Here is a 114,367-nt window from a genome sequence, read left to right as displayed (position 1 = left end):
GATATCGCCGCCGCAGAACACGGCGGTTGGCCGATTTTTCTGCGCCAATATCTGATGCATGGCTTTGTAGCCGGACTCCGGCTCAAAGTCGCCTTGTACGATCCACTCTTCACGGATATCAATACCGGCTTCGTCGAGCGCTTTCCTGAAGCCCAGATAACGTCCGCTACCGGTATTACGCTCCTGCAACCCGGGGATCGCCCCGATATCGCGATGGCCCCGTTCAATGAGGTATTGTGCGGCGAGGTATCCGCCTTCGAAAGCATTATCGACGACGGTGTCGGTGAAGTCGCTGTGTGCCTGTCCCCAGTCCATGACGACCATGGGAATATGGCGATAACCTTCCAACATTGTCAGAAGTTCAGGCGGGTATTCCGCGCACATGACCAGCAATCCGTCCACACGCTTTTGCGCCAGCATGGCGAGATAGGCCCGTTGTTTGTCCAGATCGTTATGGGAGTTGCAAAGAATCAGCGTATAACCTTTGGCATAGCAGCTGTTTTCGACGGATTCGATAATTTCGGCGAAATAGGGCGCCTCGCTGGATGTCGCCAGCAGTCCGATAGACTTGGTGTTATTAACTTTCAGGCTGCGCGCGACAGCGCTCGGAGAATAATGCAGTTCGTCAATGGCAGCGCGAACGGCGGCTTTGGTTTCTTCGGCGACGAATCTGGTCTTATTAATGACGTGGGATACGGTTGTGGTCGAAACGCCAGCACGTTTTGCCACATCTTTAATCGTTGCCATCTAAATGACTCCTAAACCTACTTCCTGCAGCAGTAAGTAACTTGTTAATCGTTTGCCTGCGCGAATTCGTCTCTTTCTGAAGATGAGTGTATTTCAGAAGGAGGGGTGTCGACGGATATACCTGAAGATAGGAAATGATGCTCGACCAATGGAGTTCGTACAGCAGTAAACCGGCAATTCTGTCCGATCCGGCCGAAAAGTGAAAGCGTTAATTCCACTCCTGTCACGATAAATAGACGTTATGGGTAAGATGGAACAGAAAGATCACGTTCTCATAACATTATATTCATCATTTGGGTGCTGACAGCCACCCGTTCCCTTATACTGAAGTTGCATGGCGACCTTGAGGGTTGTGCTGAAAATAAAGGAGAGAGTGATGGATACCAATTTGAAAATGTCGCTGTTGACGACCGTCGCGGCATTGGCGGTGATTATCGCCTTCAGTTTTACCGCGGTATTTGGCGCGTAAGCCATCTGCCGAGGTTTACGCCCACTAAATTTTCTTATGGGCACATTGCAAAAAAGGGACTTCGGTCCCTTTTTCTATTTCGTCATTGCGTTTATTCGAAAGATAGCCGCAATTTATCTCACCGTCTGCGGCATAACCACCCGACGCGCGCCAATATAATGTTCCTGCCAATAGTCTTCGTTGAGTTTGCTTATTTTGATATCTGAACCGGCGCGAGGCGACTGAATGAATCGTCCGTTTCCAACATATACGCCCACGTGGTCGGCCGTACCGCGATGGTTGATGCGGAAGAAGACCAGATCGCCGCTTTCCAATTCGTTTTTATTAATAGGCGCGGCATCGCGCAAATGAAACATTTCATTGGCGGTACGGGGAATAGGGATTTTCACAATATCTTTGTAGGCGTAATAGACCAGCCCGCTGCAATCGAAACCGGTGTACGGCGATGAGCCGCCCCAGTGGTAAGGTTTGCCGATTTGACTCATCAACTTGTTGAGCGCGGTGACTTTAGCGCGTTGAGAGCGAAGCTTATGCGCCGCACTTAATGTCAGGCCGCGGGGTTCGTCGACATCCTCTTTTCTATTACGAGTAACACGCGCGGCGGTCGATTTCTCTTCATCCATCCGAGCAGCGTGACCCCGTTTTGGTGTTTTTTTCGTTAGCGTCAGCGTGGATTGACTACGGGATAACCGTGTGACGGCCTTGGGCGTGGGCTGACGGGTGGGGGCATCTTTATGTGAAGAGGAGTGGGCTACGATCGGCGTGTGTTTTACGCTGCGTTTGGTCTTTTTGTCGTTATCGGCGTTCGCGGTCGTTTTGGTCTTGGGCGGTTTACTGCGGATTTTTTTCTTGTCTTGTGAGGTTGTTCCGGACTTTTTCGCGTTTTTGGTTTCTTTGTTTTTCTTTGTATCGACAGCATCTGAGGGATCGACGGTAGATTTACGGGACGTTATCGCCGGATCGTGGGGGGCAGATATCGCCTGGCTGAAAACCAAGCTGCTAAAAACCAATACGAAAAAAGTAGTGAGTAAACGCATTATAGTCTGACCGATGGTTGTTCTTGATCGTCCGATTTCCACAGTATTCCTCAAATCAGCATGATTACAAAGCGCGAAAAAGCAGTTAATGGGTACAGAATAGTGAAAAATCGTTAATGCGTGTTTTTTTCTCTGAATTAATGCTGTTTTTTGTTGTTGATTTAACCGGTTATTGTTTCTAAAAACCATCCGGCGATAACCTTACAAAAGATGGCGTTTTTTGTGGTTATCGCTATCGTTAAAATGTGTCAGAGTAGCTGGGTGAGCGTATGCCCTGTACTGATGCTATGGCTAGTGGCTTATCACCAGCCATCACGTGCTTTAAGGAAGCAATAGAATGACGACAACGACAATTGAAAAAATCCAGCGTCAAATCGCTGAAAACCCGATTCTGCTGTATATGAAAGGTTCCCCGAAACTGCCGAGCTGTGGTTTTTCTGCTCAGGCCGTTCAAGCGTTGTCGGCATGTGGCGAGCGTTTTGCTTATGTCGATATCCTGCAGAACCCGGACATCCGCGCGGAACTGCCGAAATATGCCAATTGGCCGACATTCCCGCAGCTGTGGGTTGACGGCGAACTGGTGGGTGGCTGCGACATCGTGATCGAAATGTATCAGAGCGGCGAGCTGCCAAAACTTATCAAAGAAACGGCTGAAAAATATAACGCTCAGCAGCAGGATCAAGAGTAAGCAAAGAGCTCGGACTGAAGCGGGAGTTGACCGCGTGTCCGGCGCTGTTCAGGGCGGCTTAGGCCGCCCTGATTATGTCTAGCGTTGAACCACCGCGGTATTGTCTTCTTCGGATTCATTCAGCGCCAATGGCCATCCGCCCAGTTTTTTCCAGCGGTTAACCAGTTCGCAAAATAGCAGCGTGGTGCGTTGAGTATCGTATAGCGCGGAGTGCGCCTGCGAGGAATCGAAAGGAATTCCGGCGGTGATACAGGCTTTGGCCAGCACCGTTTGGCCGACAACCAGCCCGCTCAACGCGGCGGTATCGAAGGTAGCGAAGGGATGGAAAGGGTTGCGCTTGAGGCTGCAACGCTCGGCCGCGGCCATGAGAAAGCTGTGATCGAAAGTGGCATTGTGCGCCACGACGATAGCGCGATTACAGCCTTGATCTTTAATGCCTTTACGCACCATTTTGAAAATTTCGTGCAGCGCATCGTACTCTTTGACGGCGCCGCGCAGCGGATTGCTGGGATCGATGCCGTTAAAGGCCAGCGCTTCGGGCTGCAGGTTAGCGCCTTCGAAAGGTTCTACATGGAAATGTAGCGTCTGGTCCTGCTGTAACCAGCCGTTGTCATCCATTTTCAGTGTGATGGCTGCAATCTCAAGCAGCGCATCCGTTTTAGCATTGAATCCAGCGGTTTCCACGTCGATCACGACAGGATAAAACCCGCGAAAACGGGCGCTCAGTGCGTTCAGATTAATTTTCTCAGCCATCAGTCTCTTTTCTTTAGCAAAAATGCAGTGCGTATTATGGCAAATTTTTGAAGGGGATGCAGTAATGCAGAGGCGACGGACGCAGCACGCGCCCGTCAGTGGGATAGGTTAGTTGCCCAGGCCCTGGCCGGCATGTTTGTTTTCAATCAGCTCGATTTTATAACCATCAGGATCTTCAACGAAGGCGATGATGGTGGTTCCGCCTTTCACGGGGCCTGCCTCGCGAGTTACTTTTCCGCCGTCCCGGCGAATGCGGTCGCAGGTCGCAGCCACGTCATCCACGCCCAGCGCGATATGACCATAGGCCGAACCCAAATCATAGCTCTCGACGCCCCAGTTATACGTCAATTCAATTACGGCGCCTTCGCTTTCTTCCGTATAACCCACAAAAGCCAATGAATAGCGATATTCCGTATTTTCGCTGGTGCGTAACAGGCGCATGCCCAATACCTGGGTATAAAAGTTAATGGAACGTTGTAAATCGCCAACACGCAGCATGGTATGAAGTAAACGCATAATGTCCTCTCATTCGGCTTTTGTCAGTCACTCGTCCCATGTACCACGGGACATAGCCTGCAAAGTATAGCGGTCATAAAACTTTCAGTCCAAATCATTATTTTTCAATGTGTTAAAACTTTGTTTAATGAACGAAAATTCGCTTTTGTGATTTTAGGGTTTTCATCGACAGAAGACTATCGGACCTGTTATGGTCTGCTAAGAATTGGGTTGCGGTTAGTCAATTATCTGAACTATTTTTCCGGATATCCGCAATGAACGCTTGCCTGCCATTGCGAACAACGGTTCAATAAAGGGATCCGATGAGGAGGTCCCGTGGCTGAGCAGCTTGAACTTTTCCCTGTACCCAATCCCTGTCGTGGTATCTGCCAAGCTAATGAACGTGGGTTTTGCCGCGGATGTTTCCGTAGTCGGACCGAACGTTTTAACTGGGCACGGATGAGTGATGCTGAAAAACAGAATGTTTTGAGGCTGTGTCGGCAAAGAATGAAGCGGTACGAGAGAGTAGAACAACTATTAACGACAACTCCGCCGGAACAACCGCCCTTGTTTTAATGTTTGTTGTGATGTTTAATGCCAAAAATTAAGTGTAAGATCATTTTTAATTAATTATTATTTGATAAGATCTTTATACGTTTTTAGAACAAATTTTAACTTCTTATTTTCTTTTCTATTAAATCAGAAATGGTTGCAATCCAGGGATATAACTTAGTCTGCTAATTATAAGGAGAGGTGATGGAATTGCCATTAGGATCTGATTTAGCTCGGTTGGTACGTGTTTGGCGCGCTTTGATTGATCAACGTTTAAAGCCTTTGGACTTGACTCAGACACATTGGGTCACTTTGCATAATATACATGAACTGCCGCCCGGACAGTCTCAAATACAGCTAGCAAAAGCGATTGGTATTGAGCAGCCTTCATTAGTTCGCACGTTGGACCAACTGGAAGATAAAGGGCTGATCACGAGACATATTTGTACTCATGATCGTCGCGCAAAGCGTATTCTTTTGACTGAAATGGCTGACCCAATCATTGTGGCGGTGAATGACGTTATACAACAAACGCGCAGTGAAATACTGGATGGTATTACGCCAGAAGAAGTAAATAAATTAACTGTAATTATATCTCGATTGGAAAAAAATATACTTTCATTACATGAGAGCCAGTCTTAATTAAATGCATTTCTAAAATGGATAAGTAATAGCGATTTATTTGTGCCATCGTTAATTGACGAGAGTTGGCTGAACGGTTTATCAACAACTAATTGAAGCACACAATCACCACCCCTTAGGGTGGTGATTGTGTTCGCTTGAGGTTAACGGGGGGAAACCGTCAGGGTTCGACCGTTGTTTGCCATTGCTACGCGCTGACCAGAATAAAATCGGGTATTGCCTTGTTTCTGAACGACCATGATAGTGCTGCCGTCATCCCGGCGAATTTCCAATTCGACGCCTTGCGTCCGGTTAACTGCGCCTTCGATGCTTGACCCAGCTACGCCACCTGCGACTGCGCCGGCGGCAGTTGCCAGGCTACGTCCTGCGCCACCGCCGATCGTATTCCCCAAGAATCCGCCTAACACTGCACCGCCTACAGCGCCGATGACGTTATTATCCTCGCCGGCCTGAATTTGCACCGGACGGGTGGAGACGACCGTACCGTAAGTCACGGTCTGAACCTGCTTAGCTTCCGATGCGCTGTACACATCGCCTGATAACGTGCTGGTGTTTGCGCAGCCAGCCAGGGTGACGCTTGCGATGGCAATGACAATGAAACGCTTCATCATAAAAAACTCCTAATGACTATGTCGGGCTGGCACAGCCGGGTGCCGGCGAAAGGTATGTGTTTAGATTATGGTCTGTTCTTGGTGCCATTCCACTTTTAAACACTAAGTTAGAACACTGCGCTTAAATTGATGATAAACACGCGAGAAAGTTCCTGCCAGAACTCGCGATGGTCGCCATTTTTGTCAAATTCAGGCGTGTTGCTCAAAATGACGGTATTGGAATACTGTATTTCATGTGATCAAAAAAAGGTAACCTGTTTTTTTGATTGACTATTTTCCCAAGACACCCGTTAGCTATAAGACTAACTTACCGTTAACTATAGGCGCAGGTAAACACATGCAGTCAGGTAGATATATAGGAGTGATGTCAGGCACCAGCCTTGATGGCGTCGATGTCGTGCTGGCTGAGATAGGCGAAGGACGCGTGGTTCAACTGGCCAGTTATTGCCATCCGATGCCGGAAACGATGAAAAACACGATTCTTGGCATGTGTCAGGGGCAGGCGGTGACGTTGTCAGCGGTAGGGCACTTAGACACTCAGTTGGGCAGGCTTTTCGCTGAGGCGGTTCAGGCTCTGTTGACGCAGACCTCACTGCAGGCGCGAGACATTGCGGCTGTCGGCTGTCATGGACAAACGGTATGGCACGAGCCGCTGGGATCGGATCCATGCACGATCCAACTAGGCGATAACAACCAGATTGCGGCCGTCACCGGCATCACGACGGTGGGGGACTTTAGGCGGCGCGATATGGCGTTGGGAGGTCAGGGCGCGCCGTTAGTCCCGGCTTTTCATCATGCGTTGCTGAGCAGCGACGCCGAACGGCGGGTTATCCTCAATATCGGCGGTATCGCCAATCTCTCCCTCCTGCTGCCAGGCCAACCGGTCACCGGTTTCGATACCGGTCCCGGCAACATGCTGCTCGACGCATGGATTCTTAAGCATAAGTCACTACCTTACGACAAAGACGCCGCGTGGGCGCTGGGCGGCCGTGTGCACAACGGGCTATTGCAAAGAATGCTGAACGACCCTTATTTCTTATTGCCAGCCCCAAAGAGTACGGGACGAGAATATTTCAATTTGCATTGGCTTGAACACCAGTTGGTGACATTTCCTGAAATTGAACCAGTCGACGTACAGGCAACACTCGCGGAGCTGACCGCCATCAGCATTGCACAGCAGATAACCCAGTCAGGTGGGGCCGAACGACTACTCGTATGCGGCGGCGGGGCGCGTAACCCCCTCTTGATGCAACGGCTGGCGGCCTTGTTGCCGAGCGCTGTCGTGAGCGCGACTGATGCATTCGGCATTAGCGGCGATGACATGGAAGCCTTGGCTTTTGCCTGGCTGGCCTACAGAACGCTGTCGGGATTGCCCGGAAATTTGCCGTCCGTGACCGGCGCGTGCCGGGAAACAGTGCTGGGCGCGATCTATCCTGCCATGTCCCACGAATAGGACTTTGCTGAGCTCATCCCATCTGACCGGTTGGTAGACTGCTTGCCGGTTAAATAATCACGATGGGAGAGAAAGATGAGCAAACTTTTACTGATGGGGATGGCGCTAATGCTGTTAAGCGGATGCAGCCACTTCAGGCATGCTCAGGATAATGTCATGCACTATCAATGCGGGACGATGCCGTTGACCGTGACCCAAACGCAGGTTCAGGGTCGTGAACAGGTCGCGTTCTTCCTCGATGGCGAACGGCATCGCCTAACGCAGGTGGCTGATGAGTCCGGAACAAGGTATGCCGATGATAAGTATACCTTTGTTCAACATGGCAATCAGGCGGAAATCCAGCGGGACGGCAAGCTTATCGTGGATGATTGCGTGCTGAAGTAGCGGGCGGATAGAGGGTCATCAACGTTGAGATTTTCGCCCTCCGGGCGCAGAATGATTTTACTTTGATACCCGTTTGTGTGATGGAAGGACGCAATGACAACGGAAAATGAACCCTCACGTAACACGGTAGCGATAGCGCCCGATGCCACCGCCGCGCATGTCGATATTGCGGATTTACGTCGCGAATATACCCAGGGCGGGCTGCATCGCCGCGATCTGACGGAAGATCCGTTGGATATGTTCGAGCGTTGGTTGAAACAGGCCTGCGACGCTCGGTTGAGCGATCCCACCGCGATGTGCGTCGCAACGGTCGATGAAACGGGCCAGCCCTATCAACGCATTGTGCTGCTGAAGCATTTCGACCGTCAGGGGATGGTGTTTTATACCAATCTCGGTAGCCGCAAAGCGCAGCAGTTGGCTAACAACGCGCGTATCAGTCTGCTTTTCCCATGGCAGATGCTGGATCGCCAGGTGGCGGTACTCGGCCGAGCGGAAAAGCTCCCGACGCTGGACGTGTTGAAGTACTTCAATAGCCGCCCCAAAGATAGCCAGATTGGCGCCTGGGTGTCGAGGCAGTCCAGTCGTATCTCCGCACGCGGCATTCTCGAAAGCAAATTTCTGGAATTGAAACAAAAGTTTCAACACGGCGAAGTGCCTCTGCCCAGTTTCTGGGGCGGTTACCGCGTGCACATCGACAGTATGGAATTTTGGCAGGGTGGAACGCACCGTCTGCACGATCGTTTTCTGTATCAACGTCAGGAAAATGGCTGGCAAATAGACCGTCTCGCGCCCTAACGGATGAAAACCTGCACATGCCTCTGGCGCTCCCGCTAACCGCGCTTTATTCTATGGCGTTTTCTGCCGCGCACAGCGACCGGCGGCTTATCGTATAGCATCAGATTCGACGGTTATCCTTTGTTCCAACGTGGTTGGAATTACGGCACCAGTACGTTGCCCGGCAGCTCAACGCCGGGGAAACGACACGATTTTTTATAAAATGGAGTTCTCAATGGCGAGTAGTAACCTGGTAAAACAATTGCAAGAGCGGGGCCTTGTGGCTCAGGTAACGGATGAGGAAGCGTTAGCAGAGCGACTGGCGCAAGGGCCGATTGCACTGTATTGCGGTTTCGATCCGACCGCCGACAGCTTGCATTTGGGGCATCTGGTTCCGCTGCTTTGCCTGAAACGTTTCCAGATGGCGGGCCACAAGCCGGTGGCGCTGGTGGGCGGAGCGACCGGCCTGATCGGCGACCCGAGCTTTAAAGCGACTGAACGCAAGCTGAACACCGAAGACACCGTGAATGAGTGGGTGGAAAAAATTCGACGTCAGGTTGCGCCGTTCTTGGACTTCGACTGTGGCGAAAACAGTGCGATTGCCGCCAACAACTATGACTGGTTCGGCTCCATGAACGTACTGACGTTCCTGCGTGACATCGGTAAACACTTCTCTGTGAACCAGATGATTAACAAAGAAGCGGTCAAACAGCGTCTTAATCGCGACGACGTCGGTATTTCTTTCACCGAATTCTCTTACAACCTGCTGCAGGGTTACGACTTCACCTCGCTGAACAGCGCGCACGGCGTTGAGCTGCAGATCGGGGGGTCCGATCAGTGGGGCAATATCACTTCTGGTATTGACCTGACGCGTCGTATGAATCAAAAACAGGTCTTCGGCCTGACGGTTCCGCTGATCACCAAAGCGGACGGCACGAAATTCGGGAAAACCGAAGGCGGCGCGGTATGGCTAGACGCCAGCAAAACCAGCCCGTACAAATTCTACCAGTTCTGGATCAACACCGCCGATGCGGATGTGTATCGCTTCCTGAAATTCTTCACCTTCCTCAGCATCGAAGAGATCAATGCGCTGGAAGAAGAGGACCGCAACAGTGGCAAAGCGCCGCGCGCGCAGTACGTACTGGCCGAGCTGGTCACACAGATGGTGCACGGCGATGAAGGTCTGGCCGCGGCGCGTCGTATCACGGACAGCCTGTTCTCCGGCGCGTTGCAGGACATGACGGCGGAAGACTTCTCCCAGCTGGCGCAGGACGGTATGCCAACCATCGAACTGGAAAAAGGCGCCGATCTCCAGCAGGCCCTGGTCAGTGCTGAGCTGGTGCCGTCACGCGGGCAGGCGCGGACGATGATTTCATCCAACGCCGTTTCCGTAAACGGTGAAAAGCAAAGCAACGCGGAATACACCTTCAGTGATGAAGACCGTTTATATGGTCGTTACACACTGTTGCGCCGCGGTAAGAAACATTACTGTCTGGTTTGCTGGAAAGCCTGATCGTTTTTGAAGGGAGCGTGATGCTCCCTTTATTCATTTTATAACGAGAAAATCGCAACACAGGGGCAAGGGTAGCTATCGTTCATGAAAAATATACTGTCGATCCAGTCTCACGTCGTCTTTGGCCACGCCGGTAATAGCGCCGCCGAGTTTCCGATGCGACGCATGGGCGTCAATGTCTGGCCGTTGAATACGGTGCAGTTTTCCAATCATACCCAGTACGGACAGTGGACAGGCTGCGTCATGCCTGCCGAGCATCTGACAGAGATTGTTCAGGGCATCGGCAACATCGACCGACTGAAGGACTGTGACGCGGTATTGAGCGGGTATATTGGCTCCCCCGAGCAGGGCGCGCATATCCTGGATATCGTTCGCCAGGTCAAGGCGGCCAACCCCCATGCGATCTATTTCTGCGACCCGGTGATGGGCACGCCGGAGAAAGGCTGCATCGTCGCCCCCGGCGTGACGGACTTCCATTGTCACCAGTCGCTGCTGGTCAGTGACGCCATAGCGCCCAACTTGCCTGAACTGGAGCTCCTGAGCGGACGCGCGGTACACAACGTGGATGAAGCGGTATCGGCGTGTCGTGAGCTGTGTCGGCGCGGTCCTAAGCTGGTGCTGGTAAAACACCTGAGTCGCGCGGCCTATCGTCAGGACAGCTTCGAAATGCTGTTGGTGACGGCGACGGAAGCCTGGCATATCAGTCGACCTCTGGTGGACTTTGGCGAAAAACAGCCGGTGGGCGTGGGCGATCTGACCAGTGGTTTACTGTTAGTGAACTTGCTTAAGGGCATTGCGCTGGAGAAAGCGCTGGAGCACACCACCGCCGCCGTCTACGAGGTCATGCTCATGACGAGCGAGATGCAACAGTACGAGCTGCAGCTGGTGGCGGCACAGGACGGGATTGCACGTCCGCGCCATCATTTCCAGGCCGTCCGTCTCGGATAAGGCGTTCTCGGAAAACAGAAAAAAAGGGGAGAACGCCATGTTCTCCCCTTTTTTTCGCATTGAACGATGCGAGATTTAGATGATGAGCTCAAGTCCTTCCGCCGTCATGGCTTTTTCAACTGACGGCCGGCTGCCCACTCGCTCAATGTAGTTGTTCAGCGCCGGGAAAGTACTCAAATCAAACTTCAACTTATGCGTCCAGCGGGCGATGGTGAACAGATAGGCATCGGCGACGCCAAAACGGTTACCGATGAGGTAGTCGTGCTCGCTCAACACCATATTCAAATAGTTGAATCGTTGCTTAAGATAGCTTCTCATCAGGTCTTTGTAGGACTCGGGGGTGCCTGAGCGAAACAGTGGCGATACCGCTTTGTGCACTTCCATCGCGATGTAGTTCAACCACTCGATGGCATGGTAATGATGGATGGTGTCTGGGGGCGCAATGAGATTGTATTGCGGCGCCTTATCCGCCAGATAGAGCCCGATGGCGACGGCTTCGGTGAGGACGCTGCCGTCGTCCAGCTCCAGCGCCGGGACTAAACCTTTAGGCGCGATGTGCAGGTAATCCCGGCCTTGTTCGGTCTTTTTGGTGTGCAGGTCCACCCGTTCCAGCGTGAAGTGCGCGCGTGTTTCGCACAAGATGATATGAGGAAACAGCGCGGAACTGCCAGGGGTGTAATAGAGTTTCATACGTCGTTCCTTCCGTAAAAACTGCCATTTAATTTGATGTGTTGTTCTTGTTCTAGGCTGATTCAGTATGGTGGCGAGAAGTCGTTGAGGCGTGATGTGCATTGCCTCGCCTATTATTTACAGTAAAAACTCATTGTTGTCTGCTTCTCTAGGCGCCAATCTGCGCGCGATATAACCGATTTTTCTCTCGCCTTTCTCGCCACATGCCGAAAGTAGCGCCGTATTTTTAGCTCATGCCTATCGTTATGATAACGGCCATTGTTATGGAAACGTTATTTTTTGTTTGTGTTATTTTTAAATAAGACCACAAACAGATGCCGGTTATTATCTGCCGGCGGCCATCAGTGATGGCTCTCCTGCCCGCTGGCGCGAACGTCCTGCTCTGCCCCTACGGCGTCCCGCAGGGCAGTCACGCATTCGCCTGGAGGAAGCATGTCAATACAACGTCGCAATGCCTGCATGGAAACGCTGACCGCGGGTCAGCACACCTATCATTTCTTTAGTCTGGCGTTGGCTGCCAAGCGCTGGGGCAATATCGACGCCTTACCGAAATCCCTCAAAGTGTTATTTGAAAACGTGCTGCGATTCTACGACGGCGATAGCGTGGGTGATGACGATCTGCGCGCGCTGGTCGCGTGGCAAGCCAGTGCCCACGGAGATCGGGAGATCGCCTACCGACCGGCTCGCGTGCTGATGCAGGACTTCACCGGCGTCCCCGCCGTGGTTGATTTGGCGGCGATGCGGGATGCCGTTCGGCGGCTCGGTGGCGATGTCGACAAGGTTAACCCACGGGCCCCGGTTGATCTGGTGATCGACCATTCGGTGACGGTGGACCATTTCGGCGAAGAGGACGCGCTAGCGGAAAATACACGGCTGGAAATGACACGTAATCATGAGCGGTATGCGTTTCTGCGATGGGGGCAAAAAGCCTTCCGTCACTTCAGCGTGGTGCCGCCCGGCACCGGAATCTGCCATCAGGTGAATCTGGAGTACTTGGCCAAAACCGTCTGGTTCGATCAGGACGGAGAGCGGCGGATCGCCTATCCGGATACGTTGGTCGGCACAGACTCCCATACAACGATGGTGAATGGTTTGGGTGTATTGGGCTGGGGCGTCGGCGGTATCGAAGCTGAAGCGGCGATGCTGGGCCAGCCCATCTCCATGCTGATCCCGGACGTCGTGGGATTCAAACTGACGGGACGATTGCGTGAAGGTATCACCGCGACCGATTTGGTGCTGACGGTCACTCAGATGCTGCGCAAACATGGCGTCGTAGGAAAATTCGTGGAGTTTTACGGTGATGGTCTAGCCTATTTACCGCTGGCCGATCGGGCGACGTTAGGCAACATGGCCCCGGAGTACGGCGCCACCTGCGGCTTTTTCCCCGTCGATGAGGTGACCTTGAACTATCTGCGTCTGACCAATCGCAGCGAAGAGCAGATCGCGCTGGTGGAAAATTACTGCAAGCGGCAGGGACTGTGGCGCAATCCGGGTGATGAACCTCGCTTTTCCAGCCAGCTTGAACTCGATATGTCCGAGGTCGAAACCAGCCTGGCGGGCCCCAAACGCCCGCAGGATCGCGTCGCCTTGGCCGATGTGCCCGCGGCCTTTCGGGCCAGTTGTGAGCTGGATCTCAATCGGAAGCAGCCGCAGCAGGCCTCCGCGCCGATCAACTTGCCGGCAGGTGAAACGCAGGCATTGCGGGACGGCGCTGTGGTTATCGCGGCAATCACGTCCTGCACCAACACTTCCAACCCGAATGTCTTGATGACGGCGGGCCTGCTAGCGCGTAATGCGGTAGCGCGCGGACTGCGTACCCGCCCGTGGGTGAAAACGTCTCTCGCGCCCGGCTCACGTGTCGTCACGGAATATCTGGCGCGCGCCGGGCTTACCGCTGCGTTGGATCGGCTGGGCTTTAATCTGGTGGGGTATGGCTGCACCACCTGTATCGGCAACTCCGGGCCATTACCCGCGCCGATTGAAGCCGCGATCCGACAAAGCGACTTGACCGTCGGCGCGGTGCTGTCCGGCAACCGCAACTTTGAAGGCCGCATTCATCCCCTGGTGAAAACTAACTGGCTGGCGTCTCCGCCGCTGGTGGTGGCTTATGCGCTGGCGGGCAATATGACGGTGGATCTCAGCCGTGAGCCGCTGGGTGAGGATGATGAAGGCCAGCCGGTTTACCTGCGTGATATCTGGCCTTCCGCGAAAGAAGTCGCGGAGGCGGTTCAAATCGTCAGCACGGATATGTTTCGTCGCGAGTATGCCGAAGTCTTTTCCGGAACGGAAGAGTGGCGGGCGATAGCGGTTGGCGATGAACCGACTTATCGCTGGCCGGCTGACTCCACCTACATTCGCCAAACGCCGTTTTTCAATACGATGCAGATCGCGCCGGAGCCGGTTGAAGACATTCATGGCGCCAGAATCCTCGCTATCCTGGGCGACTCCGTCACCACTGACCATATTTCTCCTGCAGGGAATATCAAGGCCGACAGTCCGGCGGGCCGCTATTTGCAGGCGCATGGCGTGGAGCCAGACGCGTTCAACTCCTACGGCTCTCGCCGGGGAAATCATGAAGTCATGATGCGCGGGACGTTCGCCAATATCCGTATCCGCAATGAAATGGTGCCGGGCACGGAAGGGGGGTATACCCGACACCTCCCCTCGCAGGAGGTCCTGGCGATTTACGATGCCGCGATGCGATATCAGCAGGTGCAGGTCCCGTTGGCGGTCATTGCGGGCAAGGAGTACGGCTCCGGGTCAAGTCGAGACTGGGCCGCTAAAGGCCCCAGCCTGCTGGGCGTTCGTGTGGTGATAGCAGAAACGTTTGAGCGTATTCACCGTTCCAACCTGATTGGCATGGGGATCCTTCCCTTGGAGTTTCCCGCCGGTGTGACTCGCAAAACGCTGGGGCTAAGCGGTGGGGAGCGTATCGATATTGCTGGGCTGACAGATTTGCAACCCGGCAGTACGGTGGCAGTGACAATGACCTCAGAGGAGGGGAAAACCCAAACGGTGAGCACCCACTGCCGTATTGATACCGGTAACGAACTGACCTACTACCGTCACGGCGGCATTTTGCACTACGTCATCCGCAATATGCTGAAATCAAAGTGACGTTGTCACTTGTGACGAGTGAGGTCATACGAACGTCCTCTTGTTGAAGGTCAAATAATCGCGTATCACTGAGGCCGCAGTTTTTTACCATCACATCGTGTAAGAGGGAAACACAATGGCAAAGGAACATCTGAGGCTGGCGGTGGTGCTGGGCGCGTTGAGCATGGGGGCCGCAACGGAGGCGGCGGTAGTCCCCGCTGGCACCGTGCTGTCGGACAAGCAGGAACTGGTGCGCGGCAACGGTTCGGAACCTGCGACGCTGGATCCGAATCGGGCGGAGAGTGACGTTGAATCCAATATTATCCATGATTTCTTCGACAATCTGATTTGGGCGAACGATGACGGCACCTTTAGCGGCGGAATTGCGGAACGCTGGGAGAACAAGGACTATCGGGTATGGACTTTCCATCTGCGTCCGGGATTGACCTGGTCCGACGGCAGTCCGATCACCGCTGACGACGTCGTGTTCAGCTGGCGTCGCCTCAGCGATCCGAAAACGGTGTCGCCGTACCAGTCGTTTATTCAAAGCATGCATGTGCTGAATGGAGAAGCGATTACGCGTGGTGAAAAGGGACCGGAGACGCTGGGCATTAAGGCGTTAGATCCGCAAACGGTGCAGATCACGCTCGACCAACCGCTGTCTTACTTCTTGTCGATGGCCTCGCATTATGTGTTATCCCCGCTGCCAAAAGCGGTAGTTGAAAAGTATGGCGATAGATGGACGCAGCCAGGCAACTTTGTTAGCAGCGGTCCTTATACGCTCAGTGAGTGGGTGGTTAACGAAAGGCTGGTCGGAAAGCGCAATCCGCGTTACTGGGATAACGCCCATACGGTGATTGATAAGGTGACCTATCTGCCCATCGCGTCGCCGACCGCAGAGACCAATCGTTTTAAGTCCGGCGAAATCGATATCACCAATACCTTGCCGCCGCAGCTGTTTAAGTCCCTGCAGCAGTCGTTACCAGGTCAGGTCAAAGTGTCTCCTTTCCTCTCCACCTATTTCTATAAATTCAACACGCAAATACCGCCGTTTAACGACGCGCGCGTGCGGCGGGCGCTCGATTTGGCGTTGGACAAAGCGGTGATTGCCGAGAAGGTGATGGGCATGGGGGAGAGACCGGCTTACAACCTGGTTCCGCCGGGGATGGCGGGCTATACCAGCAACCAGCCTGTCTGGGCTGGCTGGAACCAGCAGCAGCGCATTGCGGAGGCAAAAAAACTGCTGCAGGAAGCAGGCTTCGGCGCGGGTCATCCTTTGCGCTTCGAACTACTGTACAACACGTCTGAGGCTCATCAGAAGCTGGCGATAGCGGCCAGCGCCATGTGGAAACAGTCGCTGGGCGTAGAAACTAAACTGGTCAGTCAGGAGTGGAAAACCCTGCTGGATACGATGCGCAACGGACGCTTCCAGGTAGTGAGGTCATCATGGGTTGCGGACTACAACGAGCCGTCGACCTATTTTAATACCCTGCGCAGCAATGACAGTAACAACCAAGGCAAGTTCAGCGNCCCCGCCTTTGATGCGTTGCAGGACAAAGCGATTAATGCTGGAAGTCTTGAGGAGCGCAACACGAACTACCATCATGCGGAAGCGATCCTCCAGCAACAGATGCCGCTGATCCCGATTTACTATTACGTGCGTAGTCAGTTGGTTAAACCCTATGTAGGGGGATTCAAAACCGACCTGCAAGGGAATTTCTACACGCGGGATTTTTATATCATCAAACATTGAGCCATCAAGCCCGGAACACCTAACTGTTGGTTGTTCCGGGTGTTGTGATGCTATTTGTCTTCCAGCAGATGACCCATCTTGGCGGCTTTGGTCGCCATATAGCGTTCGTTTTTCGGATTTTGTCCCACAATCAGCGGCACGCGTTCAACAATGTTGATGCCTGCTTCGCTCAGGATTTTCACCTTTTGCGGATTATTCGTCAGCAACCGAACCTGCGCTACGCCCAACAGCTTGAACATATCCGCACACGGCGTGAAGTCTCGCTCATCCGCGGCGAAGCCCAGTTGATGGTTCGCCTCAACGGTGTCGGCACCTTTATCCTGTAATGCATAGGCGCGAATCTTGTTCAGCAGACCGATGTTACGGCCTTCCTGACGATGATAAAGCAGTACCCCGCGACCCGCCTCGGCGATTTGATTTAGGGCGGCTTCCAGCTGAAAACCACAGTCGCAGCGCAGACTAAACAGCGCGTCGCCCGTCAGACATTCGGAATGAACGCGGGCCAGAACGGGCTCGGAGCCGGAGATATCGCCATACACCAACGCAAGATGGTCATGCCCGGTCGCTGTTTCTTCAAAGCCTACCATCAGGAAATCGCCCCACGGGGTGGGTAATTTGGCCTCGGCAACCCGTTTTAGCTGCATGTTAATCTCCAACATAAAAAAGACAGAGTGCATCCTACTACTTTTGCTCGAAACCTCTATAGCAGGCTAACAAAAGACCGGATGAATGGCGGTTTTTTAGACTGGTGGGACTTATAAGAGGCGAAACAAAGCCTACACTTTACTCACTAAGCCGTTGACGTAACCGAAAGGTATTTTACGTCATACTAAACGCCTATGTCCTCTTTTCTGATAATATCGGAAAAATTTTATTGGCCTTATATCCCTCTGAATTATAGGGAGAATTAATGTACGGAATCACTAAAAGAGTTACCATTGGCGCGCTGTTGCTGCTGATTATGCCCCTTGGGGTCTGGTTGAGCGGGTGGCAGTGGCATCCACACCTGACCGGCGGGTGGCTGCGTGTGCTGTTTTGGATCACGGAAACGGTGACGTCGCCCTGGGGCGTAGTGACGAGCATCGTGCTGTCACTTTGGTTCTTGTGGTGCCTGCGTTTCAGCCTGAAACCGACGCTGGGCGTGTTCGCTATTCTGATCGTGACCATTGGTATCGGGCAGGGTGTGAAATCGGCGATCAAAAGCTGGGTACAGGAACCCAGACCCTTTGTCGAGTGGCTCGAAAAGAGCCATCAGGTCGATGAGGCTTATTTCTATTCGTTGCCGCGATCCGAGCGGTCGGCATTGGTTAAAAGCCAATTGCATGATGATCATCAGCTGCCCCAATGGTTACGTCATCACTGGCAGGCGGAAACCGGCTTTGCGTTCCCGTCAGGTCACACCATGTTCGCCGCCTCTTGGGCGCTATTGGCGGTCGGCTTGCTGTGGGCGCGTCGCCACTACGTGACCGTGACGATAGTGATGGCGTGGGCGGTGGCCGTCATGGGGAGCCGTTTAGCGCTGGGCATGCATTGGCCTCAGGACCTGATGATGGCGACGGCCATTAGCTGGTTGCTGGTATTGGTCGCGACCCGGCTGGCATCTCGATGGTGTGGGCCTTTGACAGCCGCAGAGACCGAGGCTGAGCAAGAAAAACAAACAGTGACGTTGTCACATGAAGGCGATGCTTAAGCCTGACGTGTGTATGATGATGCACTCACGTACGCCGAAACGGGCATACCAGCGACTCGCGTGACGCTCTTTTTCTCACGAGTTTCCCACGTCGGGGCGGAAGTGCTAACTTAAATGGGGTCCGTTGCCGATTTCGGCATAATTCATTTTATTTCAAGCGATATCACAGGAAAAAGACGTGAAATATTTGCTGATTTTTTTACTCGTGTTGGCGATCTTCATTGTGGCTATCACGCTGGGAGCCCATAACGATCAAGTCGTGACCTTCAGTTATCTTATCGCGCAGGGGCAATACCGTTTGTCTACGCTGTTAGCGACGTTGTTTGCCGCCGGTTTTGTGCTGGGATGGGTCATTTGCGGACTGTTTTATCTGCGTTTACGCATTGCGCTAGGCCGTGAACAACGTAAAATCAAACGTCTTGAGCAGCAACTGCCCGACTCGGATGAGAGCAAAACGGTCTCTCCCGAGCCTGTGACTCACTAAGGAATGATTTTTTATGCTTGAACTGCTGTTTCTGTTGTTGCCCGTTGCTGCCGCATACGGTTGGTACATGGGCCGCAGGAGTGTACAGCAGGGCAAACAGGATGAGGCTAACCGCCTGTCGCGTGAGTATGTGACGGGCGTGAACTTCCTGCTGTCCAACCAGCAGGACAAAGCCGTCGAATTGTTTCTTGATATGCTCAAGGACGACAGCAACACCTTCGAAGCTCATCTGACGCTGGGTAACCTGTTTCGCTCCCGCGGCGAGGTAGACCGGGCTATCCGCATCCACCAAGCGCTGACTGAAAGCGCCTCCCTCAGTTTTGAACAACGCCTGCTGGCCGTGCAACAGCTGGGTCGCGACTATATGACCGCCGGGTTGTATGACCGCGCAGAAGAGATCTTCAATCAACTCGTGGACGAGGACGATTTTCGGCTGACCGCACTCCAGCAACTGTTGCAGATTCATCAGTCGACCAGCGACTGGCAAAATGCGATTGAGACGGCCGAAAAGTTGGTCAAGCTCGGGAAAGAGCGTCTGTGCAGCGAAATTGCACATTTCTACTGTGAGTTAGCGTTGCAGGCGATGGGCAGCGACGATCTTGATAAGGCGTTGTCCCTGCTAAAGAAAGCGGCGGCGTCCGATAAGCTTTGCGCTCGAGCGTCCATCATGATGGGACGTATTTACATGGCGCAGCAGCAGTATGCCAAGGCGGTGACGGCTTTGCGGCAGGTGCTGGATCAGGATAAAGATTTCGTAACGGAAACGCTGCCGATGCTTCAGGAGTGTTATCAACACCTGAACCAACCGCTGGAGTGGGCGATGTTTCTGAAACGCTGCGTTGAGGAAAATACCGGCGCTACCGCCGACTTAATGCTGGCGGATATTCTGGAGAACGAAGAAGGGGCTGAGGTGGCGCAGGTCTATATCAACCGCCAGCTGCAGCGACACCCAACTATGCGCGTTTTCCACCGGCTAATGGACTTCCACCTGAGTGAAGCCGAAGAAGGGCGCGCCAAAGACAGCCTGATGGTGTTGCGAGACATGGTGGGGGAGCAAATTCAGACCAAGCCGCGTTACAGCTGCCATAAGTGCGGCTTCGCCTCACAATCCCTTTACTGGCACTGTCCGTCCTGTCGCTCCTGGGCCACGATCAAGCCGATACGCGGGTTGGACGGCCAATAATTTCTCGCCCGCGCCGACTTGACCGTCTATCCCGCTAAATAGTTACAACATCCTTATTCTCTTCGAACATATGTGTCAGACGCCGGCACTGAATGCGTCTCGGCTCCGCAGCTACTGGGATTTGGCGGGCGGGGCATGTAGAATGCGGCGGAAATTAACGCTTAGTCTCTTGTCGGTGGGAGACCCTTTGCGCCGTTCGTCGAGTTGTCGTGCGGCGTCTTTCTCCCCGCGACGTTAAATCCACATCAATACCTCGGGGATAACGCCAGTGAAAGGCCAAAACGTAACGCAGAAACAGACTTCCCACTCCTCGCCGATTATTGTTGCCCTTGATTACGCCAGTCAGCGCGATGCTTATGAATTTGTTGATCGCATCGACCCGCAGCGTTGCCGGTTAAAAGTCGGCAAAGAGATGTTTACGTTGTTTGGGCCACAATTGGTCAACGATTTACAACAGCGCGGCTTTGAGGTGTTTCTCGATCTGAAATTCCACGATATTCCCAATACGACGGCGCGTGCGGTTGCCGCCGCGGCGGAATTGGGCGTGTGGATGGTCAATGTGCATGCCAGCGGCGGCGCGCGCATGATGCAGGCGGCAAAAGAGGCATTGTTGCCGTACGGGGCTGATGCGCCCTTACTGATTGCCGTCACGGTGCTGACCAGCATGGATGAGGACGATCTGCGCGGGTTGGGGATCACGCTGTCTTCGGCAGAGCAGGCCGAGCGGCTGGCGGTGCTCACGCAGCAATGCGGGCTGGACGGCGTGGTCTGTTCGGCGCACGAGGCGGAGCGTCTTAAACAGCGCTGCGGCGCGGCTTTTCAGCTGGTCACGCCGGGGATTCGCCCGGCAGGCAGTGCGGCTGGCGACCAGCGTAGAATTATGACTCCAGAGCAGGCGAAGCTGGCCGGCGTCGACTACATGGTGATTGGCCGTCCAATTACCCAGTCGGCCGATCCGGCGCAAACATTGAACGCGATTCTGGCGACGTTAGGAGAATAAATATGAGTTATCGTGATGACAACCCGCTGGTGTATTCGACGGATAGCGGACGCATTGCGGAGAAAACCGCCCCGGTCGAGCGTCCAAAAGGCGATGGCATCGTGCGTATTCAGCGCCAGACGAGTGGTCGTAAAGGCAAAGGCGTGTGTGTGATCACCGGCATTGACCTTGATGATGATGCGTTGCAAAAACTGGCGGCCGAATTGAAGAAAAAATGCGGCTGCGGCGGATCACTCAAAGAGGGCGTAATCGAAATTCAGGGCGATAAGCGCGATATGTTGAAACAGCTGCTGGAAGCGAAAGGAATGAAGGTGAAGCTGGCGGGGGGTTAACCGCGGGCAAGACAGACATGGGCAGGTCCGGTAACGGAAACCTGCCCATAAGAATTATCTTTTGACTTCGTGGCCGATGACGCCGCCGAGCGCCGCTCCACCTAAGGTGCCGAGCGTACTGCCGCCGGTCAGAACGGCTCCGCCTACGGCGCCTACGCCTGCACCGATAGCTGTATTGCGATCGCGTTTAGACATATTGGAACAACCGGTCAGGCTTCCTGCCATGACTACCGCAAGTACCGTAACTGCCAATGCCTTATTTACTCTCATGGTCTTCTCCTGTTGATGCCGTCTTAGGGGAAATCAACGATTTATCACTGTTTCCCATAAGAAATAGGGTGATGGCATCATTCTGTAAAATTAACTACAACTCACTCACGCTTTGTTACCTGACGCGCAGTATAAATGTCGGCAAAAATTACGATAGGTAAAAACTCTTAATTCTAGTCATCCCATCGTTCGCTTTGTGCCACTGACCTGTCCGCTGGCTTTCCTCGCGGTATTTCGCTATTTCTTCCTGCTCTGACAGAGTTCCAGTCCCCATGAGTCGGCAGCGATGACGGGGCCGACAAATCATCGCGGGTATGACGGAGAATCGCCCTTTCGTATCGACAAGCTTACCCCGTGCTGCAGCCGTTCAAAGAGCGTACACGCTTTGCCTCATTCGAGATATGAACATAAAAATGGTTAATGATTTTGACGGGGAAAGACGGAAGGTGGGCGGATACTCGGAAAAATGAACCCGCTGTGATAGCGGGTTTGATGTTTAGAAAGAACAATGTCCCCCTTTATGATGGGACCCCGTTCCGCCATGAGGATGCTGTCCTTTAGGGCAGGCGAATGCTGATGTAGACAGTGTACCAATAACGGCGATTAACAATAATGCTGCGATCTTTTTCATCATTTTTCCTTTCTATGATTGCTGTGAAAATGTGCAACCCCAGTCTACGTCGCCAAAGCAAGGTAGGTAAGCCTGATATTTGATCAGTAAATTATGTTTAACCTTTGAAAGGCGGCGTGAGGTTTTAACGATGCAAGGTGTGGGTCAGCTGGTCTGTAGGCAGTTAATGGCTGGCCTCATAGCCACGCAGGGGAACGCGTTCAGCCATCAGGCGAATGCGCTTGTTACGATCTCGCGGATGATGCAGAGGTAGAGCGATAACGTGTGGCTCGGAAGCCGAAGAACGAAGGGAATAAGATTATCCGGCGGGAGCTGACGCCATCAGGAGACCCTGATGGCGTCGTAGCGAGTTAGGCTGCCGGTTTGGCGATGATGCTGCGCGTCTCCAGACGCACTTCTTTCAACATCACGTCCAGCTTGTCGCTCTGGCGGTAGACCACCTCACCCTTGATAGTGACGGTTCCCGTATCCTGACTGCATACCAGCTCGTCGCGGACGGCATGAATGAATGAGGCCGGGATAAATGCCGTTGCGCCGTTGTCCAGCAGGCGAACCCGCAGACCGCCGCGCGTGACGTCCATGATCTCGGCGGAGAAGCGCGTGTCGGTGCCCGCATGCGCCTTCAGGTAGCGCGCGTACAGCCAATCGCTGACGTCGCGTTCGGCCATGCGATTGAGGCGACGACGCTCCGCCAACTGAACGGTGACGTCTTCCTGAGGTTTCTCTGCGGCCTGACCGGTGATAATCGCTTTCAGCAGGCGATGGTTGACCATATCGCCGTATTTACGAATGGGCGACGTCCAGGTGGCATAGGCTTCCAACCCCAGACCGAAGTGAGGACCCGGTTCGGTGCTGATTTCGGCAAACGACTGGAAGCGGCGCATACGGCTATCCAGGAACTGGGTCGGCAGGGCATCTAATTGGCGACGCAACACGCAGAAGCCTTCCAGCGTTAATATCTGCTGCGCATCGGCCTGAATTTCGTTGCTTGCCAGAATGGCGACCGCCTGTTCAACCGTAACCGGATCGAACCCGTTGTGGATGTTGTAGATGCCGAAGCCCAATTTTTCGCGCAACACGATGGCTGCACAGACGTTAGCGGCGATCATGGCTTCTTCGACGATGCGATTGGCGATACGGCGCGGTTCGACCACGATATCCAGCACTTCGCCTTTTTCTCCCAGCAGGAAGCGGTAGTCCGGGCGGTCTTTAAACACCAGCGCGTTCGCCGTGCGCCAGGCGCTGCGCAGCTGAGACATCTTGTGCAACAGACGGACCTGAGTAGCGATGGCCTCGCTCTGGGGCTGCCATTCGCCTCTCTCTTCCAGCCAGTCGGACACTTCGTCGTAAACCAGCTTGGCGCGGGACTCGATCCAGGCGGCGAAAAAGTGAATGTCGCTCATCGCGCCATCCTCGGCCAATGTAACGCGGCAGGCCATCACCGGACGGCGTTCGTGCGGGCGCAGGGAGCAGATATCGTCCGACAAGTGACGCGGTAACATCGGAATGTTGAAACCGGGAAGGTAGTTGGTAAAAGCGCGTTTGCGGGCGACGGCGTCCAGTTCGCTGTCGGCGGGGACATAGGCGGTCGGATCGGCGATCGCTACCGTCATTTCCAGCGTCCCGTCGCCGTTATCGCGGACATACAGCGCGTCATCCATATCTTCGGTGCTCGCGCTATCAATGGTGACGAAGTCCAGCGCGGTTAAATCCTCTCGCGTCAGTACACCATCATTCATCTCAGCGGCGTCGTTTTCCGGCGCGCTGCGCTCCAGGTTATGGCGTGACAACGTCACCCACCATGGCACCAGCGGATCGTCGCCGGTCGTAATGTACTCGGTGATTTCCGCATGAAAATTACGGTCGCCTTTGAGCGGGTGGCGACGCATCTCCGCTACCACCCAGTCGCCATCCTGAATATCTTGGTCAAGTTGACGTGCGACACGGCAGCTGATCGCATCTTTCAGTAACGGATGGTCAGGGGTGATCGACAGACGGTCGTCTTTTTTCTGGACGCGGCCCACGAAACGGGTCAGGAACGGTTCGATCAGGGATTCCGGCTCGGCGATTTCACGATCTTTTTCCGTATGCAGCGTCGCAACGATTCGGTCGCCGTGCATCACTTTTTTCATGTGAGGCGGCGGGATGAAGTAGCTCTTCTGTGCGTCGGCTTCAAGAAAACCAAATCCCTTATCGGTGCCTTTTACGACGCCTTCTACACGTGGCGTCTTAGAGTGGAGTTGCTGTTTAAGCTGTGCAAGCAGCGGATTGTCTTGAAACATAGCGTCCAGAAATGCGGTTATAGGTGGCTTTAGCGGCCCACAGTTTTACGCGAATCGTGCCCCGGCGGCAAGCGTTGATCGGGAGCTGCCGCAAGAATTGCCGACCATGACGAAAGGGGGAAAAGAGGGCGTAACCGGCGGCATAGGGCGCCTACGCGCTTTTGGCGACGGTTACGCCTTTGATCAGGCTATCCTCTGCAGCGGCACGACCGGACTTCGAGAGACGCGCACGGGAATCGATTTGGAGGTGGGGGTAAACGTCTGATCGCCATAGCTGGAGAGCGGCACCAGCGGATTAGTTTCCGGATAGTAGGCGGCCAGATTCCCGCGTGGGATAGCATATTCCACGAGTCGGAATCCGCTGACTTTACGGGTAATGCCGTCATGCCACAACGTTTCAATGTCCACCCGATCGCCGTCTTGAAGTCCCAGCGCAGCGATATCGTCCGGATGCATGAATAACACCTCACGTTGGCCATAAACCCCCCGATAGCGATCATCCAGCCCATAGATGGTGGTGTTGTACTGGTCATGGGAGCGCAGAGTTTGCAAGGTAAACGGCGCCCGCACACCGTCCTGTTCGGGGACGACGCTGGCAGGCAGTGGCGTATGACTGAACATGGCTTTTTTAGCGGGGGTGTTAAAACGTAACTCGGCGGCCGCGTTGCCCAGATAGAAGCCGCCTGGTTCGGCGCAGCGCTGGTTAAAGTTATCAAAGCCCGGCAGCGTCGCGGCGATATGGTCGCGGATCAAATCATAATTTCCCGCCAACGCCAGCCAGTCGATCTGGTCATCGCCCATCACGGTGTGGGCGATACCGGCGACGATGGCCGTCTCGGAACGTTGCTGAGGCGAGAGCGGTTGCCCAACGCCTTCGGAAGCGTGAACCATGCTGAAAGAGTCTTCGACGGTGATGTATTGAGGCCCGGTCGCCTGCACATCCTGATCTGTACGACCCAGCGTCGGCAGAATCAGGGATTCCTGCCGGCCGGTGGTCAGATGGCTGCGATTCAGCTTGGTGCTGATGTAAGCGGTCAGATCGCAGCGGCTGATGGCGTCCGCCGTACGTTCGCTGTCCGGCGCGGCGGCGGCCAGATTGCCGCCCAGCGCGATCAGCACCTTGATTTCATCGCGCAACATCGCTTCGATCGCCTGCACGGTGTTGTGACCGTGCTCACGCGGCGGGGTGAAGTTAAAATGTGCGGCGAGGCTGTCCAACATCGCCGCCGAGGGATTTTCATCAATCCCCATCGTCCGATTACCCTGTACGTTACTGTGACCGCGAACAGGGCACAGGCCCGCGCCCGGTTTGCCCAGTTGACCGAACAGCAACTGAAGATTGACGATCTCGCGCACGGTCGCCACCGAGTGTTTATGCTGGGTGATGCCCATCGCCCAAGTGCAAATGACCCGCGGGGAGTTCAGGTAAAGCTCGGCGACATGGCGAAGCTGCGCTTCGCTCAGGCCCGATTGTTCGACGATATGGTCCCAACTCGTCGCATCGACCTGCTCAAGATAGGCTTCCGCCCCATCTGTGTGGCTGTCGATAAATGCCTGATCGAAGATGCCGGGCTCGCCGGCGGCCAGACGCTGGCGATGCGTTTCCAGCAGGGTTTTGACGAGCCCGCGGACGGCGGCCATATCGCCGCCTAAATTCGGCTGCAGGTAGGTATCGCTGATCGTGCCCGATAGCGGCGTCAGCATCTCTACCGGGTTTTGCGGGTCGGTAAAACGCTCCAGCCCGCGTTCGCGCAGCGTATTGAAGGTGATCACGTGCGCGCCGCGTGCCGCCGCGGCGCGCAGGCTGTGCAGCATGCGCGGATGATTGGTGCCGGGGTTCTGGCCGAACACCAAAATGGCGTCGGCATGGTTGAAATCATCCAGACGCACGGTGCCTTTACCGATCCCAATGCTCTGTTTCAACCCGGTGCCGCTCGCTTCATGGCACATATTGGAACAGTCCGGGAAGTTATTGGTCCCCATCATGCGGCCGAACAGCTGATAGAGATAAGAGACTTCGTTGCTGGCGCGTCCGGACGTATACAGCTCCATCTGATTAGGATTATCCAGACCATGAATATGATGCGCGATCAGCGCAAATGCCTGTTCCCACGTGATGGGAACGTAGTGGTCCGTATGGCGATCGTAGCGCATCGGGTGCGTCAGGCGCCCCTGATACTCCAGAAAGTAATCGCTTTGGCGACGCAACGTACTGACGCTATGCGCGGCGAAAAATTCGGGTCCGGCCGCCTTGCGCGTGGCTTCCCAGCTCACCGCCTTGGCGCCGTTTTCGCAGAAGCTGAAGGTGCTGTGATTATCGTCGCCCCAGGCGCAGCCGGGGCAGTCGAATCCGCGCGGTTTGTTGACCCGCATCAAGTTGCGAATGTTTTTGAACGCTTCTTTGCTGTCCAGAACATAACGCGTCGTGGCTTCCAGCGAGCCCCAGCCGCCCGCAGCGCGGCGGTAGGGTTTGATTTCTGGTTTAAATTTCATCATAGGATGTGCGGGCCATATTGTTTTTAATATGTGAATGGTTTTTTAAATAATTGCTGTCAGAGGTTAAGTCTAGGATCGCCAGGCCGAGACGTCTAATCAAATACAGCTATCGCGGGATAGAGGAGGTTTATCGCAAATAAAGTGTGACCGGGTGCAGAATCTTGCTCTTTTTGTCTAGTTGTATATACAAATTTTGTTATTTTCCGGCTATTCCTTAATCAGAACGAAAACAGGAAGGGCAAATAATGAAAGATCTTGGCAATAAGGTTCACGCCTTTGGTAAGGCACTCATGATGCCGATTTCGGTCATCGCCGCCGCCGGGATTTTCCTGGGGTTAGCGGCAGCGATGCAAAACCCGGCCGTCACCGGCGATGCGTTCGCCAATATGCAAATCCCGCAGCTCATTATTGGTTTTATTCGTCAGGTCGCCGGTGCGCTTTTCGCCAATCTCCCGCTGTTTTTCGCTGTCGCCAGCGCGATAGGTCTGGCGAATGCCGAAAAACCCACGGCGGCCTTTGCCGCCGTCATCGGTTTTCTTTCCATGCACGTCGGCGTGCAGGCGACGCTCACCGCGCAGAATCTCACGCCGGTGACCACCACGGTAGAAGCGTTAACGGCAGGGGGGATGGATCGCACTGCGGCGCTGATGTATGCCGCCGAATTCACTAAAACGCTGGGCATTTTTACCTACAACATGAGCGTGCTGGGCGGGGTGATTGCCGGGGTAGTGACGGTCATGCTGCATAACCGCTTCTACACGATCGAATTGCCGACGGCGATCAGCTTTTTTGGCGGTCGCCGTTTCGTGCCGATTATCACGGTGGTGTGCCTGCCGCTGGTGGGCATCGGTCTGGCGTTGATTTGGCCGACCATTGGCACCGGCATCGCCTGGATCGGGTCGTTAATCGGCCACAGCGGACAGTACGGCGCGTTTCTCTATGGTTTTTCCGAGCGCATTCTCATCCCCACGGGTCTGCATCATATCCTGAACGAAACCGTGCGCTTCACTCCTATCGGCGGCGTGGCGACGGTGGACAGTCAAACGGTGGTGGGGGCGTTGAATATCTTCAATACCTCGCTGACTCACCCCGGCGCCGTCAGCGATGACGTAATCCGTAACGCCACCCAGTTTCTGGCTCAGGGCAAGATCCCCGTCATGATGTTTGGGCTTCCCGGCGCGGCCCTGGCGATGTATCAGTGCGCCCGGCCTGAGCATAAAGAGCGGGTGAAAGCGCTGATGTTGGCTGGGGGACTGGCGTCTTTCACGACGGGGATCACCGAGCCGCTCGAATTCTGCTTCATCTTCGCTTCGCCCGTCCTGTATCTGCTGCATGCCGTGCTCAGTGGCCTGTCTTTCATGTTGATGTCTCTGGCCCACCTGATGATCGGCAATATTCAAGGCGGCGCTATCGACCTGATCGTGTTTGGCGTGCTGGGCGGGCTGAAAACCCACTGGTGGTATGCGGTATTGCTGGGGGTGTTTTACTTCCTGATTTACTACTCCGTGTTCAAGTTCGTGATCAGGCGTATGAACGTCGAGACGCCGGGGCGTGAGTCTGAAACAGCGCCGGCGCCCGCAGCCGTGAGCGCCAGCGAAGTGACGCAAACCATCATCGACGGACTGGGCGGGCAGAGCAATATCGCGGAAGTGGACTGCTGCTTTACCCGGCTGCGCGTGCGGGTGAAAGACATCAACCTGGTCGTAGATAAAACCCTGATGACGACGGGCGCGAATGGCGTCAAACGCGTGAATGAACATAACGTTCAGGTTATCTACGGGCCTAAAGTGGAAAAAATCGCCACCGACGTCAAAGCGGCGCTGGGCGTCACGGCGTAATGAAACCTCAACCGGAAAAATGGGAAACAGCTATGACGAAGACATACAGTATTGTGATTGTAGGCGGCGGTTCGACCTGGACACCGGGTTTACTGAAGGCGCTGTGCAAGCGACAGAACTCGTTTCCCCTCAGACGGGTGGTGATGTACGACATCAACGCCGAACGACAGGCGGTGATCGGCGACTTTGCGCGCCTGCTGTTCAGCGAAGAGTACCCGGCGCTGGATTTCGCCTACACGACGGACGTCGAAGCGGCGTTTCAGGATGTCGATTTTGTCTTCTGCCAGATGCGTACCGGCGGTTATGCCATGCGTGAGAAAGATGAAAAGATCCCGCTTTCATTAGGCGTCATCGGTCAGGAGACCTGCGGGCCGGGAGGATTCGCCTACGGTATGCGTTCCATTGGCGACATGATTGAGCTGGTGGAACAGGTGCGGGCGCGTTCGCCGCAGGCCTGGATTCTGAACTATACCAATCCGGCGGCCATCGTCGCCGACGCGCTGCGCGTCAAATTCCCGGATGACAAACGTATTCTTAATATCTGCGACCAGCCGGTCAATTTGCTGCGTTCCTATGCCCGCATTCTGGGCCGCGACGTCAATGAGTTCGAACCGGTCTACTTCGGCCTGAACCACTTTGGCTGGTTTACGCATTTGTACGATCGCGAAGGAGAGGACCTGCTGCCGCAGTTGAAAGAGATCATCCTTAATCAGGGCTTCAAACCGGCGGATGCGGAGCAACGCGACGCTTCGTGGTTGGAAACCTACGCGGTGGTGGCCGATATGCTGCGCGATTTCCCAGACTATCTACCCAACACCTACCTGCAATATTACCTCTATCCGGATTACAAGCTCAGCAAGCTGGACCCGAACTTTACCCGCGCCAACGAGGTGATGGCGGGAAGAGAAAAGCGCGTGTTCGAAACGTGTCGCCATGCGGTCGCGGCGGGAACGACGAAAGACGCCAGCGTGGTTCACAACGACGCGCACGGCGACATGATTGTCGAAGTCGCCGAATCCATCGCCTACAACCAGCATCGTATCTTTGTGGTGATCGTGGAAAACAACGGTCTGGTGAACAATCTGGATGACAGCGCGATGGTGGAAGTGGCGGCGACGCTCGGCATTAATGGCCCGCGGCCTTATGGCGTCGGCAATATTCCCACCTTCTATAAAGGAATGATCGAGCAGCAGTTCGCCTATGAACGCCTCACGATTGAGGCCTGGTTTGAAGGGTCTTACACCAAGGCGTTGCAGGCGTTGACGCTGAACCGGCTGGTGGTGGATGCGAAAAAAGCGCGCAAGGTACTGGATGCGTTGATCGAGGCTAACCAAGGGTATTGGCCCGCATTAACCTGATTACGGAAGTTAACAAAAACGACAGGGTTACGGCGTGAATAAAGGCCTAAGCGGCGCGTCGAGGGTAAAGGCATAGCGCCGCTGATTGTAATAAACGTTGGAAAGCTCGAAGGGCCGCTCATCAGCGAAAAAAGCGACGACGCTCGCGCGCAGCACCGGTTCGTCGCGTGCCAGCCCGAGCGCTTCCAGCACATCCACGGAGGGGAGCTCGGCGAAAATCTGCTTATGGCTGCCGACGGCATCGTAGCCTTTGGATTTAAGGTAGGCGTACTTGGACTGATTCAGATCATGCTCGCTCAGGTCGGGAAAAAGGGACTGAATCATCCAGGATTGCTCATACACAAACGGCGTGCCGTCAATCAACCGCAGGCGCACCATGTAGTGAACCGGCGTCTCTTGGTCTAGGCGCAGGGCATGAGCCACCTCGGCGGTGGCGGGTTGCTGAGAAAAATGGATCAGTCGGTTGACGATCTTGCGCTGCGTGCTGTTGGCGACTTCGCTGGAGGTCAGATGCTGGTCCAGCGGCAGCTGCACCTTTACCCGGGTATCCGGTTGGGCGACGAAAGTGCCTCGTCCGCGAAAACGTTCGACCAGTCCCTGTCGCACCAAGTAGTCGACGGCTTTGCGCGCCGTCATGCGCGAAACCTGATACTGCTGACACAGCTCCGCCTCGGTGGGGAGCGGGTCGCCGGGTTTCAGCGTGTTGTCATGAATCTGACGGGTCAGGATCTGCTCGATTTGCAGATAAAAAGGAACAAAGGAATGTTTATCAATCATCTTTATTCTTCCCTCCCGTTCGTTTCAGCAGCGTTGATAGTATAGGGGGATAGTTATCTATACAAGTTTTGGCTTTTTTCCTATAAGTCCACGATATACCGCAGGGAACCGTGATTTGAATTCGGGCATCATGCTTCTAAAATGAGCGTGTGAAGAGGCTAATTCCTCCCACATGGTTGTCAGCGTCACTCTCCTTAATGGCGTCATTCATTAGACAGACTCATGCGGCGGCGATATTCCACGGCCGAGATATGCCTTCGCTCGGTGTGAATGCCCGCAGCGCGATTTCCGCCATCGCCCGGTATTTAGACTAACCCGTCAATCGAAAAGCGGTGCTGGCGCGTGACATACGGCAGCGGTTTTCCACCGATCTCAACTTTTAGGGACTACGAAAATCGATATCAAACAACTTATCTACCTGTGCAATCTGGAAAAGGCACGCCACTTTGGCCGTGCGGCCGAAGCCAGTTTCGTGAGCCAGCCAACGCTCTCCATGCGACTTAAAAATCTAGAGCGTGAACTGGGTTTGTCGCTCATCAACCGCGGTAATCATTTCAATGGTTTCACCGCGGAAGGCGAACGGGTGCTGACCTGGGCGCGCGAAATGGTGATGGTCTATCAAGGGCTGAAGCTGGAAGTCGATGCTCTGAANCGCGGCACGAGCGGGCTGGTGCGCCTCGGCGCCGTCCCGCAGTGTGGTATCGCGGTGTCGCAGATGCTGGCCGACGTGCGCCGCGTCTATCCAGAACTGGCTTTTCAGGTGTCGCTGTTCAGCGCGGATCGACTGCTGGAGGCGCTGCAGGCGCATAACGTGGACGTTGGGATCGGCTTTTTCGAACCCGCAATGCTCGAGGAGCCGCGTTTCCAGGTGAGCTCGCTGGGCGCGCCGCATATGGCCTTGCTGTTTAATCCGCAGCATTTTCCTTCGCTGCAGGGCGATACCCCGCTTTCGCTGGCTGACATCGCCGAACTGCCGCTGTGCCTGACGGACACTGGACGCTATCTGCGGGGATATCTGGATTCGCTGTGGCAGGACGCTGAGTTGACGCCGAATGTGGTGGTGGAAAGCGACTCAGTGTTGCAGCTCATTCAAAGCGTATTCGTCGGTCTGGGTTGCGGCGTTGTGCCTCAGGGCAGCCTGCTGCCGGAAATGACGCCGCAGCTGGCGTGGCGCGACCTGACGTTGCCATTGATGCCGCGCACGACGGCCGTGGTGATTTCGGAACAGGGGCGGGCAACTGCGTTGGCCCAGCATTTTTTCAACGTGGCGACAGCATGGTTAGTGCGGCAAAACGCCGGTGGCGAAAACACAGTGAGCGTCGATGTGTAAGGCGCGGCGGGGGGAGGGGAAGAAAACAAGCGAGCCCGAAGGCTCGCTTGCCGGAGGGATTAATCCAGCTCCAGCTCGTTCATCGCAGCGATGTTGAAACCGCCATCGACGTGCAGGACTTCACCAGAGATCCCGGCAGCCAGGTCGGAGCACAGGAAGGCGGCTGAGTTGCCGACATCTTCGATGGTCACAACGCGGCGGATTGGCGTGACGGCTTCGCAGTGAGACAGCATCTTCTTGAAGTTTTTGATGCCGGATGCCGCCAGAGTCCGGATCGGACCTGCGGAGATCGCGTTCACGCGAACGCCCTGAGCGCCCATGGCGTTCGCCATGTAACGCACGTTGGCTTCCAGAGACGCCTTCGCCAGACCCATCACGTTGTAGTTCGGGATGGCGCGCTCTGCGCCCAGGTAGGACAGCGTCACCAGAGCGGAATTCGGGTTCAGCATCTTACGGCAGGCTTTCGCCATCGCGACAAAGCTGTAAGAGCTGATGTCGTGAGAGATAGAGAATCCTTCGCGCGTAACGGCATCGACATAGTCGCCGTCCAGCTGGTCGCCCGGTGCGAACGCGATGGAGTGCACGAAACCATCAAAGGTCGGCCACACTTTCGCCAATTCGGTGAACAGCGCTTCGATGCTGGCATCTTCCGCAACGTCACAGGGCAGAACGATGTTGGAACCGAGTTCGCTGGCAAAGCCTTCTACGCGAGACTTCAGTTTGTCGTTCTGATAAGTGAACGCCAGTTCGGCGCCTTCGCGTTGCATCGCCTGAGCGATACCGAATGCGATGGAGCGGTTACTGGCAACGCCCGTTACCAGAATGCGCTTACCATTAAGAAAACCCATAGCAGTATCCTTGTAATCATTATTGCTGCGATCGCCGTTAAAGAATTATTGGTTAATGGCGACCGGTGTGAATAAACCGGGCGATTCTAGCATGAGTGATGCCATATGTAATACTTTGGTCATCACCGCGGCTTCCTGCCCGGACGGGGTAAATTAAAGAACGCCGCCGTCGCTTCGCCAAGCGTCTGCGCTCAATGCTTCGCCAAAATGGCTGGCGATCAGGCGCTTGGTTAAATCGTGCAACGGGGCCGCCAAAACGTCAGCGGTGCTGCCGCGTTCCACGACTTCGCCGTTATGCATCACCAAAATCTTATCGCTGATATGTTTCATCATGCCCAGATGTTGGGTGACATAGATGTAGGAGATACCGTGTTTTTCCTGCAATTCCAGCATCAGATTGATGATTTGCGAACGCATCGACATATCCAGCGAGGCCAGCGCCTCGTCAGCCACAATCACTTTCGGTTGCAGAATAAGCGCTCGCGCCAGTCCGACGCGCTGTTTCTGGCCCGGGGCCAGCGCGTGCGGATAATACGAAGCGTGGTCGGCGCGCAGGCCGACCTGACGCAGCGCCAGATAGACGGCCTTTTCCCGCTCTTCTGGACTGAGCTGCGTATTCAGCCGCAGCGGCAGTTCCAGCAGCTGACCAATACGCTGACGTGGATTCAGCGCGTTGCCGGCATCCTGAAAAATCATGCGAATACGCTGGCTGCGGTAGCCGTAATCGCCATATTCCAACGGATGGTCGTCAATCACCAACTGACCTGAAGTCGGCGGAAGCACGCCCGCCAGCATTTTCGCCAGGGTCGACTTCCCGGATCCGTTCTCGCCGATAATCGCCAGCGTTTGCCGCTCGCGCAGAGTAAAACTCACCGACTTGACCGCCTCGACGTGTTGCCGCCGGAACAGGCCGGTGCGATAGCGGAACGTTTTGGTGAGATTGCGGGCTTCGAGCAGGGTCTCCACCATCAGGATTCCTCCATATTGAGCGGGAAGTGGCAGGCATACCAATGGTTTTTCGCTACGATCAGCGGCGGTGTGATCATGCATTCGCGCTGAGAATAAGGACACCGGGGACCAAGACGACACCCGACCGGCAGATGCTCCAGCGACGGTATCGCGCCGGGTAGCGTATTCAACCGGCTCTTGTGGGGAAGCGCGCGACCGAAGTCCGGCATCGCGCGGATCAACGCCTGAGTGTAGGGGTGATGCGGGGTGCTGATGAGTTCGCTGCTCAGCGCGCTTTCGACGGTCTGCCCGCAGTACAGCACGTTGATGCGGTTAGCCCATTTACTCATCGTCTGCAGGTCATGGCTGATCAGCAGGATCGTCGTGTTGTTGTTTTGGTTAAGCCGCGACAGCAGGCGGAATATCTGCGCTTGGGTGGTGGCTTCCATCGCGTTGGTTGGCTCATCGGCGATCAGGAGCCGGGGCTGATTGGCCAGCGCGATGGCGATCATGACTTTCTGACACTCCCCCTCGGTTAGTTCATAGGGGTAGCTTCGCATGATGTCCTTGTGGTCCTTGATCCCCACGCGGTGCAGCAGCGCGACGGCGCGGCGTTTACGCCAGTTGAAGCGCTGCCACCAGCGCCCCTTGTAGGTCCAGCCGGGAATAGACTGAACCAGCTGACGCCCGATTTTAGCGGACGGATCAAGACATGACTGCGGCTCCTGGAAGATCATCGACAGATTGTGACCCACCAGTTTGCGCCGTTGTCTGGGCGTGAGCTTGAGCATGTCGATATTGTCAAAGCGGAAACGGTCGGCCGTCACGCGCCAGTTGTCTTTGGTGATGCCGCAGATCGCTTTGGCGATCAGGCTTTTCCCCGACCCGGATTCCCCCACCAGACCGCGGATTTCTCCTTCGCTCAGGCTGATGCTGACGCGATCGACAGCTTTGACCGGCCCTTCGGCGGTCATGAATTCGATGGTCAGATTACGAATGTCCAGTAATGGCATACCTTTTTTCCACCACTATTCGGTTTGTGCCAGCAGAGAACGGCGCAGGCCATCCCCCAGCAGGTTGACGATCAGCACGCTCAGGGTAATGGCGCCCCCGGGCAACATGACGGTCCAGGGCGCGGCGTAGACGAGCTCCAGCGAACTTCCCAACAGCGTTCCCCATTCGGTCGTAGGCAACTGTGCGCCCAAATTGAGAAAGCCCAGCGCGGCAATATCCAGAATGGCGACCGACAAGGCGCGGGTGAATTCGCTGACCAGCAACGGCAAGATATTGGGCAGCACGGCATACCAGATGATATAGCGCGTGGATGCGCCATCCAGGCGCGAGGCGATGACGTACTCTTTTTCCAGCTCGTCATGCACGGCGGTGTATATGGTGCGCACCATCCTCGGTAACAGCGCCAGCCACACGGCGAGCATGGCGTGCTCAAGCTTCGGGCCGATAAAAGCGATGACCACAATCGCCAGCAGCAGAGAGGGAATGGAGAGCAGGGTATCCAGAATATGATTCAGGATGGCGGAGCGAAGTCCGTGGGTCACCCCCGCCATCAGACCGACCAGAATGCCGAACAGCGCCGCACCCAGCGTGACCAGCAGCGCGGAGCCGATGGTCGGGGCCGTGCCGCTCAGCAGTCGGCTAAGCAGATCGCGTCCTAAATCGTCGGTTCCCAAAAAGAACGAAACCTCGCCGTAATGCGACCACGACGGCGGCAACAGCTGATAACCAAGGAACTGCTGGTCTACGGCATAAGGGGCGAGGGTGCTGCCGAACAGACACAGCGCAATCAGCATCAGGAAGCCGTAAAACCCAATCATGGCCAGGTGATCCTGCTTGAACATGGTCCAGGTATCACGCCAGCGGCTGGGCTGATGTTTTTCGCGGTAGATGTTATCGGAGAGCATATGTATCTGCTTTACTTCTTTTTGATTTCACTGGTTTCTCTTCAAAAAATCCCATCATATCAATATATTGCCTCTTTTGATGCTTTAAAGCGCTTTGCTTTCATTGAGTCGAAATAGCCTTAATTTATGAATTTTGTGTACACTATTGTGTATACGGAAATGGGAGTGTACACATTGCTAACTGACACCAAACTAAGAAAAGCGCTCGGTAAACGCCGCGATAAAGTCGAAATTATTTCAGATTCTCACGGGCTAAACGCCAGGCTAACTATTTCGGGAGGCGTCACATTCTTTTACCGCTATCGGTGGGACGACAAGCCTGCACAGCTAACAATTGGTAATTATCCGTCTATATCGCTCTCACAGGCAAGGGAACGAAGGCAGCAATTTCGCTTATGGATAACAGAGGGGTACGATCCGCGTAAGCAGGTGGCTTTAGAAAGGATTAAAAAGGTCGATGCAATGACGGTTCAAGAAGCGTTCGATTACTGGGAAGAGCATTACTGCAAGCCCGAAGGGCTAATCAAGATCCACAAAAACCGTCAGGATTTCCAAAACCACGTAATGCCCGTATTGGGAAGCATGATCGTCAATCACACCACTAAAACCCACTGGCTAAAGCTGTTTGATGGCATGGGCAGACGTGTAATCACTGGGCAAATCCTTAGCCTGATGCAGCGAACTTTCAGATTCTGCCACAACCGGGGAGTGATCGACGTCAACCCGCTTGTAGATTTAAGACGGTCTGACGTGGCAATCGCCGCCGCCATGAAAGACAGAGTTTTATCTGATGATGAAATCAGAACGATTTGGAATGTTCTGGATGATTTGCCCGTACGTCAGCAAATCGTTATGCGATTTCTGATGATGACTGGCTGCCGGAGCACAGAGATCAGAACAGCAAAGTGGGAATGGTTTAATTACAGCGAAAAAACCTGGACGGTGCCAGGCAGTGAATACAAAACGGGTAAGACGGTGAGAAGGGCGCTACCTGATGCAGCCATAACCATGTTGAAAAGTCACCAAAAGGTTTCAGTGACTAAACACGTATTGACCAGAGCGCATTACAACGGGCCAAATGATGATAAACCGCCGGCTCAGCCGAACGTTTCGTTTTTCTCTACTCAAATAATCATGAAGACGGGCATGAAGAAGTGGTCACTTCATGATCTGAGAAGAACGGTGGCAACGAGACTTTCAGAACTTGGCGCGCCACCGCATGTTATTGAAAAATTGCTTGGCCATCACATGGCTGGGGTGATGGCACGTTATAACCTTCACGACTACCTGAGCGATCAGCACCAGTGGCTCAAGGTCTGGGTTCAGCATCTTGAGACGGTGACTGGTCAGAAGTTTGAGTAACATTCACTTCTTCTTCCCACTTAAGCACATCAGCCCTACGCCACCGCTTAGGGCTCCCACCGATAGCTGGCTTGGGAAATGGACGGCTGAAGCACGCTGGCATCCGTACTGGTGTGCTCCAGAAATAAAGGGTGCTACGAGAGATCTTGTAGCGCTCCAGAACTTCACTGGTCACCATAATTTCAGAATTGTTATGGATAGTTTGTCCACCGTTAAAATTCATGCTGTTCCCCTTCCAACTTTACGATCCGCGCCAGAAGCTTGGCGTTCTTCTCCCGCTCGGCGGACTCTCGACGGATAGATGCATTTAGGTCATGCAGCATAGAGTCCAATGCTGCATGCTGCGCCGTCAGCTCCTGCACCATAGCCCGCAGGGTTTCGTTGTCCGCCTGCAGGTCGGCGAACTTGGTGATCACTTGGAGACTAAACGCGCCATCGCCGCTTAAGCCCAGAGCATCGGAAACGTTGTTGATGCTCAGCGTTGTCGCTGACAGGTTGCCGGTTAATTCGATATTTTTTGCTTTCAGTGCTGTATTTTCTGCCAGCAGTGCCGCTAGCTGTGATTCGAGATTGACACTTTCGCGTTTCATCATTCTTTCTCCACACCGTTTTTTAGGTTGAATAAATCCCTCGCCGTGAGGCGATTAATTTGCACAAATAGGGATTCAATAATGGGAAGCTTCGCCGCCCAGAGCATCAATAAGATTTTTTATTAATGCCGACAGTTCACCGGTAATTAATACAAAGTCTGCGTCAAATCGCTGGGGAATATCTTCTCGGTCAATATCATCATTCTTTTCGAGCAGCACATCGGCAATTTTTAGGCGCTTTATCATTCCGTCATCTGCCAATACGAAACTGACTCGCTCCTGCCAATCCAGTGCTAATTTCGTCACAACTTTACCGGCCTCAATATGACCGGCGATTTCGTGAGTAACCAGGTCCTGATGCTTGCTTTTGAGTATCCCCCCGTATGGGAGAATGTCTTTTAACTCGGCTTCTTCCTGTAATGTGAATCCTGCTGGTGGTTTGCCGGAGCGCACCCAATCGGTTAACGTGAGTTCGATGGGGTTTTCCATCATCAGCGGCACCACGGGTAGAGAACCGAGCGTTTTGCGCAGCAGTGCCAGCGTGTCTTCTGATTTTTTGGCGCTGGTAGCGTCGACGATAATCAGGTCGTTAACCGTATCAATCCACAGCCAAACCTGGCTAAACCTGCTGAATGCACGCGGCAGTAAGCTGTGCAGAACTTCGTCCTTAATGGCGTCCTTCTCGGTTTTTTTCAGTTTGCGACGCTGTTCGTTTTCCAGCTTGTCGACTTTTTCTTTTAGTGCCTGCTTAATGACCGGCGACGGGAGGATCTTTTCCTCTTTGCGAGCGCATATCAAAATTTGGCCGTTAACTTCATGCGTCAATGCATCGCTGCAGGAACCCATCGGCGTCACCCAACCGCATTTGGTCATATCCTGACTACCACACGGTGTAAATGCGAACTCGCTTAGCTGCGATTCCATTTCTTCAAAACTTACTTTCCGCGTTAGGCGGTAAATCAAAGCGTTTTTTAAGTTAAACAAACTCATACTTATCTCCGTTCGGCTGCACACCGATCATTATTTCTCTACACACAAAGGAGGGCGCCGGTTTTTAGACGTAAATAAAAATTGATGCATCGTTCAATTTAAATGGATCCGACGCCCACCTTTGTATGCAGTAAAAAAGGGGCGGTAATCGAAGGAAACAATCATTCCCCTGGTATTGGCCGATTTAAGACCTTCGATCCCCGCCAAAGCTACTTTCAGCAAAATCACTTCCAACACAGCTATCACGGTCCTAACGCTATGGGGTTGTGACACCGAGGCGTAACTCCCGCTTATCTCCCGCCTCTCTGTTTTGGTATTGGTCACCAGTTACTGTGACTCAGCCGATTTCCGGGTCTTTGCGTCGGCCAGCGCTGCATCTCACTTGAGAACATCACAACGGTAAGAGCATTGCGTAACCTGGCACCGATCTGGCCGCCGGTCGGTTTGTACTGGATTCTTCCCCAGCCACTGGCCCGGACAACGAAGCTTCTATGTGCGTTCCAATCAATGCCCTTACCGTTGTGTCACAAGACAACCTAAAACTAAATCATCTTAGAGATTGAATCAAGATGTAATCTAAAATTATTTAGTTTTTATGTCCAAAGCCCAACTACTGCAAATTTTGCAGTAGTTGGAAGTACGGGAAGTAGGTGGTCGAGGTGGCGAATAAATTATGGGGGTGAAAATTGGTGCTAGATTAGGGTAAAGATCCGATAACTTGCTATAAAATATATGAATATTTCATTCTGTCTAACGGCGAATTAATCGTCTATGTTCCACCAAAACACCAATGATGTTTATATGCTCATTAATAGAGCTCCTTGTGGCATAGTCTTCATTTAATGGGACCAAATCGAATATTTCCTTTCCTTCTTCACTGATACCCCGAGCCCTGTATTTTTTGAAGGTGGCTTCATCGTCCCCATTTGTTGCAACGACGTAATCTCCGGGGCAGGGGGTTAACTCTGGATCTATGATAATCAAATCGCCCTCAACAAACTCGGGTTCCATTGATTTCCCTTTGATTTTTAGGGCGAAAGTCCCCCTAGAAAAGCTGCCTGTAGTCAAAATATAGTCAATGGTTCCTTCCAGGTTCCTGGCATCACTGCTGGTGGTCCAATTGCCTGCTTGGACATAATTTATAATTGGAACCCTTAATCCTCCGGGTATTGATGGCTCTACGTTAGAACCACTTTCTTTGCCATAAAGTAGATAGCCTTCGCTAACGCCAAAATAATTCGCCAGAGTGGATAACGATTTCCCTCCGGGGACGTTAAGGTCTCGCTCCCAGTAGCCAACGGTGACATCTGAAACGCCCACGGCTTTTCCAAGCTGCCCTTGAGTTAAGCGCCGCTCTTTTCTCAGTTTTCGTACGCGCTGCCCTAGTGTTCCCACAAGTACTCCCCGAAGTTTAAAGCTAAGTAATTTTAGTTTTTATTGACCAAAAATAAATTAGATAATAATATCTAAATAAATTTAGAGAGGTGCTTATGACAACCACTGAGTTAGAGCAATATTTCGGCACTCCAAACAAAGCTGCTGCTTTTTTTGGTGTTTCTCCTGAAGCGTTTTACCAATGGCGAAAAAGGCCCGGGAAGTTGATTCCAAAAGGTCGAGCTGCCGAGGCCGCATATCGAANAAAAGGGAAGCTTAAATACGAACCGTCTCTTTATGTAAAGCCTACTTCGCGATCCATTTCCGCGTAACTACCAAAGGAAAATCAAGATGGTAGACATCAAAGAAACCGTCAAAGAGATGTGCAAAGCCTATCCGGGCGGCCGTCAGGCAATGGCAGGGGCGCTTGGGATGACCATCACACAATTCAACAACAACCTGTACGAAAAGAACGGGTGCCGTTTCTTCGAGCATCACGAATTAGAAGCAATGGAAGACCTGTCCGGCACTAATGCGCTGGCGGAGTATTTTGCGCGCCGTTGTGGTGCTTTGCTGGTGGATGTACCCAAGCTTGATGATTTGGATCAGGTTGAACTGTACAGCCGGTCGGTAACGACTGCGGCGCGCCGTGGGCTGGTCGATCAGATGATTCAGGAAGCTGTAGCCGATGGTGTGATCGATTCTAACGAGGCGCGGGATATTGAGCGGCTGCATGCCAATCACCTGGCGGCGCGTGAAGTTGAAATCCGGTCGATTTTGGCCCTGTTTGGGCAGAAGAAGGGGACTCGCTAATGATTGACACGTCCAGAAAGGGTGATGCCCCGAGTGTGCAGCTCGAGGCATCGGTGCGAGTAATTAAACGGTGTAGAGAAATTAAACGCATGAACAGTGTAATCGAAAATGGCGGATTGCCGCAATTGCGTTGTGTTACGGAGCCGGGCGACCCGATGTCGTTTCGCTATGAGGTCAATGTACAGGGAGGCTGGGTGCCCAGCAACTACCAGTTCGCCGCCTGGGTGGTAGGGAACAGTGATTGGCTAGTCCAACCTAGGGGGCGTTGTGAATGAGCAGATTGAACCCGTGGATCGTTGGTATCGCGACCCTTACGGGAAACCGGTACATGTCATTGGCTATGACCGCAAAAACCAGCGGGTCATTTTCAAAATTGAAAACTACGAGCACGAATGTGTTCAGCCCCTGCGGCAATTTAGGGAAAAGTTCACGAGGGTTCCATGAGCGTTAAATTATCTTCATACGTTTGGGACGGCTGTGCCGCCGCGGGCATGAAGCTGTCATCAGTCGCTATCATGGCACGCCTGGCGGACTTCTCTTCTGACGAAGGTGTGTGCTGGCCTTCCATTGAAACGATTGCCCGGCAGTTAGGCGCGGGAACCAGCACCGTACGAACAGCGATAGCGAAACTGGAAGCTGATGGTTGGTTGTCTCGCACTCAACGTCGCAATGGCAACCGCAACGCGTCGAACATGTATCAGTTGAACGTTGAAAAACTCTGGGTCGCAGCCAACGCCCACCCGCCAGTTTCTGACACGTCAAAATCTGACGCATCAAAATCTGACCGCTCAAAATTTGAGGCATCAAAAACGAGTAAAAAACGCAGTTTTCACCCGTCAGAATCTGGCGGGGATCCGTTAGTAACTTCAAAACATGATCCGTCAGATAAAAACTCTCGTCAGCCTGCTGCGCAGACCGACCAGTCTGAACCGGCTAAACAGGTCCTGAATTATTTCAACCAAACGACCGGCCACTCGTACCGCGACGGCAAAACAACCATCGGGTATATCCGAGGCCGCTTGGCGGAGGAGTACGTCGCCAGTGATTTGATTCTGGTCGTGGACTACCTGACGGCTAAGTGGCTTAACGATCCCCGGATGTGTGACTACCTGCGGCCCAAGACGCTTTTTGGTCCAGAGAACTTCCCGGAGTACTACGAAAAATCTCGCAAGTGGGAACAGTCAGGGCGGCCAGCATGGGTCAATGGTGCCTGGGTGCGCAATGACACGTCAGGGAATTCTCCGCACTGGAACAGTCCTGAAGGGTGGGATCAAACGCTATGAACAAAATTACTACAGCCATTCAAAATCGCGATTTAAACGCCCTGAGTCGGATGATGCAGCCAGAGCCACAAGCGCGGGTTATCAACGGTCAAGCTGAATCACTGGTGGATGCCCTGTTCAAAAATCTGATGCAGACATTCCCAGCCGCTCGCCAGACGGCACTGAGTACGCCAGAGGATATCGCCGCCGCAAAGCGCCAGTGGATTTTGGCTTTTGCTGAGAACGGCATCACGACGCTGGAACAGGTTCGTGCCGGCATGCGGATCGCCCGCCAGCAGGAAACGGACTTCTGGCCAAGTGTTGGAAAATTCATTGGTTGGTGCCGCGCTGGCGCCGCCGCCAACGCAGGACTGCCAAACCTCGACGAGGTAATGAGCGAATTCCGGCGATATAGCGCCACCCGAGATCGCTATGCATCTGCCGAATTATTCCCCTGGTCTGCGCCGGTCATGTACTGGATTGTCTTGGACGTACGCCGCTTGATGTATCAGCACAACTACACCGAGGGCGAGATCAGAAAATCCATTCAGCGTCACCTGAACCACTGGGCGGCCCGTCTTGCTAAGGGAGATTGCGTGCCAGCTCCTGTTGTTCGAATTTCGGACCAACGCCGAGAACCTTCTCCGGCACAGGTGGCGGACGCATCAGGCGAGTACCGGCGCGCAGGAGAGGAATTTATCGGAAGGATCCGCGCACAAAATGGGGGTGCCTCATGCTGATTGACGACATCGCGCTGGCTGAGTCTCTCGAAGACCGTGGGTTGTGGCGCCGCGCCGCGCAGCAATGGCTGATGGTGCTGGACCAGACCGACATATCTGGGAATAGGGAGTTAATCGTTCTTCGCCGTCAGTGCTGCCTGCGTCTCGCTCAGGGGATCCGTAATCAATATTCTGGCGTACGTGAAATGACCGTGTCTGGTGGGGTGCTGCATGGGTAACTACAGACTGATTTACGCCGATCCGCCGTGGGTCTACCGCGATAAGGCTAACGACGGTAAGCGTGGCGCCGGGCACAAATACCCAGTCATGAACGTCAACGACATTTGCCGAATTCCAGTATGGGAGCTGGCCGACCAGGATTCGTGCCTGCTGGCGATGTGGTGGGTGCCGACGCAGCCAGCGGAAGCGCTTAAGGTTTTGGATATGTGGGGCTTCCGTCTGATGACGATGAAAGGATTCACCTGGTTCAAAACCAATCGCCGGAAAGGTAACGCTGCGATCGGCATGGGCCACATGACCCGCGCTAACAGTGAGGATTGTCTGTTTGCCGTGCGTGGCCGCCTTCCTCTGCGGCTTGATGCCTCTATCTGCCAGCACATTACCGCGCCGCGCATGGAACACAGCGCCAAACCGGCGCAGGTGCGTGATCTGCTTGTTCAACTGCTGGGTCATGTTCCACGCATAGAGCTGTTCGCCCGCCAACACGCCGAGGGCTGGGACGCGTGGGGCAATGAAGTCGATAGCGATATCCAACTGGGTGTTGGCCGCGATCCACAAGCTGAAATGTGTGCTGATCGTCAGGAGGTGGCTGCGTGAGCTGTTCCGATGAAACCCCTATTGTGGTGGATTACTACGGCAACGATATATGCCCTACATGTTGTGACTCAATATTACAGGGAGAGCCGCACGTATGTGCGGCTCCATCGTCACCTTGGCTGATTGAACTGGTATTTCCGTTCCCGCCCAGCGTGAACACGTACTGGCGTTCCCCGACTTCTGGCCCGTTATCCGGGCGACATCTGATCAGCGTTAAAGGTCGTCAGTTTCGCGTAGAAGCTATTGCCCGCGTGCTGGAGCAACTACGGCGACTGCCCAAACCCATCAAATGCGATGTGAGCGTGTCATTGCGTTTGTATCCGCCAGATAGACGCGCCCGAGACTTGGACAACTATCTCAAAGCTGCGCTGGATGCCATCACGCATGCCCGGATATGGAACGATGATAAACAGGTGAAACGCCTCAATGTGGAATGGGGGCCGGTAGTACGGTCCGGGAAAGCTGAGATATCAATTTCTGAATTCCAACCGGGCGGGGACTGACTATGTCATTGTGTGATATGCCGATTTGTTATACGGTTGCCATGTGCAAAAGTTCCTCGCGGGTGCAGCTGTCGGGGAACGGTTTTAAAACAGGTGTGGAGAAATTATGAACCCGTTAATCATGATTGACGGCGTATCCGTACGCCGTGATCAGTCTGGTCGGTATTGTTTGAACGACTTGCATCGCGCTGCTGGTGGGCTGAGTAAGCACCAGCCCAGCAACTGGATGCGGTTGGATTCGACACTTGGCCTTATTGATGAATTATCCCGCTCCTCAAATCTGAGGAACGGTCATCCAGTAACCGATTTGTCATACGTCTACTCGCCACTTAACCCCGTGAATGTCATTCGCGGAGGGACGGAGCAGGGGACATACGTCAGCAAAGAATTGGTTTACGCCTATGCAATGTGGATCAGCGCTTCATTTAGCCTGCGCGTTATCCGCACCTTCGACTCGGTTATGGCATCGGTTGATACGGGTCACGCCAATGACCTGGTGCAGGCTGGCGTCACACTGCTGGGCTTCATGCAGTCTTCTTTGAACCTGTCTAATTCCTCGGTGCTGGGTGCCTGCCAGAAGCTACAGGCAGCCGTTGGGTTGCCTGATTTGGCCCCATCCTATGCCATCGATGCGCCAGCTGGTTCAATGGATGGCTCCAGCCGCCCCACAATGGCCTTGAGCACAATCCTGAAAAATCGCGGAATCAATGTCCGGATCACCGAGGCTTACCGCCGTCTGGAATCGCTGGGACTGGTCGAACGTCGATCACGTCCTAGTAGTTCGGCGCGGGCAAAGAACGGGCGCCGGGAATTTTGGTGTGTCAGTCATCGAGGGTTGCGTTTTGGCAAAAACATCACCAGCCCGAACAACCCCCGCGAGACGCAGCCACATTTTTATGAATCCCGAGTGGATGAGCTGCTATCGATGATGCTCACCGCCAGCGCCGTTTGAGGGGGGATCGTTGAAAGCGTTATTAACTCCCATCGTGGTTGCTGAACTGGGGCAGGTGATACTGCGGCCAGGCCGTGATCTAATGCCTATCTTCTGTGGGCGGGTAGTCGTTACGCCCGAGTCCGTCCACCAGCGCAAACTACCCTCTGGGATTATTGCCGAGGGTGGTCAGCCAATCATCAATGCCCCCGAGTGGGCATGGTTTCTTGCGCACGAAAGAGTGATTAAGGCGGCTGGCGGGAGCGGAGAAGTGATTAGACATGCCTGGGATCACGCTGGATGCCAATGGCACGGCGATTATCACCACCACGAAACCACAATCATGAGATATGGCCACTCCGCAATTAAGTTGTGCTGGCACCATGATAATGAGTTGCGTCAGCTAACGACGCCTGAGCTTAAAAAGATTGCTGACAGGAATGCCGCCGAAAGTATTGTTGGCGCTATTGCTAGGCGACTTAAATTACCCTCTTGGCATCAGATTACAGTGCATGAAGTGTGCTGGTGGTCGGTCCTCGTCAATGTGTCCGATTTATTGCCTGAGTCCGTAATGCGGCAGGCTCTACGTTTGCCCCCTAAAGAGCCGCTAGGAGGTGTGAAAAGGGAGTGTGATATCCGCTGGGAAGCGCCCACAAAAGAGATATTAGAACCCTATATAGAACGGGTTAAGTCAGTCATCGCTTTGTTAGTTGATGGAGATCCACCAGCAGGTTACATAAAGCGACCAAAGCTGCAGCGTTGGGAAAGTGAAAAATACACAGGGNGGGTAAAAACACAGGAATGTAGTGGATGTAGACGGCCAGCAGACGACCCGCATCACATCATCAATCAAGGGTTGGGAGGTACGGGGACAAAACCTCACGATCTATTCGTTATTCCGTTGTGCAGGCGGTGCCATGACGAATTGCATAGAGATGTCGCGGGGTGGGAGAGGAAACACGGTAGTCAGGTGGAGCTGCTGGTGAGGTTTTTAAATAGGGCGCTGGGTATAGGCGCAATCACAAAATCAAAACGAGGTGTAGAGAGTGCGTGATATATATGAGCGCTTGGATCACTGGGGAGCTTGGGCGGCTTCTGAGCAAAGTAGTGTAGATTGGCAACCAATAGCTGCTGGATTTAAAGGACTTTTTCCTCATGGGAAAAAAAGTCGTGTCCACTGTGATGATGATGAAGGCATGCTTCTTGATAGTTGTGTCGCTAGATTGAAAAAATATAAGCCTGAAGAGTATGAATTAATTATTTCTCATTTCGTGATCTGTATTTCACTCAGATCTATTGCAAAGAAAAGGAAATGCTCAGATGGCACGGTCAGGAAGGAACTGCAAACGGCGATAGGGTTTATTGATGGATGCCTACATATGATAAAATAACGAAGAGCCGCACATGCGGCTTTTATTTTGTTAGTACTCTTTTCTCTTTAAATAGTTCTTTTATTTTAAGAGGAATAAATGTTGATTGTATGAAAGAGAAACAGGTGAGAAATGATATAACATAGCCTATGATATTAGTTACAAACATTGTAAACTTCCCCACAGGAGGATTCTCTTTTGACAATAAGTAATAAACAAAAATCAACGCAAGGGTCAAAATATATAGTAAAAACAATAAGTAATATTTATTAAAACGCATCGTAAATCTTACTTCTTGATTAGCGATGTCTAATGCACTTAAATTTGTTTTTATGGCTAAGTTTTCACCGGACATTGTAATGACCAGTAACAAAAAACCCGAGAGAATAGAGAAAACATTTGCAACTAGATTTAACGCATCAGTATTGTTGGTTAAAGTATGTGTTAGAAAGTATGAGAAAATAACAGAGACTAAAATATTAATTGTTGTGATTGTAATACCCGTATGATTTATCTTTCTAGCCATTCTAGCCTCCGTCCTGTTTACAACAAACCAGAAGAAACAAAATTCTCTAAAATTTCTTTTGCATGTTTGGCATTAATAGATTTAGAACCATATGGTACAGTATAATAGGTTTTTATCACTTTCAAATCATCCCCTTTTATCTTTTCTCCTTTTTTTGTTTCTAAATAAAAATCAGAGTCAAGTTCATCTATCCATGTGCTCGTATTATTTACGACAGATTTTTCTAGTTCAGAGTTTCCTTTTGCATCTATGGTAAGATGTCCAGTAATACCTTTAGTTCTAATTTCTGGTTCTTTTTTAAATATAGAAGAAAAACAACCGGGGATGTTTGTGAAATCAGTTTCATCAACTTTAATATTGACGTGTAGTGCTTTAAATCCATCATTTTTAATTCGGGCTATTACATCTTTTTTTAGAATAGGTGATGGAGTAACTCGAATGCCAAAATTTTCAAAAATTTTAGCAATTTTGGATTCACACCAATTTGTAGATATTTGCATTAATGATGCGATGTTATTCTTTTTAATAATCAAAAACGCATGAAGGCTATCCATGTTTTCAATGTCAACTAAATCATTCACTCCTACTTGAGCTGGTGTGATCGAAACTTGCTCTTTAGGATTGAAAGTTGAAAATTGGAGGTAATGGCAATCGCTACTAGTGCTAAAATCTTTTAAAGTGAGATATTTTTCATTGCTCAACCTTATGACGGTGCCAACAACAAATTGAGAGCTATTGGATACTTGGTCAAAAAGTACGTCAGTTGTTGACGTGTTGACTTTAAAAGCTCTTACCTGGCATTTCTTGGTGTAGTTATCTTTCCTAGAATCTGAGAAGTTCATATCAACCCTTAATCTTTGGTTATCGTAACAAACAGTAACGCGTACGCAAAAAGTATTATAGTATGATAAAAGTGGTCGCGGTGTTAAGCGGCTTACTCAGAATTTATCATGACTTTCAGTTATCTAATACTGCGTCATAAATGCAAAAGCCCACTCGTACAGGTGGGCTTTTTTTATTGCTGTGAGAAATGGGCGATCGGAGAGCGTTAGCAGCACTCTTCCGATCATTCGCTCATGCGGAAAGGTCACAAGCGAACCGAGGCCCACGCTTTAGTGCACAAAGCGAGTCGAGCCTATCAAAACCGGCGCTTATGATCTATGAAAAACACTGTAAATTTAAACAGTCACACCCTTGTTAATGCTGACTCTCTCGATTTCATCAAAACCCTGCCTGACAATTGCATTGATTTGATCGCGACCGACCCGCCTTACTTTCGGGTCAAGAAAAATGCGTGGGATAACCAATGGTCAAGCGAAGAACAATATCTTAAATGGCTCGACGACATATTCGCGGAATTTTGGCGAGTGTTGAAACCAGCCGGTAGCCTATACGTATTTTGTGGTTGGCGTCTTGCGTCAGACACTGAGTTGCTCATGCGTAAACGATTTAACGTGCTGAATCACATCATCTGGGCGAAACCCTCTGGCCGTTGGAACGGATGCCGCAAAGAGGATTTACGGTCATATTTTCCGGCGACTGAACGAGTCCTATTTGCTCAACATCATAGTGGGCCTCGTAAGCAGAAAGAGGACGTTTATTCAGGGAAATGTGCCGACTTAAAACGCGATGTATTTCGCCCGCTGATCGATTATTTCAGAAATGCTCGTGCCGCGCTGAAAGTAACATCCCAAGAAATCAACGCCGCAACAGGCAAGCAGATGGCGTCACACTGGTTCAGCGATAGTCAGTGGAAACTGCCCAGTGAAATGGATTACAGCAAATTACAGCGTTTGTTTTCTCGCATCGCGGCAGAACAGCAACAGCAGCATCAGCTCGATAAATCACACAGCGCGCTGGCGGACGATTACGCCACTTTATCGCGTCAATACTCTGAGCTGGTGAACGAATATGACAGATTGCGCCGACCGTTCTCTGTTTCCGCGCTCGTCCCTTACACGGACGTTTGGACCTACCCACCAGTTCAATTTTATCCCGGTAAACACCCCTGTGAGAAACCAGCAGAAATGATGAGCGATATTATCTCGGCCAGCAGTAGGCCGGGTGACGTCGTCGCTGATTTTTTCATGGGGTCCGGGGCTACGCTAAAGGCTGCATTAAAGCTTGACCGTATTGGCTTAGGAGTTGAGCTTGAAGAAGCTAGATTTATACAAACTTGTCGGGATATTTCTGATATGTATATGTAGTTCGGGTATTTTTTGGTGCAAAAATTGTCTATTGTTAATAACAATGCCTATTTATCTTGATTTGTATCCGTAGGAGAAATAAGTGAAAAAGACAATTTTCGCAATCGCTATCATTTTCGCCAGCTCTGGAGTCTCTGCAAAAATTCTTTCAGAACCTGACCTTTCTAATCAAGCTACAAATGTCTGCGGAGTTCATGAGCAATTAGACGATAATATTGGTGGGACAAGCATCGGGGCTCTGGATAAAGGAATGATTCAGGCATACAAAGATGCTAAAAAGGCCCATCCGGACATGACTTATTACGGTGAAAAAAATGAAACCGGGTGTGTCGCGCTCACCAAGGAAATGTACATAGGCGATAAGCACAGTTACTCAAAATTCTGAACTTATTTAGGCTAATTAGTCAACAAGGCTCACTCTGGTGAGCCTTTTTTTATTCTCATAAAACACACAGCACCCCGTAACGCGGAGGTGAGGAATATGAAAATGCAAAATCCAGTTCACACATGGGCCGATCTCTCAGAGGTGATCCGCATGTGGTGGAATGGTGATGTGCCGCTGGGCGGTGTGTTGCTGTCCATCGTCATGGCGATCCTTCGGATTGCCTACAGCGGCGGCGGATGGCGGAAGATGTTGCTCGAAGCGCCTCTTTGCGGCGCCATGACCCTGACAGCGGTAAGCAGTCTGGACTATTTCCATCTGCCCCCGACGCTAACTATTTCGCTGGGCGGCGCTATCGGCTTTCTCGGTGTTGACCAAATCAGGGCTGCAGCCTCTCGCATTTTTGGATCTCGCACCGGCGGTACTCCTCCACAGGGATAAACCATGACTAAAGACGAAATCTTTAACGCGGTACTCGATCGCGAGGGTGGCTACGCCAATCATCCAGATGATAAGGGCGGGCCAACGAATTGGGGAGTTACTGAAGCCGTAGCGCGGGCGCATGGCTATCAGGGCGAAATGCGTGAACTGACTCGCGACGCCGCTCTGGCGATTTACGAGGCCGATTACTGGTATGGGCCGCGCTATGACCAGGTGGCAGCTTTGTCGCCAGCTATAGCGGCGGAGTTGTGCGATACCGGTATTAACATGGGGCCGGGCGTGTCAACGCGTTGGATCCAGCGCTGGCTGACGGCATTGAACGACGGTGGACGCCTTTACCCGGACCTGCAGCCAGACGGCAATATCGGCCCGCGTACTATCATGGCACTACGCCAGTATCTGGACACGCGTGGGGCTGACGGTCATCGCGTCCTGCTGCGTGCGCTGAATTGTAGCCAAGGCGCCCGTTATCTGGAACTGGCCGAGCAGCGTGCCGCCAACGAGGCGTTTCTGTATGGCTGGGTACGTGAGCGGGTCATGCTATGAGCATCATCCCAAGCTGGAAAGTAACCGCTGTCGCGCTGGTGGCTGGTATCGCTATTGGCTGGTACATCACTGCGCTGCGTTGGGATGCTGATATCGCTAAGCGTGAGAAAACCAAGGCCGATGATGTCAGCGTCAGTCAGCAAGCGATCATTGCCGGGCAGGCGTTCCAATTTCAGCGCTATAACGAAATAGCCCGTCAGGCGAATCAGTACGGTATCAATATCAGGGCCGAATCCGATGAAAAGCAAATCGTCTACCGCACCATTATTAAACGCGATCCTGCTGGTGGTCAGTGCGTCCCTAACGATGTTGCTGGCCGGTTGCTCGACTATGCGAACCGTTTACGTGCCAGCGCAATGCACTCCACTGCCAGCGGAGTTAACGCAGCCGGTATTAGCTCCGTTGCCTCCGTCTGCCGACTGACTTATGCGCAAGCGGTTTACTGGGTCGATCCGCTGTTAACGGCTTTGGAGCAGGCAAACGCGCAGCTGTTAGGGATTAGTAAGATCGAGTTATCCCGAGCTTCGCATTATTCCCAGAGTGTCCGCGATAATGCCCACCAACGGTAAAGGACTATGGAACAAGAAAACAGAATCACCATCGCATCGCTTGCGGAACAACTGAGGGAATTGCTGGCGCGGCAGGGGCATGATATTAGCCTAGCGGCTAGCCGAGACCTTATCGAACACGTTGTCGCTCAGGGAGTTATGCTGGCGATCATCTAAACACTAAACCAAATATTGAACCTCGATATAGTCCATGCTTTTTATGTTTATAGCAAATCAAGCACATGGCAATGTGTATCAAACTACATCGACTCCTAACCCTTGAAATAAGTCGTTGAGAGTTCAGTTATCGATAAAGAGCCTAAACTCTTTACCCGTATATTCAAGATGGATAATCTGTGAGTTTGGATTCTGAAATGGAGGTGTTATGTCGATTCGTGATCACAACAGAGAAATGATAATAAAGTTTTTCGAACATGGGGATAGTGGAGATTCAGCCAACGCACTATATCGCTTCAATGGAGAAAAAATTCGAGGGATTGAAAATGTCTTAGATTTCCTAGGAGAGAATTACAAAATATTCGGCATGGACAGGAAAAGTGTCGTGAACAACATTCATGCAGCTCGTGTTTCTGAAGAAACTGTAAAAAATATTTAGCAAAAGCTGTGTAGGTGCTTCTTCTTTAAGATCAAAAGTGACTAAGAGATAACCATGCCGCCACGAACACCTAAAGCGTGCCGGGCGCGCGGATGCCGCAACACGACCATCGATCCCGGCGGGTATTGCGAACTGCACAAGGGCGAGGGCTGGCGGTCATATAAGCCCGGGCAGACACGCCACCAGCGTGGCTATGGCTCTCGATGGGAGGATAATCGCGAGCGGGTACTGAAACGCGATAGCTATATGTGTCTCGACTGTCTTGACGAAGGCGTCGCTCGCGAGGCTAAGACGGTCGACCATGTGATACCGAAAGCCCGCGGCGGCACTGACGATAGCAACAACCTTCGCTCCCTGTGCTGGCCTCACCACCGGTCAAAGACCGCGCGCGAACGCCTCAAATGATAATGGTTGTCAATACCATGATGAATGCACCGAAAGGGTGCTTTTTTTTTACATTCAGGGTGGGAGGGGGAGGGTAAATCTCTGGGGGCGAGCCCCTTCCGTACTGCCCGCCCCGTCAAATTTTTATACCCGCGAAAAATGAAATTTAAATCGGAGTGATTTATGGCTGGAACTGCGGGCCGTTCTGGGCGTCGCCCAAAGCCAACGGCACGCAAAGAACTGGCCGGAAATCCGGGTAAGCGGGCGCTGAACAAAGACGAGCCTGTTTTTACCCCACTCAAAGGAGTTTCACCCCCTGATTGGTTTGCTGAAGCCGAACTCCCGTTGGCAATGACAATGTGGGAGTTAACGACAAAGGAACTATGCGGCCAGGGGTTGCTGTGTATTACCGATCTGGCCGTGCTTGAGCGGTGGTGTGTGGCATACGAGTTTTGGCGCCGGGCGGTAATCAACATCGCCCGCCAGGGGAATGTAGTTACCGGGGCCACCGGCGGGCCAATAAAAAATCCTGAGCTGACCGCCAAGAAAGAGCAAGAGTCTGAGATGGGCTCAACGGGCTCGATGCTGGGATTAGACCCCAGCGCCAGATCTCGACTTATCGGCCTGGCTGGCAAAGGGAAAAACGAAAACCCATTTTTGAAAATGATCAGCTCATGAGCCGGAAATCCTACCCCAACGTCAATGCCGCAAATCAATATGCTCGGGCGGTCGTTCGTGGGCAGATCCCTGCGTGCCAATATGTGATTCAGGCATGCCAGCGGCACATTGACGATCTGGCCGTAGAGAAGAGCAAAAAATTTCGCTACCGCTTCGACAAGGATCTGGCGGAAAAGGCGGCGCGGTTTATCCAAATGCTACCCCACACCAAAGGGGAATGGGCGTTTAAGCGGATGCCGATTACGTTAGAGCCGTGGCAACTCTTTATTGTCTGCTGTGCCTTTGGCTGGGTGAGAAAGGGGACAAAGCTTCGCCGTTTTCGAGAGGTATACACGGAGATCCCCCGCAAAAATGGCAAGTCAGCTATTTCGGCTGGCGTGGCGCTGTTCTGCTTTACCTGTGATTCGGAATTTGGGGCCGAGGTGTATTCCGGCGCCACGACCGAGAAACAGGCATGGGAGGTATTTCGCCCGGCCCGCTTGATGTGCAAACGCACGCCGCTGTTGGTTGAAGCGTTTGGGATCGAGGTTAATGCATCGAATCTGAACCGGCCGGAAGACGGCGCCAGACTGGAGCCGCTGATCGGTAATCCGGGGGACGGTTCATCGCCGCACTGTGCGATTGTCGACGAATATCACGAACATGGCACTGATGCCTTGTACACCACGATGTTAACCGGCATGGGCGCGAGAAAGCAGCCCCTGATGTGGGCTATCACGACCGCCGGATACAACATTGAGGGGCCGTGTTACGACAAGCGTCGGGAAGTGATCGAAATGCTCAACGGCTCGGTGCCGAATGATGAACTATTCGGCGTCATTTACACCATTGACGAGGGCGACGATTGGACCCAGCCGGACGTTCTCGCCAAAGCTAACCCCAATATGGGGGTATCCGTCTACCGTGACTTTTTATTGAGCCAGCAGCAACGGGCGATAAATAACGCTCGGCAGGCGGGTGTCTTCAAAACGAAACACCTGAATGTCTGGGTGGCGGCCCGGGCAGCGTATTTCAATCAGGTGAGCTGGCAAGGCTGTGAAGACAAAACGCTGACGCTGGAACAATTCGAGGGTCAACCCTGCATTTTGGCGTTCGATCTGGCGCGCAAACTGGATATGAACAGCATGGCGCGCTTGTTCACTCGTGAGATTGACGGGAAAACGCACTATTACAGCGTGGCGCCACGCTTCTGGGTGCCGTACGACACGGTCTACAGCGTTGAACAGAACGAGGATCGGCGCACCGCCGAGCGCTTCCAGAAGTGGGTAGAAATGGGCTATCTGACCGTCACCGACGGGGCAGAAGTAGATTATCGCTACATCATGGAGGAGGCGAAGCAGGCGAACCGCCTGAACCCGGTTTCTGAGTCNCCTATCGATCCCTTCGGTGCTACAGGGCTGTCCCATGAATTAGCCGATGAGGGGCTGACACCGATCACCATCACGCAGAATTACACCAATATGTCGGACCCGATGAAAGAGATTGAGGCCGCCATAGCGTCCGGTCGTTTCCATCATGACGGCAACCCGATCATGACGTGGTGTATCAGTAATGTGGTGGGGAAAACGCTGCCTGGCAACGACGATATCGTGCGGCCTATCAAGGAGCAGGCAGAGAACAAAATCGACGGCGCGGTAGCGCTGATCATGGCTGTGGGGCGTGCAATGTTGCATGAACCGGAAGACTTCCTTTCCTCGTTAGATCCCGACGAAGACCTCTTATTCCTATGAAGAAAATGATGATTGATGCAATTGGGCTGACCGGGCTCGGCTTGCTGGTGGGCGGTATTTATCAGCAGTTCGGAACAGCTATCGCGCTGCAATGTGCGGGAGCTGCATTGCTGGTATTTGCACTTATCGCCGCCCGAAGGGGGAAACCGTGATACTCGATGCGCTATTCCGTAGTGAACCGCTGGAGAACCCCGCTAACCCCGTGATCGCGGAGATGGCAGACGTTGATGGTTTATTCCAGTCTGACGTGTATGTCAGCCCGGAAACTTCCATGAAACTGGCAGCGGTTTACACCTGTATTTATGTCTTGTCGTCAAATCTGGCGCAGATGCCGCTGCACGTTATGAGAAAAAATAACAACAAGGTCGAGGCCGCCCGCGATCATCCGGCGTTCTATCTGGTTCACGACGAACCCAATACCTGGCAAACCAGCTATAAGTGGCGGGAACTGAAACAGCGCCACATTCTCGGCTGGGGGAACGGGTACACCTGGGTAAAACGTGATCGCAAAGGTGTTGTGTCTTCTCTGGATTGCTGCATGCCGTGGGAAACCACCTTGCTTAAGACCGGCGGTCGCTACACATACGGTCTTTATAACGAGGAGGGCGCGTTTGCTATCAGCCCTGACGACATGATCCACATTCGGGCGCTGGGGAATAATCAGAAGATGGGCCTTAGCCCCATTTTGCAACATGCCGAAACCATCGGCATGGGCATGAGCGGGCAGAAATACACCTCAAGTTTTTTCGGCGGCAATGCCCGACCGGCCGGTATCGTCTCCGTTAAAGGCGAGTTGCAGGATAAAGGCTGGGAAAGGCTGAAAAGGGTCTGGCAGAAAGCGGCGATGGCTCTGCGAAGCCAGGAAAATAAAACCATGCTGCTGCCCGCCGAATTGGATTACAAGGCGCTGACGGTCTCCCCGGTCGATGCGCAGCTGATCGATATGATGAAGCTGAACCGCTCAATGATAGCGGGGATATTCAACGTGCCGGCCCACATGATTAACGATCTGGAAAAGGCCACGTTCAGCAATATCACGCAGCAGGCCATCCAGTTTGTACGCTACAGCATGATGCCCTGGGTCGCGAACTGGGAACAAGAACTCAACCGTCGGTTATTCACTCGGTCTGAACGGGCTGCGGGCTATTACGTTCGATTCAATTTGGCTGGGCTAATGCGTGGCACTCCCCAAGAGCGCGCCCAGTTCTATCACTTCGCCATTACCGACGGTTGGATGAGCCGGAATGAGGCCCGGGCCTTCGAGGACATGAACCCAGTCGACGGACTCGATGAAATGCTGGTAAGCGTTAACGCGGCCAATACGTCTAACGACTTCAAAACCCAAAAAACCGATGAGGATAACACCAATGAATGATCGCGAGACGCGCTGTTATACCGGCGAGGTTCGCGCGGAACAGCAGGGGGATGCNCCAGCCCATATTCTGGGGTACGGCTCGGTTTTCAACAGCCGTTCAGAACCCCTATGGGGATTCCGCGAGGTAATAAAGCCCGGCGCATTTGACGATGTGCTCACCGATGATGTTCGCGGGCTGTTTAACCATGATCCGAATTTTATTCTTGGCAGAAGTGCCGCCGGAACGCTGTCTTTATCAGTCGATGAGCGCGGTCTGCGTTACGACATTACCGCCCCAGAAACGCAGACCATCAGAGATCTGGTGTTGGAACCCATGCGGCGCGGCGATGTTAACCAATCCTCTTTCGCGTTTCGTGTCGCGCGTGATGGCGAACACTGGTACGAGGATGAGGAGGGGATTGTTATCCGGGAAATCAGCCGGTTTTCTCGTCTGTTTGACGTCAGTCCCGTGACGTATCCCGCATATCAGGAAGCCGATTCCGGCGTCCGTTCACTAAAAGCCTGGCAGGAGGCGCGCGACAGCGGTGCGCTACAGAAAGCCATTAACGAAAAAATGGCGCGCGAGCGCCTGCTGACTCTTATCAATGCGTAAGGAAAAATCATGAAACTGCATGAAATGAAGCAAAAACGTAACACCATCGCTGCCGATATGCGCGCCCTGCATGAAAAAATCGGTGACAACACCTGGGGTGATGAACAGCGCACCGAATGGAACAAAGCTAAAACTGAGCTGAATAACTTGGATGCTCAGATTGAACGTGAGGAGGAGCTGCGCCGCTACGATCAGGACTATGTAAACACTCAGGAATCAGAGCAGCGCCAACAGCAGCAGACCCCGGAAGCGAATGGCGAGCAGGGTGATGAACGTCGTACTGCGGCATTTGATAAATTCCTGCGTCACGGGCTGGGTGAAATGAGCGCGGAAGAGCGTCAGGCTTTGCGTGAGCTTCGCGCGCAGGGAACGGCGGCCGATGAAAAAGGCGGCTATACCGTCCCTAAACGTATGCTGAATAAAATTGTCGAGGGTATGAAAGCCTACGGCGGCATCGCAAGTGTTTCCCAAATTCTGACTACATCGGACGGACAGACGATTGAATGGGCGACCTCCGACGGTACAGCTGAGGAGGGGGAATTGCTGGGGGAAAACACGGCAGCTTCTGAAGAAGATGCGGAATTCGGCACCGCGTCGTTGGGGGCAAAAAAACTGTCTTCGAAAATCATTCGTGTTTCCAACGAATTGTTGCAGGACAGCGGCGTAGATATTGAAGCCTATCTGTCGGCGCGCATTTCTCAGCGTTTGGGGCGTGGCGAAGCTAAATATCTTGTTCAGGGCACAGGTTCGGGTAGTCCACTGCAACCCTCAGGCCTTGTAACCTCTGTTACAGGGACAACGGCGGCTGCGTCAGCCAGCACTTTTACGTGGAAAGAACTCAATTCACTCAAACATGCTATTGACCCGGCATATCGCGGTGGCTCTAAGTTCCGCTGGGCGTTTAACGATTCAACACTGCAGATCATCGAAGAGATGGAAGACGGACAGGGGCGTCCGCTATGGCTCCCCAACGTTAGCGGCGGTACTCCTGCGACGGTACTGAACGTTCCTTATGTCGTTGACCCTGCTATTGATTCCATCGGAGCGGGTAAGAAATTCGTTTTCTGTGGTGATTTTGACCGTTTCATCATCCGCCGCGTTGCGTATATGACCCTGAAACGCTTGGTTGAACGCTTTGCAGAGTTTGACCAGACCGCTTTCCTGGCATTTCACCGATTCGACTGCGTATTGGAAGACACCGCGGCTATCAAAGCGCTGGTGGGCAAAGGGACCGCCAGTACCGGAAGCTGATGGAATGAACCGTCATTATCGTTACGCCGCGTAAGCGGTTTTTTTGTGCCCGCGAAAAGGGCGGGCACGGAGATAACTCATGATTTTGTCGTTGGAAGAGATAAAAAACCAACTGCGGATTGATGCGGATATCACCGACGAAGATACCTTGCTGGTGGCATTGGGGCAGGCGGCAGAGGCCAGAACATCGACGTTCTTAAACCGTACGTTGTATGCCCGTTCTGACGACGTGGAACCTAACGACGAATCTGCGCTGGTGGTAACCGCTGATCTGCGGCTTGCGATGCTGATGCTGGTGACGCATTTTTACGAAAACCGGTCATCGGTATCTAATTTCGAAAACACTCCGGTCCCAATGTCCTACGAGTGGATCGCGAGTCCCTACCGGTTCATCCCATTATGAAATCACAACCATCGAAAACCAGCGCTGATTACGCGTATCCAGACCCTGGCGAACTAAACCAGCGGGTACGGCTGCGCCAGCGGGTGGATCTTCCCAATGATGATTTCGGAGTGACTGCGGAATTTACGGGTGAAAAAACCGTATGGGCCAAAGTGCGGCAGGTTGGCGCCACCACATACCGGGAGTCAGTACAAACCGGCGACGCGGTAACGCATTACCTCACTATCCGGCACCGGCCCGGTGTAACCGCTGATTTCGAAGTGGTAATGCCCGGCGGCAATGTCCTGCGCATCCGACGGATCCGGGATTTGAATTCGGCCCGCCGCTTTCTGCTGTTGGAGTGTGAAGACTTGGGGAGTAACACACCTATCGAGGTGATTTATGGCTAGACCCTCTGCCGCGGCGGCCTCTCTGCATATTGACTTCGACCAGCCGGATGAAATGGTGTTTAACCGCGCCAAAATGCGGCGGGCGTTTGTCAAAATCGGCCAGGTTCACATGCGTGATGCCCGTCGCTTAGTGGTTCGGCGCGGGGCATCAAAGCCAGGGGAGAATCCAGGCTACAAAACCGGGCGGTTAGCACGATCCATTGGCTATTACGTTCCGAGGGCGTCAAAACGTCGTCCCGGCCTGATGGTCCGGATCGCACCCAACCAGAAGCGGGGCGAGGGCAACCGACCCATTCAGGGTGCTTTCTATCCGGCGTTTCTGTTTTATGGCGTTCGTCGTGGCGCTGTGCGGCAGCGCCGTCATCATCGTGGGGCCTCCGGCGGAACGCCGTGGCGCATTGCCCCACGCAAGAACTACATGACGCAGGTTCTGGAATCCCGAAAGGCGTGGACACATTACGTATTGTCCCGCGCGCTGCGGGAATCTCTGCGTCCTCAGCGGAAGAAGAAACGATGAAACTCTCGATTGTGATTGCCGCCCTGCGGCAGCGCTGCCCATCGTTTGCGGGGCGCGTAGCGGGTGCCGCGGAACTCAAGGTGCTACCGGAAACCGGCAAAATGTTGTTGCCCGCGGCCTACGTTGTGCCGTCCAGTGATGATGCAGACGAGCAGCGCTCTATCACGGACTATTTGCAGAACGTGACGGAAGGGTTTGCGGTTGTCTGCGTGATGAATAACACGCCGGATAACCGTGGTCAGGCGGCCTCGTTCGATGTTGTCGATACGGTCCGCTCAGAGTTGTGGCGCGCGCTGCTGGGGTGGCAGCCGGACGATAACGCACATCCGATATCGTATGCGGGCGGTCAACTGATCCAGATGGATCGGGGGCGTCTTTATTATCAGTTCGACTTTATCCGCACGCTGGAAGTCAGCGAGGACGATACGCGCCAGCAGCAAGACCTGAACGCGTTGGACGTGCTGCAGGAAATTGGTGTCGATGTTGACTATATCGATCCCGGCAACGGGCCTGACGGCAACATCGAGCATCACACCGAAATAACCTTCAAAAACGAGTAAAGCCCATGTTTGTGAAACCCAAAGACGGGCGGTCAGTTCCTGACCCGGCCCGAGGTGACGTATTGCCTGAATCCGGGCGAAACGTAGAGGGCAATGTCTACTGGTACCGGCGTTTAAACGACGGGGATGTGGAAATTGTCGATCGTAAAAAAAAAGAAACCGAAACCAGTGAGGTGAGTCAATGAGTGTCAGTTTCAACAGCATCCCGTCGAATATCCAGGTGCCGCTGTTCTGGGCTGAAATGGATAACAGCGCGGCGAACACGACGTCCGACGGCGCTGCGCCTGCGCTGATCATTGGCTATGCCAATAGCGACGCGAGCATTCAGCGCAATGCATTGACCATTATGCCGTCGGCGGGCCTTGCCGGCAGTCTGGCTGGGCGCGGAAGCCAGTTGGCGCGAATGGTCGCCAGCTACCGCAGTATCGATCCGTTCGGTGAGTTATGGGTGATTGCCCTTGATGCCCCCAGCGCGGGTGCCGCTGCATCCGGCGCGCTGACGTTGACCGGAAATGCGCAGGAGTCCGGCACCGTCTATCTCTACATCGGCAATGTGCTGGTGCAGGCCGGTGTGACCGCCGGTGAAACGGCGGCAGATGTGGCGGCGACCGTATCAGCGGCCATCAATGCCAACGTGGACTTACCCGTGACGGCGGCTGTCGCTGATGCCGTGGTCACGCTGACGGCGCGCCATGCTGGGTTGACTGGCAATGAGATCCCGTTAGCCCTGAACTACTACGGGTTGGTGGGCAGCCAGACGACACCGAGCGGCATTAACATCGATATCAAAGCCATGAGCGGCGGCAGCGGTGTACCTGATCTGACGGGCGCGGTGGCGGCGATGGGCGATGAGCCGTTCGACTTCATCGCGTTCCCGTTCAATGACTCTTCGTCGGTTTCTACCATTCACGCTGAGCTGGCCGACCGCTGGGGCTATGCGCGGCAGCTGTACGGACACGTGTACTCGGCAAAGATCGGATCCCTGTCCGAGCTGGTGGCTTTCGGCTCCTCGCTGAATCTGGAACACATCACCGTGGCTGGGTACGAGCAGGATATTCATACCGCCGCCGATGAACTGGCCGCGCTGCGCACAGCGCGAAATGCGGGATTCATTCGCAATGACCCGGCCCGCCCGACGCAAACCGGCGAATTGACGGGGGCATTGCCTGCGCCGAAGGGCTCGCGGTTTATTTTCTCGGAACAGCAATCGCTGCTGACGCATGGGATCGCCACTGCGTATGTGGAAAGCAGTTCGCTACGCATTCAGCGCGATATCACGATGTACAAGAAAAACGCGTTTGGCGTCACGGACAACAGCTTTCTGGACAGTGAAACGTTGCACACTAGTGCTTACGTATTGCGTCAGTTGAAGTCGGTCATTACCAGCAAATACCCGCGCCATAAGCTGGCCAGCGACGGTACGCGGTTTGGTGCTGGCCAGGCGATTGTGACACCGGCAGTGATCCGCGGGGAAATGCTGGCGGTCTATCGCAAGATGGAGCGCGCCGGGATCGTTGAAAATTACGATCTGTTCAAAAAATACCTGATTGTTGAGCGTAACGCGGATAACCCGAATCGTCTGGATGTTCTGTTCCCGCCGGATTACGTCAACCAGCTGCGTATTTTCGCGCTGGTCAATCAGTTCCGTTTGCAATATAGCGCAGAGGAGGCCGCTTAATGGCTCGCATTGCAGGTACCTGCTATTTCAAAATTGACGGTCAGCAATTGTCGCTGACCGGGGGCGTTGAAGTGCCGATGAACACCACGGTGAAAGAAGATGTGATGGGGTTGGATGGCTCTGTCGACTATAAGGAAAGCTTCCGCGCCCCTTATGTGAAGGGCACGTTTAAGGTTCCTTCCTCTTTCCCGGTAGACAAGATCACCTCCTCGGACACGATGACCATCACGGCCGAACTGGCAAACGGTCAGGTATATGTCCTGTCTGGCGCGCACCTATCCGGTGAAGCGAATCACGATGCAGAGAACGGCACGGCCGATCTGGAATTCCACGGCGAAGAAGGGGGCTATCAATAATGGAACTGCTACTCACAAAACCTATCATGGCGCACGGTGAAAAGCTGCATGTGCTGGAGCTGCGCGAACCCACGTACGCAGAAGTACAGCAGTTCGGCCTGCCATTCTCCTATGGCGCGGCAGGCGAGACGAAAATCGACACTGGCGCCGCGTTGCGTTATATCCCGGTGCTGGCGGGTATTCCTCCGTCGGCGGCCGAGAAAATGGCGCTGCGTGATGTGACCGTCGCGTCTATGTCGATCCTCGGTTTTTTTATGGGGTCGGGCGACTCGACCAGCTCCGAAGCCGACTCTACAACGTCTGCCATTTCTGGCGAATAAACCCACTTGAACTGAAACACGTCGGCCTGTCTGAATTTATGGAGCTGGAGGAGCAGGCCGTGCGCATTAACGGGGAATTGAATAATGGCCGATAGTTTCCAGCTGAAAGCGATTATCACCGCTGTCGATAAGCTGTCTGAACCGCTCAAGGGAATGAGCAAAAAAATGCGTGGGTTCCAGAAGGAGTTCAGCAGCGTGATGGCCGGTGCAGCAGCGATGGGGGCAGGGATCAGTACAGCATTTGCCTACCCGATTTCGCAGGCGATCAGCTTTGAATCTGGGATGGCCGACGTAAAAAAAGTGGTGAACTTTGAGACGCCAGAGCAGTTCAAGCAGATGGGGGAGGATATTCTGAACCTGTCTACTCAGCTGCCGATGGCGGCGGAAGGGATCGCCCAGATTGTGGCGGCGGGCGGGCAGGCCGGTATCGCGCGCAACGAGTTATCCAAATTTGCCGCCGATGCGGTGAAAATGGGGATCGCATTTGACCAGACGGCGGAACAGTCCGGCCAGATGATGGCGCAGTGGCGTACCGCGTTCAAAATGGGCCAAACCGAAGTTGTTGCGCTGGCAGATAAGATCAACTTTCTCGGCAACAACGGCCCGGCGAACGCCGCGAAAATCTCTGATATTGTGACTCGAATCGGTCCTCTGGGTTCCGTTGCCGGGGTGGCCTCTGGGGAAATTGCGGCGATGGGCGCGACGATCTCCGGCATGGGCGTTGAGTCAGAAATTGCGGCCACCGGTGTTAAAAATTTCATGCTGTCGCTGACGTCGGGTAAATCAGCCACCGCCTCTCAGAAAAAAGCATTGAATTTTTTGAAAATCAATCCCAAGCAGCTTGCTGCGGATATGCAGAAAGATTCCAAAACAGCAATCTTGCACGTTCTGGACTCACTAGCGAAGGTGTCAAAGGCCGATCAGCCGGCTGTCCTGACTGCATTGTTTGGGACCGAATCAAGTGGAGCGATTGCGCCGCTATTAGCCAATCTGGATCTACTGCGAACTAATTTCAATCGAGTGTCTGATGCCCAGCAATACGCGGGGTCTATGCAGCAGGAATATGAATCACGAGCAGCAACCACGGCTAACAGCATTGAGTTGATAAAGAATCAGTTCAATGCGGCCAGTATTACGATCGGTAGCATATTCCTTCCGGATATTGTTGAACTAACGAAAAAGATGCAGCCCTTTCTGGAGAAATTCAGAAACTGGTCCAGAGCGAATCCCGATATGATTCGTCGTGTTCTTAAGCTGGGTGCGACGCTGGTTGGTGTATCGGCCGGGGTAGGGTTAGTGACCAAAACGTTCCGCGCAATGGAAGCGGTAATGAAAATGTCTACCCTGGGAAAAATGGTCACGCTGATGGTGATTGGTGCCGGGCTGATTGTGGACAACTGGGACACCGTCGGGCCGGTGGTCAAAAATGTCGCCGATCAGGTAAATAGTTTCGTGCAGTCTATTGGCGGATGGGAAAATATCATGACCAGCGTCGCCACATTTACTGCGGGGAAATGGCTCACCGATATGGTGACAGGGATCGGGGGCGCAAATAAAGAGGCTGGCGGGCTGAAAAATAACCTTCGCAGCATCGCGCAGATGGGGGTGATCACCGTCACTATAGGCGTCATGTTTGATCTCATGAAACGCCTGGATAAACTGCATGAAGAGGCCTCAAATCAGCATGTTGATGTAGGGACATATCTCACGAATAACCTGCATAAGAAGGACGAGGAACGCGGTTACACCGGGTTTGTGCCTCGGCTAAAAGAGCTGCTGGGCATGCAGGTGCATAAAGACTCGGATAAGTTGCGATTAGATGTAGGGACTGTGCTGGACAGTAACGGCGGCCCCAAGGAAGACAGAACCGACCATGCTGGGTTCTTATTTAAGCTGAAAGAAATTCTGGGTGTGGATCCGAATTATGACCCGATGAAGCCGGTTCTTACGCCTAAGCAATCGGCAGAAATTACCGTGAAGTTCGACAATTCACCCCAAGGTATGCAGGTTATCCCTGCTGGTGGCGGATCTCTACCTTGGCTTAACTATGATGTTGGTTATAACAGATTTTCTTCGTCAGGGAAGTGAACTAAAATTCAAATCTGTTCATTTTTAAAGGGAGTTTATTGATGTCTGTTTGTAAAATTGGCGCTTTATTTATCACAGCAACTTTATTTTCTTGTTCAGCGGTCGCGAACGAATTACCTGATAAAGAAACAAAATTTATCGAGATAGTGACTAATGCAATTTCGGAAACTTCCTCAGCTAAAAATGATATGCAACGTGGGGGCATAAAAGTCCGTAGAGACGATGCAATCTGTAAGGGACTCAAGAAACGAACTGTGAGTGGCTGGATAGGCAAAGTCAAAACGATAGATTCGAACAGCGATGGTAAGGGTGTTTTTGAAGTTGAAATTGCCAAAGATGTGGCCTTGAAGACTTGGAATAATGCATTTTCCGATGTGAACTATGGGACCTTAATTGATCCTCGTTCAAAGCTTTTCGGGGAAGCGTCATCTTTAAATGTGGGTGATAAAGTCATCTTTTCTGGGTCATTCTTTAGGGGAGGCGAATCTTGCATCAAGGAATCTAGCATGAGCTTGTCGGGGGGCTTGAAAGAACCTGAATTTATATTCAAGTTTACAGATATAAAAGCGCTTAATTAGTAGGTAATGGTCTTGTCTGAAAGCCCACCTATGTGGGCTTTTTATCAGCCAAATCTGTCTTTAAATTTTTGCGTGCTTTGCCTGCGATTCATCTTGCCGTTGCAATATGGGCAAAGATGCTGAGTTTTGCCATCAATCTTCCATGTATAGTACGTCTTCTTAAAGGTTGTTCCACAGACGTCACAGCGACTAGGTTTGAAAAATCCGGCAATAATAATCACTACGATTATAATAACAACTAGTTCCATATTTTCCTTTGTGGGTATAGTGAGCCTAGTTATTTATTTTTGACCTGACTTTCCAGCTTTTCCAGTCGATCTCTAATTTCATCTAATAGCGGTTTTGGCGGTTCTCCCATTGAGTTAACCCAAGCCTCTATTGCTAAAACCATTTCTGCGTTTGCCGATCTTCCGTTGGCCTCAGCTAATTTAACGACTTTTTCCTTAATGTCTTCGGGTAGACGCAGGTTTACTTGTGGATGCCTGTATTTTCGCTCTGACATTTTCACTCCTGCACCGGTGAAAGCGGGTGCTACGCATTTTTATAGATATTAAATGCGTACCTATTGACTATCAATGCGTACCTAAATACTATGTATGCATAGCGAATACAGTGGGGTATGAGATGAAAGTAAAAACGTTACGGCTGCCTGATTGGCTGGAAAGCGCGATGGCAGAGTTGGCGCGAAAGGGAGATCGCTCATTTAGTAAGGAGGCGGTAAGGGCTATGAGGGAGTATGCAGAACGTCAGGGTGTGAAGTGTCCAGAATGAGTGAAGCCCCAACTGCGCGAACAGTCAGGGCTTCGGTATCAACAAAACTGAATGGGAATTATTGACATGGCAAGTATATCAATTATTGAAGCAGTTAACACCTCCGTAGTTCAATTTCACGGACAACAAATCATCACATCGATGGTATCCGGGATCGCTTATGTTGCGATGCGACCAATTGTAGAAAACATCGGTATTGATTGGGCTGCCCAGTTCGTAAAGCTTAAAAAGCAAAGTGAAAAGTACGGGTGTTGTGATATCGCAACACCTTCAAGTGGAGGTCTTCAAAAGATGCTTTGCATTCCACTCCGCAAACTCAATGGTTGGTTGTTCAGCATCAACCCGGCAAAAGTTCGCGCTGATATCCGCGACAAGCTGATCCAGTATCAGGAAGAGTGTTTTACGGCGCTATACAACTATTGGACAAAAGGCGCAGCCGTTCGCAAAGAGCAAGAAACATCAGTGGACGATCGCACCCCGTTGCGAGGAATCGTTAATCGCATCATGGGTAAGTACGGCATGACTTATCAAGCCGTCTACAAACTGGTGCATAAAGAATTTGGCGTAAAGCACATTGAAGAGCTTTCGCCGAAACAGACGGCTGAGGCGATCGAATATCTGGCCGCTAAAGCCATTGAGGGAGAATTTTTAGGAAAAGATATTCAGTCAGCATCTGTCCGAAAGCAATTCACAGACAATGAACTGTGTGAGTTGGCCTGGTTGTGGAAGTACTCACAAGCAATGATTGCAGCGTGCAAGGATGTATATCCTTTGCTGGATGTCGCGGAACACCGTTTGGCTGCCCGTTTCTTTTCAATCGGCCACGAGTATCCCCGAACTATTAACAAAGCGAGAGAGTTTTTAAGGCGAGAAACTTCTCATATTGAATATCAACCACGGGCGGATGATAACTGGAGCAGGGTGCTTCCGCATTTGCGGCAGATATTGAACCAATAATTTTAAAAATAAATGGCATAAAGAAACCCGCTTCGGCGGGTTTTTTTATGCCCGGAGATCGCATGAGTTGGATTGATAACCTACATGATGCCTCATTACGTGGGGTGAAATTCAAGATCAGTGGTGATGAAGCACAGTTTGGTCGGCGGGTGCAGGTCCATGAATACCCGAACAGGGATAAACCCTATTCTGAGGATTTAGGGCGGGCCACCCGGCATTTTTCGGTCGAGGCATACGTTATCGGCGATGATTTCATGGAACAGCGCAACCGGCTGATTCAGGAGATCGAAAAAGAGGGACCGGCAACGCTGATTCACCCTTACTACGGCGAGATGAGCATCACCATTAATGAGCTGGCCAGAATCTCACATGCCAACGATGAAGGCCGGATGTGTCGTATCGCTTTCTCGTTCGTCGAAGCGGGCGAACTGTCATTTCCCACCGCGGGACTAGCAACCGGTAAAAAGCTGGCATCCTCGGTTTCATGGCTCGACGAGTGCATTGAATCGGCGATGGAGGCGTTCGGTCTGGACGGGCTGCCGGACTTTATCAACGACGGTGTGTTGGATGACGCTAGCGCGATGATGGACTTTGTGACCGACGCATTCAAGTACGTTGATGCTGGGGTGACGGCCGCCGCCCGGCTAATGAACGGCGACCTGACCGTATTGCTTGGCAGCGGCAGCAGCGCGATGAACTTCGTCAACCGTCTGCAAACGATGTGGCGCGCCGGAACGCGTCTCAGTGGTGACACAAAATCGTTGGTGTCGATGATCACAGGATTGACGGGAGTCACGGCCGGTCATGATCTGGCCCCGCGGGGCGTGTGGTCCACCGACAGCACAACCACGCAAAGCCGCAAGACCCAAAGCAACCATGTGGCACAGGCCATTCGAGTATCGGCAATCAGTGAGGCTGCCTATACGGTCACCTCATTGCCTAAGCCTGCCCAGGCTCGCGTAGCGTCTCAGCCACTTTCAAAAGTACTGCCACAGTCATCGACGCAGTCAGGGGCGAACGCATTAATCTCTGGGGGTGGAGGGGCTCCAGCTATAGTCACTATTCCGCATCCTGCGGTGACAGATATCGATATCTCTGAGACGACGACTAATGCCGGTACGACGACGTCAACTGCTGCGGCGACGGTGCCGTCATGGGACGATCTCACCGAAGTGAGAGAGTCGTTGAATACGGCGATAGACCGCGAGTTAGAACGCGTCACCGACGATACGCTGTTTCAGGCGCTGGTGCGGGTGCGTTCTGACGTTAACAGCGATATCTCTAGCCGTCTTGTGCTCGCTGCGCGCGTCACGGAGCGTCGAACCACCGAGGTTCTGCCCGCCATAGTTTTAGCCGCTGATTGGTACGACTCGGTCGAGAGGGCCGATGAGATCATGGCGCGAAACAATATCCAGCATCCCGGCTTCGTCCCGGTCACCACACTGAGGGTTCCCACGCAATGAGCGAAAATTTGGTAACGCTGCGCATTAACGGGCGCGAGTGGGGCGGTTGGACGTCTGTACGGATCTCTGCCGGCATCGAGCGTATCGCCCGTGACTTTAACGTGCAAATTACCCGGCAGTGGCCGGGGGACACCGATCAGCGAAACATCAAGTCCCGGATTCAACGCGGTGACGTGGTGGAGGTGCTGATTGGTGATGACCTGGTGATCACCGGATACGTCGAGGCAACGCCGGTACGATATGACGCGAACAGCAAAGTCTTGGGGATTTCTGGTCGCAGCAAGACCTGTGACCTGATTGATTGCTCTGCAGAGCCAAAACAGTATGAGTCCCGTTCTGTGTCTCAGGTGGCAGCAGACCTCGCGGAGCCTTTCGGTATCTCAGTTATCGATGCTACTGACAACGGTACTCTGCAAAGCGTTCAGGCCGATCAGGGGGAAACGGTCATTGATGTGCTGAATAAAATGCTGGGATTGGCGCCCACTCTGGTTTACGACAATGAGAAAGGGCAGTTGGTGATCGGGGATATCGGCATTACGCAGGCTACGACGGCGTTGGTGTTGGGTGAAAACATCCTGTCCTGTGATACCGAGCAATCTATCCGCGAGCGGTTCAGCGTGTACTCGGTTTCTGGCCAACGAAAATCTGATGATGAAGATTTCGGGGAGGCGACAACGTCCGCTATCCGGGCGGAAACGGTCGACAATGGCATTGCGCGATATCGGCCGCTGATTATCCGGCAAACGGGCAACGCTACGACCGGGTCATGCGGTGATCGCAGCGAATTTGAAATGCAGCGCCGCGCCGCGAGAACGGACGAAACCACTTACACCGTTCAGGGGTGGCGCCAGGGGAATGGCGCGCTGTGGCAACCGAATATGACAGTCATTGTCTGGGATCCTGAGCTGGGGTTCGACAACCGGGAAATGGTGATCGCTGAGGTCAATTATCAGCAGGATGAGAGCGGGACAATCACGGAGTTACGTGTCGGTCCGTCGGAAGCCTACCTGCATAAGCCAGCGAAAAAAGCCAAGCGGAAGAAACAAAAAGAGGAGGACTTCTGATGGCGAACCCCTTCGTATCACTCAGTCGAATGGTATCGAACATGCTCTCACGGGCCGTTGTCCGTGGGCGGACATCGGCGACGAAATGCCAGCAACTACAAATCGAGATGGCGGGTGGAGAGGGCAAATCCGACATTGAGCATCTGGAGCCTTACGGCTTTACTTCCGCCCCGCAAGCCGGTGCTGAGGCGCTGGCGGTTTACCTCGACGGCGATCGTAGTCACGGCGTTGTGCTGGTGGCTTCAGACCGACGTTACCGGGTCAAAAACCTACAAGCGGGCGAGGTCGCCATTTACACCGACGAGGGCGACAGCATCGTGCTCAAACGCGGAAAGTTGATTGAGGTCAGCACGGACACGCTGATCGTCAATGCGACAAAGAAAATGACGGTGAACACCCCTCTGTTCGAGGTTCCTTCCGGTGAGGTGACGGACAAAACGTCAACCATGCAGAAGATGAGAGATACCTTTAATGTTCACAATCATCCAGGTGATAGCGGCGGCATGACGGGCTCACCGACCGCACCGATGGGGTAACACATGATATTAACGATGAATGGGGTGTCACGTACCGTGTCGTTCCCGACCGATCCCCTGACGCGAGCGGTCATTATCTCTATCGCGACCTGGCGCCGTGCTGGTTCTGACGACGACGTTGACCAGGTCATGGGCTGGTGGGGGGACTGCTATCCCTCGGTACAAAACGACCGTATCGGCTCCCGCCTTTACCAGCTTCGCCGCGAGAAGATCACCAACAAAACACCGGGCCGGGTCCGGGATATGTTGCGCGAATCACTGCAATGGATGGTTGATGATGGCGTCGCGGCCCGCGTAGAGGTGGCCGCTGAACGCNCCGGCATCAGCACAATACAGGCCACGATCACCATCAGTAAATCTGACGGCACAACAGTGTCGATTGCTTTTAACGACCTATGGAGTGAATTAGATGGCTGATAGCGGATATTCCCGCCAGACGCTCCCCCAGTTAATTACCACCATCCGAAACGACGTTCTTACCCGATTATCTTCCGATTCCACGCTGGCGCAGCTGCGACGCAGTGATGCAGAGGTGTATTCCCGCGTCCAGGCGGCGGCGGTGCATACGGTCTACGGGTACATCGACTATCTGGCGCGGAACCTGCTGCCGGATTTGGCGGATGAAGACTGGCTGACGCGGCACGGCAACATGAAACGGGTAACACGTAAGGCCGCCGTCGCGGCATCGGGTTACGTTCGCTGGGATGGTGCGACGGACGGCCTCAAAATTGATGAGGGCGTGGTCATTCAACGTGATGATCGGGTGTCGTTTACGACAACGTCGGCGGCCACCACTACCGGCGGAGTGTTACGGGTCCCCGTAACCTGTGATACGGCAGGAGAAACAGGGAACACGGACGACGGGATCACCATGAGGTTGGTTAACCCAATCTCCGGCTTGTCTTCTGCCGGACAGGCCGACAGCATTCAGGCGGGTAGCGATATCGAGAGCCTGGAAGATTTCAGAGCCCGGATCATTGAGCGTTGGTACTGGACGCCACAGGGCGGCGCTGACAGTGATTATATCGTCTGGGCTAAAGAGGTGGCGGGGGTGACCCGTGCGTGGACGTACCGGCATTGGATGGGGACAGGAACAGTCGGTGTGATGATCGCTAACAGCGACATGATCGATCCGGTGCCGGATGCGGCAACGGTCGCTGCCGTGCAATCCTACATTGAGCCGCTGGCGCCCGTGGCGGGTTCTAAGCTGTATGTGTTTGCCCCCATCCCTAAATCCATCGACGTGCATGTTCGTATCACGCCTGACACAGAGGAAACCCGGCAGGCGGTAATTGCTGAGCTGCGCAGCATGCTGTTTCGCGATGGCATCCCGAGCGGGGTAATAAAACCGTCCCGCATCAGTGAAGCGATCAGTATCGCGACGGGAGAATATAGCCATGTGCTGGTAGGCCCTTCCGCCGATATCACGCTGGGAGCCAGTGAGCTGGCCGTGCTGGGGACCGTGTCATGGACCTGACGAATCAATATCAGTATTTGCTGGGCGTGCTGCTGCCACGCGGACCAGCCTGGGATAGCGACGACCCCCTGCTTATGGGGCTGGCCCCGTCGCTGGCGTCGGCACATCAGCGCGCTGACGATCTGATGCTGGAAATAGACCCACGCACCACCTCAGAATTGATTGGCCGCTACGAGGATATTTGCGGCCTTCCTGATAGTTGTGCTCCGGCAGGTGTTCAAACGTTGACGCAGCGGCGCCAGCGGCTGGACGCCAAAATCAATGTGCAAGGTGGGATCGATGAAGATTTCTACCTGCGACAGTTGGAGGCGCTGGGTTACCCAGATGCGACGATCACCCGGTTCGATACCAGCCCATTCCGCTGCACATCCCCCTGCACCGAATCCCTTTATTCAGAAGAGTGGCGCTATTACTGGATCGTCAACATGCCAGCGGCCACGAAAATAGACAACATGACGTGCATCAGCGCGTGCACGGACAGCTTAAGAACATGGGGCGAAACGACCGCGGAATGCGTGATCGAAAAACTCTGTCCCTCAAACACCTACGTTATTTTCAAATACCCGGAGTGATTTATGCATCGAATTGATACCAGCACCGCGCAGGTCGATAAGTTTGGCGCGGGAAAAAATGGATTTACCCGCGGCAATCCGCAAACAGGCACATTGGCGACAGAGCTGGACGATGATTATTTTGATGCCGTACAGGAAGAAATCTGTGCTGTCATTGAGGCCGCCGGGGTTTCTTTAAACAAAGGTAATCGGAGCCAACTATTAGCGGCCCTGCAATCGTTGTTTTTACAGCCCAAAAATAATTTTTCTGAAATTTCTCAGAGGGGAAGTGACGCAGTCAACGCCGCACACTCTAATTTAGGTTTGGGAGGGGCTGCCAGATTAGGTGTTGCCACTAGCGGCCAGATGGCCGAGGGGAAAAGCAGCAGTCTCCTTCCTACTGTAGAAGCAGTCATGAGCTTATTTAATAAGCGCAATTTTCTAAGCAATGACTACATCCGGATCCCCGATGTTTCTGGAGGGTTAATTATTCAATGGGGAACGGCAAGTGTCTCGCAGGGTAGCAGTATGGCTGTGGCACTTCCCGTGTCATTTTCTACAGCATGTCTTTCCGTAATGGTAAGTAACGCGGGAAACAACACCCCTATCGCATTCGGCGCGGCTGGAGCGCCCAATAAAACCTATTTCAACCTGTATTCAGCGAAAGCTACTGGTGCAGCAGCAGACCCTGGCACAACTTGGAACTGGTTAGCCATCGGCTTTTAAAATAACGAGGTAATTCACATGATCGAAGATGGTGTTTTCTATTCAGAAACGCTCAATGGCTTTATCCCGCAAGCGTGGAAAGACGACGGGAGTTATTCGGATGAGACTTGGCCGGATGATGCAGTACTTCTCACTGATGAAGAGAAGTCTACTTATTGGAAGCAAAACGCTCCGGAAGGTAAAAAGCTAGGCGGGGTGAATGGGCGCCCCGAGTGGGTGGGCATTCCTGAACCCACGAAAGAGGTGTATGTTTCTTCGGCGGTTGAGAAGAAAAAGGAACTCTTGCAAGAAGTAAATACCGCTACCCAAATTTGGCAAACTCAACTTGCTCTTGGAATGATCTCTGACTCAGACAAAAACACTCTCATCTCATGGATGAAGTATGCGCAGCAAGTTCAGGCTATCGATACAGCGTTGGCTCCGGATATTACGTGGCCGGATAAACCTTCCTGAGGTTAAATTTTTGATCGGTGGCTAGCATCGTGCAAGGAGTCAAAACCCGGTGCCCGAATTGGGCCGTGAGCTTGAGATAGGGCGCTGGCGTGACCGGCAGGCACAACCAACCCGGCGGGGCCGGGTTGGTTGTATTATGCGGTAAGCATTAGAACGCGCCTGCAAAGCCTTTCAAATTGCTGGAAGAAAAGGTCTCGGTTGTCGCTCATTGTGTCAAAAACATTTCCAGCCTTACCATCTTCCTTCAAGTCGTGATCTGTAATCGCAAAAACTGGCTTGGACAATTTTTGGCTGATAGCAATTAAGGAATTGAAGTCGGAAATCTGGGCTAAATCATAAGCCTTCAAATGCGATGTATCTGTAGCATTGAGAGATAGTTGAATTTCCTCTTCTGATGCGGAACACCCAATAAGATGCAATGAAGGGGCTAAAACTTTATTTACAGCACCATGAATCTCATTGACCCAATGTTCAAAAGATTTCACAGGCATGCCATTTCGCGGGCGATATCTCTGGTGGATAGCACCAATAAATTTAGGTTTATTAGTAATATTGTTTGCTGTTCCTGATTTTGCAGTCTTCTTGAAGAAGTCCAACTCTGCATGCCATGCAGTTATGGTTTCAGATAGGGAGTTAATCGCCTGCCAGCAGAAAAAGTCTGGAGTTGCTGGAACAATAAAATAATCACTGGACATTAAGGCTATTTCGTTCAGCCCACCAACGCTTGGGCTTAAGTCGTAAATGATATAATCGATTTTATTTTTCTCAGCGATCATGTTGATAACCTTAGGCAGATTGCCCGGCAGGTTTCTTGTCAAGGGAACACCCGAAGCAATTTTAAGAGCAACACTAATCTGAGAATCAAGCATTGAAACACTAAGGTGGCCAGGAAGCAGATAAAGATTTTCATTTTGACATTCAAAGAGGTCTGCCGAGTTAGAATTGACTAACTCTTCTACAGAGGATCCGTTCATTAACGTATCAACAATAGATTCCATTGTTAAATTGTATCGGCTGCTATAAAAATTTTCTAAGCTTTCACTAACGGNCGTGTAACCTAAAACCATACCTGTCAGATTGCACTGTGAATCAAGGTCAACCATCATAACTTTCTTGCCGGCACTAGCTAAGCCCCAGCCAATATTAAAAGCAGTAGTAGTCTTGCTAACGCCACCTTTGTGGTTGAAAAAACAAATCGATTTTGGCATTGACAAATTTCCCTGCTTTAATTCTTTAGTCATGACATTCCCTTTATTTTATATAAGTATCACGTTAATAGCATCATTAAAATCTTTACGACATTACCCGAACGACTCTTGAACACATGCCTAAACAAACCGCATCTTCGACTCGACGGCCACGCCGATGATTTTGCAGTTACCGTTTATCGTGATGATGGGCCAGTTAGGGTTTAGCCCCTTCAGATAACGCTGTCCACCTTCGTCGCCAGCTTCTCAAACATGACTTCGTTGACGTTTGATATCTTGGCGACGACCAAATTAGATCTTAGTCACCCACTAACCATCTTGCCAAGTCAAATCCGCGTCTTAATCATGCTTTCGTGATCATTAAAGATTCGCGAATTCATAGCAACAAAAACATTAAATACAATGTGTACATAAACGTGTGTTTAATTAGAGGTGTAAATATCAATTTTTTATTAATGCACTGATATTTAATGATTTTTTTAAACAAACTAAAGCCCTATCGGAGAGCATACCACTCCTTGTGTTTCAACGGGTTAGTCATCGCCCCCCAAATATCCGACAGCACGCCGATAGAGGAAACCATCATACCGATCACCATGACGCCCCCCGAAATCGCGGCGTAGTCCTGTTGACGAATGGCGTTGACCAGCCAGCGTCCCGCGCCCGGCCAGCTAAACACCACTTCGGTAATCATCGCCAGCGTCAGCATGGCGGAAAACTGCAGTCCCAGCTTGGGAATGATGGGCGGCAATGCGTTGTGCAACAAATGGCGGCGAATGATGGTGGTGCGCGACAGTCCCCGCGTGTAGGCCGCCTTGATGTAACTTTTGCTGATAATTTCGGTGGTGCTGATCCGCATCAATCGGAACACTTCCGTCGTCGGGGCGACGGACAGCACCGACACCGGCAGAATCAGGTGGCGGACGGCGCTCATCATCATCTCGTCCCGGTAGGGAGACTTCGCCAGCCAGGCGTCTATTAACGAAAATCCGGTGACGCGCGGCACCTGATAGAGCAAGTCAAAGCGGCCGGAGACCGGCAGCCAGCCCAGATGCAGCGAAAAGAACAGCGTCATCAATAACGCCAGCCAGTAGACCGGCAGCGAGAATCCCAGCAGCGCCAGCCCGCTCAAAATCTTGTCCTGCGTTTTGTTTTGCAGGATGCCTGCGGTGATCCCCAGCACGATACCGATGACCAGCGCGAGCGAAAAGGCCAGCACGCACAGCTCTATCGTGGCGGGCAGCACCTCTTTCAGCTGTTCGCTGACCGGTTGTCCGTTGATGCTGGACAGCCCGAAGTTCCACTGGAACAGTCCGACGATATAAAAGCGGTAGGCGTCAAACAGCGCCACGCCGCGCAGCGGGGCGTGGGGCGTGAAATAGAGCAGGCTAAAGCCGACCAGCGTCAGCAAAAATAGCGTCACCACCAGCAATAACAGGCGGCGCAAGGCATAGATAATCACGGCGCGACTCCTTCCATCGGCGGCGGTACCGGCGGTGCAGACTGCGGCGTATCGCTTTCGCGGTAGACCCCGGCGAAAGAGGTATTGCCGAAGGGACTGAGCACCAATCCTTTCATATCATAACGATAGGCCTGCATGCGTAGCGAGGAGGCCAGCGGCAGCACCGGCAGCTGATCCGCCAGAATCTGGTGCGCCTGCTGGTAGTAATCGATGCGCCTAGAGAGCTGTTGCGATGAAAGCGCGTCCTGCAACACCTGATCAAATCCGCTATCGCACCAGTGGGCATAGTTGGTTTGTGACCGGATCGCGGCGCAGCTGAGCAAGGGGCGGAACACGCTGTCCGGATCGTTGCTGTCCGTGGCCCAGCCCGCGAGGGTCAGGTCATGGTTCATTTCCATCAGGCGCGCTTCCTGAAAGCGGCCCTCGACTGGTATTAGCGTCACTTCAACGCCCACCTGGGCCAGATCGGCCTGAATCAGTTCCGCGGTTTTCACCGGACTGGGGTTGTAAGACTGTGATGTGCTAGGCACCCACAGCTGAAGGTGCAACTGATTCACCCCCAGCTCCTGAAGCATCCGACGGGACTTCTCCGGATTGTACGCAGTGATCTGCGCCTCGCTGTTATAGGCCCATGACGCGCGAGGCAAAATGGAGGCGGCGGTTTCCGCCGTGCCGTAATAAATCGACTGCATCAGGCGGTCGTTATTGATCGCCAGCGCCAGCGCATGGCGGACGCGCGGGTCGTCCAGCGGCGGCTTACGCACGTTGAACGCCAGATAGGCGACGTTCATGCCCGGACGCAGCGACAGACGCAGGCGAGGGTCGTTACGCAGGATGCTGAGCTGACTGGCGGCCGGATAGGCCAAGACATCGCACTCGCCGGTCAGCAGCTTAGACAGCCGCCCGGTGCCGCCCGCGCCGAGATCGAACACCACCTGCTCCATGCGCGGCTGACCGCGCCAGTAGTCGTTATTGCGCCGCAGACGCACAAACTGTCCGTAGCGATATTCGTTCAGCATGTAAGGGCCGGTGCCGACTGGCTGGCGGTCGATCAGCTCCTTTTTATCCTGCTTTTGCAACTGATTGGCATATTCAGCCGACAGGATCGGCGCGTAGTGTGTCGCCAGGTGCCATAGGAACGAAGCGTCCGGTTTGTTAAGACGGATCTCGATGGCGTAGTCGCCGATTTTGCGAATACTCTGCACCGTATCGGCAAACTGCAGGCTGTCGAAATAGGGGTATTCGCCGCCGTTGATGTCGTGGAACGGGTGATGTTCATCCAGCATTCGCTCGAAGCTGAACAGCACGTCGTCCGCGTTCATGGGGCGGGTAGGCGCAAACCATGCGGTGTTTTGAAACGGGACATCGTGGCGCAGCGTGAAGCGGTAGGTCGCGCCGTTGTCCAGCACTTCCCAACGCTGGGCCAGCTCGGGAACCAGTCGATAGGTATAGGGGTCCACGCCGAGCAGGCGATCGTACAGCTGTGCGGCGAGGGTATCCACCATCACGCCGCTGCGCGCCATCTGCGGGTTGAACGTCGTCAGTTCGTCGTTGACGCAATACACGAAGCCGCTGCTGCGGATATCTTCCGGCGGCGTCGGGCTTGGCGTGGGCGGCAACGGTGCAGCCAGCGCGGAACCTGTTAACCAGGTCAACGCTAGCGCAAGAGTATATTTTCCAGACATACGGGAGTTTTCAGGCAATATGCGATAGACAGAGTGTAACGCACTCTGCGTCTCGTCCCAATTCCTTGTCGCCAACCGTCGCCTTTTTCACCATCGCGCGGGCTTGCCTTTTCCATCAGCAGGTCGGGATTTAGAGCTCATTGACCGTGATGGCGTGTTTTTTCAGCAGCCCGCGCAGCTGATGGTAGCTCAGCCCCAGCAGCTCGGCGGCCTTGCGCTGGTTGAAGCGTGACTGAGCCAGCGCTTGCTGCAACAGCTGCTGCTCCTGCTGGCTCAGCCAGCCCCGCATATCCAGTGGTAGCGCGGGCAAAGTGTCTGGCGCGGCGTCCGGCACCGAGAGAGGCGCGGTCGGTTGAAACGGGTTGATGATGATATGGTCTAGCGGCTCACTGCTGGTGCCGTGGCGATAAACGGAGCGCTCCACCACATTTTTCAGTTCGCGTACGTTGCCGGGCCAGCTGTAGTCGAGCAGTGTGCGTTGGGCGCGATCGGTCAGACCGGGGAAAAGCGGAAGTCCCAGCTCCCGGCACATCTGAACGGCAAAATGCTCCGCCAGCAGCATGATGTCCTGCTGACGCTGGCGCAGCGGCGGAAGCTGCACCACGTCGAACGCCAGGCGGTCCAGCAGGTCGGCGCGAAATTTCCCCTGCGCCGCCAGCGCGGGCAGATCGTCGTTGGTGGCGCACACCAAACGCACGTCGACCTGCAAAGATTGTCCGCCGCCCACGCGTTCCAGCACGCCGTATTCGATGACGCGCAGCAGTTTTTCCTGCACCAACATCGGCGCGGTCGCCAGTTCATCCAAAAACAGCGTGCCGCCGTCGGCGCGTTCGAAACGGCCAAGATGACGCTTTTGCGCGCCGGTGAATGCGCCGGCTTCATGGCCGAACAGCTCCGAGTCCAGCAGGTTTTCATTTAAGGCGGCGCAGTTAAGTGAAATGAACGGCCCTTGCCAGCGGGGAGACAGGTAGTGCAGGCGGCTGGCGATCAGCTCTTTGCCGGTACCGCGCTCGCCGATCACCAATACCGGTTTACTGAGCTGCGCGAGCTGGGAAACCTGTTCCAGCATTTCGAGGAAGCTGTTGGCTTCCCCCAGCAGCGAGTCTTGTTCGTAGGCCACAAAATCACCTTGTCATATTGACTAACTGTTAGCGAATTTAACCAGCATAGCAGTCGTGCGTAATCCCGTAAAAAATAATAATGCTTTTAAATTCAGTTAACTATTTTTGTTTGCGACATTGGCACGGATATTGAAATACCTGACGAAGAGAACGTGACCCGATACGCCGGGGCGGATCCAATGGGCGTACTAAGACGCCGGAAATTATTAAGAGGATAACACTATGGGTATTTTTTCTCGTTTCGCCGACATCGTTAACGCCAACATCACCTCCTTGCTGGACAAGGCGGAAGATCCCCAGAAGCTGGTTCGGCTCATGATTCAGGAAATGGAAGACACGCTGGTCGAGGTGCGTTCCACCTCAGCGCGAGCGCTGGCGGAGAAAAAACAGCTGGCGCGCCGCATCACTCAAGCTCACGCCCAACAGACCGAATGGCAGGAAAAAGCGGAGCTGGCGCTGCGTAAAGATAAAGAAGATCTGGCCCGCGCCGCCCTGATTGAGAAGCAAAAGCTGACCGATCTCATCGCCGTGCTGGAGCAGGAAGCCGAGAACGTCGATGAAACGCTGGAGCGCATGAAGCGTGAAATCGGCGAGCTGGAAAATAAACTGACCGAAACCCGCGCACGCCAGAAAGCTTTGACGCTGCGTCATCAGGCCGCCAGCTCTTCGCGCGATATCCGTCGTCAGTTGGATAGCGGTAAGCTGGATGAGGCGCTGGCGCGTTTCGAGCAGTTCGAACGCCGGATCGACTCAATCGAAGCCGAAGGCGAAAGCGTCGGTTTGGGCAAGCAGAAAACGCTGGACCAGCAGTTTACCGAGCTGAAAGCGAACGATGAAATCGACGCGCAGCTGGCGGCGTTAAAAGCTAAAGTAAAACCTGCGGAGTAACCGCTACGGGCTGTCGCCGTCGGCGGCAGCCTGAGATACGCATCATGATTATTAAGGAGAGAAAATGGGCGCCCTGGTTCTGACGATGATACCGCTGACCATTTTTCTGCTATTCGTCGCTCCGCTCTGGCTTTGGCTGCATTACAGTCAGCGAAACAACCGTGCTCAGTTGGGGACGGCGGATATGCAGCGGCTGCACACATTGACGCAAGACGCGCAGCGTATGCGCGACCGTATTGAAACGCTGGAAGAGATTCTGGATGCGAAACATCCGAACTGGAGACAATCCTGATGAGACTGAACCGGAATTCTAAAAAGCTGTATCTGATGCCGGAAGCGGGCATGATCAAAGGCGTTTGCGCCGGACTGGCCCACTATTTCGACGTGCCGGTGAAGCTGATCCGCCTGATTGCCGTGCTGTCGATCTTCTTTGGCCTGTTCTTCTTTACCGTGGTGGCGTATATCGTGCTGAGCTTTATTCTGGAGCCGGCGCCGCCGGCCGCCTACGGGACGCCGGAGGCTTCTCCCAACCAACTGTTGGATCAGGCGGACGCGCAGCTGATGGAAAGCGAGCGCCGCCTGCGTGATATCGAACGGTACATCACCTCAGAAACGTACGGCGTGCGCAGTCAGTTCCGCCAGATGTAATCCTATCTGCCACGGTCAAGCCTGCGCTGACGCCGTGGCCTGTCTATGACTCCGACACGTGCGCTTTCGCATTTTGCCGTCGGGCACCATAATAGCGTTTACCTATTATCACCCTCAGAAACGACACACAGGGAAAGGAGCGTCATGGCAAATCCCCTGAATCGACTGCAGCAAGACATCGGCGCGCTGGTGAATCGCGGCGTCGATCGTCATCTGCGTCTGGCCGTCACCGGCCTGAGCCGCAGCGGAAAAACCGCGTTCATCACGGCGCTGGTCAATCAACTGTTGTCGGTGCATAACGGCGCGCGTCTGCCGCTGTTCTCGCCCGTGCGCGAAAATCGTTTGCTGGGTGCGCGACGCATCCCGCAGCGTGATTTGGGCGTACCGCGCTTCGCCTACGACGAAGGCATGGCCGCGCTGTACGGCGAGCCGCCCGACTGGCCGACGCCGACGCGCGGCGTCAGCGAGATTAGACTGGCGCTGCGCTACCGCTCCAATGACTCGCTGCTGCGGCATTTCAAGGATAACTCCACGCTGTATTTGGAAATCGTCGACTATCCGGGGGAGTGGCTGCTGGNCCTGCCGATGCTGGAGCAACGTTATTTAGACTGGTCCCATCAGATGAGCGGACTGCTTCAGGGCGAACGGCGCACGTGGGCGCAGCCCTGGCTGTCGCTGTGCGAACAGCTGGATCCATTGGCGCCTGCGGATGAAAACCAACTGGCGGCGGTAGCTCAGGCCTACACGGATTATCTGTTGCGCTGCAAACGGGAAGGCCTGCACTTTATTCAGCCGGGCCGACTGGTGCTGCCCGGCGATCTGGCGGGCGCGCCGGTACTGCAATTTTTCCCCTGGCCGCAGAGCCGCGACGGGCAGGCGTCCGCGCTGGCGCAGGCTGACGCGTCAACCAATATCGGCATGCTGCGTCAGCGTTTCGATTACTACTGCCAGCACGTGGTGAAAGGGTTTTATAAGCAGCACTTCGTGCGCTTTGACCGTCAGATTGTGCTGGTGGACTGCCTGCAGCCGTTGAACAGCGGCGTGCAGGCTTTCAACGATATGCGCCTGGCGCTGACGCAGCTGATGCAGAGTTTTCATTACGGCAAACGGACGCTGTTTCGCCGTCTGTTCTCTCCCTGTATCGACAAGCTGATGTTCGCCGCGACCAAGGCGGATCACATCACCACCGATCAGCATGCGAACCTTGTGTCGCTGTTGCAGCAGCTGGTACAGGATGCGTGGCAAAACGCGGCCTTCGAAGGCATTAGCATGGAGTGCGCCGGTATCGCCTCGGTGCAGGCGACGCAGAGTGGTCTGGTCGACCACCAAGGGCAGAAAATTCCCGCGCTGAAGGGCCATCGGCTCAGCGATGGGGAGCCGCTGACGGTCTATCCCGGCGAAGNGCCGTCACGTCTTCCGGGACCGGCGTTCTGGCGCGAACAAGGGTTTCATTTCGATGCCTTTCGACCGCCGGAAATGAGCATTGATACGCCGCTGCCGCACATTCGCCTGGATACGGTGATGGACTATTTACTGGGGGACAAATTGCGATGAGTGAACCGCTGAAACCACGAATGAGGTTCGAAGAGGCGCCGCCAATGGACTTGCCGCCAACGCTGCGCCCCAACGTGACTTTCGACGAGGAGAACGCTCATCAATTCACGCCCACGCTGACGGAAAACGAGCAGGAAGAGGGCGTGGCGGAAGCCGCCGTGAGCGGCGCGTTGCGTCCACGCCGCAGCCTATGGCGGCGCATGGCGATGGCTGGCGTCGCGCTGTTTGGCGCCAGCGCCGTCGCGCAGGGCATACAGTCGCTTCACCATGCGTGGCTGAATCAGGACTGGATTTCTCTCGGCGGTATCGCCGCCGGAACGCTGATTGTCGGCGCGGGTGTCGGCTCGTTGGCGATGGAGTGGCGTCGGCTATATCGCCTGCGCCAACGGGCGGAGGCGCGCGACCGCGCCGCTGAGCTGTTGCACAGCCACGGGATGGGCGCGGGGCGTGAATTTTGCGAACAACTGGCGCGGCAGGCCGGACTGGACCACGGACACCCGGCGATGCAGCGATGGCTCGCCTCGCTGCATGAAACCCACAACGACCGGGAAGTGGTGGCGCTGTACGCGGAACTGGTGCAGCCGGTGCTGGACGTGCAGGCGCGGCGCGAAATCAGCCGATATGCAGCCGAATCCGCCCTGATGGTCGCCGTGAGTCCGCTGGCATTGGTGGATATGACTTTCATTGCCTGGCGCAACCTGCGGCTGGTCAATCGGATCGCCGCGCTGTACGGCATTGAACTGGGCTATTTCAGCCGCATTCGCCTGTTTCGTCTGGTGCTGCTCAATGTCGCTTTCGCCGGCGCATCCGAGCTGGTGCGTGAAATCGGAATGGATTGGATGTCGCAGGATCTCGCGGCCCGACTGTCCGCGCGCGTCGCTCAGGGATTGGGGGCCGGGCTTCTGACCGCGCGTCTCGGCATCAAAGCGATGGAGCTGTGTCGCCCGTTGCCGTGGCTGGACGATAAGCCGCGCCTGGGGGATTTCCGCCGCGAGCTGGTCGGCCAGCTGAAATCCACGCTCGCCGACAAAAAATAATTCGCCTGACCCCGAGCCGCCTACGGTGATCGCAGGAAGGGAAAAGCGTATATTGCATTCACGATGACACCAGGCCGTTCGCCTTTTCATGTGATGCCACTATGCGTAATAACCGACTGCGGTTGCCGCTTCTGATCCTTTTCGCTTTGCTTGCCCTCGCGCTCAATCTGCGCAGCCCCCTGACCGCGATTGCGCCGGTTATCGACCAAATTCGCGCCGATCTCCACATCAATGTGACCCTCGCGGGGCTGCTGACCACGATCCCCGTGCTGTGCTTCGGCCTGCTTACGCCGTTGGCCTCGCTACTGATCTCCCGCATCGGCATTGAGAAGGCGATCATGGTGTCCCTGATTGGCGCGACGGTGGGGACGCTGCTGCGACCCATGGGCGGCGTCACGATGGCGTTGGTGGGGACGTTGACGATCGGCGCGTCACTGACCGTCGGCAATATCGTCTGCCTGATGGTGATTGCCAGGGACTTCCATCAGCGGCGCAATATGGCCACTGGACTTTACACGGCGGCCATTAATGTCGGCACCATGTTGACCTCCGCGTTGACCGCGCCGCTGGCGCTGCTGTTTGGCTGGCGGGTGGCGCTGGGGATCTGGTGCGTGCTGGCGATAGCGGCGCTGGCGGTCTGGGGACGCGTGATTCAGCGCAAACGCGGCGTGCGTCAGCCGGAGAGCGGCGGCCCTGTCCCGCTCAAGGTGCAAATTAGCCTGTCGCCGCTGCCGTCGCTCACGTTCTGGCGTCAGCCAATTCTGTGGTATCTGGTGACGGCCTTTACCGTTCACCTTTTCATCTACTACGGCATGACCGCCTGGTTGCCCGCCTACTTGACGCAGGAAGCGGGAATGAGCCTTGCGGAGGCGGGTCTTATCGCCTCGGTCTTCCAAATTACGGCGCTAATCGGCTCGTTCGGCGTACCGATGGTGGCCTCGCTGTGGCGCGTGCCGCGGGCAGTATTGCTGGCGATTGTCGGCGTATTCTGGATGATGACGCCGGCGGGGATGTATTACTGGCCGCATCAATGGCCGCTTTGGTCGTTGGCCAGCGGCATCGCGCAGGGCGGCGGCTTTACCGCTATTTTCATGCTGATCATGGATAACGCCCGCGATTTGGATGAGAACCGCCGTTTCTCCTCGGCTGTGCAGGGCGTGGGGTATTCTCTGGCGTCGGTCGGACCGCTGGTGACTGGCGGGCTTCATACGCTGTGCGGCAACTGGGCGATCAGCTTCCTGCTGCTGTCCGCACTCTCTCTCCTGATGCTGGCGATGGGGGTGGCTATCGGTCTGATGAAGCGGCGCGATGCGTCGCCGCCAGAAAAGGCCAGGCCAGAGTAGAGTGTCAACTTTTGCTGACACCCTACTTCATCCGACGACGGCGAATAGGGTATCATTCGGTTTTCGTCCCCCCGCGCGCCTGATGAAGAAGGTATGTTGATGCGTCTGGAAGTTTTTTGTAAAGACCGTATGGGTCTGACCCGCGAACTGTTGGATCTGCTGGTGCTGCGCAACATCGATCTGCGCGGTATAGAAATTGCCGCCGCCGGACGAATTTATCTCCACGTTGATTCGCTGCGCGTCGAAGATTTTCAGGCGCTGATGGCGGACATCCGGCGTACGCAGGGCGTCAGCGATGTCCGCACCGTTTCTTTTATGCCTTCCGAACGCGAGCATCGCGCGTTGAAAGCGCTGCTGGAATCCATGCCCGAGGCCGTTTTTTCCGTCGATCTGAAAGGTCGCGTCGAAATGATGAACGCGGCGGCGCTGACACTATTCGGGCAGACGGCGGATAAAGTCCCTCAGTTGAACATCAACCAGTTAATTGGCCGCTACGCCTTCAACCGCTGGCTGGAGCAGGGCGCAAAATCCGAAACGGAGCGCGTCGTGGTCCGCGGCCGGGATTTCCTGCTGGAGGTCACGCCGGTCTATCTGAACGACGAGAGCAGAGATTCAATCGCCTCAGGTGCGCTGGTCATGCTCAAATCCACGGCGCGGATGGGGCATCAGCTACAGAATTTGTCCGCGAACGATGACCGAGTTTTCGACACCGTCGTTGCCGTCAGTCCGACGATGCGTCAGGTGATGGAGCGGGCGCGTAAGCTGGCGCCGTTGGATGCGCCGTTGCTGATCGTCGGCGAAACCGGCACCGGTAAAGACATGCTGGCACGCGCCTGTCATCTGCGTAGCCACCGCTCCGCTCAGCCCTTTCTGGCGCTGAACTGCGCGGCTTTGCCGGATGACGTTATGGAAAGCGAGCTTTACGGCCATGCGCCGGGCGCTTATCCGAACGCGCTGGAGGGCAAAAAAGGCTTTTTTGAACAGGCGAACGGCGGATCGGTGCTGCTGGATGAGGTCGGCGAAATGTCGCCCCAAATGCAAACCAAGCTGCTGCGTTTTCTCAACGATGGGACGTTCCGACGGGTGGGGGAAGAGCACGAGCTGCACGTCGACGTGCGAGTGATTTGCGCTACGCAGAAGAACCTGCTGGAACTGGTGCAGCGCGGCCAGTTTCGGGAAGATCTTTATTACCGCCTGAACGTGTTGACGCTGGAGCTCCCGCCTTTGCGGGCGTGTCCGGAAGACGTCATGCCGCTGGTCGAGCTGTTCGTCGCACGTTTTGCGGACGAACAGGGGATGCGCCATCCGCGCATCGCGCCTGAAGTGCGACAACTTCTGCCCCAATATGGCTGGCCGGGCAACGTGCGGCAGCTGAAAAATATCATTTACCGGGCGCTGACCCAGTTGGACGGCGACGAGCTGACTCTGCAGGATATCGACTTACCCGCGTTCTCCTCTGCGCTGGCGCACAGCGAAACGCTGCTGGAAGGCTCACTGGATGACATCACCAAACGGTTCGAACGCTCCGTTCTGACTCGCCTTTACCAGAGCTATCCCAGCACGCGCAAGCTGGCTAAACGGCTGGGCGTATCCCACACGGCTATCGCCAACAAGCTGCGCGAGTATGGTCTGAGCGCACGTAAAGCGCCGGGTGACGAAGAGTCATCCTCCTAAAGGTTGCGATTTGGCGGCTCGTCCTGACGGTTCGCCGCTTTTCTTTTCCGTGATGTGTCGTCCGCCCCCCTCATCGGCATTAACCAGGACCGCGCTCCCCGTCGGGTGCGCGGCGACCTGAATCCATCACTCTTTTGGGTCTGTGAGAGGTCGGCGGGCAGAGACTGTGCGTCTCTTCCCCACGCATCAACGCGCGGGGATCAGCGAATACATGGCGGCGTCGGTGGGCTGGCCGTGGATGACCAGACGGTTGTAAGCGATGCCTTCGAACCGCGCGCCCGCTTTTTCTGCGATGCGGCGGCTAGGCAGGTTCTGTTCAGCCGCGATGATCTCCAGTCGGGTCAGGCCCAACTGGTCGAAACCAAAAGCGGTGATCGCTTTTACGGCCTCGAGAGCGATCTGCTGCCCCTGTTCGGACTGACGCACCCAATAGCCGATGTTTCCCATCTGATAGCCGGATTGAATGCTGTTGATGCCGACAGAGCCCATCAGCCGCCCGGAGTTTTGTTCAATGATGCCAAGGTCAAACGCCATGCCTTCCTTAATCCGCAACGCGCTCTGGGCGACCCAGTGTGAAATCTCCGGGACGTTATACTCTTCGGTGCACCACGATAGCCAGCGCCCGACGGTATCCCTGGACTCGCGGACCGCCTCGGCGATTTGCGGGATATCGTCAGGGGTGAAAGGACGTATAAAAAAACGGGGCGTAATTAACGGAAACATTGTGCATTCTCCTGCTTTTCGATAGGGCGCAACCTATGCGGCTTAGACGGGGAAATCCAGCCGGGCCAATTTTTCCAGCATCTGTTTATCCTGCGCCTCAGCGGGCATATAGACCAGCATGCGATCGCCGTTATGGCTGGCCGTCCACCAGTTGATCTGCCGCAGAGAAATGACGCCCAGCAGCGGATGCTGGAAACGCTTCACCTTGTTTATCACGCCCTGAATTTCATAGCGCTGGTGCCAAAGCTGGCGAAACAGCTCTGATTCGTTCAGGCAGCGTTGCAACAGCGTTTCCCATAGCGGTTCGCCGCTGTGTTCCACCAGCCGCGCTCGAAACATGGCGACCATGTTGGGAAGGAATTCCTGCAAGTCCGCCAGGCCTTTCTGCCAGGCAGGGTGCGTGAAAGCCAGATAGATGCAGTTACGATCTTCATGCGGGATCTGATTCAAATCGATATTGAGCAGCCGGCACCAGGATTGATTGAAGCCCAGAATGCTGAAGCGGGCGTTGACGATGACGGCGGGATAGGGGTTAAGCTGGTCCAGAATTGTCTGGCTATCTTCGTTGATTTTCTCGCAGCTGGCGCGCACCGTCGGCGAAAAGGGCAGTTCTGCCAGCATGAACAGGTGTCGGGTCTCCACCTCGTTAAACTGTAGCGCTTTGGCGATCGCCAGCAGCGTTTTCACGGACGTTTTGATAGGACGTCCCTGTTCCAGCCAGGTGTACCAAGTGATACCGACATCCGCCAGCAGGGCGACATCTTCTCGACGCAGCCCCGGCGTACGCCGCTTACGCGGGGTAGATAGCCCCAGCCGCTCCGGATCGAGACTCTCTCTGCGCGTGCGCAGAAATTTCCCAAGCGTAAGCCTGCGGTTTTGTTCGGTACTGTCGGGAAGGGGTGCCGTGGTTAGTGCTGACATATCAAGGACTCCGCGCCAGACGGGTGGAATTTATACCAGGATAATCAAGAACTGGTACCCGTTTTCGTTAACCACGATGCTAGCGCTCGTGGATGATGAATACAACGGGTACACACAATGAAGCAAGGTTTACCATTACATGGGTTGAGTCGTCTCGGTCTGGTGATATTACTGGCCGGGCAACTCCTGCCGATGATTGATTTTTCCATCGTTAACGTCGCTCTGGAATCTATCACCCGTTCGCTCTCCGCGAGTCCGGCTGAGCTTGAGCTAATTGTCGCGGTTTACGGTGTGGCGTTCGCGGTCGCGTTGGCGATGGGCGGACGTCTGGGCGATAACCTCGGGCGGCGGCGGATTTTTATGGCGGGCGTAGCCGTGTTCGGCGTGGCCTCGCTGTTATGCGGTATTGCGCAGTCCGTATGGCTACTGCTGTTTGCGCGGACGATGCAAGGGATCGGCGCCGCGCTGGCCGTCCCGCAAATCCTGGCGACGATCCATGTCTGCCTGAGCGGACGGCGGCATGCCCGGACATTAGGGCTTTACAGCGCCATCGGTGGACTGGCCTTCATCATTGGACAGGTGCTGGGCGGAACCCTGCTGAAGCTGGATATCGGTGGATACGGCTGGCGCAGCGCCTTTCTGGTGAATTTGCCGTTCTGCCTGCTCATTCTGATCTGCGCGCCGTTTTGGGTGCCGAACACCCGTAGCGATAAGCGCAAAGCGATTGATTTTCCCGGCACCGTATTGCTGGCGCTGGCCTTGTCGTGCCTGCTGTTTCCTTTGGCTTTGGGGCCGCTATGGCACTGGCCCTTAAGCTGTATCGCGACGCTGGCGGCGAGCTTTGGCCTGTTTCCGCTGTTGTGGTGGGTTGAACGACGTCAAGAGCGACGTCAGCAGGAGCCTTTACTGCCTCCCGCGCTGTTCCGCCTTTCCAGCGTCCGTTTCGGTTGCGCCATTGCCCTGCTGTTTTTCTCCAGCTGGAGCGGCTTCATGTTTATCGTCGCCTATGTGCTGCAATCCGGCGCTGGATTTTCGCCTCTGGAATCTGGCAACAGCTTCATCGGGCTGGGGACGGCGTATTTCATCGCCTCGTTGCTTAGCAGCCGGGTGACGGAACGCAAGGGCAATATTCCCACCTTAATTATCGGCAGTGCTATCCAGATGAGCGGGCTGCTGCTGCTCATGGCCACGCTGGCTTGGGTCTGGCCTGCGCCAACGCTGTGGACGTTATTGCCCGCGACCTGTCTGGTCGGGTTTGGTCAGGCTTTTATCGTCAGCAGCTTTTATCGCATTTTTTTATCGGATGTACCGCTATCTCATGCAGGATCGGGCGGCGCGCTGTTGTCCACGGTACTGCAGACGGCGATGGGAATGGGGCCTATCGTTTTAGGCTCCGTGCTGGTTCACCTGCTGAATAGGTTTCAGGGACGCCATGACATTGCGCTGATCGCCTCGTTGGGCGTGGAGTGGAGCGTGATGTTGCTGTTGGTGGTTGGGGCATGCTGGATGCATCGACGGAACAGGCGGTCCGAAACGAATCAGAGTGAGGGGAAAGCTCTGGCTGTGGGCGAGTGAGGAAGAGCAGCACCCCGGCGCGGTCGGCCGGGATGCTGTGGCAGGGGGATTCCGCTTATTTCAGGGAAGCCAGCGCCTTATCGTAGTTTNGTTCAGTCGTGATTTCGTCGACCAGTTCGCTGTGCAGCACAACGTCATTTTCATCCAGCACAACGACGGCGCGCGCCGTTAATCCCTTCAGACCGCCATCGGCGATAGCAACGCCGTAGTTTTCTTTGAACTCGGCGCCACGCAGCGTGGACAGCACGTCCACGTTGTTCAGCCCTTCAGCGCCGCAGAAACGCGCCTGAGCGAAAGGCAGATCGGCGGAGATGCACAGTACGACGGTGTTGCTCAGCTCAGAAGCCAGCTGGTTGAATTTACGCACGGAGGTCGCGCAAACGCCGGTATCAATGCTCGGGAAAATGTTCAGGATTTTACGTTTGCCTGCGTAATGGCTCAGCGGAACATCAGAAAGGTCTTTTGCCACCAGTGAGAAAGCCTTGGCCTTGCTGCCTACAGCGGGGAATTCGCCGGAAACCGGTAGCGGTTGACCTTGGAAGTGTACATTCTTTGACATCGTTGCGTCCTTTATTACAGGTGGTTAACAAGGCGTTCAGTGTAGGGCAACATTATCAACATTGGTATAAAAAAGTAAGTCGACTTAATTCGACCTAAGTCTCGGTTAAGTCACGTATTAACATTTCCCTTGGCGGGATAACGGACTTTTAGCACGGTATCCTTTCTCCCCCTCGGTCCACACGCGGTACAGGCACGACGTCGCGCGGACCCTGTCGCCGAATATGTGGATTTGGCGTCATTCCGATAGGCAAAATCTGATTTCAGGCTATGATAATGCATCCTCCGAAAGGGGGATTTATGTCGTTTTTTCAGAGGTATCCGTAGAGAAAATACCGTGACAGAAGCAATGTTGACCTCAGCGCTGAATGACCGATTTTTACAGGTTCTTTGGGGCCGGTATTTTTTGCGGCCCGCGCAGCAGCTATTTTTAAGGAACGAACACATGATGCCATTTCGCTATTCCGCTCTTTGCGCCGGACTGCTGGCGACGCTGACCGGCGCCGTCAACGCCGCGCAGGTTCCCGCCGGCACCGCGCTGGACGCCAAACAAGAGGTGGTCCGCCATATCAAGGATGAGCCCGCCTCTCTGGACCCAATCAAAGCCGTCGGTTTGCCTGAAATTCCGGTGATACGCGACCTGTTCGAAGGGCTGGTGAATCAGGATGAGCACGGCAATCCCGTTCCCGGCGTGGCTGAGCGCTGGCAGACCAGCGACAACCGCACGTTTACGTTTATCCTGCGCGATAACGCACGCTGGTCTAACGGCGATCCGGTCACCGCGAAGGACTTTGTCTACAGCTGGCGTCGTCTGGTCACGCCGGCCAACACCTCCTCATTCAGCTGGTTCGCCAGTCTGGCCGGGATGGTCAACGCCGACGAAATTCTGGCGGGTAAATTGCCTCCCGACCAACTCGGCGTCGTCGCGATGGATGACCACACGCTAAAGGTGATGCTGAGTCGGCCGGTGCCGTATTTCGTCAATCTGATGGCGAACTTCAGCCTGTTTCCCGTCCATCAGGCCACGGTGGAAAAATACGGCGCTGACTGGACTCGCCCCGGCCATCTGGTGGGCAACGGCGCGTTCAAGCTGGATGAACGCGTGGTCAACGAAAAGTTGGTGCTGACGCCGAACGAAAACTATTGGGATCATGCTCACACGGTCCTGCGTAAAGTGACCTATCTGCCGATCAGTCAGGAGTCTAACGCCACCAAGCGCTATCTGGCCGGCGATATCGATATCACCGAATCGTTTCCAAAAAACCAGTATCAAAAACTGTTGAAGACGCTGCCGGGTGAGGTGTATACGCCTCCGCAATTGGGCACCTATTACTACGCTTTCAACACGCAAAGAGCGCCGACCAGCGACCAGCGGGTACGCAAGGCGTTGTCGTTTGCGATTGACCGACAGGTGATTGCTCAGAAGGTCTTGGGAACAGGCGAGAAACCGGCCTACCGGCTGACGCCGGACGTGACCAGCGGATTCTCGCCGGAACAAAGCGAGCTTGAGCAGTACTCGCAGGCGGAACTGGATGCGCAGGCCAAGGCGCTCATGGGCGCGGCCGGTTATGGTCCGGGCAACCCACTGAAGTTGTCCTTGTTATATAACACGCAGGAAACCAATAAACAGGTGGCTATCGCCGTCGCCTCCATGTGGAAAAAAACGCTGGGAGTCGACGTCAAACTGGTCAACCAAGAGTGGAAAACCTACATCGACAACCGCAACAGCGGTAATTTCGACGTCGTGCGCGCCTCCTGGGTGGGCGACTATAACGAACCCTCGACGTTTTTATCGCTGCTGACCGCGCAGCACAGCGGCAATATCTCGCGCTTCAAAAATGCGGAGTACGATCGGCTGATGAAAGACAGCGGCGGGCAGACCGACAGCCAAAGGCTGAATCAGGAGTACAATCAGGCCGAGCGAATTCTCACGAATGAAGCGCCGATTGCGCCTATTTACCAGTACACCAACGCCCGCTTGATCAAACCCTGGGTCAAGGGCTATCCCATTAATAATCCTGAAGATACGGCTTACAGCCATATGCTCTATATCATTAAACATTGATCGCGCGCGCCGCGGCCAGCCGCCGCGGGGTCGTTGCCGTTATGGTCAGAAACGCTAAGATAGTGATTAAGGGGAGTCAATTGGAGAAACCGAGTGGAAGCAGACGTGATTAATGGAACCGCATTGCAGCGCACGGGCGCTGTATTTTCTTATCAGTTGGATGGAAAAGGCGGCGTCGTTTCCATAAAAGATAACGAAATCGTCAACAACACTCAGCCCTGCTGGCTGCATCTGGACTCCACCCAGCCCGAAAGCAGCCGCTGGCTTCAGGAAACCCGGCTGCTGCCCGATACGGTGCGTGACGCGCTGTCAGGAGAAAGCGCGCGCCCCCGCGTCAGTCGGTTGGGAGAAGGCACGCTGATAACGCTTCGCAGCATCAATTACAATGGCGATGCGCGGCCGGATGAACTGGTGGCGCTCCGCATCTACATCACCGATAAACTGATTGTCTCAACGCGCCGCCGCAAAGTGGCGGCCATCGATGCCGTGATGAGCGACTTGAAAGAGGGCAACGGCCCTACGGATAGCAGCAGCTGGCTGGTCTCCATCGCCGAGGCGCTGACGGACGATACCAGCGAGTTCATCGACCAGCTTCACGAGCGAATTATCGATCTGGAGGATGCGCTGCTGGAACAGGCAATGCCTGCGCGCGGCGAGCTCTCGCTGATCCGCAAACAGCTGATTGTCCTGCGCCGCTACATGACGCCGCAGCGCGATATTTTCTCTCGTCTGTCGGGGGAAAAACTCTGTTGGCTGCAGGATGATGACCGTCGCCGGATGCTGGAAATTGCCGAACGGTTGGGAAGGGGGCTGGAAGACTTGGATGGCAGCATTGCCCGCACCGCAGTCATTGCGGATGAGATCAACACCCTGATGGCGGAGTCGATGAACCGGCGAACGTATAATATGTCGGTGCTGGCGATGCTATTTCTACCGACGACCTTTCTTACGGGGCTATTCGGCGTCAATTTGGGGGGCATTCCAGGCTCAGGCAGTTCGATTGGCTTTATCTCTTTCTGCATGATGCTGGTCTTTATGGTGCTAATGGTTGCGTGGTGGTTAAAACGAAGTAAATGGATGTAAGGATCGCAAAATTTTCAAGTTAAGAAAGGCGATATTATCGCCCGGTACTCAAAAAAAACGTTCAACTTTGAGCAACATCAACATTCCAGAACGGCGCGTACGGCAAGATTCCGGCTGCAGGTGAATGCAACGTCAAGCGATGGGCGTTGCGCTCCATATTGTCTTACTTCCTTTTTTGAATTACTGCATAGCACACTTAATTCACACCAAGCCGGCAATGTTATGCCGGCTTTTTTTTCGTCTGTATCACAACGCCCCGCGCTAAAAACAGCAACGGCCGGTACAGAGACCGGCCGCTTCAGATGGGTTCTCGCCTTTATTTAATTTCGACGACGTCCAACCGCTGATCGGCGAGAGGCGCAATCTCATCATCCTCGGGCTGCCAGCCCAGCGGCTGTAGCGGGATCGTTTCCCGATCGAACGCCAGATCGCCGCCGTCCACTACGTCGCTGTTGTGGGTGATGGATTTGAAGTCGAACAGCGTTTCGTCGGCCAAATGGGACGGCACGACGTTCTGTATGGCGGTGAACATGGTTTCGATGCGCCCCGGATAGCGTTTGTCCCAGTCGCGCAGCAGATCTTTAATCACCTGACGCTGCAGGTTAGGCTGCGAGCCGCACAGATTGCAGGGGATGATCGGGAAATTTTTCGCCTCGGCGAAACGCTCGATATCCTTTTCCCGACAGAAGGCCAGCGGGCGGATCACGACGTGTTTACCGTCGTCGCTCATCAGCTTGGGCGGCATGCCTTTGAGCTTGCCGCCGTAAAACATATTCAGGAACAGCGTCTGCAATATGTCGTCGCGATGGTGGCCAAGCGCAATTTTTGTGGCCCCAAGTTCGGTGGCGGTGCGGTACAAAATGCCGCGGCGCAGGCGTGAGCAGAGCGAACAGGTGGTTTTACCCTCGGGGATCTTTTCTTTGACGATCCCGTAAGTGTTCTCTTCAACAATTTTGTACTCGACGCCCAGGCTGTCGAGATACTCCGGCAACACGTGCTCCGGGAACCCCGGCTGTTTCTGATCCAGATTCACGGCGACCAGCGAGAACTGAATCGGCGCGCTCTGCTGCAGGTTGCGCAATATTTCCAGCATGGTGTAGCTGTCTTTGCCGCCGGAGAGGCACACCATGATACGGTCGCCGTCTTCGATCATATTGAACGCGGCGATGGCCTCGCCCACGTTGCGGCGCAAGCGCTTCTGGAGTTTATTCAGGTTGTACTGCTGTTTGGGCGTCACCGATTGAATTTCTGACATTTCACTGTGGCTCACGTTCAGTTTTGGGCAGGGTTAGGGCATAAAGCTTATGGCGGGCAAGTTTATCATCAAGCGTCGCCACAATCGCTATCTCATTGTTCTCATCGTTTTGCCTTAACGCCGGTCGGCGATTTCTCCGTCGTTTTAAAGCGGAGAGCGGCGCCTAATCCGTCTTTGTATGGCCATTTTTTCCATTTTTAAAAAAAAACTTTCACTGCTAACGGCTTGCTGCTCTGCTAACACGCAATAAACTGTGGTAAATAGGATTGGGACTAATTGGGCGATGAGGGCGGGACATGAAAGTGTGGCAGGGGATGTTGGCGGGGATGGTGCTGGCGCTGGCCGGGTGCGGCAGCAGTGAGAAAACGGCGGACGAGAACGCCGTCGTGCCGGTGGATGCGGTGACGTTGTCCGCTCAGGAAATATCTGCCTGGCAGGGTAAGGACTCTGCCGCAGCTTCCTGTACGCTGGCTGGCGGACGAATTGGCTTAGCCCGCCAATTGAACGGCGCCAGCGTCGGCACCTGTCTGCTGACCAACGGACGTCGCTGCGACGCCCAGTCGCTGGAAGATGGCTCTTGCCTGGCCGGAGGATTCCGCTGACCGACGGCCGCGATGTTATGTCAGCGCGAACGGGCAGTCTTCGCCAAGGCTAATCTGTCGTAGGCTTTGCAGTGTGGTGCCCGCAATGCTGGTCAGCGCTTCTTCCGTCAGAAACGCCTGATGCCCCGTGAAGAGCACGTTGTGGCAGGCGGAAAGCCGACGGAAAACGTCGTCCTGAATAACGTCGTTCGAGTTATCGATGAAGAACAGCGTGCGTTCGTTTTCGTACACATCCAGTCCCAACGCGCCGATTTTTTGCTGCTTGAGGGCTTCGATTGCGGCCTGCGAATCAATCAGTCCGCCTCGGCTGGTGTTGATGACCATCACCCCGTCCTTCATCTGAGCGAATGCGGCCTCGTTGAGTAGATGATGATTCTCCGGCGTAATGGGGCAGTGCAGCGAGATCACGTCCGATTCCGCGTACAGTGTTTTCAGATCGACATATTCCGCTCCTAACGCTTGTGCCTGCGGATTCGGGTAGGGATCGAACGCCAGCAGCCGCATGCCGAATCCCTTCAGGATGCGCAGCGTCGCCACCCCGATTTTTCCCGTACCGATAATCCCCGCCGTTCGCCGATGCATGTTGAAACCGATCAGCCCTTCCAGTGAGAAGTTGGCATCGCGGGTGCGTTGGTAGGCGCGGTGGATCCGCCGATTCAGGCTCATCATCATACCGACGGTGTGCTCCGCTACGGCTTCGGGCGAGTAGGCCGGCACATAAACCACGGCTATCCCCAGCGCTTTGGCGGCGTCAAGATCGACGTTATTGAAACCCGCGCAGCGCAACGCCACGATCTTGACGCCGAGCGCGGCCAGTTCGGTCAGCACTTCGCGCCCGCCGTCGTCGTTGACGAAAATACATACGGCATCGAACCCCTCGGCGGTTTTCACCGTTTGCGGACTGAGCATGAAGTCGTAGTACTCCACCTGGTAGCCATAGTCCTGATTGACCCGGTCCAAATATTTACGGTCGTACTGTTTGGTGCTGTAGACAGCCAGTTTCATCATCGGATNCCCCGCTATTTTTAGGTTAGGCTAGCATAAAATAGTGAGCGTGATAGGAAAGCCACCGTCAAAACATCCGTTCCCGTTGCGATAGCGTTTATCAGCATCTCGGGGCGTTTCGCGGCGTGTAGAGACAGCCTACCGTTATCCGGCTACCGGCGTGAAGGGTGGTATCTGTCACATCAGGGTACTATTATGCAGGCCGATGAATGTTCGTTGTTTTTCGCAGCGGGCGTCGTTGAAGAGCCGAATGCTGCTACTGTTATCGATGCGCTCAACCTCGCATGGCGCGAAATCCGACGCCGTGCTCACCAAAGACTGATATGCATAATGATGGCGAATGAATAAACATTTTTTACCTCGCGTAGGCCTCGGGCTGGGCGCTATCGCGCTGGTGATACTGATAAGCTGGCTGACGTTGCCGCTCTGGCTGCCTCGTCTGCTGACCTTTCTCGCGCCCCCCGGCGTGACGGTGACGCTGGGCGAGCGTCCCTCCTGGCAACAGGGCGGACTGACGGTGCCGGGTGTCTCCATACAACTACCTCAATGTCATTTGCTCACCGTCGATAACGGCCGTCTAACGCGACAGGATGGCGGCTGGCGTATTCATGTCGCCAGCGTGGCGCTGGATGGAAGCTGCCTCGCGCAGTGGCCACAAAGCGAGGATCCTGCCTCAGAAACAGCGATGAGCTTATCGGAATGGCAACGCCGCCTGCCCGTGGGTGAGATGACGGTAGACCGCCTGACGCTGACCCCGTGGCTGGATGACGTCAGCGCGCTGCATCTGGCCTCCCGTGACGGGAAGCAATCACTCAACATCGAGAATGAACGTCTGAAGCTGCAGGCCGACCTCGTCGGCCGGACATTGACGCTGCGACGTGCGGAGTTGACCGCGCTGCCCGATCGCCCGCCGCTATGGATAGAAGGCGAAGTGCAGCTTTCGGATACGCTGACCCGTCTCCCGGAAAAGGGACATGTGCGGGCAGGGCGACTGCCGTTCGATTTACCAGAGGCGGTTCAGGCAACGCTCAATTGGCAGGACTCTCAGGGAGAGCTGAGGGTGACGAGAGCGGCGGACGCATCGCCGCTGTTGAGTCTGCCGTGGCGCGTCAGCGCGGACGCTATCACCGTCAGCGAGGGGCGCTGGATGTGGCCCTACAGCGCGCAGCCGGTCTCCGGCGGATTATCATTGGCGCTGCGCGACTGGCGTCAGATACACGGACAGCCCCAGCTTGAGGCGCGCGTCAATATGTTAACGCAGGGTCACAACGGCCGGGCCAACGCTGTGTTGACGTTAGGGCCAGGTTCGCTCGGGCTGAGCGACAGCGATCTGCGCATCCAACTGGCCGGACAGGCTAATCTGGCGAATCTGTCTTTTTCAGCCACGCTGCCGGGCGTGCTGCGCGGCGCGTTGCTGGATCCCGATCTGGTCTTGCTACCCGGTTCCCTGCTCCGCGCTTGGGGACAGCCCCAGCCCGGCCTGACGCTGGAAGATGCGCGCTGGCCGCTGGCCGGGATCGTAGTCAATACGCAAGGCGTGAGCGGACGTCTGCAGGCGATTGTCAAAGCCAACGACGCCTACTGGGGACGCTTCAATCTGCATATGGACGGCAAAGCTGAGCGCTTCTGGCCGGACAGCGGTGTCTGGAATTGGCGCTACTGGGGAAAAGGACAGCTGCCGCCGTTGCAGGGGCGGTGGGACATCGCCGGTCGCGGTCGCTGGGAAGACGCATTGCTGGAAGTCAGCACCTTATCCAGCGGGTTGAACCAACTGCGTTACGGTGCGATGACCGTCGCCAAACCCCGACTGACGTTGGTGCAGCCGTTGCGATGGCAGCGAGATCAGACACAGGATGCGTTCGCGGGCGCGTTCCGGTTAGTCGCTGATCGTATCGCATTCACCGGTGCCGGCGCATTACCGCCCGCCGAGCTGAACGTTCAGGTGCAGGGCGAACATCCCAACCATTTTCTGTGGCGCGGCGCGTTGCAGGCCAAGGAGATTGGGCCGGTTAAACTGGTCGGGCGCTGGGATGGCGAGCGCCTGCGCGGCAGCGGCTGGTGGCCGCCGCAATCGTTGCGCGTATTTCAGCCTTTGCTGCCGCCGGACTGGAAAATCAAGCTGCGCCGCGGGCAGTTTTACGGCCAAGGGGCGTTTTCTGCGGCCCGCGTACAGGGTTTTCGCGTCGGCGGTCACTGGGTGGTCAAAAATGGCAGCGCCTGGCTCAACGACGGCGACGTCAGCGGCGTAGACTTCGTTCTGCCTTACCGCTATGCCGATCCGCGTTGGCAACTGGGGATTTCGCGACCGGTCTCGTTGCGTATCGCCGAGTTGAACAGCGGATTCCGGATACAGAATATCCGGGCCGATGTGTTCGGCGCGTATCCCTACAGCGATCGACACCCGCTTACGCTGGCCGGGGTAGAGATGGACCTGCTGCGCGGGAAGGTTTCTCTGACGCCGCTGCGTTTCCCGCAGCGCGATGCGGCGCTGTTACGGATGGACGGAGTTGAAACCAGTGAACTGATGACGGCGATCAAAGTGAAAAAGGTGGCGTTATCCGGCCGCATCAGCGGCGTATTGCCGATCAATTTCAATCATCCGACGATGCTGGTGCAGAACGGCCGCGTCACCAACGACGGCGCGTTGACGCTGAGACTGGATAAGGAATTGGCGGATGAAGTGGCGCAAAGCGACATGGTCAGCGCGGCGCTGGTTCGCTGGCTGCGCTATCTGGAAATCGACCATTCGGACGCGACGCTGCAACTGAGCAATCAGGGGGAATTGTTGATGAAATCCTATATCAGCGGCCATAATTCGCCGCGAGATGCCCGGCAGCAGGTCGATTTGAACTATCGTCATCAGGAAAATCTGTTTCAGCTATGGCGTAGCCTGCGCTGGGGCGACACGATACAGAACGCGCTGGAGCAGCGGTCAACCCAATAAGGAACCACACGATGCATGACAGACAAGCCGTTTTATGGCTGACCGCCCTTTTTCTGACCGGTTGTACGCCGCGCATTGAAGTGACCGCGCCGGAAACGCCGATCACCATCAACATGAATGTGAAGATCGATCACGATATTCACATCAAGGCGGACCCAGAAGCCACGCAACTGCTGGAAAAGTCGGATACCGGCGTCGCGGAGCAGATAAAAAAAAGCGCGCCGACTGGCGCGCAGAAAGAGTAGTACAGCCAAAGCACTTAACAAGTACGAGGGAAGAGAGAGCTTACGCGTTGGCCAGTTGAGTTAGCTGGGCCTTCGCGTCCTGCAAGGCTTTCTGAGCGACTTCCGGGCCGTAGCCAATCCCTTCGGCAAACACGAATTCGACGTCGGTAATGCCGATAAAGCCCAACATCAGCTTCAGATACGGCGTAACCAGATCGCTCGGGGTGTCTTTATGGATACCGCCGCGGCTCGTCAGCACCAGCGCGCGTTTACCTTTCACCAGACCTTCAGGGCCTTGCTCGGTATAACGGAACGTGACGCCGGCGCGGGCGATGAAGTCGATGTAGTTCTTCAACTGCGTCGAAATGTTGAAGTTGTACATCGGCGCGTTAATCACAATGAGGTCATGGGACTGAAGTTCGTCGACCAGCGTATCGGATAATGCTAACGCTTCCTGTTGACGCGGCGTCAGCGGCGTTTCTGAGGGACGAAACGCGCCGACCAGTTCGCCGTCCAGTACGGGGATAGGCTGCGCGGCCAGGTCGCGCAGGGTGATTGCGTCATCGGGATGCGCCGCCTGCCACTCTGCAACAAAATGGTCAGCCATTTGGTTAGACTGAGAGTAATCCGCCAGAATGCTTGATTTCAGTACTAATACTTTCTTCATTGCCTGTTCCTTGTCTCGGAGAGTCAGAGGGTGGAGTCACCGTGGCGTCGACCGCCAATGGGTTTCATCATAAGCAGGCTAATAGAGACGCGATAGCGTAATATTTCGAGAACCTTGTTCGATTTAATTGAATAACGCGGCACGGAGGCAGGTTATAGCCTGCGGCGTCAATGTGATACCATGCCCGCCGCCAAATCCAAGCGTGGCAACCAGTCTCTGCGCCACGTCTGCCAGACGTATTTAAGGAACCAACCGTGAAATCACAGCTCACCGCATTTTATCCCCACATCAATGCGTTAATGCTGCGCGACCAGCAACGGCTGCGTCGCCGGGTTCAGGGCGCCCTGAAGGTGAAAAATCCTGAAACGCAGTCGGCCATCGCCCGCGAAATTGAAGCCGAGGTGGCGACGGCCCGCCAGCGGGTGGAAAATCGCCGCGCCTCGCTGCCGGCCATCCGCTATCCCGAAGCGCTGCCGGTCAGCCAGAAAAAAGACGCCATCCTGGAGGCGATTCGCGACCATCAGGTGGTGATTGTGGCCGGGGAGACGGGGTCGGGGAAAACGACCCAGCTGCCCAAAATGTGTCTGGAGCTGGGCCGTGGCGTGACGGGATTGATCGGCCACACTCAGCCGCGTCGTCTGGCGGCGCGCACGGTGGCGGATCGTATTGCCGCCGAATTGGAAATACCGCTCGGCGGCACGGTGGGCTATAAGGTTCGTTTTAACGATCAGGTCGGCGACAACACGCTGGTCAAACTGATGACGGACGGGATCCTGCTGGCGGAGATTCAACAGGATCGGCTGTTGATGCAGTACGACACCATCATCATCGATGAGGCGCACGAACGCAGTCTCAATATCGACTTTATCCTGGGTTATCTGCGCCAGCTGCTGCCAAAACGGCCCGATTTGAAAGTCATCATCACCTCGGCGACGATCGATCCGCAGCGCTTTTCTCGTCACTTTAACAATGCGCCCATCGTCGAGGTCTCCGGTCGAACCTATCCGGTTGACGTGCGCTACCGCCCGGTGGTGGAAGAGGCGGAGGACAGCGATCGCGATCAGCTGCAGGCCATTTTCGACGCGGTGGATGAGCTGAGTCACGAAGGTCCGGGCGATATTCTGATTTTCCTCAGCGGCGAGCGCGAAATTCGCGATACGGCGGATGCGTTGACGCGACGCGATTTGCCGAACACCGAAATATTGCCGCTGTATGCGCGCCTGTCCCATCAGGAGCAAAACCGCGTTTTTCAGTCACACCACGGCAGGCGCATCGTGCTTTCCACCAACGTGGCCGAAACCTCGCTGACGGTGCCCGGCATTCGTTATGTGATCGATCCGGGTACGGCGCGAATCAGCCGTTACAGCTATCGCACCAAGGTGCAGCGCCTGCCGATCGAAGCGATTTCTCAGGCGTCCGCCAACCAGCGTAAAGGGCGCTGCGGGCGTGTTGCGGCCGGGGTCTGCATCCGCCTTTATTCGGAGCAGGACTTCCTGTCTCGTCCGGAGTTTACCGATCCGGAGATATTGCGCACCAATCTGGCGTCCGTGATTTTGCAGATGACCTCGCTCGGTCTCGGCGACATCGCCGCGTTTCCGTTTGTGGAAGCGCCGGACAGCCGCCATATCCAGGACGGCGTGCGTTTGTTGGAAGAGCTGGGCGCGATCCAGACGGTGGAAAACGGCCGCTATCGACTGTCTCCGCTGGGACGACAGCTGGCGCAACTGCCTATCGACCCTCGATTGGCGCGCATGGTGCTGGAAGCGCAGAAAACGCGCTGCGTGCGCGAGGTGATGATTGTGACCGCCGCACTATCAATTCAGGACCCGCGCGAACGGCCGTTGGACAAAAAGCAGGCGTCGGATGAAAAGCATCGTCGTTTTGCTGATAAAGAGTCCGATTTCATGGCTTTCGTCAACCTGTGGAACTATCTCCAGGAGCAGCAGAAAGCGCTGTCGTCGAGCCAGTTCCGTCGCCAGTGCCGCACCGACTTCCTCAACTATTTGCGGGTGCGCGAATGGCAGGACATCTATACCCAGCTGCGTCAGGCGGTCAAAACGCTGGGGCTGCCGGTCAACAGCGAACCCGCGGATTACCGCAGCCTGCATGGCGCGCTGCTGACCGGTCTGCTGTCCCACATCGGTCAGAAAGACGTAGAGAAACCGGAGTTCAGCGGCGCGCGCAATATGCGCTTCTCCATTTTTCCCGCCTCCGGTTTGTTCAAGAAACCGCCCAAGTGGACCATGGTGGCCGAGCTGGTGGAAACCAGCCGTCTGTGGGGGCGCATCGCCGCACGGATTGAGCCGGAGTGGGTGGAGCCGCTGGCGCAGCATCTGATCAAGCGCAGTTACAGCGACCCGCACTGGGAGAAAGCCCAGGGCGCGGTGATCGCGCAGGAAAAAGTGACGTTGTACGGTTTGCCTATCGTGGCGGCTCGCAAGGTCAACTACGGCGCGATCGACCCAGTGGTGTCCCGCGAGCTGTTTATTCGTCATGCGTTGGTGGAAGGCGACTGGCGAACGCGTCATGCGTTCTTCCGCGCCAACTTGAAATTGATGGCCGAAGTTGAGGATCTGGAAAACAAATCTCGTCGCCGCGACATCTTGGTGGACGATGAAACGCTGTTTGCTTTCTACGATCAGCGGATCCCGCACGATGTGGTGTCCTCCCGACATTTCGATGCGTGGTGGAAGCAAGCCGAAACGGACAACCCCGACCTGCTCAACTTCGAAAAAACCATGCTGATTAAGGAGGGCGCGGGCAGCATCAGCGCGTTGGACTATCCAAACTTCTGGCAGCAGGGCAACCTGAAGCTGCGGCTGAGCTATCAGTTTGAGCCGGGCGCCGACGCCGACGGCGTTACCGTGCATATTCCGCTGCCGATCCTCAATCAGGTACAGGACGAAGGCTTTGAGTGGCAGATCCCAGGCGTTCGTCGCGATCTGGTCATTGCGTTGATCAAGTCGTTGCCGAAACCGATACGCCGTAGCTTCGTGCCTGCGCCAAACTACGCCGAAGCCTTCCTGGCGCGCGCCAAACCGCTGGAGCGTGGCCTGTTGGATGCGCTGGAGCGTGAACTGCGCCTGATGACCGGCGTCACCATTCCTCGCGAAGAGTGGCATTGGGAGCAGGTGCCTGAGCATTTGCAGATGACCTTCCGCGTTATCGATGAAAAAAATCGCCCGTTGCGCGAGGGCAAAAGCCTGAGCGCGCTGAAAGATCAGCTCAAAGAGAAAGTGCAGGAGACGCTGTCCGCCGTGGCGGACGACGGCATCGAACAGAGCGATTTACATATTTGGAGCTTCGGTGATCTCCCGACCCGCTATGAACAGAAACGCGGCGGCTATGCGGTCAAAGCCTATCCTGCGCTGGTGGACGAGAAGGACAGCGTAGCGATCCGATTATTCGACACGCCGCATGAGCAGCAGCAGACCATGTGGAAAGGGCTACGCCGATTGCTGTTGCTGAATATTCCATCGCCGATCAAATATCTGCATGAAAAGCTGCCGAACAAGGCGAAGCTGGGACTGTACTTCAACCCTTACGGCAAAGTGCTGGACCTGATTGACGACTGCATCGCCTGCGGCGTGGACAAGCTGATCGCCGAGGCCGGCGGCCCGGTGTGGACCGAAGAGGGTTATCAGCGTCTGCACGATAAAGTCCGCGCGGAGTTGAACGATACGGTGGTCGACATCGCCAGTCAGGTGGAGAAAATCCTCACCGCGGTCTTCGCCATCAACAAACGTCTGAAAGGGCGGGTGGATATGGCGATGGCGCTGGGATTAAGCGATATTAAAAGCCAGATGAGCGGTCTGGTCTTCCGCGGCTTCGTCACGGAAAGCGGTTGGCGGCGTCTGCCGGACGTCCTGCGTTACTTGAACGCGATCGAACGGCGGTTGGATAAGCTGGCTCAGGACGTCCACCGCGACCGCGCGCAGATGTTGAAGGTGGAGCAGGTGCGTCAGGCATGGCAGCAGTGGTTGAACAAGCTGCCGCCGGATCGGCAGGAAGAGGAGGAGGTAAAAGCCATTCGCTGGATGATCGAGGAGCTGCGGGTCAGCTATTTCGCTCAGCAGCTGGGCACGCCTTATCCTATCTCCGATAAGCGCGTGCTGCAGGCGATGGAGCAGGTGGCGGAGTAACGCCGCCGTTCCAGGGACGCTAAGCGTCAGGCAGGCTTAGCGTCCGATTTTTGATGCCCTGATAGGCTGTCTTGATCTCCTCTTCGCCATACTTCAGTTCAAGACGTTTGACCGTGAAGTGCCCTTTGGCCATGTTTTGATAATGCCGGGTGAAGAGAGTATTGATCGTGGCGCCGCTGGCGGCGCCAATCACCGGTATGATCTGCGCCGCCATTTTTTGCGTCAGCGTCACGCCAAACCGGGCGGCGACCGCGTCAATCACCTTCGCCAGAATCGACGCCGCGTGGCGTGAACTCACTGTGCGCGTCGATCCTTTCTTGCTGACTAATGCCATAAGCTCGCGCGACGCATGGCGAGTGATATCGGACAGAATGGCCCGCGACGCGTAGTAGCCCGAGTCCGTTGGGTCCAGCGTCTTGTCTCGCCCACCTAACGCAAAGACTTCCACACAGGCGCTTTTCACGTCTTCGTCCGCCAGCGAAAACCCTTCGCTGCGGGCAATATCTGCCACCGCGCGCATCATAATGGCCGTGCTGATAGGCAGCTCCACCAGCAGTCCCGTAATCCCAAAGAATCCTGAGACCGCGCCGGTCGTGGCGGCGGCGACCCGGTGCAGTCCCTGTGAGGGGGCGTGGTGCGGATTATCCTCCAGCGTATAGAGCGCCGTATCAACCGCTTTGTGCAGCGCGGCCCGGACGCTCTGTTGGATCTTGCGTTGCAGACTCTGCGGCAGCCTCGCGAGGCTCCAGGTCAAAGGCTTTCCAATCACATCGGCGATTTGCAGCGTTAGCGCCGGGGCTTCCAGCAGCGTGACGGCCTGTTGAAGCGCACGCAGATCGTCGGGGTGTTCTATCAGGGTCATGAGCAGCTCGCATAATGGCGGAAGGTGATCTAGGTGTAATAAATGATGGTGGAATATGCAACGTAGAGCGGGTTGTCGTTCGCCGCGACTCACGCTAATTTGAGTGTTTTAAATGCACTTTACGTGCATAAATAGTCAATCAAAAAAGGCGTTACTCCATGATAGTCAGAACTTGGCACGGCTGTGTTCCCATCGAACATGCGGAGGGCTTTGCCCGCCATTTGCAGCGCACCGGCATCGATCATGCGCGAGGTATTCTCGGCAACTGCGGCACAGCAGTGCAGCAGCGGCGTCAGGGAGCCTATGAGCACTTTTTTCTGGCGACCTACTGGAACGACCTGTCTGCGATACGGCAGTTTGCCGGCGAAGATTATGCGTTGGCCGTCACGTACCCTGACGACGAACAGTTCGGTTTGATCTCCGATCCTCTGGTGCTTCACCATGAGGTGGCTGACATCCAGCCCCTGCTGCCGCTGAAATGATCACGGTGCCGGGCGCTGGGATAACACATCCAGCGATTGACGGATGGCCGTAACGGCGACAGCCTGATTATCCGCCCGGTCCCGTTCGCTGGCGTCCGGCGCCGAACTCTGAATTGCCACCAACGCCCAGCTATCGCCCGTTTTCAGCATCAGCGGCGAACCGCTGTCGCCAGGCAGCGTATCGCAGCGGTGCGTCAACACCGCCTGATTTTTCCAACCGGTGACAAGGCAGTCCTGATGCCGGTACAGCGTATCGGGATGATCTTCGGGATACCCGGCCTGTGTCACTTTGCGGCCAGCCTGTTTTAGCGCCGACTTGAGATCCTGCGCGGACCCTTGCCACAGCGGCAGTGGCGCGATGCCCGGCGGCGTTTTTTCCAGCCGGATCAGCGCATAGTCTAAAGGCGCCGCCGAGGGGGGGACGATCCAACCGTCGCCGTCTGCCTTGAGCTGTTTAGCCAACTGCTTATTGACCATCGCTTCCAGCTTGTGCGTTTCATATTTCCATCCCGACGGCGTGGCGTGAAAACGCAGCGCCACCGGTTTGTCAGCCACGCCGGGAGGCGCCAGTACGCAGTGTCCGGCGGTGAGCGCAAGATGCGGCGAGATCAGCGTTGCCGTGCAGAGATTGCCGCTGGCGGTTTCTACCTGACCAATGGCCTGCCACGGCCATTGCGTGGTATCCGTCACGGTATCGCGGTCGTCGTGATTGAAGAACAAAATGCGTTGCTGCTGTAAGACATCTTTCGGCGGGGTGGCGTTGACGCCCGTCGACAACAAGGTGAAAGAACAGAGCAGCCAGGCCGATATGCGCATGAAATAATTCGCCTTTAACAAAAAATTTTCTGTTAACAGTATGGTCAAGTTCCCCGATTATGGAAACGACGTACAAAAATTCAGAGCTGAGCGGGGCGACGGTGTTTTCGGCGTTGGCGGATGGGCGGGGGTTGAACGCGCTATCGTGGTGTCGAAAACGCTATCGAGTGATCGAAAGTCAGAGAAAAAACAGCATGATGATCAACGCGCCGAGGAGCAGAAGCGATAATACAATTTCAAAGGAGTAACGACGTAACATCATCCTGGCTCCATGAAATCGACGCCCGTTGGATGGGGTGCCGGACGGTTGATAAACGTGCCTTTGACTCAACATGATAAAACCGCTCGCTCAGGAATCTATTTTTATATCAGACCGTTGTTTCAAAATAGATCCCCGCTCGCGCGGGGATTGAGTCAGGTACTGTGGTGTGACCTGTGACTTAGGCTGCCGGAGTTGCTACGGCTTTTTTGGCTTTCTTCACGTGTTTTTTAGCGGCCTGAGCTTTCTGTGCAGCCGGTTTTTTCGCGTGTTTTTTCTTGGCAGCCTGCGCTTTCTGAGCCGGTGCTACCGCTTTTTTCTTAGCCGCTTTTTTCGTCGCCTGAGCTTTCTGCTCGGTTGTTTTCTTCGCCTGTTTTTTCACGTGCTTTTTGGCGTGATCGGCTTTGGTCTGAGTGGTGGTGGTGGTCGTTGTAGTCGGTGCGTTTGCAGCAGGCGCGGTGGTGGTGTCAGCAGCAAAAGCTACAGAGGACAGACCCAGTGTTGCGCCAGCGATCATCACTAATACTTTATTCATCATCAATTCCTCATTGTCCGTTTACGTTCGAACCCCAGTGTTGGGCCGATGTAAGGAGAATAGGGAATGATGCGCTAACGGTCTGTGAGTGTTTGGTTTCCGCGTGTAACGGTTTGTACAACGTTAGCCGCCAGCTTATCCGCCGCCGCCGCGCTGGTGACGATAGGCCAGAGAAACGTCATTTTGGCGCCGCCCAATGCGCTGGACTCCGCGCGAATGGTGCCGCCATAGGCGCGGACGATCGCGTGGACGATAGCCAGCCCCAGCCCACAGCCGCCGCTGCTGTTCTGTATGCCCGCCTCCAGGCGCACAAACGGCTCGAAGATGCTCTCCCGGTCCTGCGGCGCAATGCCGGGTCCGTCATCCTCTATCTGTAGACAGGCGACGCCACGATCGAGCGTCAGCCCCACGCGAATGCTTTGTTGGCAGAAGCGCAGTGCGTTATTGACCAGATTATTCAGCACGCGCTCCATCAGACGCAGGTCCACATAGCCGAAGCGCTGGTGGCGGGGCGCGTTCAGTTCCAGTCTCTTGTCGGCATGGACCAGCCGAAAGTCTGCTATACGCTGCTCCAACCACGCGGGCAGATCGATCTCTTCGAGATGCAACGTTACCTGAGGGCGGTCCAGCCGCGCGTAGGTCAGCAGTTCGTCGATGAGAGACTCTAACTGGCCGATATCCCGATTAATCGCCTCTTGCTCGTCTTCCGGCAGGTTTTCGCTCATCGCGAGACGGTAACGCAGGCGCACCAGCGGCGTGCGGAGTTCATGCGCGATATTGTCGATAAGCTGTTTTTTGCTGGCGATCAGCTGATTGAGGTTGTCCGCCATCAGGTTGAACGCCACGCCGAGACGAAACAGGCTGGAGGTATTGTCGAAGTGGGTGCGCTCCTCCAGATGACCGTCACCGAGCCGCTGCGCCGCGTTTTCCAACTGCAACATCGCTTTCCAGTGCGGCCGTATCCATAAAAAGACCGGCAGCGCCAGAGAAAGCCCGATGATGACCAGCATCAGCAGGTTCAGCATTCGCATTTCGTGCAGGAAGAACAGATAGGGGATCGGGCCGACCGCCAGCACATAGTGACTGCGGGGAATGCGTTGTATGAAGGTGTATTCGTCGTCCAGTGCGATGATTTCGCCCTGCGTCAGGCGCTGCTGCGCCTTGTTGCTGAGCTTGTATTTATTCATCGGCTCGATGTGCATTTTAAACGACAGATTGAGGTCCAGCTGACTGATGGTTTTGTGCCACTCGCGCGGCGGCAGGGTGCGCAGTTCGTTGCGGATCAAATAGAGCGAGCTTTTCATCAGATCGTCCATCGATTGACGTCCCGCGCGTTCGGCCGTGGCCTTGTAGACCAACCCGACCAGCAGGGTCATGACCAGAAAGCTGGCGAACAGCAGGAGAAAGAACTGAATGAACAGTTTTTTCATGGCGCGTGGGTCTCCCAGGCGTTAGGCGCGAACAGATAACCTTTGTTACGGATGGTTTTGATGCGCACCGCCTCCGGCGCCGTATCGTACAGCTTTTTGCGCAGGCGGGAGATAGCCACATCGATGCTGCGATCCATGCCATCGTAGCTGACGCCGCGCAGGTTTTTAAGCAGTGCGTCGCGGTCCATGATTTGTCCGGCGTGGGNGGCCAGCTGCCACAACAGGTCGAAATCGGCCGTCGACAGCGTAATGTCCTCGCCGGCCAGCAGAACCTGACGATTCACCGGATCGATACACAGCAGACCGAAGTTTAGCGACTTGTGTACCTGTACTGTCGCGCTGGTTTCCAGCGTCGGCTGGGGCGGGGTGGCGTACTGGCGGAAGTGCAGACGCAGCCGCGCCAGCAGCACAGCGGGCGGAGTCGTTTTCAGAATGTAGTCGTCGGCGCCCATTTCCAGCGCAAGAATATGGTTCATGTCGCTGTCCAGCGAGGTCAGCAGCACGATGGGGCCGGAGAAACAAGGGCGCAGCTCGCGGCACAGCGTCATCCCGTCTTTGCCCGGCAGCATGATATCCAGCAAAACCAGATCGGGTTTATTCTGCTCGATCACCGCCAATGCGGTGTCGCCGCGCGGCTCAATCTGCACCTCAATATCGTGTTTGCCCAGATAGGCGGCAATCAGTTTTCCCACTTCGGGATCGTCTTCAACAAAAACAATCTTATACATACCGTCGAACTCTTTTTGTTATTCGGATACAGCATAGCGCGCGTCACCTTTTGTAACCATGTGTGAAGCGTAAGCGGGTGTTAAAAGCCGTCGACCAGACGGAGGCCGGTGGGCTGAAAAAGGGGATTCAGAAGGCGTGAACGATAGCGGGGGGATGGAGAAGAAACCGGCCAGCGCTAGGGCTGGCCGGTGAACGATAGACGGTGGTTAGGCGGTCAGCGGAAGCGGCGTTGTTGGCGTTGCTTCAAGCGCCTGCTCCAGCGTCGAATAGAACGCCAGTCGGTTTTCTATCGGCACCACGTTGGCGCGGGCCAGCGTCTTCAACGGCTGGAACGGGATGTCGGTGATCACCAGCCGTTTTTCGGGCGGCAGCAGTTCGCTAAAGCGCAAGAGCGCGTTCAGTCCGCCCGCATCCAGTACCGGCACGGCATCCCATTGCAGGATGATGGTCTGGTACTCTTTGCTGTGGACCAGCAGTTCCCCGAAGATACGCTCGGCGGCGGCAAAGAACAGGGGGCCGTTGATGCGAATCACCAATCGCTGCCCCTGCACGGTGGCGGGCAGTTCGCTTAGGCGCGTCATTTTCGCTATCCGACGCATGAACAGGATAGACGCGAGGACGATGCCAACGGTGATTGCAATCACCATATCGAACAGCACCGTCAAGGCCAGACACAGCACCATCACGATAATGTCGTCTTTGGGCGCGTGACGCATCAGGTCGATGACCTTGCGCGCTTCGCTCATATTCCAGGCGACCAGCAGCAGCAGCGACGCCATTGCCGCCAGCGGCAGATACGACAGCCAGGGCGCCAGCACCAGCAGTGCAAGGATCACCAGCAGCGCATGCACGACGGCGGAGATCGGCGATGTGGCTCCGGCGCGCACGTTGGCGGCGGAGCGGGCGATCGCGGCCGTTGCGGTGATGCCCCCAAAGAACGGCGTGACGATGTTGCCGATACCCTGACCAATCAGCTCGGTATTGGAGTTATGTTTACGGCCGGTCATACCGTCGAGCACGACCGCGCAAAGCAGGGACTCGATGGCGCCGAGGATCGCCATGGAGAAGGCGGCGGGCAGCAGGTCGGAAACGGTGCTCCAGCTCAGGGGCATGACGCTACCGTCGCTTCCCGGCATATTCCACGGCAGGATGAACTGAGGCAGGATCGGCGGAATACCGTGTCCCGACGTGCCGTCAGCCAGCAGATAGCTGAAACGTGAACCAATAGTGGCGACGTGAATGTCCATCAGCGACAGCAGCCCCATCACCAGCGTCCCCGCCAACAGCGCGGGCAGATGGCCGGGCAGGCGAATGCCGAGTTTGGGCCAAATCACCAGCACGGCCAGCGTGACGATGCCGATCAACGTATCGCCCAAATGCATAGACGGTAGCGCACTGCCCAGCGCCAGCACTTTGCCGACGTAATGCTCAGGCATCGTCGGGATAGTCAGGCCGAAGAAGTCTTTGACCTGCATGGTGGCGATGGTGATGGCGATACCGGAGGTGAATCCCAGCGTGACCGAGACCGGAATATATTCGATTAGCCTCCCCATGCGACAGAGTCCAAGCACGAGCAGGAAGACCCCGGAGAGCAGCGTCGCGATCAGCAGGCCAGAGAGGCCGTACTGCTGGGAAACCGGATAGAGAATGACGACGAAAGCCGCCGTGGGGCCGGATACGCTATAACGCGAACCACCGCATAACGCGGTGATCAGGCCGGCGACAGCCGCCGTATACAGACCGAATTGAGGGGGAACGCCGCTGGCAATCGCCAACGCCATCGCCAGAGGAATAGCGATAATGCCGACGGTGATACCGGCGATAAAGTCTTGGGAAAAACGTTTGAACGTGTATTTTTCCCGCCAGCAGGCGTCAATAAACGCGCTAAACGGTTTAATGCCGTTGAATAGGTATGATTTCATCTAAGACTAGGACCAACAAAATGAAAACAGATGGCGGGTCGGCAGGAGGCCCGTCGCGGGTTAAAGTATTACGATACGCCCATTGTTCAGCGAAGATCCAGATGTAAATCAATAGAAAAGCATTATGTATTACCTTTCGGTCCCTGGCGGAACCTTTGACATTGCGCCCCAGGTAATGTGTTAAACGTTTGAAAAAAAGGCTTACCGTCCGAGCTCATGCCCCAAAGCCTGGAGGTTCAAGAATGCCCGTTGAGCGCTCGTGACGCGCTGGTTCAGGGAGAAACGAGGGAAACCGCTGGATGAAGCCTGAACGCAGGGGGAAAGGGCATCGACGTCTCGCGTCGACGCCCTTTCAGATGGGGATCACAGCATGATGGTCATGATGTAGGCGGCAAACATCGCCAAATGCGCACTTCCGTTCAGGACATTGGTACGGCCGGTGGAGAATGAGATGTGGCATAGAACCAATACGGTCACCATCACGACGATGTGCGGCATATCCAGCGCGAAGTTCAGCGTGTTGCCCGTGATCATCGCGATCAGCGTAACGGCAGGCACGGTCAGCGAGATGGTCGCCAGCACGGAGCCGAAGAACAGATTCATCGCCCGCTGAACCTGGTTTTGCAAAACGGCTTTGATGGCGCCCAGACCTTCCGGCGACAGAATCAGTAGTGCGACCAGGAAACCGGTGAACTGCGACGGCGCGTTCATGCGTTCAAGCAGCGTCTCCAGAAGTTTGGAGTCCATTTTGGTGACGCTAATGACGGCAATCAGATGAACCAACAGCCAAACCGCATGCCAGAGCGAGCTGTGGGCCGACGGTTTGCCGTGATGGCTGTCCCCTTCGCCGTCGCTCTCATCTTCGTGTTCGTAGACGAACAGACTTTGGTGAGTGCGGGTTTGAATTTTCAGGAAGACGCCGTACATCACCGCGGAGATCAGTGCGATGATCAGCGACTGCGAGACGGAAAAGTTGCCTGCCGGTAGCGCGGCGGGAAAGACCAACACGAGGACGGCCAGGGGAATAATCGCCATCAGATACTGCTTGATGCCGCCCAGATTGACGTACTGCGTGGCAAATTTACGTCCGCCCAGAATCAGAGCGAATCCCACCAGCCCGCCGGTGACGATCATGATGATGGAGTAGAGCGTGTCGCGCATCAGATGCGGGCCGGCATCGCCAGTCGCCATCAGGGCGGAGATGAGACTGACTTCCAGAATGACGACGGACAGGCTGAGAATCAACGATCCAAAGGGCTCTCCCAGACGGTGGGCGAGCACGTCCGCGTGACGTACCACGCTGAAGGCGCTGGACAGGATCCCAACGAGCGCCAGGGCGTTAATGGCAATGATCGCCCCCAGACTGGTGGTATCGCCCCACATCACCAGCACCAGTAGCGTTAGGAGGGGAAGAACGAGCGTATATTCATGATGACGGGTTTTTACCGTTTCGGCGGATGAGGTCATTCTTGAAGGTTCCTTATTTGTGTAGCGAGCCTGCTGTTAGAAATAACGTATAACGTCGTTATGGAATAATCGCCATGCCAAGCACCAAGCGCCACTAAAAGCCCTGAATTGTGACTCTAGCTATGCATTTTCTGCAAAAAGATATCTGAATATATTATTTTTATGTTTTTACTTTTATCTCTCTAATAATAAACGAAATTGCTACAATCAGTCACTATTTAATCACTTTCCGTGAGCGATTTATGGGCATATTATGGTGATATTTCTAAACTAACCGATGAAAAAGAGTGTAAGAAGCGGATTTAATTAAGTTTTCATTGTTAACCGCAGGCGGCGCGGCAGACTGGCGTCACCCAGGAGATCGCACGAAGTCGATTTCCCTGAAAGTACGATGGTCGTTTCCACAAACAAAAAAATAGAAAATTACCATTATGCTTCATGATGTTAACCAAATGGGTCAGCAAGGTGAACGTTTCCGATGCGGCGGCAAAATAATCAACGTGCGCGTTGATTGTACGGTTCATGATCGTTCAGAATAGCCGGGTGACGCCATTCGGCAGGACAGCGTGTAAGGGGTGAGGAAAAAAAACTTGTGTTAACGCGTGATTTTTTACGGAAAGCCGATTGCCGGACGTCGTTCGGCCACATCGAAGAACATTTATTGCTTACCCCGCAGCAGCGAGCAGACTCTCTGGAAACCACATTATCCTGTCGCCCCAACCATGAGGGCGTGTGGATTTTTGGCTACGGTTCGCTCATGTGGAACCCGGCGTTTGATGCGACAGACAGCTGTCTCGCCACGCTTAAAGGCTGGCAGCGCGCGTTCTGCTTACGTTTGACCGCAGGGCGGGGCACTACCGCACAACCCGGTAGAATGCTTGGACTCAAGCCGGGTGGCGAAACGACCGGTCTGGCCTATCGTTTACCGGAAGACCGCGTGCGTGAAGAGCTGGAGCTGCTGTGGAAACGAGAGATGCTGACCGGCTGCTATCGTCCATTGTGGTGTGAGCTGGAATGCGCCGAAGGCGGTCACCTCACCGCGCTGGTTTTCGTCATCAATCCTGACCATCCATTATTGGAACAGGACACCTGCATTCAGAGTGTGGCGCCGCTCATCGCCCGCGCCCGTGGGCCGCTGGGCACTAACGCACAATACCTTTTCTCCTTGGAACGTGAACTTCGGCATTATGGTATGCCGGACGATAATCTGATCGCGCTGGCGCAGCGGGTGAGAGAGCTATTGGACGCGTCACCCGTCCGCGAATAATCTCCCTCACAAACGTATATAATTTATAGTTATATTCATATTGCTGAATATAATTTCATGCGCTTTTGTCATCTCGCCTACACTCCGGGCCTTATTTTTTTGCTCGGCAAATGAGGGATTAGGCAGTGCGGACAATACATGAACACCTCCAGGCCGGGTGGCGACGAATGGGAAGGGTGCTAAGCAGTGTACTGGCGCTGGCCGTCACGCTGCTGGGGCTCCTGCTGTTCACTTTTTTACTCACTCATCTAGCGCCTATCGACCCGGCGCTGCAAATAGTCGGCGACCGCGCCAGCGAGGCGACCTATCTGCAAGTCCGGCAGCAGTTGGGGTTGGACCAACCGCTATGGGTGCAGTTCTGGCATTATCTGGCGGCGCTGGCTCACGGCGACCTCGGGATCTCCCGCAGCACCTCTCAGCCCGTCTTCGATGATTTGATGCGGGCGTTCCCCGCGACGCTGGAGCTGGCGACCTGCGCCATTATTATCGGATTCGTCTTTGGCGTGACGCTGGCGCTGCTGTCGGTGTTGAAGCCCGGCAGCGTACTGGACAATGCAGTGCGGATGATCTCGCTGGTCGGCTACTCTGTTCCCATTTTCTGGCTGGGATTACTGAGTTTGCTGCTGTTCTACGCGGTCCTGCATTGGGCCGGCGGACCGGGACGACTAGACGATATCTATCAATACACGATGGAGCCGCGTACGGGATTTGTCCTGATCGATACCTGGCTCAGCGGCGATCCGGAGATGTTCCGTAACGCCGTTCGGCATTTGTGGCTACCCGCCAGCGTGCTGGGCCTGCTGTCTATGGCAGGCATCACCCGACTGCTGCGTGCGGCGATGTTGGATGAGTGCCATAAAGAGTATGTTTTGCTGGCGCGCGCCAAGGGCGCCGGACAACTGCGGATCTTGCTCTGCCACGTTCTGCCCAATATTCGCGGTGTCATGGTCACCGTGCTGATGCTGTCTTATGCCAGCCTGCTTGAGGGCGCGGTGCTGACCGAAACGGTCTTCTCATGGCCTGGCGTGGGCCGGTATCTGACGACGGCGCTGTTTGGCGCGGACATTCCCGCCATTTTGGGCTCCACTCTCCTTATTGGCCTGTGCTTTATCCTGATGAATGCGCTGGCCGATGCGCTGATTTACCTGACCGACCCTCGGACTCGATGATGCGATTGACACTCTTTAAGGGTCTGCGCTCGCAGCCGCGCGCCCGACGAACTCTCTGGCCTGCCGTCAACAGTCTGACTATCGGCGGCGTTCTCTTGGTCCTGTTAATCGGGATCGCGCTGCTGGCCCCGTGGCTGGCG

General features: G+C 54.6%; 121 protein-coding genes and 1 pseudogene (2 of these 122 running past the window's edge). 83 read left to right on the top strand and 39 right to left on the bottom strand.

The genetic code is table 11. The annotated features are described in order from the left end of the window. Positions 1–747, bottom strand: partial view of an HTH-type transcriptional repressor PurR gene (purR, locus tag SB13_RS10390; protein WP_026740292.1) — the 5' portion only. The gene continues 279 nt to the left of window position 1, outside the view; the window shows 747 of its 1,026 coding nt (coding positions 1–747); its start codon is at positions 745–747; the stop codon falls past the left edge of the window. 376 nt (positions 748–1,123) lie between these two features. Between purR and cydH the strand changes: the two genes are divergently transcribed. Beyond that, entirely contained in the window at positions 1,124–1,216 is a 93-nt protein-coding gene (gene cydH, locus SB13_RS17775; protein WP_099017386.1) for a cytochrome bd-I oxidase subunit CydH, read from the top strand. A gap of 113 nt (positions 1,217–1,329) precedes the next feature. On the opposite strand, the gene SB13_RS10385 is transcribed toward cydH, so the two are convergent. Beyond that, a complete protein-coding gene (locus SB13_RS10385) occupies positions 1,330–2,253 on the bottom strand; it encodes a C40 family peptidase (protein ID WP_026740291.1) in 924 nt (307 codons plus the stop codon). 337 nt (positions 2,254–2,590) lie between these two features. Between SB13_RS10385 and SB13_RS10380 the strand changes: the two genes are divergently transcribed. Beyond that, entirely contained in the window at positions 2,591–2,941 is a 351-nt protein-coding gene (locus SB13_RS10380; protein WP_026740290.1) for a Grx4 family monothiol glutaredoxin, read from the top strand. 78 nt (positions 2,942–3,019) lie between these two features. On the opposite strand, the gene rnt is transcribed toward SB13_RS10380, so the two are convergent. Together rnt and gloA are read right to left on the bottom strand one after the other, a co-directional pair. Beyond that, complete coding sequence (gene rnt, locus SB13_RS10375) at positions 3,020–3,694, bottom strand: ribonuclease T (protein ID WP_026740289.1); 675 nt, start codon at positions 3,692–3,694, stop codon at positions 3,020–3,022. Positions 3,695–3,802: 108 nt separating this feature from the next. Beyond that, positions 3,803–4,210, bottom strand: coding sequence for a lactoylglutathione lyase (gloA, locus tag SB13_RS10370; protein WP_026740288.1), 408 nt, complete (start codon positions 4,208–4,210; stop codon positions 3,803–3,805). Positions 4,211–4,525: 315 nt separating this feature from the next. Between gloA and SB13_RS17340 the strand changes: the two genes are divergently transcribed. Beyond that, entirely contained in the window at positions 4,526–4,765 is a 240-nt protein-coding gene (locus SB13_RS17340) for a DUF1289 domain-containing protein (protein WP_072000240.1), read from the top strand. A gap of 180 nt (positions 4,766–4,945) precedes the next feature. Next, the gene (gene slyA / locus SB13_RS10365; RefSeq protein ID WP_026740287.1) at positions 4,946–5,383 is read left to right on the top strand and encodes a transcriptional regulator SlyA; all 438 of its coding nucleotides are present in this window, start codon (positions 4,946–4,948) and stop codon (positions 5,381–5,383) included. Between the two features lie 143 nt (positions 5,384–5,526). Here the strand turns inward: slyA and SB13_RS10360 are convergent, their stop codons facing one another. Further along, positions 5,527–5,994, bottom strand: a complete 468-nt coding sequence (locus SB13_RS10360; RefSeq protein WP_026740286.1) for an outer membrane lipoprotein — start codon at positions 5,992–5,994, stop codon at positions 5,527–5,529. A 337-nt stretch (positions 5,995–6,331) separates the two neighbouring features. Here SB13_RS10360 and anmK point away from each other — a divergent pair, with 337 nt between their 5' ends. The 5 genes from anmK to pdxY all read left to right on the top strand — a co-directional run bounded on the left by anmK (position 6,332) and on the right by pdxY (position 11,066). Further along, positions 6,332–7,447 carry an anhydro-N-acetylmuramic acid kinase gene (gene anmK, locus SB13_RS10355; protein WP_026740285.1) on the top strand — a complete coding sequence of 372 codons (1,116 nt, stop codon included), beginning with the start codon at positions 6,332–6,334 and terminating at the stop codon, positions 7,445–7,447. A gap of 75 nt (positions 7,448–7,522) precedes the next feature. After that, positions 7,523–7,831, top strand: coding sequence for an MliC family protein (locus SB13_RS10350; protein ID WP_026740284.1), 309 nt, complete (start codon positions 7,523–7,525; stop codon positions 7,829–7,831). A 93-nt stretch (positions 7,832–7,924) separates the two neighbouring features. After that, a complete protein-coding gene (gene pdxH, locus SB13_RS10345) occupies positions 7,925–8,626 on the top strand; it encodes a pyridoxamine 5'-phosphate oxidase (protein WP_026740283.1) in 702 nt (233 codons plus the stop codon). 214 nt (positions 8,627–8,840) lie between these two features. After that, positions 8,841–10,118, top strand: a complete 1,278-nt coding sequence (gene tyrS / locus SB13_RS10340; RefSeq protein WP_026740282.1) for a tyrosine--tRNA ligase — start codon at positions 8,841–8,843, stop codon at positions 10,116–10,118. 84 nt (positions 10,119–10,202) lie between these two features. After that, positions 10,203–11,066: a pyridoxal kinase PdxY gene (gene pdxY, locus SB13_RS10335; RefSeq protein WP_026740281.1), complete on the top strand. Its 864-nt coding sequence runs from the start codon at positions 10,203–10,205 to the stop codon at positions 11,064–11,066. A gap of 75 nt (positions 11,067–11,141) precedes the next feature. On the opposite strand, the gene gstA is transcribed toward pdxY, so the two are convergent. Further along, entirely contained in the window at positions 11,142–11,756 is a 615-nt protein-coding gene (gene gstA / locus SB13_RS10330; RefSeq protein ID WP_026740280.1) for a glutathione transferase GstA, read from the bottom strand. A gap of 432 nt (positions 11,757–12,188) precedes the next feature. Between gstA and acnA the strand changes: the two genes are divergently transcribed. Then, positions 12,189–14,873, top strand: coding sequence for an aconitate hydratase AcnA (gene acnA, locus SB13_RS10325; protein WP_026740279.1), 2,685 nt, complete (start codon positions 12,189–12,191; stop codon positions 14,871–14,873). Between the two features lie 115 nt (positions 14,874–14,988). Next, positions 14,989–16,605: an ABC transporter substrate-binding protein gene (locus SB13_RS10320; protein WP_026740278.1), complete on the top strand. Its 1,617-nt coding sequence runs from the start codon at positions 14,989–14,991 to the stop codon at positions 16,603–16,605. Positions 16,606–16,655: 50 nt separating this feature from the next. Here the strand turns inward: SB13_RS10320 and ribA are convergent, their stop codons facing one another. Further along, positions 16,656–17,249 carry a GTP cyclohydrolase II gene (gene ribA / locus SB13_RS10315; protein WP_026740277.1) on the bottom strand — a complete coding sequence of 198 codons (594 nt, stop codon included), beginning with the start codon at positions 17,247–17,249 and terminating at the stop codon, positions 16,656–16,658. Positions 17,250–17,515: 266 nt separating this feature from the next. On the opposite strand from ribA, the gene pgpB reads away from it, so the two are divergent. From pgpB to yciH, 5 genes are all read left to right on the top strand, one after another. Continuing rightward, complete coding sequence (gene pgpB / locus SB13_RS10310) at positions 17,516–18,295, top strand: phosphatidylglycerophosphatase B (protein WP_026740276.1); 780 nt, start codon at positions 17,516–17,518, stop codon at positions 18,293–18,295. Between the two features lie 178 nt (positions 18,296–18,473). After that, positions 18,474–18,779: a LapA family protein gene (locus tag SB13_RS10305; protein WP_026740275.1), complete on the top strand. Its 306-nt coding sequence runs from the start codon at positions 18,474–18,476 to the stop codon at positions 18,777–18,779. 13 nt (positions 18,780–18,792) lie between these two features. Beyond that, positions 18,793–19,962 (top strand): lipopolysaccharide assembly protein LapB, encoded by a 1,170-nt coding sequence (gene lapB / locus SB13_RS10300; protein WP_026740274.1) that lies wholly within the window; start codon positions 18,793–18,795, stop codon positions 19,960–19,962. Between the two features lie 268 nt (positions 19,963–20,230). Further along, entirely contained in the window at positions 20,231–20,962 is a 732-nt protein-coding gene (gene pyrF, locus SB13_RS10295; protein WP_026740273.1) for an orotidine-5'-phosphate decarboxylase, read from the top strand. Positions 20,963–20,964: 2 nt separating this feature from the next. Next, on the top strand, positions 20,965–21,294 hold the full coding sequence (yciH, locus tag SB13_RS10290) for a stress response translation initiation inhibitor YciH (protein WP_026740272.1): 330 nt from the start codon (positions 20,965–20,967) through the stop codon (positions 21,292–21,294). 54 nt (positions 21,295–21,348) lie between these two features. On the opposite strand, the gene osmB is transcribed toward yciH, so the two are convergent. The 3 genes from osmB to SB13_RS10275 all read right to left on the bottom strand — a co-directional run bounded on the left by osmB (position 21,349) and on the right by SB13_RS10275 (position 26,970). Further along, complete coding sequence (osmB, locus tag SB13_RS10285) at positions 21,349–21,564, bottom strand: osmotically-inducible lipoprotein OsmB (RefSeq protein WP_026740271.1); 216 nt, start codon at positions 21,562–21,564, stop codon at positions 21,349–21,351. Positions 21,565–22,545: 981 nt separating this feature from the next. Next, positions 22,546–24,477 carry an exoribonuclease II gene (locus SB13_RS10280; RefSeq protein ID WP_026740270.1) on the bottom strand — a complete coding sequence of 644 codons (1,932 nt, stop codon included), beginning with the start codon at positions 24,475–24,477 and terminating at the stop codon, positions 22,546–22,548. 183 nt (positions 24,478–24,660) lie between these two features. Then, positions 24,661–26,970 carry an FdhF/YdeP family oxidoreductase gene (locus tag SB13_RS10275; protein ID WP_026740269.1) on the bottom strand — a complete coding sequence of 770 codons (2,310 nt, stop codon included), beginning with the start codon at positions 26,968–26,970 and terminating at the stop codon, positions 24,661–24,663. A 248-nt stretch (positions 26,971–27,218) separates the two neighbouring features. Here SB13_RS10275 and SB13_RS10270 point away from each other — a divergent pair, with 248 nt between their 5' ends. Both SB13_RS10270 and SB13_RS10265 read left to right on the top strand, forming a co-directional pair. After that, the gene (locus SB13_RS10270; protein ID WP_026740268.1) at positions 27,219–28,811 is read left to right on the top strand and encodes a PTS transporter subunit EIIC; all 1,593 of its coding nucleotides are present in this window, start codon (positions 27,219–27,221) and stop codon (positions 28,809–28,811) included. 32 nt (positions 28,812–28,843) lie between these two features. Next, positions 28,844–30,169: a 6-phospho-alpha-glucosidase gene (locus SB13_RS10265; protein ID WP_026740267.1), complete on the top strand. Its 1,326-nt coding sequence runs from the start codon at positions 28,844–28,846 to the stop codon at positions 30,167–30,169. Positions 30,170–30,196: 27 nt separating this feature from the next. Here the strand turns inward: SB13_RS10265 and SB13_RS10260 are convergent, their stop codons facing one another. Next, a complete protein-coding gene (locus SB13_RS10260) occupies positions 30,197–30,946 on the bottom strand; it encodes a GntR family transcriptional regulator (protein WP_026740266.1) in 750 nt (249 codons plus the stop codon). Between the two features lie 394 nt (positions 30,947–31,340). Between SB13_RS10260 and SB13_RS10255 the strand changes: the two genes are divergently transcribed. Then, positions 31,341–32,276 (top strand): LysR family transcriptional regulator, encoded by a 936-nt coding sequence (locus SB13_RS10255; protein WP_051619094.1) that lies wholly within the window; start codon positions 31,341–31,343, stop codon positions 32,274–32,276. Positions 32,277–32,335: 59 nt separating this feature from the next. On the opposite strand, the gene fabI is transcribed toward SB13_RS10255, so the two are convergent. From fabI to sapC, 4 genes are all read right to left on the bottom strand, one after another. Beyond that, complete coding sequence (gene fabI / locus SB13_RS10250) at positions 32,336–33,124, bottom strand: enoyl-ACP reductase FabI (RefSeq protein WP_026740265.1); 789 nt, start codon at positions 33,122–33,124, stop codon at positions 32,336–32,338. 153 nt (positions 33,125–33,277) lie between these two features. Then, positions 33,278–34,093: a putrescine export ABC transporter ATP-binding protein SapF gene (gene sapF / locus SB13_RS10245; protein ID WP_026740264.1), complete on the bottom strand. Its 816-nt coding sequence runs from the start codon at positions 34,091–34,093 to the stop codon at positions 33,278–33,280. Continuing rightward, on the bottom strand, positions 34,093–35,085 hold the full coding sequence (gene sapD / locus SB13_RS10240) for a putrescine export ABC transporter ATP-binding protein SapD (protein ID WP_026740263.1): 993 nt from the start codon (positions 35,083–35,085) through the stop codon (positions 34,093–34,095). Before sapD ends, sapF begins: the two co-directional genes overlap by 1 nt. Before the next feature lie 15 nt (positions 35,086–35,100). After that, on the bottom strand, positions 35,101–35,991 hold the full coding sequence (sapC, locus tag SB13_RS10235; protein ID WP_026740262.1) for a putrescine export ABC transporter permease SapC: 891 nt from the start codon (positions 35,989–35,991) through the stop codon (positions 35,101–35,103). 174 nt (positions 35,992–36,165) lie between these two features. Here sapC and SB13_RS10230 point away from each other — a divergent pair, with 174 nt between their 5' ends. Further along, positions 36,166–37,353, top strand: a complete 1,188-nt coding sequence (locus SB13_RS10230; RefSeq protein ID WP_026740261.1) for a tyrosine-type recombinase/integrase — start codon at positions 36,166–36,168, stop codon at positions 37,351–37,353. Between the two features lie 212 nt (positions 37,354–37,565). Here SB13_RS10230 and SB13_RS10225 read toward each other — a convergent pair whose 3' ends face one another. The 3 genes from SB13_RS10225 to SB13_RS10215 form a co-directional block, all read right to left on the bottom strand. Next, the gene (locus tag SB13_RS10225) at positions 37,566–37,946 is read right to left on the bottom strand and encodes a hypothetical protein (protein ID WP_026740260.1); all 381 of its coding nucleotides are present in this window, start codon (positions 37,944–37,946) and stop codon (positions 37,566–37,568) included. 72 nt (positions 37,947–38,018) lie between these two features. Continuing rightward, on the bottom strand, positions 38,019–38,933 hold the full coding sequence (gene rdgC, locus SB13_RS10220) for a recombination-associated protein RdgC (protein WP_036150303.1): 915 nt from the start codon (positions 38,931–38,933) through the stop codon (positions 38,019–38,021). Between the two features lie 750 nt (positions 38,934–39,683). Then, the gene (locus tag SB13_RS10215; RefSeq protein ID WP_026740258.1) at positions 39,684–40,328 is read right to left on the bottom strand and encodes a LexA family protein; all 645 of its coding nucleotides are present in this window, start codon (positions 40,326–40,328) and stop codon (positions 39,684–39,686) included. A 95-nt stretch (positions 40,329–40,423) separates the two neighbouring features. On the opposite strand from SB13_RS10215, the gene SB13_RS17330 reads away from it, so the two are divergent. The 12 genes from SB13_RS17330 to SB13_RS17320 all read left to right on the top strand — a co-directional run bounded on the left by SB13_RS17330 (position 40,424) and on the right by SB13_RS17320 (position 46,763). Next, positions 40,424–40,639: a Cro/CI family transcriptional regulator gene (locus SB13_RS17330; protein ID WP_072000238.1), complete on the top strand. Its 216-nt coding sequence runs from the start codon at positions 40,424–40,426 to the stop codon at positions 40,637–40,639. A 19-nt stretch (positions 40,640–40,658) separates the two neighbouring features. Next, positions 40,659–41,120 carry a YmfL family putative regulatory protein gene (locus SB13_RS10210; protein ID WP_026740257.1) on the top strand — a complete coding sequence of 154 codons (462 nt, stop codon included), beginning with the start codon at positions 40,659–40,661 and terminating at the stop codon, positions 41,118–41,120. 89 nt (positions 41,121–41,209) lie between these two features. After that, positions 41,210–41,395, top strand: coding sequence for a hypothetical protein (locus tag SB13_RS10205; protein WP_026740256.1), 186 nt, complete (start codon positions 41,210–41,212; stop codon positions 41,393–41,395). Further along, the gene (locus SB13_RS17325) at positions 41,388–41,564 is read left to right on the top strand and encodes a DUF4222 domain-containing protein (RefSeq protein ID WP_072000237.1); all 177 of its coding nucleotides are present in this window, start codon (positions 41,388–41,390) and stop codon (positions 41,562–41,564) included. The genes SB13_RS10205 and SB13_RS17325 overlap by 8 nt, the downstream gene beginning before the upstream one ends. Then, positions 41,561–42,403, top strand: coding sequence for a conserved phage C-terminal domain-containing protein (locus SB13_RS10200; protein WP_026740255.1), 843 nt, complete (start codon positions 41,561–41,563; stop codon positions 42,401–42,403). The genes SB13_RS17325 and SB13_RS10200 overlap by 4 nt, the downstream gene beginning before the upstream one ends. Next, the gene (locus SB13_RS10195) at positions 42,400–43,122 is read left to right on the top strand and encodes a replication protein P (RefSeq protein ID WP_026740254.1); all 723 of its coding nucleotides are present in this window, start codon (positions 42,400–42,402) and stop codon (positions 43,120–43,122) included. The genes SB13_RS10200 and SB13_RS10195 overlap by 4 nt, the downstream gene beginning before the upstream one ends. Further along, complete coding sequence (locus SB13_RS10190; protein WP_036150301.1) at positions 43,116–43,340, top strand: PerC family transcriptional regulator; 225 nt, start codon at positions 43,116–43,118, stop codon at positions 43,338–43,340. Before SB13_RS10195 ends, SB13_RS10190 begins: the two co-directional genes overlap by 7 nt. Then, positions 43,333–43,938: an MT-A70 family methyltransferase gene (locus tag SB13_RS10185; protein WP_051616464.1), complete on the top strand. Its 606-nt coding sequence runs from the start codon at positions 43,333–43,335 to the stop codon at positions 43,936–43,938. The genes SB13_RS10190 and SB13_RS10185 overlap by 8 nt, the downstream gene beginning before the upstream one ends. 122 nt (positions 43,939–44,060) lie before the next feature. Further along, positions 44,061–44,441: a RusA family crossover junction endodeoxyribonuclease gene (locus SB13_RS10180; RefSeq protein WP_026740253.1), complete on the top strand. Its 381-nt coding sequence runs from the start codon at positions 44,061–44,063 to the stop codon at positions 44,439–44,441. 106 nt (positions 44,442–44,547) lie between these two features. Continuing rightward, positions 44,548–45,393, top strand: a complete 846-nt coding sequence (locus tag SB13_RS10175; RefSeq protein ID WP_026740252.1) for a KilA-N domain-containing protein — start codon at positions 44,548–44,550, stop codon at positions 45,391–45,393. An 82-nt stretch (positions 45,394–45,475) separates the two neighbouring features. Next, positions 45,476–46,426: a DUF968 domain-containing protein gene (locus tag SB13_RS10170; protein ID WP_463605556.1), complete on the top strand. Its 951-nt coding sequence runs from the start codon at positions 45,476–45,478 to the stop codon at positions 46,424–46,426. Further along, positions 46,419–46,763, top strand: coding sequence for an antiterminator Q family protein (locus tag SB13_RS17320; RefSeq protein ID WP_072000236.1), 345 nt, complete (start codon positions 46,419–46,421; stop codon positions 46,761–46,763). The genes SB13_RS10170 and SB13_RS17320 overlap by 8 nt, the downstream gene beginning before the upstream one ends. 22 nt (positions 46,764–46,785) lie before the next feature. Here the strand turns inward: SB13_RS17320 and SB13_RS10165 are convergent, their stop codons facing one another. Together SB13_RS10165 and SB13_RS10160 are read right to left on the bottom strand one after the other, a co-directional pair. Further along, positions 46,786–47,268 (bottom strand): hypothetical protein, encoded by a 483-nt coding sequence (locus tag SB13_RS10165; RefSeq protein WP_026740250.1) that lies wholly within the window; start codon positions 47,266–47,268, stop codon positions 46,786–46,788. Between the two features lie 17 nt (positions 47,269–47,285). Beyond that, entirely contained in the window at positions 47,286–48,110 is an 825-nt protein-coding gene (locus tag SB13_RS10160) for a hypothetical protein (protein WP_026740249.1), read from the bottom strand. A 318-nt stretch (positions 48,111–48,428) separates the two neighbouring features. Between SB13_RS10160 and SB13_RS10155 the strand changes: the two genes are divergently transcribed. The 24 genes from SB13_RS10155 (at position 48,429) to SB13_RS10045 (ending at position 64,907) form a co-directional block, all read left to right on the top strand. Beyond that, complete coding sequence (locus tag SB13_RS10155; RefSeq protein ID WP_026740248.1) at positions 48,429–49,475, top strand: DNA-methyltransferase; 1,047 nt, start codon at positions 48,429–48,431, stop codon at positions 49,473–49,475. A gap of 82 nt (positions 49,476–49,557) precedes the next feature. Next, positions 49,558–49,860, top strand: coding sequence for a hypothetical protein (locus tag SB13_RS10150; RefSeq protein WP_051616462.1), 303 nt, complete (start codon positions 49,558–49,560; stop codon positions 49,858–49,860). Positions 49,861–49,956: 96 nt separating this feature from the next. Continuing rightward, entirely contained in the window at positions 49,957–50,298 is a 342-nt protein-coding gene (locus SB13_RS10145) for a phage holin, lambda family (RefSeq protein ID WP_026740247.1), read from the top strand. 3 nt (positions 50,299–50,301) lie between these two features. After that, positions 50,302–50,844 carry a glycoside hydrolase family 108 protein gene (locus tag SB13_RS10140; protein ID WP_026740246.1) on the top strand — a complete coding sequence of 181 codons (543 nt, stop codon included), beginning with the start codon at positions 50,302–50,304 and terminating at the stop codon, positions 50,842–50,844. After that, positions 50,841–51,413: a hypothetical protein gene (locus SB13_RS10135; protein WP_051616460.1), complete on the top strand. Its 573-nt coding sequence runs from the start codon at positions 50,841–50,843 to the stop codon at positions 51,411–51,413. The genes SB13_RS10140 and SB13_RS10135 overlap by 4 nt, the downstream gene beginning before the upstream one ends. Before the next feature lie 6 nt (positions 51,414–51,419). Beyond that, on the top strand, positions 51,420–51,569 hold the full coding sequence (locus tag SB13_RS17880) for a hypothetical protein (RefSeq protein ID WP_160168636.1): 150 nt from the start codon (positions 51,420–51,422) through the stop codon (positions 51,567–51,569). Positions 51,570–51,777: 208 nt separating this feature from the next. After that, positions 51,778–52,008 carry a hypothetical protein gene (locus SB13_RS10130; protein WP_026740245.1) on the top strand — a complete coding sequence of 77 codons (231 nt, stop codon included), beginning with the start codon at positions 51,778–51,780 and terminating at the stop codon, positions 52,006–52,008. A gap of 54 nt (positions 52,009–52,062) precedes the next feature. After that, positions 52,063–52,413, top strand: coding sequence for an HNH endonuclease (locus SB13_RS17315; protein WP_026740244.1), 351 nt, complete (start codon positions 52,063–52,065; stop codon positions 52,411–52,413). A 162-nt stretch (positions 52,414–52,575) separates the two neighbouring features. After that, on the top strand, positions 52,576–53,070 hold the full coding sequence (locus SB13_RS10120; protein WP_026740243.1) for a phage terminase small subunit P27 family: 495 nt from the start codon (positions 52,576–52,578) through the stop codon (positions 53,068–53,070). Next, positions 53,067–54,800 carry a terminase large subunit gene (locus SB13_RS10115; RefSeq protein WP_026740242.1) on the top strand — a complete coding sequence of 578 codons (1,734 nt, stop codon included), beginning with the start codon at positions 53,067–53,069 and terminating at the stop codon, positions 54,798–54,800. The genes SB13_RS10120 and SB13_RS10115 overlap by 4 nt, the downstream gene beginning before the upstream one ends. Beyond that, positions 54,797–54,952 carry a hypothetical protein gene (locus SB13_RS17920; protein ID WP_026740241.1) on the top strand — a complete coding sequence of 52 codons (156 nt, stop codon included), beginning with the start codon at positions 54,797–54,799 and terminating at the stop codon, positions 54,950–54,952. The genes SB13_RS10115 and SB13_RS17920 overlap by 4 nt, the downstream gene beginning before the upstream one ends. Continuing rightward, positions 54,949–56,175: a phage portal protein gene (locus tag SB13_RS10105; RefSeq protein ID WP_026740240.1), complete on the top strand. Its 1,227-nt coding sequence runs from the start codon at positions 54,949–54,951 to the stop codon at positions 56,173–56,175. Before SB13_RS17920 ends, SB13_RS10105 begins: the two co-directional genes overlap by 4 nt. Continuing rightward, complete coding sequence (locus SB13_RS10100; protein ID WP_026740239.1) at positions 56,168–56,767, top strand: HK97 family phage prohead protease; 600 nt, start codon at positions 56,168–56,170, stop codon at positions 56,765–56,767. The genes SB13_RS10105 and SB13_RS10100 overlap by 8 nt, the downstream gene beginning before the upstream one ends. Before the next feature lie 9 nt (positions 56,768–56,776). Further along, complete coding sequence (locus tag SB13_RS10095) at positions 56,777–58,018, top strand: phage major capsid protein (RefSeq protein WP_026740238.1); 1,242 nt, start codon at positions 56,777–56,779, stop codon at positions 58,016–58,018. A gap of 79 nt (positions 58,019–58,097) precedes the next feature. Then, positions 58,098–58,421, top strand: a complete 324-nt coding sequence (locus tag SB13_RS10090) for a head-tail connector protein (protein ID WP_026740237.1) — start codon at positions 58,098–58,100, stop codon at positions 58,419–58,421. After that, the gene (locus tag SB13_RS10085; RefSeq protein WP_026740236.1) at positions 58,418–58,810 is read left to right on the top strand and encodes a phage head closure protein; all 393 of its coding nucleotides are present in this window, start codon (positions 58,418–58,420) and stop codon (positions 58,808–58,810) included. Before SB13_RS10090 ends, SB13_RS10085 begins: the two co-directional genes overlap by 4 nt. Then, the gene (locus tag SB13_RS10080; protein WP_026740235.1) at positions 58,803–59,327 is read left to right on the top strand and encodes a hypothetical protein; all 525 of its coding nucleotides are present in this window, start codon (positions 58,803–58,805) and stop codon (positions 59,325–59,327) included. The genes SB13_RS10085 and SB13_RS10080 overlap by 8 nt, the downstream gene beginning before the upstream one ends. Further along, positions 59,324–59,887 carry a phage tail terminator protein gene (locus tag SB13_RS10075; RefSeq protein WP_026740234.1) on the top strand — a complete coding sequence of 188 codons (564 nt, stop codon included), beginning with the start codon at positions 59,324–59,326 and terminating at the stop codon, positions 59,885–59,887. Before SB13_RS10080 ends, SB13_RS10075 begins: the two co-directional genes overlap by 4 nt. A gap of 5 nt (positions 59,888–59,892) precedes the next feature. Further along, a complete protein-coding gene (locus SB13_RS10070; RefSeq protein WP_026740233.1) occupies positions 59,893–60,072 on the top strand; it encodes a DUF2635 domain-containing protein in 180 nt (59 codons plus the stop codon). Further along, positions 60,069–61,565 (top strand): phage tail sheath subtilisin-like domain-containing protein, encoded by a 1,497-nt coding sequence (locus SB13_RS10065; RefSeq protein WP_026740232.1) that lies wholly within the window; start codon positions 60,069–60,071, stop codon positions 61,563–61,565. Before SB13_RS10070 ends, SB13_RS10065 begins: the two co-directional genes overlap by 4 nt. After that, positions 61,565–61,921: a phage tail tube protein gene (locus SB13_RS10060; RefSeq protein ID WP_026740231.1), complete on the top strand. Its 357-nt coding sequence runs from the start codon at positions 61,565–61,567 to the stop codon at positions 61,919–61,921. Before SB13_RS10065 ends, SB13_RS10060 begins: the two co-directional genes overlap by 1 nt. Next, positions 61,921–62,241 carry a phage tail assembly protein gene (locus SB13_RS10055; protein WP_036150295.1) on the top strand — a complete coding sequence of 107 codons (321 nt, stop codon included), beginning with the start codon at positions 61,921–61,923 and terminating at the stop codon, positions 62,239–62,241. Before SB13_RS10060 ends, SB13_RS10055 begins: the two co-directional genes overlap by 1 nt. Positions 62,242–62,325: 84 nt before the next feature. Continuing rightward, positions 62,326–64,329 carry a phage tail tape measure protein gene (locus SB13_RS10050; RefSeq protein WP_026740229.1) on the top strand — a complete coding sequence of 668 codons (2,004 nt, stop codon included), beginning with the start codon at positions 62,326–62,328 and terminating at the stop codon, positions 64,327–64,329. 41 nt (positions 64,330–64,370) lie between these two features. Next, positions 64,371–64,907, top strand: coding sequence for a hypothetical protein (locus SB13_RS10045; protein ID WP_051616456.1), 537 nt, complete (start codon positions 64,371–64,373; stop codon positions 64,905–64,907). Between the two features lie 277 nt (positions 64,908–65,184). Here SB13_RS10045 and SB13_RS10035 read toward each other — a convergent pair whose 3' ends face one another. Beyond that, complete coding sequence (locus tag SB13_RS10035) at positions 65,185–65,409, bottom strand: Arc family DNA-binding protein (protein ID WP_026740227.1); 225 nt, start codon at positions 65,407–65,409, stop codon at positions 65,185–65,187. 335 nt (positions 65,410–65,744) lie between these two features. Here SB13_RS10035 and SB13_RS10030 point away from each other — a divergent pair, with 335 nt between their 5' ends. The 9 genes from SB13_RS10030 to SB13_RS09990 all read left to right on the top strand — a co-directional run bounded on the left by SB13_RS10030 (position 65,745) and on the right by SB13_RS09990 (position 72,905). Beyond that, on the top strand, positions 65,745–66,635 hold the full coding sequence (locus tag SB13_RS10030) for a phage antirepressor N-terminal domain-containing protein (protein ID WP_026740226.1): 891 nt from the start codon (positions 65,745–65,747) through the stop codon (positions 66,633–66,635). A 62-nt stretch (positions 66,636–66,697) separates the two neighbouring features. Then, positions 66,698–68,098, top strand: coding sequence for a DNA circularization protein (locus SB13_RS10025; protein WP_026740225.1), 1,401 nt, complete (start codon positions 66,698–66,700; stop codon positions 68,096–68,098). Continuing rightward, positions 68,095–69,162, top strand: coding sequence for a phage baseplate assembly protein (locus SB13_RS10020; RefSeq protein WP_026740224.1), 1,068 nt, complete (start codon positions 68,095–68,097; stop codon positions 69,160–69,162). The genes SB13_RS10025 and SB13_RS10020 overlap by 4 nt, the downstream gene beginning before the upstream one ends. Beyond that, complete coding sequence (locus SB13_RS10015) at positions 69,162–69,698, top strand: phage baseplate assembly protein V (RefSeq protein WP_026740223.1); 537 nt, start codon at positions 69,162–69,164, stop codon at positions 69,696–69,698. The genes SB13_RS10020 and SB13_RS10015 overlap by 1 nt, the downstream gene beginning before the upstream one ends. A 3-nt stretch (positions 69,699–69,701) precedes the next feature. Next, positions 69,702–70,115 (top strand): phage GP46 family protein, encoded by a 414-nt coding sequence (locus SB13_RS10010; RefSeq protein WP_026740222.1) that lies wholly within the window; start codon positions 69,702–69,704, stop codon positions 70,113–70,115. Then, positions 70,108–71,175: a baseplate J/gp47 family protein gene (locus SB13_RS10005; protein WP_026740221.1), complete on the top strand. Its 1,068-nt coding sequence runs from the start codon at positions 70,108–70,110 to the stop codon at positions 71,173–71,175. The genes SB13_RS10010 and SB13_RS10005 overlap by 8 nt, the downstream gene beginning before the upstream one ends. Then, positions 71,166–71,747 (top strand): YmfQ family protein, encoded by a 582-nt coding sequence (locus tag SB13_RS10000; protein WP_026740220.1) that lies wholly within the window; start codon positions 71,166–71,168, stop codon positions 71,745–71,747. The genes SB13_RS10005 and SB13_RS10000 overlap by 10 nt, the downstream gene beginning before the upstream one ends. A gap of 3 nt (positions 71,748–71,750) precedes the next feature. Continuing rightward, entirely contained in the window at positions 71,751–72,452 is a 702-nt protein-coding gene (locus tag SB13_RS09995) for a gp53-like domain-containing protein (RefSeq protein WP_026740219.1), read from the top strand. Between the two features lie 18 nt (positions 72,453–72,470). Continuing rightward, entirely contained in the window at positions 72,471–72,905 is a 435-nt protein-coding gene (locus SB13_RS09990) for a tail fiber assembly protein (protein ID WP_036150293.1), read from the top strand. Between the two features lie 134 nt (positions 72,906–73,039). Here the strand turns inward: SB13_RS09990 and SB13_RS09985 are convergent, their stop codons facing one another. The 5 genes and pseudogenes from SB13_RS09985 to pspF form a co-directional block, all read right to left on the bottom strand. Continuing rightward, complete coding sequence (locus SB13_RS09985; RefSeq protein ID WP_026740217.1) at positions 73,040–74,113, bottom strand: AAA family ATPase; 1,074 nt, start codon at positions 74,111–74,113, stop codon at positions 73,040–73,042. 120 nt (positions 74,114–74,233) lie between these two features. After that, positions 74,234–74,403: pseudogene (locus SB13_RS18035) on the bottom strand (LexA family protein); the annotation flags it as partial. A gap of 206 nt (positions 74,404–74,609) precedes the next feature. Further along, entirely contained in the window at positions 74,610–75,575 is a 966-nt protein-coding gene (gene sapB, locus SB13_RS09980; RefSeq protein WP_026740216.1) for a putrescine export ABC transporter permease SapB, read from the bottom strand. Beyond that, a complete protein-coding gene (gene sapA, locus SB13_RS09975) occupies positions 75,572–77,260 on the bottom strand; it encodes an ABC transporter substrate-binding protein SapA (protein WP_026740215.1) in 1,689 nt (562 codons plus the stop codon). The genes sapB and sapA overlap by 4 nt, the downstream gene beginning before the upstream one ends. Before the next feature lie 130 nt (positions 77,261–77,390). Then, a complete protein-coding gene (gene pspF / locus SB13_RS09970) occupies positions 77,391–78,380 on the bottom strand; it encodes a phage shock protein operon transcriptional activator (RefSeq protein WP_026740214.1) in 990 nt (329 codons plus the stop codon). A gap of 223 nt (positions 78,381–78,603) precedes the next feature. On the opposite strand from pspF, the gene pspA reads away from it, so the two are divergent. The 7 genes from pspA to tyrR all read left to right on the top strand — a co-directional run bounded on the left by pspA (position 78,604) and on the right by tyrR (position 85,525). Beyond that, on the top strand, positions 78,604–79,269 hold the full coding sequence (gene pspA / locus SB13_RS09965) for a phage shock protein PspA (protein ID WP_026740213.1): 666 nt from the start codon (positions 78,604–78,606) through the stop codon (positions 79,267–79,269). A 64-nt stretch (positions 79,270–79,333) separates the two neighbouring features. Continuing rightward, a complete protein-coding gene (gene pspB / locus SB13_RS09960) occupies positions 79,334–79,561 on the top strand; it encodes an envelope stress response membrane protein PspB (RefSeq protein ID WP_026740212.1) in 228 nt (75 codons plus the stop codon). Further along, entirely contained in the window at positions 79,561–79,917 is a 357-nt protein-coding gene (gene pspC, locus SB13_RS09955) for an envelope stress response membrane protein PspC (protein WP_036150289.1), read from the top strand. Before pspB ends, pspC begins: the two co-directional genes overlap by 1 nt. 156 nt (positions 79,918–80,073) lie before the next feature. Next, complete coding sequence (locus SB13_RS09950) at positions 80,074–81,471, top strand: YcjX family GTP-binding protein (protein ID WP_026740210.1); 1,398 nt, start codon at positions 80,074–80,076, stop codon at positions 81,469–81,471. Continuing rightward, positions 81,468–82,508 carry a YcjF family protein gene (locus tag SB13_RS09945; protein ID WP_026740209.1) on the top strand — a complete coding sequence of 347 codons (1,041 nt, stop codon included), beginning with the start codon at positions 81,468–81,470 and terminating at the stop codon, positions 82,506–82,508. The genes SB13_RS09950 and SB13_RS09945 overlap by 4 nt, the downstream gene beginning before the upstream one ends. Before the next feature lie 101 nt (positions 82,509–82,609). Then, positions 82,610–83,851, top strand: coding sequence for an MFS transporter (locus SB13_RS09940; RefSeq protein ID WP_026740208.1), 1,242 nt, complete (start codon positions 82,610–82,612; stop codon positions 83,849–83,851). A gap of 99 nt (positions 83,852–83,950) precedes the next feature. Beyond that, the gene (gene tyrR, locus SB13_RS09935) at positions 83,951–85,525 is read left to right on the top strand and encodes a transcriptional regulator TyrR (protein ID WP_026740207.1); all 1,575 of its coding nucleotides are present in this window, start codon (positions 83,951–83,953) and stop codon (positions 85,523–85,525) included. 186 nt (positions 85,526–85,711) lie between these two features. Here tyrR and SB13_RS09930 read toward each other — a convergent pair whose 3' ends face one another. Together SB13_RS09930 and SB13_RS09925 are read right to left on the bottom strand one after the other, a co-directional pair. Beyond that, positions 85,712–86,248, bottom strand: a complete 537-nt coding sequence (locus SB13_RS09930; RefSeq protein WP_026740206.1) for a GNAT family N-acetyltransferase — start codon at positions 86,246–86,248, stop codon at positions 85,712–85,714. A gap of 42 nt (positions 86,249–86,290) precedes the next feature. Next, positions 86,291–87,169: a helix-turn-helix transcriptional regulator gene (locus tag SB13_RS09925; RefSeq protein WP_026740205.1), complete on the bottom strand. Its 879-nt coding sequence runs from the start codon at positions 87,167–87,169 to the stop codon at positions 86,291–86,293. A gap of 117 nt (positions 87,170–87,286) precedes the next feature. On the opposite strand from SB13_RS09925, the gene SB13_RS09920 reads away from it, so the two are divergent. After that, complete coding sequence (locus SB13_RS09920; RefSeq protein ID WP_026740204.1) at positions 87,287–88,744, top strand: MFS transporter; 1,458 nt, start codon at positions 87,287–87,289, stop codon at positions 88,742–88,744. 55 nt (positions 88,745–88,799) lie between these two features. Here the strand turns inward: SB13_RS09920 and tpx are convergent, their stop codons facing one another. Further along, positions 88,800–89,303, bottom strand: coding sequence for a thiol peroxidase (gene tpx / locus SB13_RS09915; protein ID WP_026740203.1), 504 nt, complete (start codon positions 89,301–89,303; stop codon positions 88,800–88,802). Positions 89,304–89,750: 447 nt separating this feature from the next. Here tpx and SB13_RS09910 point away from each other — a divergent pair, with 447 nt between their 5' ends. Then, positions 89,751–91,367, top strand: a complete 1,617-nt coding sequence (locus SB13_RS09910) for a peptide ABC transporter substrate-binding protein (RefSeq protein WP_026740202.1) — start codon at positions 89,751–89,753, stop codon at positions 91,365–91,367. A gap of 93 nt (positions 91,368–91,460) precedes the next feature. Then, entirely contained in the window at positions 91,461–92,450 is a 990-nt protein-coding gene (zntB, locus tag SB13_RS09905) for a zinc transporter ZntB (RefSeq protein ID WP_026740201.1), read from the top strand. Positions 92,451–92,766: 316 nt separating this feature from the next. On the opposite strand, the gene ttcA is transcribed toward zntB, so the two are convergent. Further along, positions 92,767–93,705 carry a tRNA 2-thiocytidine(32) synthetase TtcA gene (gene ttcA / locus SB13_RS09900; protein WP_026740200.1) on the bottom strand — a complete coding sequence of 313 codons (939 nt, stop codon included), beginning with the start codon at positions 93,703–93,705 and terminating at the stop codon, positions 92,767–92,769. 296 nt (positions 93,706–94,001) lie between these two features. On the opposite strand from ttcA, the gene SB13_RS09895 reads away from it, so the two are divergent. Next, the gene (locus tag SB13_RS09895) at positions 94,002–94,307 is read left to right on the top strand and encodes a putative hemolysin (protein WP_036150286.1); all 306 of its coding nucleotides are present in this window, start codon (positions 94,002–94,004) and stop codon (positions 94,305–94,307) included. 15 nt (positions 94,308–94,322) lie between these two features. On the opposite strand, the gene SB13_RS09890 is transcribed toward SB13_RS09895, so the two are convergent. After that, on the bottom strand, positions 94,323–95,312 hold the full coding sequence (locus SB13_RS09890) for a 2-hydroxyacid dehydrogenase (protein WP_026740199.1): 990 nt from the start codon (positions 95,310–95,312) through the stop codon (positions 94,323–94,325). Between the two features lie 340 nt (positions 95,313–95,652). On the opposite strand from SB13_RS09890, the gene SB13_RS09885 reads away from it, so the two are divergent. Together SB13_RS09885 and SB13_RS09880 are read left to right on the top strand one after the other, a co-directional pair. After that, positions 95,653–98,256, top strand: coding sequence for a YdbH family protein (locus SB13_RS09885; RefSeq protein WP_026740198.1), 2,604 nt, complete (start codon positions 95,653–95,655; stop codon positions 98,254–98,256). An 11-nt stretch (positions 98,257–98,267) separates the two neighbouring features. After that, positions 98,268–98,501: a YnbE family lipoprotein gene (locus SB13_RS09880; RefSeq protein ID WP_026740197.1), complete on the top strand. Its 234-nt coding sequence runs from the start codon at positions 98,268–98,270 to the stop codon at positions 98,499–98,501. 40 nt (positions 98,502–98,541) lie between these two features. Here the strand turns inward: SB13_RS09880 and SB13_RS09875 are convergent, their stop codons facing one another. Beyond that, positions 98,542–99,147 carry an FMN-dependent NADH-azoreductase gene (locus tag SB13_RS09875; protein WP_026740196.1) on the bottom strand — a complete coding sequence of 202 codons (606 nt, stop codon included), beginning with the start codon at positions 99,145–99,147 and terminating at the stop codon, positions 98,542–98,544. 254 nt (positions 99,148–99,401) lie between these two features. Here SB13_RS09875 and hrpA point away from each other — a divergent pair, with 254 nt between their 5' ends. After that, a complete protein-coding gene (gene hrpA, locus SB13_RS09870; protein WP_026740195.1) occupies positions 99,402–103,289 on the top strand; it encodes an ATP-dependent RNA helicase HrpA in 3,888 nt (1,295 codons plus the stop codon). 19 nt (positions 103,290–103,308) lie between these two features. Here the strand turns inward: hrpA and SB13_RS09865 are convergent, their stop codons facing one another. Further along, positions 103,309–104,151 carry an EcsC family protein gene (locus tag SB13_RS09865; RefSeq protein ID WP_036150284.1) on the bottom strand — a complete coding sequence of 281 codons (843 nt, stop codon included), beginning with the start codon at positions 104,149–104,151 and terminating at the stop codon, positions 103,309–103,311. A gap of 158 nt (positions 104,152–104,309) precedes the next feature. On the opposite strand from SB13_RS09865, the gene SB13_RS09860 reads away from it, so the two are divergent. Further along, positions 104,310–104,633 (top strand): hypothetical protein, encoded by a 324-nt coding sequence (locus SB13_RS09860; protein ID WP_026740193.1) that lies wholly within the window; start codon positions 104,310–104,312, stop codon positions 104,631–104,633. Here SB13_RS09860 and SB13_RS09855 read toward each other — a convergent pair whose 3' ends face one another. The 6 genes from SB13_RS09855 to chaA all read right to left on the bottom strand — a co-directional run bounded on the left by SB13_RS09855 (position 104,634) and on the right by chaA (position 111,791). Further along, the gene (locus SB13_RS09855) at positions 104,634–105,449 is read right to left on the bottom strand and encodes a trypsin-like serine peptidase (protein WP_026740192.1); all 816 of its coding nucleotides are present in this window, start codon (positions 105,447–105,449) and stop codon (positions 104,634–104,636) included. Positions 105,450–105,889: 440 nt separating this feature from the next. Continuing rightward, complete coding sequence (gene asr, locus SB13_RS09850; protein ID WP_026740191.1) at positions 105,890–106,243, bottom strand: acid resistance repetitive basic protein Asr; 354 nt, start codon at positions 106,241–106,243, stop codon at positions 105,890–105,892. A gap of 74 nt (positions 106,244–106,317) precedes the next feature. Then, entirely contained in the window at positions 106,318–107,673 is a 1,356-nt protein-coding gene (gene rstB / locus SB13_RS09845; RefSeq protein ID WP_026740190.1) for a two-component system sensor histidine kinase RstB, read from the bottom strand. Then, entirely contained in the window at positions 107,670–108,401 is a 732-nt protein-coding gene (gene rstA / locus SB13_RS09840; protein ID WP_026740189.1) for a two-component system response regulator RstA, read from the bottom strand. Before rstA ends, rstB begins: the two co-directional genes overlap by 4 nt. A 207-nt stretch (positions 108,402–108,608) precedes the next feature. Beyond that, positions 108,609–110,324: a C4-dicarboxylic acid transporter DauA gene (dauA, locus tag SB13_RS09835; RefSeq protein ID WP_026740188.1), complete on the bottom strand. Its 1,716-nt coding sequence runs from the start codon at positions 110,322–110,324 to the stop codon at positions 108,609–108,611. 363 nt (positions 110,325–110,687) lie between these two features. After that, positions 110,688–111,791, bottom strand: a complete 1,104-nt coding sequence (gene chaA, locus SB13_RS09830) for a sodium-potassium/proton antiporter ChaA (RefSeq protein ID WP_026740187.1) — start codon at positions 111,789–111,791, stop codon at positions 110,688–110,690. 592 nt (positions 111,792–112,383) lie between these two features. Between chaA and SB13_RS09825 the strand changes: the two genes are divergently transcribed. From SB13_RS09825 to SB13_RS09815, 3 genes are all read left to right on the top strand, one after another. Further along, entirely contained in the window at positions 112,384–113,058 is a 675-nt protein-coding gene (locus SB13_RS09825; protein ID WP_026740186.1) for a gamma-glutamylcyclotransferase, read from the top strand. 167 nt (positions 113,059–113,225) lie between these two features. Further along, positions 113,226–114,227: an ABC transporter permease gene (locus SB13_RS09820; protein WP_051616454.1), complete on the top strand. Its 1,002-nt coding sequence runs from the start codon at positions 113,226–113,228 to the stop codon at positions 114,225–114,227. Further along, a protein-coding gene (locus tag SB13_RS09815; protein WP_026740184.1) for an ABC transporter permease crosses the window boundary here: on the top strand, positions 114,227–114,367 show its start. The gene runs 729 nt beyond the window's last position; only the first 141 of its 870 coding nucleotides appear in the window; its start codon is at positions 114,227–114,229; the stop codon falls past the right edge of the window. The genes SB13_RS09820 and SB13_RS09815 overlap by 1 nt, the downstream gene beginning before the upstream one ends.

The organism is Lonsdalea quercina subsp. quercina (assembly GCF_000688695.1).
GTDB classification, from domain to species: Bacteria; Pseudomonadota; Gammaproteobacteria; order Enterobacterales; family Enterobacteriaceae; genus Lonsdalea; species Lonsdalea quercina_D.
Note: the sequence above shows the minus strand (reverse complement) of the source record. Positions and strands in the feature narration are given on the sequence as shown.

Coding starts and splice junctions, on each gene's coding strand:
- SB13_RS09890 (WP_026740199.1), bottom strand. CDS start 95,312: ATGAAACTGGCTGTCTACAGCACCAAACAGTACGACCGTAAATATTTG.
- lapB (WP_026740274.1), top strand. CDS start 18,793: ATGCTTGAACTGCTGTTTCTGTTGTTGCCCGTTGCTGCCGCATACGGT.
- SB13_RS09930 (WP_026740206.1), bottom strand. CDS start 86,248: ATGTTTCCGTTAATTACGCCCCGTTTTTTTATACGTCCTTTCACCCCT.
- SB13_RS10075 (WP_026740234.1), top strand. CDS start 59,324: ATGAAACTCTCGATTGTGATTGCCGCCCTGCGGCAGCGCTGCCCATCG.
- SB13_RS10385 (WP_026740291.1), bottom strand. CDS start 2,253: ATGCGTTTACTCACTACTTTTTTCGTATTGGTTTTTAGCAGCTTGGTT.
- SB13_RS10380 (WP_026740290.1), top strand. CDS start 2,591: ATGACGACAACGACAATTGAAAAAATCCAGCGTCAAATCGCTGAAAAC.
- slyA (WP_026740287.1), top strand. CDS start 4,946: ATGGAATTGCCATTAGGATCTGATTTAGCTCGGTTGGTACGTGTTTGG.
- pspA (WP_026740213.1), top strand. CDS start 78,604: ATGGGTATTTTTTCTCGTTTCGCCGACATCGTTAACGCCAACATCACC.
- SB13_RS10145 (WP_026740247.1), top strand. CDS start 49,957: ATGAAAATGCAAAATCCAGTTCACACATGGGCCGATCTCTCAGAGGTG.
- osmB (WP_026740271.1), bottom strand. CDS start 21,564: ATGAGAGTAAATAAGGCATTGGCAGTTACGGTACTTGCGGTAGTCATG.
- SB13_RS10095 (WP_026740238.1), top strand. CDS start 56,777: ATGAAACTGCATGAAATGAAGCAAAAACGTAACACCATCGCTGCCGAT.
- rdgC (WP_036150303.1), bottom strand. CDS start 38,933: ATGAGTTTGTTTAACTTAAAAAACGCTTTGATTTACCGCCTAACGCGG.
- SB13_RS09910 (WP_026740202.1), top strand. CDS start 89,751: ATGCCATTTCGCTATTCCGCTCTTTGCGCCGGACTGCTGGCGACGCTG.
- SB13_RS17315 (WP_026740244.1), top strand. CDS start 52,063: ATGCCGCCACGAACACCTAAAGCGTGCCGGGCGCGCGGATGCCGCAAC.
- asr (WP_026740191.1), bottom strand. CDS start 106,243: ATGAATAAAGTATTAGTGATGATCGCTGGCGCAACACTGGGTCTGTCC.
- SB13_RS17920 (WP_026740241.1), top strand. CDS start 54,797: ATGAAGAAAATGATGATTGATGCAATTGGGCTGACCGGGCTCGGCTTG.
- SB13_RS09895 (WP_036150286.1), top strand. CDS start 94,002: ATGAAAGTGTGGCAGGGGATGTTGGCGGGGATGGTGCTGGCGCTGGCC.
- SB13_RS10030 (WP_026740226.1), top strand. CDS start 65,745: ATGGCAAGTATATCAATTATTGAAGCAGTTAACACCTCCGTAGTTCAA.
- SB13_RS09990 (WP_036150293.1), top strand. CDS start 72,471: ATGATCGAAGATGGTGTTTTCTATTCAGAAACGCTCAATGGCTTTATC.
- gstA (WP_026740280.1), bottom strand. CDS start 11,756: ATGAAACTCTATTACACCCCTGGCAGTTCCGCGCTGTTTCCTCATATC.
- acnA (WP_026740279.1), top strand. CDS start 12,189: ATGTCAATACAACGTCGCAATGCCTGCATGGAAACGCTGACCGCGGGT.
- SB13_RS09865 (WP_036150284.1), bottom strand. CDS start 104,151: ATGACCCTGATAGAACACCCCGACGATCTGCGTGCGCTTCAACAGGCC.
- SB13_RS10270 (WP_026740268.1), top strand. CDS start 27,219: ATGAAAGATCTTGGCAATAAGGTTCACGCCTTTGGTAAGGCACTCATG.
- SB13_RS10175 (WP_026740252.1), top strand. CDS start 44,548: ATGAACCCGTTAATCATGATTGACGGCGTATCCGTACGCCGTGATCAG.
- SB13_RS10185 (WP_051616464.1), top strand. CDS start 43,333: ATGGGTAACTACAGACTGATTTACGCCGATCCGCCGTGGGTCTACCGC.
- sapD (WP_026740263.1), bottom strand. CDS start 35,085: ATGCCATTACTGGACATTCGTAATCTGACCATCGAATTCATGACCGCC.
- SB13_RS09880 (WP_026740197.1), top strand. CDS start 98,268: ATGCATGACAGACAAGCCGTTTTATGGCTGACCGCCCTTTTTCTGACC.
- SB13_RS09820 (WP_051616454.1), top strand. CDS start 113,226: ATGGGAAGGGTGCTAAGCAGTGTACTGGCGCTGGCCGTCACGCTGCTG.
- SB13_RS09945 (WP_026740209.1), top strand. CDS start 81,468: ATGAGTGAACCGCTGAAACCACGAATGAGGTTCGAAGAGGCGCCGCCA.
- SB13_RS10205 (WP_026740256.1), top strand. CDS start 41,210: ATGAACAGTGTAATCGAAAATGGCGGATTGCCGCAATTGCGTTGTGTT.
- pspB (WP_026740212.1), top strand. CDS start 79,334: ATGGGCGCCCTGGTTCTGACGATGATACCGCTGACCATTTTTCTGCTA.
- SB13_RS09860 (WP_026740193.1), top strand. CDS start 104,310: ATGATAGTCAGAACTTGGCACGGCTGTGTTCCCATCGAACATGCGGAG.
- SB13_RS09885 (WP_026740198.1), top strand. CDS start 95,653: ATGAATAAACATTTTTTACCTCGCGTAGGCCTCGGGCTGGGCGCTATC.
- ttcA (WP_026740200.1), bottom strand. CDS start 93,705: ATGTCAGAAATTCAATCGGTGACGCCCAAACAGCAGTACAACCTGAAT.
- chaA (WP_026740187.1), bottom strand. CDS start 111,791: ATGACCTCATCCGCCGAAACGGTAAAAACCCGTCATCATGAATATACG.
- SB13_RS10025 (WP_026740225.1), top strand. CDS start 66,698: ATGAGTTGGATTGATAACCTACATGATGCCTCATTACGTGGGGTGAAA.
- SB13_RS09875 (WP_026740196.1), bottom strand. CDS start 99,147: ATGAAGAAAGTATTAGTACTGAAATCAAGCATTCTGGCGGATTACTCT.
- SB13_RS10265 (WP_026740267.1), top strand. CDS start 28,844: ATGACGAAGACATACAGTATTGTGATTGTAGGCGGCGGTTCGACCTGG.
- SB13_RS10155 (WP_026740248.1), top strand. CDS start 48,429: ATGAAAAACACTGTAAATTTAAACAGTCACACCCTTGTTAATGCTGAC.
- SB13_RS10160 (WP_026740249.1), bottom strand. CDS start 48,110: ATGAACTTCTCAGATTCTAGGAAAGATAACTACACCAAGAAATGCCAG.
- sapF (WP_026740264.1), bottom strand. CDS start 34,093: ATGGTGGAGACCCTGCTCGAAGCCCGCAATCTCACCAAAACGTTCCGC.
- sapC (WP_026740262.1), bottom strand. CDS start 35,991: ATGCTCTCCGATAACATCTACCGCGAAAAACATCAGCCCAGCCGCTGG.
- SB13_RS17880 (WP_160168636.1), top strand. CDS start 51,420: ATGGAACAAGAAAACAGAATCACCATCGCATCGCTTGCGGAACAACTG.
- SB13_RS10210 (WP_026740257.1), top strand. CDS start 40,659: ATGGTAGACATCAAAGAAACCGTCAAAGAGATGTGCAAAGCCTATCCG.
- anmK (WP_026740285.1), top strand. CDS start 6,332: ATGCAGTCAGGTAGATATATAGGAGTGATGTCAGGCACCAGCCTTGAT.
- SB13_RS10275 (WP_026740269.1), bottom strand. CDS start 26,970: ATGAAATTTAAACCAGAAATCAAACCCTACCGCCGCGCTGCGGGCGGC.
- SB13_RS10260 (WP_026740266.1), bottom strand. CDS start 30,946: ATGATTGATAAACATTCCTTTGTTCCTTTTTATCTGCAAATCGAGCAG.
- cydH (WP_099017386.1), top strand. CDS start 1,124: ATGGATACCAATTTGAAAATGTCGCTGTTGACGACCGTCGCGGCATTG.
- SB13_RS10000 (WP_026740220.1), top strand. CDS start 71,166: ATGGACCTGACGAATCAATATCAGTATTTGCTGGGCGTGCTGCTGCCA.
- ribA (WP_026740277.1), bottom strand. CDS start 17,249: ATGCAGCTAAAACGGGTTGCCGAGGCCAAATTACCCACCCCGTGGGGC.
- SB13_RS10225 (WP_026740260.1), bottom strand. CDS start 37,946: ATGATGAAACGCGAAAGTGTCAATCTCGAATCACAGCTAGCGGCACTG.
- pgpB (WP_026740276.1), top strand. CDS start 17,516: ATGTACGGAATCACTAAAAGAGTTACCATTGGCGCGCTGTTGCTGCTG.
- tyrR (WP_026740207.1), top strand. CDS start 83,951: ATGCGTCTGGAAGTTTTTTGTAAAGACCGTATGGGTCTGACCCGCGAA.
- SB13_RS10280 (WP_026740270.1), bottom strand. CDS start 24,477: ATGTTTCAAGACAATCCGCTGCTTGCACAGCTTAAACAGCAACTCCAC.
- fabI (WP_026740265.1), bottom strand. CDS start 33,124: ATGGGTTTTCTTAATGGTAAGCGCATTCTGGTAACGGGCGTTGCCAGT.
- SB13_RS10050 (WP_026740229.1), top strand. CDS start 62,326: ATGGCCGATAGTTTCCAGCTGAAAGCGATTATCACCGCTGTCGATAAG.
- SB13_RS10060 (WP_026740231.1), top strand. CDS start 61,565: ATGGCTCGCATTGCAGGTACCTGCTATTTCAAAATTGACGGTCAGCAA.
- SB13_RS09995 (WP_026740219.1), top strand. CDS start 71,751: ATGCATCGAATTGATACCAGCACCGCGCAGGTCGATAAGTTTGGCGCG.
- yciH (WP_026740272.1), top strand. CDS start 20,965: ATGAGTTATCGTGATGACAACCCGCTGGTGTATTCGACGGATAGCGGA.
- rstB (WP_026740190.1), bottom strand. CDS start 107,673: ATGAAAAAACTGTTCATTCAGTTCTTTCTCCTGCTGTTCGCCAGCTTT.
- SB13_RS09920 (WP_026740204.1), top strand. CDS start 87,287: ATGAAGCAAGGTTTACCATTACATGGGTTGAGTCGTCTCGGTCTGGTG.
- SB13_RS09925 (WP_026740205.1), bottom strand. CDS start 87,169: ATGTCAGCACTAACCACGGCACCCCTTCCCGACAGTACCGAACAAAAC.
- SB13_RS10350 (WP_026740284.1), top strand. CDS start 7,523: ATGAGCAAACTTTTACTGATGGGGATGGCGCTAATGCTGTTAAGCGGA.
- sapA (WP_026740215.1), bottom strand. CDS start 77,260: ATGTCTGGAAAATATACTCTTGCGCTAGCGTTGACCTGGTTAACAGGT.
- SB13_RS10090 (WP_026740237.1), top strand. CDS start 58,098: ATGATTTTGTCGTTGGAAGAGATAAAAAACCAACTGCGGATTGATGCG.
- SB13_RS10140 (WP_026740246.1), top strand. CDS start 50,302: ATGACTAAAGACGAAATCTTTAACGCGGTACTCGATCGCGAGGGTGGC.
- SB13_RS10200 (WP_026740255.1), top strand. CDS start 41,561: ATGAGCGTTAAATTATCTTCATACGTTTGGGACGGCTGTGCCGCCGCG.
- SB13_RS10015 (WP_026740223.1), top strand. CDS start 69,162: ATGGCGAACCCCTTCGTATCACTCAGTCGAATGGTATCGAACATGCTC.
- SB13_RS10165 (WP_026740250.1), bottom strand. CDS start 47,268: ATGGCTAGAAAGATAAATCATACGGGTATTACAATCACAACAATTAAT.
- SB13_RS10045 (WP_051616456.1), top strand. CDS start 64,371: ATGTCTGTTTGTAAAATTGGCGCTTTATTTATCACAGCAACTTTATTT.
- SB13_RS10070 (WP_026740233.1), top strand. CDS start 59,893: ATGTTTGTGAAACCCAAAGACGGGCGGTCAGTTCCTGACCCGGCCCGA.
- SB13_RS10035 (WP_026740227.1), bottom strand. CDS start 65,409: ATGTCAGAGCGAAAATACAGGCATCCACAAGTAAACCTGCGTCTACCC.
- pdxH (WP_026740283.1), top strand. CDS start 7,925: ATGACAACGGAAAATGAACCCTCACGTAACACGGTAGCGATAGCGCCC.
- gloA (WP_026740288.1), bottom strand. CDS start 4,210: ATGCGTTTACTTCATACCATGCTGCGTGTTGGCGATTTACAACGTTCC.
- SB13_RS10120 (WP_026740243.1), top strand. CDS start 52,576: ATGGCTGGAACTGCGGGCCGTTCTGGGCGTCGCCCAAAGCCAACGGCA.
- SB13_RS09940 (WP_026740208.1), top strand. CDS start 82,610: ATGCGTAATAACCGACTGCGGTTGCCGCTTCTGATCCTTTTCGCTTTG.
- SB13_RS09855 (WP_026740192.1), bottom strand. CDS start 105,449: ATGCGCATATCGGCCTGGCTGCTCTGTTCTTTCACCTTGTTGTCGACG.
- SB13_RS10360 (WP_026740286.1), bottom strand. CDS start 5,994: ATGATGAAGCGTTTCATTGTCATTGCCATCGCAAGCGTCACCCTGGCT.
- SB13_RS10020 (WP_026740224.1), top strand. CDS start 68,095: ATGAGCGAAAATTTGGTAACGCTGCGCATTAACGGGCGCGAGTGGGGC.
- SB13_RS10130 (WP_026740245.1), top strand. CDS start 51,778: ATGTCGATTCGTGATCACAACAGAGAAATGATAATAAAGTTTTTCGAA.
- SB13_RS10085 (WP_026740236.1), top strand. CDS start 58,418: ATGAAATCACAACCATCGAAAACCAGCGCTGATTACGCGTATCCAGAC.
- tyrS (WP_026740282.1), top strand. CDS start 8,841: ATGGCGAGTAGTAACCTGGTAAAACAATTGCAAGAGCGGGGCCTTGTG.
- SB13_RS10065 (WP_026740232.1), top strand. CDS start 60,069: ATGAGTGTCAGTTTCAACAGCATCCCGTCGAATATCCAGGTGCCGCTG.
- SB13_RS10080 (WP_026740235.1), top strand. CDS start 58,803: ATGGCTAGACCCTCTGCCGCGGCGGCCTCTCTGCATATTGACTTCGAC.
- SB13_RS10055 (WP_036150295.1), top strand. CDS start 61,921: ATGGAACTGCTACTCACAAAACCTATCATGGCGCACGGTGAAAAGCTG.
- SB13_RS10005 (WP_026740221.1), top strand. CDS start 70,108: ATGGCTGATAGCGGATATTCCCGCCAGACGCTCCCCCAGTTAATTACC.
- rnt (WP_026740289.1), bottom strand. CDS start 3,694: ATGGCTGAGAAAATTAATCTGAACGCACTGAGCGCCCGTTTTCGCGGG.
- SB13_RS10190 (WP_036150301.1), top strand. CDS start 43,116: ATGCTGATTGACGACATCGCGCTGGCTGAGTCTCTCGAAGACCGTGGG.
- SB13_RS10195 (WP_026740254.1), top strand. CDS start 42,400: ATGAACAAAATTACTACAGCCATTCAAAATCGCGATTTAAACGCCCTG.
- pspC (WP_036150289.1), top strand. CDS start 79,561: ATGAGACTGAACCGGAATTCTAAAAAGCTGTATCTGATGCCGGAAGCG.
- dauA (WP_026740188.1), bottom strand. CDS start 110,324: ATGAAATCATACCTATTCAACGGCATTAAACCGTTTAGCGCGTTTATT.
- pdxY (WP_026740281.1), top strand. CDS start 10,203: ATGAAAAATATACTGTCGATCCAGTCTCACGTCGTCTTTGGCCACGCC.
- SB13_RS10135 (WP_051616460.1), top strand. CDS start 50,841: ATGAGCATCATCCCAAGCTGGAAAGTAACCGCTGTCGCGCTGGTGGCT.